Source organism: Mycobacterium sp. PSTR-4-N, from assembly GCF_022348085.1.
Classification (GTDB): domain Bacteria; phylum Actinomycetota; class Actinomycetes; order Mycobacteriales; family Mycobacteriaceae; genus Mycobacterium.
In genome coordinates this window covers 282,154-397,496 of the sequence record NZ_JAKRFN010000001.1, presented here as the reverse complement: position 1 = coordinate 397,496, position 115,343 = coordinate 282,154, and the positions used below count along the sequence as shown (strand labels likewise).

107 protein-coding genes (2 of these 107 only partly in view) are annotated in these 115,343 nt (G+C 68.0%); 59 read left to right on the top strand and 48 right to left on the bottom strand.

Annotation, left to right across the window (positions count from 1 at the left end; all coding sequences use genetic code 11):
* Nucleotides 1-601: the final stretch of an FAD-dependent oxidoreductase gene (locus MHN84_RS01970; protein ID WP_241202945.1), read on the top strand. The gene continues 788 nt to the left of window position 1, outside the view; the window shows 601 of its 1,389 coding nt (coding positions 789-1,389); the start codon falls outside the window, past its left edge; its stop codon occupies nt 599-601.
* Here the strand turns inward: MHN84_RS01970 and MHN84_RS01965 are convergent.
* Nucleotides 598-2,874, bottom strand: coding sequence for a glycosyl hydrolase family 28-related protein (locus tag MHN84_RS01965; RefSeq protein WP_241202944.1), 2,277 nt, complete (start codon nt 2,872-2,874; stop codon nt 598-600). The two genes, MHN84_RS01970 and MHN84_RS01965, sit on opposite strands and share 4 nt — an antisense overlap.
* A gap of 78 nt (nt 2,875-2,952) precedes the next feature.
* A complete protein-coding gene (locus MHN84_RS01960) occupies nt 2,953-3,567 on the bottom strand; it encodes a GtrA family protein (protein ID WP_241202943.1) in 615 nt (204 codons plus the stop codon).
* Between the two features lie 85 nt (nt 3,568-3,652).
* Between MHN84_RS01960 and MHN84_RS01955 the strand changes: the two genes are divergently transcribed.
* On the top strand, nt 3,653-4,861 hold the full coding sequence (locus MHN84_RS01955) for a 5-(carboxyamino)imidazole ribonucleotide synthase (protein ID WP_308192905.1): 1,209 nt from the start codon (nt 3,653-3,655) through the stop codon (nt 4,859-4,861).
* Here the strand turns inward: MHN84_RS01955 and MHN84_RS01950 are convergent.
* Genes MHN84_RS01950 through MHN84_RS01940 form a run of 3 tightly spaced genes read right to left on the bottom strand, consistent with a single transcriptional unit; the run spans nt 4,854 to nt 8,775 of the window.
* The gene (locus MHN84_RS01950) at nt 4,854-5,945 is read right to left on the bottom strand and encodes an NADH:flavin oxidoreductase/NADH oxidase (RefSeq protein WP_241202942.1); all 1,092 of its coding nucleotides are present in this window, start codon (nt 5,943-5,945) and stop codon (nt 4,854-4,856) included. The genes MHN84_RS01955 and MHN84_RS01950 overlap by 8 nt on opposite strands.
* Nucleotides 5,942-7,282, bottom strand: a complete 1,341-nt coding sequence (locus tag MHN84_RS01945) for an MFS transporter (RefSeq protein ID WP_241202941.1) — start codon at nt 7,280-7,282, stop codon at nt 5,942-5,944. The genes MHN84_RS01950 and MHN84_RS01945 overlap by 4 nt, the downstream gene beginning before the upstream one ends.
* 14 nt (nt 7,283-7,296) lie before the next feature.
* Nucleotides 7,297-8,775 (bottom strand): aldehyde dehydrogenase family protein, encoded by a 1,479-nt coding sequence (locus tag MHN84_RS01940; protein ID WP_241202940.1) that lies wholly within the window; start codon nt 8,773-8,775, stop codon nt 7,297-7,299.
* A gap of 130 nt (nt 8,776-8,905) precedes the next feature.
* Here MHN84_RS01940 and purE point away from each other — a divergent pair, with 130 nt between their 5' ends.
* Complete coding sequence (gene purE / locus MHN84_RS01935; protein WP_241202939.1) at nt 8,906-9,406, top strand: 5-(carboxyamino)imidazole ribonucleotide mutase; 501 nt, start codon at nt 8,906-8,908, stop codon at nt 9,404-9,406.
* A 9-nt stretch (nt 9,407-9,415) separates the two neighbouring features.
* On the opposite strand, the gene MHN84_RS01930 is transcribed toward purE, so the two are convergent.
* The gene (locus MHN84_RS01930; protein ID WP_241202938.1) at nt 9,416-11,689 is read right to left on the bottom strand and encodes an ATP-binding protein; all 2,274 of its coding nucleotides are present in this window, start codon (nt 11,687-11,689) and stop codon (nt 9,416-9,418) included.
* 306 nt (nt 11,690-11,995) lie between these two features.
* Here MHN84_RS01930 and MHN84_RS01925 point away from each other — a divergent pair, with 306 nt between their 5' ends.
* Nucleotides 11,996-12,673 carry a response regulator transcription factor gene (locus MHN84_RS01925; RefSeq protein WP_241203193.1) on the top strand — a complete coding sequence of 226 codons (678 nt, stop codon included), beginning with the start codon at nt 11,996-11,998 and terminating at the stop codon, nt 12,671-12,673.
* A gap of 213 nt (nt 12,674-12,886) precedes the next feature.
* On the opposite strand, the gene MHN84_RS01920 is transcribed toward MHN84_RS01925, so the two are convergent.
* Nucleotides 12,887-14,575 (bottom strand): hypothetical protein, encoded by a 1,689-nt coding sequence (locus MHN84_RS01920; protein WP_241202937.1) that lies wholly within the window; start codon nt 14,573-14,575, stop codon nt 12,887-12,889.
* Between the two features lie 235 nt (nt 14,576-14,810).
* Here MHN84_RS01920 and MHN84_RS01915 point away from each other — a divergent pair, with 235 nt between their 5' ends.
* From MHN84_RS01915 to MHN84_RS01865, 10 genes are all read left to right on the top strand, one after another.
* Nucleotides 14,811-15,512, top strand: coding sequence for a VWA domain-containing protein (locus MHN84_RS01915; RefSeq protein WP_241202936.1), 702 nt, complete (start codon nt 14,811-14,813; stop codon nt 15,510-15,512).
* On the top strand, nt 15,509-16,471 hold the full coding sequence (locus MHN84_RS01910; protein ID WP_241202935.1) for a PP2C family serine/threonine-protein phosphatase: 963 nt from the start codon (nt 15,509-15,511) through the stop codon (nt 16,469-16,471). The genes MHN84_RS01915 and MHN84_RS01910 overlap by 4 nt, the downstream gene beginning before the upstream one ends.
* A complete protein-coding gene (locus MHN84_RS01905) occupies nt 16,468-17,730 on the top strand; it encodes a hypothetical protein (protein WP_241202934.1) in 1,263 nt (420 codons plus the stop codon). Before MHN84_RS01910 ends, MHN84_RS01905 begins: the two co-directional genes overlap by 4 nt.
* Before the next feature lie 332 nt (nt 17,731-18,062).
* Nucleotides 18,063-18,506 (top strand): hypothetical protein, encoded by a 444-nt coding sequence (locus MHN84_RS01900; protein ID WP_241202933.1) that lies wholly within the window; start codon nt 18,063-18,065, stop codon nt 18,504-18,506.
* A gap of 14 nt (nt 18,507-18,520) precedes the next feature.
* Nucleotides 18,521-20,998, top strand: a complete 2,478-nt coding sequence (locus MHN84_RS01895) for a PQQ-binding-like beta-propeller repeat protein (protein ID WP_241202932.1) — start codon at nt 18,521-18,523, stop codon at nt 20,996-20,998.
* Between the two features lie 219 nt (nt 20,999-21,217).
* Nucleotides 21,218-22,063, top strand: coding sequence for a hypothetical protein (locus tag MHN84_RS01890; RefSeq protein WP_241202931.1), 846 nt, complete (start codon nt 21,218-21,220; stop codon nt 22,061-22,063).
* A gap of 45 nt (nt 22,064-22,108) precedes the next feature.
* Nucleotides 22,109-22,765 carry a hypothetical protein gene (locus MHN84_RS01885; RefSeq protein ID WP_241202930.1) on the top strand — a complete coding sequence of 219 codons (657 nt, stop codon included), beginning with the start codon at nt 22,109-22,111 and terminating at the stop codon, nt 22,763-22,765.
* A 17-nt stretch (nt 22,766-22,782) separates the two neighbouring features.
* Nucleotides 22,783-23,166 carry a hypothetical protein gene (locus MHN84_RS01880; protein ID WP_241202929.1) on the top strand — a complete coding sequence of 128 codons (384 nt, stop codon included), beginning with the start codon at nt 22,783-22,785 and terminating at the stop codon, nt 23,164-23,166.
* 128 nt (nt 23,167-23,294) lie between these two features.
* Complete coding sequence (locus MHN84_RS01875; protein WP_241202928.1) at nt 23,295-24,194, top strand: hypothetical protein; 900 nt, start codon at nt 23,295-23,297, stop codon at nt 24,192-24,194.
* A 469-nt stretch (nt 24,195-24,663) separates the two neighbouring features.
* Nucleotides 24,664-25,776: a hypothetical protein gene (locus MHN84_RS01865; RefSeq protein WP_241203214.1), complete on the top strand. Its 1,113-nt coding sequence runs from the start codon at nt 24,664-24,666 to the stop codon at nt 25,774-25,776.
* Here the strand turns inward: MHN84_RS01865 and MHN84_RS01860 are convergent.
* From MHN84_RS01860 to MHN84_RS01835, 6 genes are all read right to left on the bottom strand, one after another.
* Entirely contained in the window at nt 25,773-26,396 is a 624-nt protein-coding gene (locus tag MHN84_RS01860) for a hypothetical protein (RefSeq protein WP_241202927.1), read from the bottom strand. The genes MHN84_RS01865 and MHN84_RS01860 overlap by 4 nt on opposite strands.
* A 229-nt stretch (nt 26,397-26,625) precedes the next feature.
* Complete coding sequence (locus MHN84_RS01855) at nt 26,626-27,600, bottom strand: hypothetical protein (protein WP_241202926.1); 975 nt, start codon at nt 27,598-27,600, stop codon at nt 26,626-26,628.
* A 2-nt stretch (nt 27,601-27,602) separates the two neighbouring features.
* Nucleotides 27,603-28,496, bottom strand: coding sequence for a DUF6777 domain-containing protein (locus MHN84_RS01850; protein ID WP_241202925.1), 894 nt, complete (start codon nt 28,494-28,496; stop codon nt 27,603-27,605).
* A gap of 27 nt (nt 28,497-28,523) precedes the next feature.
* A complete protein-coding gene (locus MHN84_RS01845) occupies nt 28,524-28,790 on the bottom strand; it encodes a WXG100 family type VII secretion target (protein ID WP_241202924.1) in 267 nt (88 codons plus the stop codon).
* A gap of 37 nt (nt 28,791-28,827) precedes the next feature.
* Complete coding sequence (locus MHN84_RS01840) at nt 28,828-33,240, bottom strand: FtsK/SpoIIIE domain-containing protein (protein WP_241202923.1); 4,413 nt, start codon at nt 33,238-33,240, stop codon at nt 28,828-28,830.
* Entirely contained in the window at nt 33,240-33,917 is a 678-nt protein-coding gene (locus tag MHN84_RS01835) for an RDD family protein (RefSeq protein WP_241202922.1), read from the bottom strand. Before MHN84_RS01835 ends, MHN84_RS01840 begins: the two co-directional genes overlap by 1 nt.
* Nucleotides 33,918-34,222: 305 nt before the next feature.
* Here MHN84_RS01835 and MHN84_RS01830 point away from each other — a divergent pair, with 305 nt between their 5' ends.
* The 4 genes from MHN84_RS01830 (at nt 34,223) to MHN84_RS01815 (ending at nt 38,433) form a co-directional block, all read left to right on the top strand.
* Nucleotides 34,223-34,570 carry a hypothetical protein gene (locus MHN84_RS01830; protein ID WP_241202921.1) on the top strand — a complete coding sequence of 116 codons (348 nt, stop codon included), beginning with the start codon at nt 34,223-34,225 and terminating at the stop codon, nt 34,568-34,570.
* 218 nt (nt 34,571-34,788) lie between these two features.
* Complete coding sequence (locus MHN84_RS01825; RefSeq protein ID WP_241202920.1) at nt 34,789-37,035, top strand: hypothetical protein; 2,247 nt, start codon at nt 34,789-34,791, stop codon at nt 37,033-37,035.
* A gap of 40 nt (nt 37,036-37,075) precedes the next feature.
* Entirely contained in the window at nt 37,076-37,840 is a 765-nt protein-coding gene (locus MHN84_RS01820; RefSeq protein ID WP_241202919.1) for a hypothetical protein, read from the top strand.
* A gap of 14 nt (nt 37,841-37,854) precedes the next feature.
* Complete coding sequence (locus MHN84_RS01815; RefSeq protein WP_241202918.1) at nt 37,855-38,433, top strand: hypothetical protein; 579 nt, start codon at nt 37,855-37,857, stop codon at nt 38,431-38,433.
* A gap of 28 nt (nt 38,434-38,461) precedes the next feature.
* Here MHN84_RS01815 and MHN84_RS01810 read toward each other — a convergent pair whose 3' ends face one another.
* The 4 genes from MHN84_RS01810 to MHN84_RS01795 form a co-directional block, all read right to left on the bottom strand.
* Nucleotides 38,462-40,204, bottom strand: a complete 1,743-nt coding sequence (locus MHN84_RS01810; protein WP_241202917.1) for an Ig-like domain-containing protein — start codon at nt 40,202-40,204, stop codon at nt 38,462-38,464.
* 738 nt (nt 40,205-40,942) lie between these two features.
* Nucleotides 40,943-41,230 (bottom strand): hypothetical protein, encoded by a 288-nt coding sequence (locus tag MHN84_RS01805; RefSeq protein WP_241202916.1) that lies wholly within the window; start codon nt 41,228-41,230, stop codon nt 40,943-40,945.
* Between the two features lie 9 nt (nt 41,231-41,239).
* Nucleotides 41,240-44,047, bottom strand: coding sequence for a LuxR family transcriptional regulator (locus MHN84_RS01800; protein WP_241202915.1), 2,808 nt, complete (start codon nt 44,045-44,047; stop codon nt 41,240-41,242).
* 281 nt (nt 44,048-44,328) lie between these two features.
* Nucleotides 44,329-44,520 (bottom strand): hypothetical protein, encoded by a 192-nt coding sequence (locus MHN84_RS01795; protein WP_241202914.1) that lies wholly within the window; start codon nt 44,518-44,520, stop codon nt 44,329-44,331.
* A 134-nt stretch (nt 44,521-44,654) separates the two neighbouring features.
* Here MHN84_RS01795 and MHN84_RS01790 point away from each other — a divergent pair, with 134 nt between their 5' ends.
* Nucleotides 44,655-45,824 carry an acyl-CoA dehydrogenase gene (locus tag MHN84_RS01790; RefSeq protein WP_241202913.1) on the top strand — a complete coding sequence of 390 codons (1,170 nt, stop codon included), beginning with the start codon at nt 44,655-44,657 and terminating at the stop codon, nt 45,822-45,824.
* 85 nt (nt 45,825-45,909) lie between these two features.
* Here MHN84_RS01790 and MHN84_RS01785 read toward each other — a convergent pair whose 3' ends face one another.
* The 6 genes from MHN84_RS01785 to MHN84_RS01760 form a co-directional block, all read right to left on the bottom strand.
* Nucleotides 45,910-46,572 (bottom strand): TrkA family potassium uptake protein, encoded by a 663-nt coding sequence (locus tag MHN84_RS01785; protein ID WP_241202912.1) that lies wholly within the window; start codon nt 46,570-46,572, stop codon nt 45,910-45,912.
* Nucleotides 46,565-47,905: a TrkH family potassium uptake protein gene (locus MHN84_RS01780; protein ID WP_241202911.1), complete on the bottom strand. Its 1,341-nt coding sequence runs from the start codon at nt 47,903-47,905 to the stop codon at nt 46,565-46,567. The genes MHN84_RS01785 and MHN84_RS01780 overlap by 8 nt, the downstream gene beginning before the upstream one ends.
* 105 nt (nt 47,906-48,010) lie before the next feature.
* Nucleotides 48,011-48,775 (bottom strand): biotin--[acetyl-CoA-carboxylase] ligase, encoded by a 765-nt coding sequence (locus MHN84_RS01775; RefSeq protein WP_241202910.1) that lies wholly within the window; start codon nt 48,773-48,775, stop codon nt 48,011-48,013.
* A gap of 43 nt (nt 48,776-48,818) precedes the next feature.
* On the bottom strand, nt 48,819-49,145 hold the full coding sequence (locus tag MHN84_RS01770) for a hypothetical protein (RefSeq protein ID WP_241202909.1): 327 nt from the start codon (nt 49,143-49,145) through the stop codon (nt 48,819-48,821).
* Nucleotides 49,146-49,346: 201 nt separating this feature from the next.
* Nucleotides 49,347-50,057, bottom strand: a complete 711-nt coding sequence (locus tag MHN84_RS01765; RefSeq protein ID WP_241202908.1) for a TIGR03089 family protein — start codon at nt 50,055-50,057, stop codon at nt 49,347-49,349.
* Nucleotides 50,057-51,526: an LCP family protein gene (locus MHN84_RS01760; RefSeq protein ID WP_241202907.1), complete on the bottom strand. Its 1,470-nt coding sequence runs from the start codon at nt 51,524-51,526 to the stop codon at nt 50,057-50,059. Before MHN84_RS01760 ends, MHN84_RS01765 begins: the two co-directional genes overlap by 1 nt.
* A 68-nt stretch (nt 51,527-51,594) precedes the next feature.
* Here MHN84_RS01760 and rfbD point away from each other — a divergent pair, with 68 nt between their 5' ends.
* The 4 genes from rfbD to MHN84_RS01740 all read left to right on the top strand — a co-directional run bounded on the left by rfbD (nt 51,595) and on the right by MHN84_RS01740 (nt 55,437).
* Nucleotides 51,595-52,452, top strand: coding sequence for a dTDP-4-dehydrorhamnose reductase (gene rfbD / locus MHN84_RS01755; protein ID WP_241202906.1), 858 nt, complete (start codon nt 51,595-51,597; stop codon nt 52,450-52,452).
* A 16-nt stretch (nt 52,453-52,468) separates the two neighbouring features.
* Nucleotides 52,469-53,347: a glycosyltransferase family 2 protein gene (locus MHN84_RS01750; protein WP_241202905.1), complete on the top strand. Its 879-nt coding sequence runs from the start codon at nt 52,469-52,471 to the stop codon at nt 53,345-53,347.
* Entirely contained in the window at nt 53,347-54,426 is a 1,080-nt protein-coding gene (locus MHN84_RS01745; RefSeq protein ID WP_241202904.1) for a sugar phosphate nucleotidyltransferase, read from the top strand. Before MHN84_RS01750 ends, MHN84_RS01745 begins: the two co-directional genes overlap by 1 nt.
* Nucleotides 54,427-54,567: 141 nt before the next feature.
* A complete protein-coding gene (locus tag MHN84_RS01740) occupies nt 54,568-55,437 on the top strand; it encodes a hypothetical protein (protein WP_241202903.1) in 870 nt (289 codons plus the stop codon).
* Here MHN84_RS01740 and MHN84_RS01735 read toward each other — a convergent pair whose 3' ends face one another.
* Genes MHN84_RS01735 through cofD form a run of 3 tightly spaced genes read right to left on the bottom strand, consistent with a single transcriptional unit; the run spans nt 55,438 to nt 58,303 of the window.
* On the bottom strand, nt 55,438-55,980 hold the full coding sequence (locus MHN84_RS01735; RefSeq protein ID WP_241202902.1) for an NUDIX hydrolase: 543 nt from the start codon (nt 55,978-55,980) through the stop codon (nt 55,438-55,440).
* On the bottom strand, nt 55,977-57,320 hold the full coding sequence (locus MHN84_RS01730) for a coenzyme F420-0:L-glutamate ligase (RefSeq protein WP_241202901.1): 1,344 nt from the start codon (nt 57,318-57,320) through the stop codon (nt 55,977-55,979). Before MHN84_RS01730 ends, MHN84_RS01735 begins: the two co-directional genes overlap by 4 nt.
* Complete coding sequence (cofD, locus tag MHN84_RS01725) at nt 57,317-58,303, bottom strand: 2-phospho-L-lactate transferase (protein WP_241202900.1); 987 nt, start codon at nt 58,301-58,303, stop codon at nt 57,317-57,319. The genes MHN84_RS01730 and cofD overlap by 4 nt, the downstream gene beginning before the upstream one ends.
* Before the next feature lie 429 nt (nt 58,304-58,732).
* On the opposite strand from cofD, the gene MHN84_RS01720 reads away from it, so the two are divergent.
* Nucleotides 58,733-58,996 (top strand): WhiB family transcriptional regulator, encoded by a 264-nt coding sequence (locus MHN84_RS01720; protein WP_221356043.1) that lies wholly within the window; start codon nt 58,733-58,735, stop codon nt 58,994-58,996.
* A 4-nt stretch (nt 58,997-59,000) separates the two neighbouring features.
* On the opposite strand, the gene MHN84_RS01715 is transcribed toward MHN84_RS01720, so the two are convergent.
* The gene (locus MHN84_RS01715; RefSeq protein WP_241203192.1) at nt 59,001-59,423 is read right to left on the bottom strand and encodes a metallopeptidase family protein; all 423 of its coding nucleotides are present in this window, start codon (nt 59,421-59,423) and stop codon (nt 59,001-59,003) included.
* Between the two features lie 131 nt (nt 59,424-59,554).
* On the opposite strand from MHN84_RS01715, the gene MHN84_RS01710 reads away from it, so the two are divergent.
* From MHN84_RS01710 to manA, 4 genes are all read left to right on the top strand, one after another.
* Nucleotides 59,555-59,974 carry a DUF3499 domain-containing protein gene (locus tag MHN84_RS01710; protein ID WP_241202899.1) on the top strand — a complete coding sequence of 140 codons (420 nt, stop codon included), beginning with the start codon at nt 59,555-59,557 and terminating at the stop codon, nt 59,972-59,974.
* A gap of 79 nt (nt 59,975-60,053) precedes the next feature.
* Nucleotides 60,054-61,439 (top strand): phosphomannomutase/phosphoglucomutase, encoded by a 1,386-nt coding sequence (locus MHN84_RS01705; protein ID WP_241202898.1) that lies wholly within the window; start codon nt 60,054-60,056, stop codon nt 61,437-61,439.
* Nucleotides 61,436-62,530 (top strand): TobH protein, encoded by a 1,095-nt coding sequence (locus tag MHN84_RS01700; RefSeq protein WP_241202897.1) that lies wholly within the window; start codon nt 61,436-61,438, stop codon nt 62,528-62,530. Before MHN84_RS01705 ends, MHN84_RS01700 begins: the two co-directional genes overlap by 4 nt.
* A gap of 5 nt (nt 62,531-62,535) precedes the next feature.
* Nucleotides 62,536-63,762, top strand: a complete 1,227-nt coding sequence (manA, locus tag MHN84_RS01695; protein WP_241202896.1) for a mannose-6-phosphate isomerase, class I — start codon at nt 62,536-62,538, stop codon at nt 63,760-63,762.
* Here the strand turns inward: manA and MHN84_RS01690 are convergent.
* Nucleotides 63,707-65,080 (bottom strand): oxidoreductase, encoded by a 1,374-nt coding sequence (locus MHN84_RS01690; protein ID WP_241203191.1) that lies wholly within the window; start codon nt 65,078-65,080, stop codon nt 63,707-63,709. The two genes, manA and MHN84_RS01690, sit on opposite strands and share 56 nt — an antisense overlap.
* Before the next feature lie 78 nt (nt 65,081-65,158).
* Between MHN84_RS01690 and MHN84_RS01685 the strand changes: the two genes are divergently transcribed.
* The 5 genes from MHN84_RS01685 (at nt 65,159) to MHN84_RS01665 (ending at nt 69,220) form a co-directional block, all read left to right on the top strand.
* Nucleotides 65,159-66,634 (top strand): APC family permease, encoded by a 1,476-nt coding sequence (locus MHN84_RS01685; RefSeq protein WP_241202895.1) that lies wholly within the window; start codon nt 65,159-65,161, stop codon nt 66,632-66,634.
* A gap of 345 nt (nt 66,635-66,979) precedes the next feature.
* Nucleotides 66,980-68,119 (top strand): alkane 1-monooxygenase, encoded by a 1,140-nt coding sequence (locus MHN84_RS01680; RefSeq protein ID WP_255729820.1) that lies wholly within the window; start codon nt 66,980-66,982, stop codon nt 68,117-68,119.
* A complete protein-coding gene (locus tag MHN84_RS01675) occupies nt 68,116-68,289 on the top strand; it encodes a rubredoxin (RefSeq protein ID WP_241202893.1) in 174 nt (57 codons plus the stop codon). Before MHN84_RS01680 ends, MHN84_RS01675 begins: the two co-directional genes overlap by 4 nt.
* Nucleotides 68,286-68,468: a rubredoxin gene (locus MHN84_RS01670; protein ID WP_111511717.1), complete on the top strand. Its 183-nt coding sequence runs from the start codon at nt 68,286-68,288 to the stop codon at nt 68,466-68,468. The genes MHN84_RS01675 and MHN84_RS01670 overlap by 4 nt, the downstream gene beginning before the upstream one ends.
* A 107-nt stretch (nt 68,469-68,575) precedes the next feature.
* Nucleotides 68,576-69,220: a TetR family transcriptional regulator gene (locus MHN84_RS01665; RefSeq protein ID WP_241202892.1), complete on the top strand. Its 645-nt coding sequence runs from the start codon at nt 68,576-68,578 to the stop codon at nt 69,218-69,220.
* Here MHN84_RS01665 and MHN84_RS01660 read toward each other — a convergent pair.
* Nucleotides 69,204-70,439: an MFS transporter gene (locus MHN84_RS01660; protein WP_241202891.1), complete on the bottom strand. Its 1,236-nt coding sequence runs from the start codon at nt 70,437-70,439 to the stop codon at nt 69,204-69,206. The genes MHN84_RS01665 and MHN84_RS01660 overlap by 17 nt on opposite strands.
* A gap of 259 nt (nt 70,440-70,698) precedes the next feature.
* Here MHN84_RS01660 and ahcY point away from each other — a divergent pair, with 259 nt between their 5' ends.
* Nucleotides 70,699-72,165: an adenosylhomocysteinase gene (gene ahcY, locus MHN84_RS01655; RefSeq protein WP_241202890.1), complete on the top strand. Its 1,467-nt coding sequence runs from the start codon at nt 70,699-70,701 to the stop codon at nt 72,163-72,165.
* A gap of 1 nt (nt 72,166) precedes the next feature.
* On the top strand, nt 72,167-72,643 hold the full coding sequence (locus MHN84_RS01650; protein WP_241202889.1) for a hypothetical protein: 477 nt from the start codon (nt 72,167-72,169) through the stop codon (nt 72,641-72,643).
* Between the two features lie 6 nt (nt 72,644-72,649).
* On the opposite strand, the gene MHN84_RS01645 is transcribed toward MHN84_RS01650, so the two are convergent.
* The 3 genes from MHN84_RS01645 to MHN84_RS01635 form a co-directional block, all read right to left on the bottom strand.
* Entirely contained in the window at nt 72,650-74,344 is a 1,695-nt protein-coding gene (locus MHN84_RS01645; RefSeq protein ID WP_241202888.1) for a metallophosphoesterase, read from the bottom strand.
* Entirely contained in the window at nt 74,341-75,321 is a 981-nt protein-coding gene (locus MHN84_RS01640) for a glycerophosphodiester phosphodiesterase (protein WP_241203190.1), read from the bottom strand. Before MHN84_RS01640 ends, MHN84_RS01645 begins: the two co-directional genes overlap by 4 nt.
* A 103-nt stretch (nt 75,322-75,424) precedes the next feature.
* Nucleotides 75,425-76,750: an alpha/beta hydrolase fold domain-containing protein gene (locus MHN84_RS01635; RefSeq protein WP_241202887.1), complete on the bottom strand. Its 1,326-nt coding sequence runs from the start codon at nt 76,748-76,750 to the stop codon at nt 75,425-75,427.
* A gap of 53 nt (nt 76,751-76,803) precedes the next feature.
* Here MHN84_RS01635 and MHN84_RS01630 point away from each other — a divergent pair, with 53 nt between their 5' ends.
* From MHN84_RS01630 to secA, 9 genes are all read left to right on the top strand, one after another.
* Nucleotides 76,804-77,442 (top strand): dTMP kinase, encoded by a 639-nt coding sequence (locus MHN84_RS01630; protein WP_241202886.1) that lies wholly within the window; start codon nt 76,804-76,806, stop codon nt 77,440-77,442.
* A gap of 72 nt (nt 77,443-77,514) precedes the next feature.
* Nucleotides 77,515-78,195 carry a hypothetical protein gene (locus tag MHN84_RS01625; protein WP_241202885.1) on the top strand — a complete coding sequence of 227 codons (681 nt, stop codon included), beginning with the start codon at nt 77,515-77,517 and terminating at the stop codon, nt 78,193-78,195.
* Nucleotides 78,196-78,262: 67 nt separating this feature from the next.
* Nucleotides 78,263-78,949, top strand: coding sequence for a two-component system response regulator MtrA (gene mtrA, locus MHN84_RS01620; protein WP_221355749.1), 687 nt, complete (start codon nt 78,263-78,265; stop codon nt 78,947-78,949).
* A gap of 10 nt (nt 78,950-78,959) precedes the next feature.
* Entirely contained in the window at nt 78,960-80,612 is a 1,653-nt protein-coding gene (gene mtrB / locus MHN84_RS01615) for an MtrAB system histidine kinase MtrB (protein ID WP_241202884.1), read from the top strand.
* An 8-nt stretch (nt 80,613-80,620) separates the two neighbouring features.
* Nucleotides 80,621-82,369: an MtrAB system accessory lipoprotein LpqB gene (lpqB, locus tag MHN84_RS01610; protein WP_241203189.1), complete on the top strand. Its 1,749-nt coding sequence runs from the start codon at nt 80,621-80,623 to the stop codon at nt 82,367-82,369.
* A gap of 22 nt (nt 82,370-82,391) precedes the next feature.
* On the top strand, nt 82,392-82,826 hold the full coding sequence (locus tag MHN84_RS01605) for a ubiquinol-cytochrome c reductase iron-sulfur subunit (protein ID WP_241202883.1): 435 nt from the start codon (nt 82,392-82,394) through the stop codon (nt 82,824-82,826).
* Between the two features lie 182 nt (nt 82,827-83,008).
* The gene (locus tag MHN84_RS01600) at nt 83,009-83,650 is read left to right on the top strand and encodes a ComF family protein (protein ID WP_241202882.1); all 642 of its coding nucleotides are present in this window, start codon (nt 83,009-83,011) and stop codon (nt 83,648-83,650) included.
* Between the two features lie 287 nt (nt 83,651-83,937).
* On the top strand, nt 83,938-84,621 hold the full coding sequence (gene hpf, locus MHN84_RS01595) for a ribosome hibernation-promoting factor, HPF/YfiA family (RefSeq protein WP_241202881.1): 684 nt from the start codon (nt 83,938-83,940) through the stop codon (nt 84,619-84,621).
* A 112-nt stretch (nt 84,622-84,733) separates the two neighbouring features.
* Nucleotides 84,734-87,547 (top strand): preprotein translocase subunit SecA, encoded by a 2,814-nt coding sequence (gene secA, locus MHN84_RS01590; protein ID WP_241202880.1) that lies wholly within the window; start codon nt 84,734-84,736, stop codon nt 87,545-87,547.
* A gap of 18 nt (nt 87,548-87,565) precedes the next feature.
* On the opposite strand, the gene MHN84_RS01585 is transcribed toward secA, so the two are convergent.
* Nucleotides 87,566-88,057, bottom strand: a complete 492-nt coding sequence (locus MHN84_RS01585) for an Rv3235 family protein (protein WP_241202879.1) — start codon at nt 88,055-88,057, stop codon at nt 87,566-87,568.
* 165 nt (nt 88,058-88,222) lie between these two features.
* Between MHN84_RS01585 and MHN84_RS01580 the strand changes: the two genes are divergently transcribed.
* The 5 genes from MHN84_RS01580 (at nt 88,223) to MHN84_RS01560 (ending at nt 94,531) form a co-directional block, all read left to right on the top strand.
* A complete protein-coding gene (locus MHN84_RS01580) occupies nt 88,223-89,632 on the top strand; it encodes a wax ester/triacylglycerol synthase family O-acyltransferase (RefSeq protein WP_241202878.1) in 1,410 nt (469 codons plus the stop codon).
* A 60-nt stretch (nt 89,633-89,692) separates the two neighbouring features.
* A complete protein-coding gene (locus MHN84_RS01575) occupies nt 89,693-91,474 on the top strand; it encodes a BCCT family transporter (protein ID WP_241202877.1) in 1,782 nt (593 codons plus the stop codon).
* A 28-nt stretch (nt 91,475-91,502) separates the two neighbouring features.
* Nucleotides 91,503-92,000 (top strand): hypothetical protein, encoded by a 498-nt coding sequence (locus tag MHN84_RS01570; RefSeq protein ID WP_374238290.1) that lies wholly within the window; start codon nt 91,503-91,505, stop codon nt 91,998-92,000.
* A gap of 68 nt (nt 92,001-92,068) precedes the next feature.
* A complete protein-coding gene (locus MHN84_RS01565) occupies nt 92,069-93,208 on the top strand; it encodes a ferredoxin reductase (RefSeq protein WP_241202876.1) in 1,140 nt (379 codons plus the stop codon).
* Nucleotides 93,209-93,280: 72 nt separating this feature from the next.
* Nucleotides 93,281-94,531 (top strand): fatty acid desaturase, encoded by a 1,251-nt coding sequence (locus tag MHN84_RS01560; RefSeq protein ID WP_241202875.1) that lies wholly within the window; start codon nt 93,281-93,283, stop codon nt 94,529-94,531.
* Nucleotides 94,532-94,603: 72 nt separating this feature from the next.
* Here MHN84_RS01560 and MHN84_RS01555 read toward each other — a convergent pair whose 3' ends face one another.
* The 3 genes from MHN84_RS01555 to aroA form a co-directional block, all read right to left on the bottom strand.
* Nucleotides 94,604-95,449 (bottom strand): aldo/keto reductase, encoded by an 846-nt coding sequence (locus MHN84_RS01555; RefSeq protein WP_241202874.1) that lies wholly within the window; start codon nt 95,447-95,449, stop codon nt 94,604-94,606.
* 171 nt (nt 95,450-95,620) lie between these two features.
* A complete protein-coding gene (gene rsgA, locus MHN84_RS01550; RefSeq protein WP_241202873.1) occupies nt 95,621-96,595 on the bottom strand; it encodes a ribosome small subunit-dependent GTPase A in 975 nt (324 codons plus the stop codon).
* Entirely contained in the window at nt 96,592-97,908 is a 1,317-nt protein-coding gene (gene aroA, locus MHN84_RS01545; RefSeq protein WP_241202872.1) for a 3-phosphoshikimate 1-carboxyvinyltransferase, read from the bottom strand. Before aroA ends, rsgA begins: the two co-directional genes overlap by 4 nt.
* A 46-nt stretch (nt 97,909-97,954) precedes the next feature.
* Between aroA and MHN84_RS01540 the strand changes: the two genes are divergently transcribed.
* Both MHN84_RS01540 and MHN84_RS01535 read left to right on the top strand, forming a co-directional pair.
* A complete protein-coding gene (locus tag MHN84_RS01540; RefSeq protein WP_241202871.1) occupies nt 97,955-98,707 on the top strand; it encodes an SOS response-associated peptidase in 753 nt (250 codons plus the stop codon).
* Nucleotides 98,704-100,215 carry a methyltransferase gene (locus MHN84_RS01535; RefSeq protein ID WP_241202870.1) on the top strand — a complete coding sequence of 504 codons (1,512 nt, stop codon included), beginning with the start codon at nt 98,704-98,706 and terminating at the stop codon, nt 100,213-100,215. Before MHN84_RS01540 ends, MHN84_RS01535 begins: the two co-directional genes overlap by 4 nt.
* Here the strand turns inward: MHN84_RS01535 and MHN84_RS01530 are convergent.
* The 3 genes from MHN84_RS01530 to MHN84_RS01520 form a co-directional block, all read right to left on the bottom strand.
* Nucleotides 100,200-100,967 carry a class I SAM-dependent methyltransferase gene (locus tag MHN84_RS01530; protein ID WP_241202869.1) on the bottom strand — a complete coding sequence of 256 codons (768 nt, stop codon included), beginning with the start codon at nt 100,965-100,967 and terminating at the stop codon, nt 100,200-100,202. The two genes, MHN84_RS01535 and MHN84_RS01530, sit on opposite strands and share 16 nt — an antisense overlap.
* Before the next feature lie 121 nt (nt 100,968-101,088).
* A complete protein-coding gene (locus tag MHN84_RS01525) occupies nt 101,089-101,934 on the bottom strand; it encodes an NAD(P)-dependent oxidoreductase (protein ID WP_241202868.1) in 846 nt (281 codons plus the stop codon).
* A gap of 10 nt (nt 101,935-101,944) precedes the next feature.
* Complete coding sequence (locus MHN84_RS01520) at nt 101,945-102,433, bottom strand: aminoacyl-tRNA deacylase (protein WP_241202867.1); 489 nt, start codon at nt 102,431-102,433, stop codon at nt 101,945-101,947.
* A 222-nt stretch (nt 102,434-102,655) separates the two neighbouring features.
* On the opposite strand from MHN84_RS01520, the gene MHN84_RS01515 reads away from it, so the two are divergent.
* Both MHN84_RS01515 and rsrA read left to right on the top strand, forming a co-directional pair.
* Nucleotides 102,656-103,321, top strand: coding sequence for a sigma-70 family RNA polymerase sigma factor (locus MHN84_RS01515; protein WP_241202866.1), 666 nt, complete (start codon nt 102,656-102,658; stop codon nt 103,319-103,321).
* 5 nt (nt 103,322-103,326) lie between these two features.
* The gene (gene rsrA / locus MHN84_RS01510) at nt 103,327-103,632 is read left to right on the top strand and encodes a mycothiol system anti-sigma-R factor (RefSeq protein ID WP_374238302.1); all 306 of its coding nucleotides are present in this window, start codon (nt 103,327-103,329) and stop codon (nt 103,630-103,632) included.
* Nucleotides 103,633-103,722: 90 nt separating this feature from the next.
* Here rsrA and MHN84_RS29950 read toward each other — a convergent pair whose 3' ends face one another.
* Nucleotides 103,723-103,815: a 50S ribosomal protein bL37 gene (locus tag MHN84_RS29950; RefSeq protein WP_104863173.1), complete on the bottom strand. Its 93-nt coding sequence runs from the start codon at nt 103,813-103,815 to the stop codon at nt 103,723-103,725.
* A 135-nt stretch (nt 103,816-103,950) separates the two neighbouring features.
* Here MHN84_RS29950 and MHN84_RS01505 point away from each other — a divergent pair, with 135 nt between their 5' ends.
* Nucleotides 103,951-104,166 carry a biotin/lipoyl-binding carrier protein gene (locus MHN84_RS01505; protein WP_090281687.1) on the top strand — a complete coding sequence of 72 codons (216 nt, stop codon included), beginning with the start codon at nt 103,951-103,953 and terminating at the stop codon, nt 104,164-104,166.
* Nucleotides 104,167-104,193: 27 nt separating this feature from the next.
* Nucleotides 104,194-105,684 carry a sensor histidine kinase gene (locus MHN84_RS01500; protein ID WP_241202864.1) on the top strand — a complete coding sequence of 497 codons (1,491 nt, stop codon included), beginning with the start codon at nt 104,194-104,196 and terminating at the stop codon, nt 105,682-105,684.
* Between the two features lie 137 nt (nt 105,685-105,821).
* Here MHN84_RS01500 and whiB1 read toward each other — a convergent pair whose 3' ends face one another.
* Together whiB1 and MHN84_RS01490 are read right to left on the bottom strand one after the other, a co-directional pair.
* Nucleotides 105,822-106,076: a transcriptional regulator WhiB1 gene (gene whiB1 / locus MHN84_RS01495; protein ID WP_046364816.1), complete on the bottom strand. Its 255-nt coding sequence runs from the start codon at nt 106,074-106,076 to the stop codon at nt 105,822-105,824.
* Nucleotides 106,077-106,345: 269 nt separating this feature from the next.
* Nucleotides 106,346-107,302, bottom strand: a complete 957-nt coding sequence (locus tag MHN84_RS01490; protein ID WP_241202863.1) for a diacylglycerol kinase family protein — start codon at nt 107,300-107,302, stop codon at nt 106,346-106,348.
* Nucleotides 107,303-107,383: 81 nt separating this feature from the next.
* On the opposite strand from MHN84_RS01490, the gene aroQ reads away from it, so the two are divergent.
* Nucleotides 107,384-107,827, top strand: coding sequence for a type II 3-dehydroquinate dehydratase (gene aroQ, locus MHN84_RS01485; RefSeq protein ID WP_241202862.1), 444 nt, complete (start codon nt 107,384-107,386; stop codon nt 107,825-107,827).
* Nucleotides 107,824-108,237 carry a hypothetical protein gene (locus MHN84_RS01480; protein ID WP_241202861.1) on the top strand — a complete coding sequence of 138 codons (414 nt, stop codon included), beginning with the start codon at nt 107,824-107,826 and terminating at the stop codon, nt 108,235-108,237. The genes aroQ and MHN84_RS01480 overlap by 4 nt, the downstream gene beginning before the upstream one ends.
* Here MHN84_RS01480 and MHN84_RS01475 read toward each other — a convergent pair.
* Genes MHN84_RS01475 through MHN84_RS01465 form a run of 3 tightly spaced genes read right to left on the bottom strand, consistent with a single transcriptional unit; the run spans nt 108,186 to nt 110,372 of the window.
* Entirely contained in the window at nt 108,186-108,671 is a 486-nt protein-coding gene (locus tag MHN84_RS01475; RefSeq protein WP_241202860.1) for a GNAT family N-acetyltransferase, read from the bottom strand. The two genes, MHN84_RS01480 and MHN84_RS01475, sit on opposite strands and share 52 nt — an antisense overlap.
* Nucleotides 108,664-109,764: an isochorismate synthase MenF gene (locus MHN84_RS01470; RefSeq protein WP_241202859.1), complete on the bottom strand. Its 1,101-nt coding sequence runs from the start codon at nt 109,762-109,764 to the stop codon at nt 108,664-108,666. Before MHN84_RS01470 ends, MHN84_RS01475 begins: the two co-directional genes overlap by 8 nt.
* A complete protein-coding gene (locus MHN84_RS01465) occupies nt 109,761-110,372 on the bottom strand; it encodes an acid phosphatase (protein WP_241202858.1) in 612 nt (203 codons plus the stop codon). The genes MHN84_RS01470 and MHN84_RS01465 overlap by 4 nt, the downstream gene beginning before the upstream one ends.
* Nucleotides 110,373-110,454: 82 nt before the next feature.
* Between MHN84_RS01465 and MHN84_RS01460 the strand changes: the two genes are divergently transcribed.
* On the top strand, nt 110,455-111,258 hold the full coding sequence (locus MHN84_RS01460) for a ParA family protein (RefSeq protein WP_241202857.1): 804 nt from the start codon (nt 110,455-110,457) through the stop codon (nt 111,256-111,258).
* Nucleotides 111,259-111,269: 11 nt separating this feature from the next.
* On the opposite strand, the gene MHN84_RS01455 is transcribed toward MHN84_RS01460, so the two are convergent.
* Together MHN84_RS01455 and MHN84_RS01450 are read right to left on the bottom strand one after the other, a co-directional pair.
* Nucleotides 111,270-112,484, bottom strand: a complete 1,215-nt coding sequence (locus MHN84_RS01455; protein ID WP_241202856.1) for a hypothetical protein — start codon at nt 112,482-112,484, stop codon at nt 111,270-111,272.
* Nucleotides 112,485-112,490: 6 nt separating this feature from the next.
* Complete coding sequence (locus MHN84_RS01450; RefSeq protein ID WP_241202855.1) at nt 112,491-113,969, bottom strand: DEAD/DEAH box helicase; 1,479 nt, start codon at nt 113,967-113,969, stop codon at nt 112,491-112,493.
* A 277-nt stretch (nt 113,970-114,246) separates the two neighbouring features.
* Between MHN84_RS01450 and MHN84_RS01445 the strand changes: the two genes are divergently transcribed.
* Nucleotides 114,247-114,957 carry a ferritin-like fold-containing protein gene (locus MHN84_RS01445; protein ID WP_241202854.1) on the top strand — a complete coding sequence of 237 codons (711 nt, stop codon included), beginning with the start codon at nt 114,247-114,249 and terminating at the stop codon, nt 114,955-114,957.
* Between the two features lie 6 nt (nt 114,958-114,963).
* Here MHN84_RS01445 and MHN84_RS01440 read toward each other — a convergent pair whose 3' ends face one another.
* A protein-coding gene (locus MHN84_RS01440; RefSeq protein WP_241202853.1) for a hypothetical protein crosses the window boundary here: on the bottom strand, nt 114,964-115,343 show its final stretch. 487 nt of this gene lie beyond the right edge of the window; the window shows 380 of its 867 coding nt (coding positions 488-867); its start codon lies off the right edge, out of view — the gene reads right to left on this strand; its stop codon occupies nt 114,964-114,966.

Sequence of the window (115,343 nt, the reverse complement as noted above, 5' to 3'; positions counted from 1 at the left end):
CAACGCACTTCGACCCGCCCCGCCGACATACATCCAAACGGTGGCGTCCAACCTGCGGCACCGCTCGCTCATCACGGTGGCGGTGGCGCTGTCGCGCAGCTACGACATTCCCTACAACTGGGTCTACACCCCGGGGCCCAACTTCCACGCCGGCCGGATCCAGAACTACCGGCGCTGGTCGCAGGAGCTGGTTCCGAAAGGCTGGAACGGCACGTTTCTCGGGTTCGAGTACTTTCTGCTGCCCGACCAGGACCTGTGGCTCGCCGACGCCCACAGCCTCAGCGCCATCGTGGAACACGACCTCGGGCAGCTGGGCTTCGCCAAACCGGAGATCCAGAAGGTGATGATCACCCGATCGAAGTTCGCCTACCCCATCCACGACCCCATCCGCGACCGCAGCGTGGTGCGCATCCGCGACCACCTGCGGGAGCACTACCCGTCGCTTCATCCCGTCGGCCGCAACGGGATGCACCACTACGACAACCAGGACCACGCGATGCTCAGCGCCATTCGCAGCGTCGGGAAATGCTTCGGCGAGAACGTCGATCCCTGGCAGGTCAACACGGACCTGAGCTATCACGAGCAGGGGTTGCGCCGCTAGACCGACGGTGTGTCTCCGTAGACCGCGGAGCGCCATGTCGGGCTCGACTCGCCCTGATGCAGCCAGTGCGCGGCGATGCACCAGTCGACGGGTCCGTACGGACCGCCCTGGACCACGATGTCGGAGTCGGTGTCGTCACGGGTGGTCAGGTAGGTGACCTGGTGGACGCGGACGCCGGTGCCGGCGATGTCCTGAGCGGAACTGCCGCCGCCGAGTTCGACGGCCCACCAATCGGATCCGACATGGCTGTCCATGGTCACCACGATGTCGGTGATGTCGACATCGGAGACCTGCAGTAGTTGAACCCCGCGGCCCATCCCCGTGCCTCGGCCGGGGAGATACGCGGTGACGGTGCCGAACGATGCGTCACCCACGCGGTACAGCACCACCGCTGCGCCCTCGGCGGTCGAGGAACTCACGCTACCCACCGTGAGACCCGCGATGTCCTGGATCAGGATGCGTCCCGGCCCGTCGAGTTCCACGTTGTCGAGTACCAGGTTCGACGACGGCAGCACTGCGACGGCCACGCCGTTGCGCAGCTGTCCGGCCCCGAGAATGTTGATGTCGGCGGCGTGACCTGAGACGAGGTGAAGGCCGTCAACGGTCGAATCCCTCAGTGAGGCAAGCAGTATCCCGCCGTTGCCGCCCCCCGTCGGCGAGTCACCCGTCTCGGCTGTGATGTCGTACAGGCTGACACCGGCGAGTTTGCTCGTCGTCGTCGGGGGAGTCTCGACGGCGACCGACCAGTTCGATGCGCCGTGAATCGTGACATCGCTGATCGACACGCCCGAGAAATCCCACCACATCGGATCCTCAGTGCCGTCGATGTTGTTGGTGGCCAACACGATTCCGGTCTGGACGTCGTCGATGGTCACGTCGGAGATGTCGACGTCGCGCGATGCGAGACTCGTCCAGTCACCCGGACCCGTCGCTATCGCCGAGTTCACCTGGACGCCGAAGTCTTTGCCGCTCACCGTCACCTGACCGATCACGATGTCGCGACCGCCCTGCACGCGGACCCCGCTGGCGCGACCGCCGGTCACCGTCACGTGGGTGGCGCTCGAGCCGCTGTTGTTCCAGTCTCCGAGACCGCTCTGGTTGAACGGACCGTCCGTGGGGCCGTAGGTCCAGACCTGGCTGGGGTGGTAGTAGGTGACGAACGCCAAGCCGTCATCACCGGTGTCGATCGCCGTGAGGCCGTCGATCGCCACTCGCCGGCTGGCGTTGACGTGTAGACCGTCGGCCTTGGTGCCGACCGCCATGAAATCGGTGACGGTCACGTCGGAGGCGCCCATGATGACCGCCCCCGTCTGTGGCGCGTTGACCACGCGGGCGTTCGCGATCGTGACGTACTGCACCGTGCCGGTGGACCCCGTCCACCCGGGCGGAGGTGGGGAATCCGACGGCCAGCCGAGCACCGAGATCCCGTCGCCGAAGCTGCGCGCCGACGGCGCGGTGACCCATTCGATCGTCGGGTTGAGGATCGAGACGTGGGAGGCGGCGCCCTCGACGCGGATTCCGTGGCTCGTGCCGTGGCCGGCGGCGTCGAGGTTGTCCATCAGCAGCCGGGAGCCCGGAGCGAACTCGACGGTGACGTCGGAGAGTCCCTTCAGCAGAACCGCGGCGTTGCCGGTCGGATGCTGCTGGGCGAAACGGTAGTCCCCCTCGGGGAAGTACAGGCGTGCGCCGGAGGTCAACGCGGCTTCGGCGGCTTTGATCGCAGCCGAGTCGTCGGTGACGCCGTCACCGACCGCGCCGAAGTCTTTGACGTTCACCGTCGACGTGGTCGAACTCATCAGCGACACCGTCGGCGCTGTGGAGTCGGTTCCTGTCGAGGCGGAGTCACCGAGTTGCCGTCGCGTCCACGCCAGCACCGTCCACTCTGCGGGGGAATCAGCCGGCGGCGGGGAGCCCGTGGCGTCACCGGAGGCATCGGCCGAGTCGCCGGTCACGGTCTCGACGGGACGAGACACCGTGCGTGGTTCGGTGCTGGCCGCGTCATCGTCGGACGCTTCTGCCCGCCGATGCCGGGCCGAGGAGACGGTAGAAGGATCGCTGTGCCGGCGGCTTCTCGGGCGGTCGGAATCCGCGTCGTCGTCGCGCGCCGATCGGGAGGGCCGTGCGACGGCATGCTGTGTGGTCTGCGCCCCGGACACCCCGGCGGTCGATGGGTCGGCGTCCGAGGTGTCGGCGAGAGCGATCCCGCTCGACAGCGCGACGCCGATCCCGGCCGCCGCGATCACTCCGCCGATTCGACAGGCTCGTCCATCCATCGCTCGCGCCCCCTGTGTCGTCGCCCGCGTCAATGGTGGATACACCATAAGACGCCGATGGCGCGGGTGGGTGTGGTCCTAACGACGGGACGAGCGTGTCGACCGCACCGGGCGCCCCGTGCGGTGCCGCAACTCGTACTCGTCCTCCAACGCCTCGGCGATACCGCCGCCGGTCAGCGTGGACTCCAGCGCCTTCTCCGGGTTGCGCGCGAACTCGTCGGGGAAGACGAAACGGCGGAATGCCCAGAAGCGGAACGCCATCTGCAGCAGGTTGCCGACGATGTAGGCGGAGATGAAGTCGGCGATGTTCTCGGTGAACAGCGACACCATCGGCACCCGCAGCATCAACACGTAACTCGAGAACCACAGCGGCGCCATGCTCAACACCACACCCACGGCACTGACCCCGAAGAACAGCAGCGCCTCGTGGTGTTTCTCGCGGCCGCCGCGGTCGCGGAAGCTCCATTCGCGGTTGAGGATGTAGGAGGCGATCACCGCGACGATGCCGGCGATGATCTTCGCCGTCACCGGCTTGGGCTCCAGAATCGTCAACTTGAGCGTGAAGAAGATCGCCGAGTCGATGACGAACGTCGTGGCGCCGACGATGGCGAACTTGATCAGCTCGTGGTGCCGCTCGGCGTAGGGACGGAGCGGCCCAGGGAGACGCTTGATCGTCGCATCGGCAAAGGACACAAGGAGCGAGTCTACGTAACCAACCCGCCAAACTCCCAAGCGCGCAGTAACCGCAGGTCAACCGTGTGGCCCACGTCATGACACGATAGACGCCGTGCCACGAACCGCAACGTCTCGACCCGTCGTCGCCATGGTCGGCGGCGGGCAACTCGCCCGGATGACCCATCAGGCCGCGATCGCGCTCGGTCAGACCCTGCGGGTGCTCGCCATCCGCGCCGACGAGTCCGCCGCCCAGGTGACCCCCGACGTCGTCCTCGGCCACCACACCGACTACGACGCGCTTCGCCGGGTCGCCGACGGTGCGACCGCGCTCACCTTCGACCACGAACACGTCCCCACCGAACTCCTCGAGAAGCTCGTCGCCGACGGGGTGGCCGTCTACCCGCCGCCCGAAGCGCTGGTGCACGCCCAGGACAAGCTGGTGATGCGGCGACGGCTGGCGGCGCTCGGCGCGCCCGTGCCGCGGTTCTCCGAGGTGACGAACACGGGCGAGGCCGAGGCATTCGCCATGGAGGTCGGCGGGCCGGTGGTCATCAAGACCGTGCGCGGCGGCTACGACGGCCGCGGCGTGATCATGGCCAATTCACCCGACGAGGCCCGTGAGATCGTCGGCCGCTACCTGGCCGACGGGGTGCCCGTGATGGTCGAGGAGAAGGTCGCGATGCGGCGCGAACTCGCGGCGCTGGTGGCCCGCTCCCCGTTCGGGCAGGGGGCGGCGTGGCCGGTGGTCGAGACCGTACAGGAGGACGGCATCTGCGTGACGGTGATCGCGCCGGCACCTGATCTCGGCGACCTGGGTTCTGCGGCAACGGAATTGGCGCTCGGGCTGGCGTCCGAACTCGGAGTGGTGGGCGTGCTGGCCGTCGAGCTGTTCGAGACGGTGGACGGCAGGCTGCTGGTCAACGAGCTCGCGATGCGGCCGCACAACTCGGGGCACTGGACCATGGACGGCGCCCGGACCTCACAGTTCGAGCAGCACATCCGCGCGGTGCTGGACTACCCGCTCGGCGACACCTCGCCGCTGACGCCGTACACCGTGATGGGCAACGTGATCGGCGCTGCAGTTCTCCCCGAGATGTCGATGGACGAACGCATCCACCACCTGTGTGCGCGGCTGCCCGAGGCCAAGGTGCACCTCTACGGCAAGGAGGAGCGGCCCGGCCGCAAGATCGGGCACGTCAACATCGTCGGCGAGGACTGGGAGTCCCTGCGCGAACGCGCGGAGCGGGCGGCACACTGGCTCTCGCACGCCGAATGGACCGACGGATGGGACCCCCACTCCGACGTCAGGTGAACGCCCGCGTGTACTGCGGCGGGTAGGGCAGCGCGTGGCCCAGAGCGGCGGCCGCCTGCCGCGCCCACGTCGGGTTGCGCAACAACTCTCTGCCCAGGAACACCGCGTCGGCCTGACCGGTAGCCACGATGGCCTCTGCCTGCTCGACGTCGGTGATCAACCCGACTGCCGACGTCGGCACCCCGGTCTTCGCGCGGACCGCCTGCGCGAATGGCGCCTGATATCCCGGCCCGACGGTGATCGGGGCGTCGTGCACGATACCGCCGCTGGACACGTCGACCAGGTCGACGCCGAGTTCGTGCACCACCGATGCCAATTCGACCGTGTCGGCGACGGTCCAGCCGGGCCGCTTGTCGTCGGTGTCGTCAGCGAGCCAGTCGGTGGCCGACACCCGCATGAACAGCGGCAGGTTCGCCGGCCAGTGTCGGCGCACTTCGGTGACGACCTCGGAGGCGAACCGCATCCGGTTGGCCAGCGTGCCGCCGTAGCGGTCGGTGCGCCGGTTCGCCTGCGGCGACAGGAACTGGTGGATGAGATACCCGTGGGCGGCGTGCAGCTCGAGCACCTCGAAGCCGGCCTGCGCCGCGCGGCCGGCGGCCGCGCCGAAAGCGGCGACCAGTGAGGCGATGTCGGCGGTGCTCAGCTCGGCCGGTGCGGGAAGTCGGCCGAACGGCACCGGGCTGGGCGCCGTCGTCGGCCACGTGTTCTGCGCCCGCTGCGGGTCGGACCACGGCCGGCCCGTCGACCCCTTCCGCCCCGCGTGCACCAGCTGAATCCCGGGAACGGCGCCCAGCCCGCGAAGGAACGTCGTGATCCGGCGGAAGGCCTGCGCCTGCGTGTCGTTCCACAACCCCAGGTCGTAGTCGCTGCTGCGGCCCGCCGGGTCGACCGCCGTCGCCTCCACCATCACCAGCGCCGCCCCGCCCGCGGCTCGGGCACCCAGATGCGCGAGGTGCCAGTCCGTCGGTGTGCCGATGTCCGGTCCGTCGGGCACGGCGGCGAACTGCATCATCGGCGACATCCACACCCGGTGTGGGAACGTCACGCCGCGCAGCGTCAGCGGATCGAACAGATGAGTCGTCATCGGGGGCTCACCTGCGTCTGCGGTTCCGCGGGCAGGGGCATGCCACGGGTCTCGGGCGCGAACGCCAACCCGATCACGGCGACGATGCCCAGCGCCGCGACCGACGCGGTGGCCAACCCGAGGTTGCCGTCGAACCAGGAGACTGCGATCACGCCCGCCACGAGCGGTCCGAAGGCAGTGACGAACCGGCCGGCGCTGTTGCACACCGCCAGCGCCGTGGCCCGCACACTGACCGGGAACAACTCCGGGCCGTAGATGAACGTGCCCGACAGCGCGCCGAACAACCCGAACCCGAGGATCGGCATCGCGATCAAGTACTCGGTGTAGGTGCGGTCGAACGCGAACGTCGCCACGATCGCGGCGGCCGAGACCGCAAAACACAACCCGAAGGTCTTGCGCCGCCCGAACGCGTCGGCCAAAAAGCCCCATACCGCGTACCCGATGATGCCGCCGGCGTTGAAGAGCATCGAGGCGATCGCGACGCGGTGATCGGCCGTCTCCTTCGACAGCCCGTCGGATGTGGTGAACTGCCGGATGATCTGGGGGTACCACGTCGACACACTCCAGAACGCGAGCAGCGAACCGGTGGCGAGCGCGGTGCACACCAACGTGGGGGTCAGCAACGGCTTGGTGAAGAGTCGGCGGAGAACGAACGTGTCTTTTTCGTTGCGGCGCTTGAGATCTCGGCGGCGATCGAGGTGTGCGCCCACTTCCTCCGGTTCTGGAACGTAGCGACGGATGAACCAGACGAGTAGAGCCGGCACCACGGCCAGGCCGAGCATCAGACGCCAGCCGTAGTGGCCGAGTGCGGCGTACACCGCTGCGGCGACGAAGAATCCGCCCGCGTAGCCGCTCATCATGATGCCGCCCGCGCGGGCCCGGAACCTGTTACGCCACGTCTCCGCGATGAGGGCTGCGCCGACGGGCGCCTCGACACCGGACCCGATACCGGCGATGAACCGCAGGAGCGCGAGCTGCCACCACGTGTCGGAGAAGGCTGCCAGCGCGGTGAACACCGCGTAGGTGAGGATGCCCAGCGACAGCACCCGGGTGCGGCCGAAGTAGTCGGCCAGCATGCCGAAGCAGATGCCGCCGACCGCCCAACCGAGCAGGAACATCGTCACCGTCAGGCCGCCGTAGAAGCCGATCGCCGACGGCGTGACGTCGATGCCGCTGTGCGGCAACAACTCCGACATCGTCGGCCCCAGCACCAGCACGTAGAGGCTGCCCGCGAAGCCGTCGAGGCCCCAGCCCAGTGTCGTCCCCGCCAGCACCAGCCACTGCACCCGGCTGATCTCACTGCGCCACCCGGCGCGGCGTCGTGTCTGTGTCGTCATCGCGGTGCTCCTTGTCAGTTCAGCCGGGTCTGGCCGGCGGTGCCGTACCAGTCGACGGGGGAGGATGAGGTGCGCACGACGACCGTCTTGATCCAGGAGAAGTCATCGAAAGACTCGGTGCCGGCGTCTTTTCCGACGCCGGACTCCTTCACGCCACCCCACGGTAGGGACGGTTCGAGTCGGTGGTGGTCGTTCACCCACACCATGCCCGCGACGACGGCGTCGGCGACACGGTGGGCGCGGGCGACGTCGGTGGTCCACACCCCGGCGCCGAGCCCGTAGAGGTTGTCGTTGGCCATCGCCACCGCGTCGGCTTCGGTGTCGAACGGGATCACTACGGCCACCGGCCCGAAGATCTCCTCGCGGGCCACCGTCATGTCCATCGTCGCGTCGGCGAACACGGTCGGAGCGACGAAGAATCCGGTGTCTCGGGGCGGCACCGGGCCGCCCGCGGCCAGCCGGGCGCCCTCGTCGAGGCCGGTGCGGATCAGGCCGACGATCATGTCGCGCTGGCGCGCACTGATCACCGGGCCCATCTGGGTGTCCGGCAGGCTCGGGTCACCGATGCGGATGGCCTGCGCACGGGCCGCCAGCGCGTCAACGAAGCGGTCGTAGATGCCGCGCTGCACGAGGAATCGCGAACCGGCGACGCAGGATTGGCCTGCCGCGACGAACGCGGCGAACGCCGCACCCTCCGCCGCGGCCACCGGGTCCACGTCGTCGAACACCACCACCGGCGTCTTGCCGCCGAGTTCGGCGGTCATGCGGGCGAAGCGCTTGGCGGTGGCCACCGACGCCGAGCGGCCGGCTTCCGTGCCGCCGGTCAGCGTGATCTTGGCGACGTCCGGATGCTCGGTGAGCGCGACGCCGGCCTCCCGGCCACCCGTGACGACGGTGAGCACGCCATCGGGTAGACCGGTCTCGGCGAGGATTTCGGCGAGCGCGAGCGTGGTGAGCGGGGTCAGCTCAGACGGCTTGACCACCACGGTGTTTCCGTTGGCCAACGCCGCCGACAGGCTGCGGGCCAGGATCAGCATCGGATGGTTGAACGGCGTGATGATGCCGCAGACACCCAGCGGCAGGCGCTTCTGGTAGGTCAGATAGGGGCCGTCGCTCGGTAGCACGGCATTGCGTTGCGCGGCGAGAAGTCCTGCGTTGTAGCGGAACCACTCGGGCACTCGCGAGAGCTGGGCGCGGGTCTCGGTGATCGGCCGGCCGTTGTTGCGCGTCTCGAGCCGGAACAGGCGCTCGGAGTTGGCCTCGATCGCATCGGCGATGCGCAGCAGCAACCGGGCGCGGTCGCTGCGCGCCATCGCCGGCCAGGGGCCGGACTCGAACGCGGCCCGGGCGCGCGTCACCGCCGCGTCCACGCCGGCGGCGGTGTGCTCGGCGACGGTGGCGATGACGGCCGTCGTCGCGGGATCGATGATGTCGCGGGTCGCGGCGACGTCACCGCCGCGGTCAATCGGTGTGACCGGGGTTACAGAAGTCATGGAGTTGAGTGTCGCGAGGTCGCGCCCCGGCTGGCAATGTGCAGCGACACATACTCTCGTGTGCGGCGGTGTCTCGTTGCACACCCCAGTAGAGTGCTGCCGTATCCCAGAACGGAGAGGACGCGCATCGATGACCGCACGTGTCGGCTTGATCATGGGCAGCGACAGCGACTGGCCGGTGATGTCGGACGCCGCTACTGCTCTCGCGGAATTCGACGTGCCGTTCGAGGTCGGAGTCGTCTCCGCGCACCGCACACCGGGCCGCATGCTGACCTACGCCCAGGAGGCCGCCGGGCGCGGGATCGAGGTGATCATCGCCGGTGCTGGCGGTGCGGCGCACCTGCCCGGCATGGTCGCCTCGGCCACGCCGCTGCCGGTGATCGGGGTGCCCGTCCCGCTGGCACGGCTCGACGGCATGGACTCGCTGCTGTCGATCGTGCAGATGCCTGCCGGCGTCCCGGTGGCCACGGTGTCGATCGGCGGGGCGCGCAATGCCGGGCTATTGGCTGTGCGCATCCTGGGCGCCTCCGACTCCGCTCTGCGCGAACGCATGTCGGCGTTCCAGGCCGGGCTCGAGAAGATGGTGCTGAAGAAGGACGAGGCGCTGCGGCGGAAACTATTGGGGGAGTGATACTCAGCGTCAGCTCTGGCTGACGCGACCGGCGTCGATCGTGGAGCAGCGCAGGACGCACCACAGCTCCGCCTCCGCGACCGTGGTGGTGGCGCCCTCGATCCTCAGCGCATCCACCGCGGCGTCGGGTGCGACGTCTACGACCACACTGATCTCGACCGCCGCCGGACCGGGAACGATCACCACCCGCGCCGATGCTTCGGCGTAACCGAGCACATTGGCCACTGCGTCGGTAGCCGCTTCGATCTCGGCCGGTTGGACTTCGGGCAGAGCGCCTGCGACGTCGACGGCCACGTCGATGTGCCGGGCTTCGGCGTCATCGATGAGCGGCCGTATCCTACGCATCAGCTCGTGGTCGAACACCGTTGCCTGATCGAACAGAGCACGCAACCGCCGCCATTCGGCCCGGGCCCGTCGCCGGGTCGCGGCATCGACCTCGGCGCTGCGAGTCAAGGTGTCGAGCAACGGCACCACGTTGTCGACGATCGTCGCGTACCGCCGCTGATACTCACCTCGCAGTGCCTGGGCGACGCGATCACGCTTGACGAGGCTGTGGTAGGCGCGGGTTTCGGTGTCCACCGCCGCGGCGGCCTCGCGCATCAGACCGTTGAAGATCAAGGCGAAGAGTTGCACCGACAGGATGCTGGCCGTGCCCAGCCCGATGTTGACGACCGCCGCCGCCGACGGATCACGCGCCAGCACCACCGCGGATGCGGCCACCCACGTTCCGCAGAGGATCGTTACCCCGACACGAGTCGCAAGACCCAAGACGAGCGGAACGAGGCACCAGCCGACCGCACCTTGAGCCCAGTGCGCATAGCCCAGCAGCAGACCGTGAGGCAACGTCGCGGGCTGAGCAATCGCCACGGCGATCAACAGCATCACGGCCACCGGTGTGCCGACCCAACGGCCGGCCAGGATGCCGGGAACGGCGACGAGCCCACTGAGGGCCGCGAGCACTGCCAGCGTGATCTCGACGCGGGGATGGCCGCTCGATGCGACGGCAGGGGGGACCGTGATCGCCAGATTGACCAAGGCATAGCAGGCGATCGCCAGACCGTAGCGCGTGCGAGTCCTGGCGACGAGCCTGTCCGGATCCCGTGCCACCGGAGCCGGCGCAGCATCGGACTGCTGAGCGGCCCAACGCAGTTCGGTCACCGTGCCCTGTCCGGGGGCCGACACCACCCGCGCCTGGCCGCCCGCTCGATGCATCCGCTCGATGATGGAGCGGTTCAGTCCGTGACCCGTTCTGGGTTCAGAGAGGTCGAATCCGACACCGTCGTCCTCGAGCCGGATCATGCTGTCGTGCACCTGGATACAGACCTGCGATGCACGGGCGTGACGTTCGATGTTGGTGATCGCCTCGCGTGCCGCGGCGATCACGGGCAAAGCCATGTCGCCTGGGAGCCATAACTCAGTGGGGCCGAGCAGTGTCACCGGCGCCGAGAGGTGCTCGGCGCAGTCGCGCACGGCTGCCACCACGTCGAGTCGCTGTGGTGGCGTCACCCACGCCCCGCCGCGCAGCAACTCGAGATCTCGACGTGCCTGTGCGGCGAATCGGTCGGGCCGTACCGAGGTGTCCTGTCCGACCATCAGCAATGTCGAGGCGGCGGTGTCGTGGAGCAGTGCGAGCTGTTCGCGTTCGTAGTCGCGGACCGCCATCGTCACCTGCTCGGTGACCTCGGCCTCCTGCCGGTCGCCGCGCGCGCTGTCGATCGCGACCGCGAGGCGGAGCAGCATGAATCGGATCACCGAGGCTGTCACCCACTGAACGGCGAAGTAGAACAGGGCCGTGACCGAGCCGAGGTCCTGCCACCCGATGACGCCGGCTGCACCGACCGCGTAGCACACGGCGATACCCGCGGTCAGCGCAGCACTGACGCGCGCCGCGACGGACACGGAGAAACTGACGACCGCCGTTCCCGCGATCGCCTGCGGGACCGTGTTCGACAGATAGAACGACGGGTCAGGGGCGAGCAGCGGAATGGCCAAGCACACCGAAACCGCAAACACATAGTCCCCGACCAGCCACACCGCTCGCGGCGAGCGCGTCGCCAGCCGGAACGCCGACCACACCGCGGTCGCCACGAGCAGCCCCCGGCCTCCCGCGCCGGCCGCGTCGAGCGTGCCCGCCAGACCGATCACCGAGACACCGAGAGTGACGGTGTGACGCATGAGCAACCCGACCTGCGCCGCTCGGGCGAGGAGATGGCGCCGTGAGGCCGCGGTGGCAGCATGGCCCAATACCGCGTCCACCCGCGCGATCCGGTCAGCCGTCGCCATGGCACCCCTCAGCGAACCCATGACGGTGCCAGATCATCGACCGCCGCTGCGCCGTCTCCCCGGGGTCAGCCGAACGTACCAACTCTGCGGTGGCACCTTCTCTAGCAGCGCCGACACCGCTAACCTCCGAGAGGACGCAGCAGCGTCGGCCTCGCCCGGCCGGGTGGCCGCGGTGGTGCCGAGATCGAGCGGGGCGGACCAGCATCGGCAATGGGGAGCACCTTTTCTGTTGCGCGCTGATAGTTACCTGTTTAAATACCCGCAGGCAAAGTGACGCAGAGTGTCAAGCTAACCGGGGGGTGGCGGATGTGCCGGGAGGGCGAGTCGCAGAGCTCGGTAAGAGTCGCGATCATCGACGATCACGACGTCGTCCATGCCGGGATTCAAGCGTGGTGTGACGATGCCGCCCCCACGATCGAGGTGGTTGCGAACTACCTGGCTCCCGCCGAGTACTTCTCCGATCATCCCGAGCGTTCCGACGACATCGACGTCGTGCTGCTCGATCTGCAGATCGACGGGAACAAACCGGACTTCGAGACACTGCGCAGACTCGCCGACAGGGATCAGCGCGTCATCGTGTTCTCTCACATGAACGCCGACGAAGTGATTCTGACGTGCCTGGAACTTGGTGCGGTGACCTACCTGGTGAAGTCCGAGGGTAAGCGGCATCTGATCGAGGCGATCCAGGCCGCACACAGCGGCACACCGTATGTCGGCCCCCGCATGGGCAAGGCGCTTCTGAGTGACAACACGCTGGGTCGGATCAAGCTGTCGGAGCGGGAGAAGCAAGTCCTGATCGCGTGGTTTCAGACCGAGAGCAAAGAGCTGGTTGCCAAGAGGTTGTTCATCGCTCCGACGACCGTGCGAACGCATCTTCAGCGCGCTCGAGCGAAGTACGCCAGCGTCGGACGGCCGGCGCCCACCAAGTCCGCATTGCTGGCCCGAGCGATCGAGGACGGCATCCTCAGCCTCAATGACCTTTAGCCTCAGCCTGATTCGCCGTTTCATGCGTTCGGGGGACAGACATCCCGCCATCGACCAGGTTACCGTTGAGGCATCCGTTGGGGAGCGCCGCAGCATCAGTTTCCAGCGGAAGTGATCGCCGGTGTCGCCTGATCCGGCAGCAACCGTGTACGAGGGGTCGCGGTGTGCTGCGCCGGGTGGGGGGACTCGGCAAGGACGGCACCGGCGATCACGTCAGCGCGACGTGTCACCGGACGAATCGTCCTGACGACGACCGGTTCCGGTGTAGGTGGTACCGGCGGCGAACCGCTGGGTCGATGCGTCGAGCACGCGAGCGATCTTTGGTGAGAGCCGTTGTGTCGAATTCTCGCCGGACTGCGAGAACTGCTGCGTAGCGGTGTCATCGGCTCGCGCGATCCGAGGGGCGGCTGTGGTGATCCGCTGCGTCGCCGGGGCCGACCACTGTTGCGGTCCCGTTATCACCTGGGTGGCCGGTTGCGGTTCCGGGGGTGCCGGAACCAGGGGCGTTGCCTGCGGTCGTGCTGCCGTCGGTTCGCGGCGGCTCGCCTCATCGCGCCGGAGCACCAACAGCGCCACCGCGGCGAGAAGCAGAGCGAGCCAGCACATCACCACGTCGAAAGTGCTGGTGATCTGCTGAGCGAGCGAGTTCCCGAACACGGCGGCGTCGACGTCGACCGGACCCTCGTAGAGGATGCGCGGGGCGAGCCCCACCCCGACCGCCACCCGGCACACCGAGAGGACGAACAACACACCGCACACCGCGGTGATGACGGTGGGGTGCAGCGTGTCATTGCCCATGTTGAACCGAATCCACACGGCCACCGCGGCGGCCACCACATCGAAGGCCAGAAGTCCCACGCTGTCATAGGGCGAGAGCGGCAGGCCGAGCGCCGCCGTGCTGATCAAGTCGAACACGCGTAGGACTGCACAACCCAGGAACCAAAAAGCGATGAGCGACAAACACTTCCGGGCAGCGTCGCGCCAGACGCTCTTGTCGACAGGTCGTGCGCAGGCCGCGGCAAGGACGACCGGAGCGGCGATCGCCGCTGCCGCGACCCAGGCCAGATAGCCTTCGAAACCCACACCGGCAGTTGATGTCGTCTGCGCGATCCCGTGGAATGCGTCGATGTCGCGTCCGATACCGACTATCCACACGAGCACGGTGCCGAGAAGAGTCGCCGCGCCGAGCCCGACCGTCGCCAACCGGGCAGCTACCGCACTGTCGAGCAGCCAGCGCAGACCCACCAAGACCACTACGAGGGCCACGATCCCGTAAGCCGCGGCGGTGGCGACCACCGCGGTGTTGCCGCTGCCGTAGTCGGCATCTCCGATCTTGGGCACTACATAGCGCACTCGCCAATAGAAATTGAACACCACCGCCAGCGTCGCGATCACCATCGCCGCCACGCCCATGATGCGCACCGCGGTGAACTTCTCGGTGCCCTCACCTTCGCGCCCCGGCCGCGCGGCCACGAGCGCGGCCGCCAACCCGGCGAGCGCGCCCGGGCCGACCCCGGCCGGGACATCGCCGGTACCCCCGACTCGCACGGCATCGACGATGGCGAAGACCGCAAAGGCCACAACGATTGCCAGATAAGGGGCGTTGAGGGCGCGCCGGTGACGCCGCAGCACCAGAGATGCCGCAGACAGCAACGTCACCGCGATGACGACCCCGAACAGCCACGGCTCGCTTCCGGGGACGCCGACACCGAAGTGGATGTTCCAGGGCAGCACCAACGCGGCGACGAGCAACACCGCTGCCGTCGCGTTCTCGACGGTGTCGGCCCGCGATCTCGCCGGCCGGCCGTCTTGGTCGCCGGTGTGGTGCGCGAAGTGCGTCGCCGCCTGACGTTGATAGTCGTCGTGGCGTGCCGCTGCGGCACCGGGGCGGTTATTGCTCATTGTCGAATTCCCCCGTGATCGAACGGCCCGACGGTGCTCGATGGTGTGCTCAACTGCTCGTCCGGCCTCACGTCGCAGCTTATGGTGACAGCAACGGGCCCCGGTGTCATCCGTTCGGCTGAACGCGGCCGTGATCCCTGGCGAACTCCGAGGTCCGCGGCGAGACGGTCCACGGTTCGTCGTCGGTGATGCGAAGATGCACAGCACACCGAACTGGCGGGCGAAGGGGGCGTGGGTGTCTGAGTGGGGATGGGCGGTCGAGCTCAACGACGCGAATCCGGATCCGCGGGTTGCGTGCGTGGTGCTCTGCGACGTGTCGGGTTCGATGCAGGGCGAACCCGTGGCCGCGCTCGAACGCGGATTCGCAGCCTTCACCGACTACCTGCACCATGACGCCCTGGCCAGCAAGCGCGTCGAGGTCGCCGTGGTGGCGTTCGGTACCGCGGCCACGGTGCTGGTTCCGATGCAGGAAGCCCGCTCGCTGCAGCCCGTGCAGTTCAACGCTTCCGGCACCACCAACATGGCCGCCGGTATCCATCTGACACTCGACATCATCGAGGACCGCAAGCAGGCCTACAAGATGGCCGGCCTGCAGTACTACCGGCCCTGGATTCTGGTGCTCACCGACGGCAAACCCAATGTTGAGGGCTTCGACGACGCGGTGGCGCGGCTCAATCAGGCCGAACAGGCCCGCGGTGTCACAGTGTTCGCCGTGGGCGCCGGCCCGAAAGTCGACTACGAGCAACTCGCACGCCTTTCGCTGCAACGCAGCCCGGCTCCGCTCGACGGGCTCAAGTACGAGGCGCTGTTTCAGTGGTTGTCCGCTTCGCTGGCGAGCGTGTCCAATTCGTCGGAGTTCGCTCGCAACGACGAGTCCCTGGGCGCGATGGGGGAGCGGATTCCGCTGCCCTCGGTCAGCGGGTGGACCAGCGCATGACCACCACGGCGTCGGCGGAGGAGAGCACGGCCCGCCGCGGCGATTGGCAGTGGGCCGCCTGCGCTGCGTCCGTCACCGGCGACGAACACCAGCGCCATGGCCTGGGCTGCGACGACGCGTACAGCTACGGCGTCGAGGAGGGGTTCATCGTGGCCGCGGTCGCCGACGGTGCCGGGTCGGTCACGGGGACATCGGCCTGGGGGGCCCATGTAGCGTGCCGGGCGGTTCTCGACCACGCGATGCTGCCCGATTTCATTCGAGACTTCCGGGCTGGATCGTTCGACGGCCAGGTACAGGTGCGCTGGCTCTTCGACCGCGCACTCGAACGGGTGCAGGCGCATGCCCAAGCGTGTGGAATGGATCCGGCGCTGTTGTCGACCACGTTGTGCGTCGCAGTCGCCGATCGCAGCCGGGCGGTGTTCGGTCAGATCGGCGACGGGGTCGTGGCCGCGGAATCCGTGGCGGGGGATACCCGCGACATCGCCACACTGCTGATCGAAGACAAAGAGGAGTACGCGAACTCGACCTGGTTCCTCCAGTCGGAGCGGGCCTTCGAGGAGTCCTTCCGCACCGCGACGCTCGCCGGCGTCGAGGCGTTCGCCCTGAGCACTGACGGAATGACCTACAAGATCACCGATGTGGCGACAGGTGATGCCTACGAACCGTTCTTTCGTGGGTCGTGGGATCACGTTCGCTCCGGTGTGAGCGCTGGGCATTTTGCCGCGCTGCTCCGCGGCATCGAGGACGATCAGACCGGCGACGACAAAACGATGGTGCTCGCGGCGATGCGATTCTGCGACGACGAATACTTTCCCTCGGCTCGACCGGTCATCCGGACCATGGTCAATTCTCCTGCACCGGCCGCGCGAGTCGCTCCTCCCGTCGTCGGCACGCCGCCCCCGTCCGCGGGCAACTCGGGCAGGTTACGTCGGCTCTTCGGTGGGAGAGGCCGGTCGTGAATTTGCGGCTCGGATCGGGGGAACCGCTGCGTCTGGGGCGCACGCTGACCGGGAGAACCGGCGAGGGCACGGTGTACGACCTGGCAGACCGCCGCGATCTCGTGGCCAAGGTCTTCCACGACGACCTCACCGAATTGGACCAGAAGCTGCGCAAGGTCGCAGCGATGGTGCAGTCACAGCCGCCCGGCGCCGTGCAACCCGACGGCTTCGTGGTGCTCACCTGGCCGCAGGACATGATCGTCGGTCCACACGGCCCCGTGGGATATGTGATGCGCCGGATCGACACCGCGACCTCGGTGGAGTTGCACACGATGAGCAACCCGTCCGACCGAGCCCACCCCGCCCCCACCGGGCCTCAATGGACGAAGAACGCGGGCTGGGGCCACCTCGTCAACGTCGCGGCGAACCTGTGTCTGGCCGTCGAGGTGTGCCACCGCGTCGAAGCGGTGATCGGCGACTTCCAGGAGCGCAACATCCTGGTCTCCGACACCACCCGCGTCACGCTCGTCGATTGCGACTCGATGCAGTTCACGGACAGCTCCGGTCACCGCTTCCTCTGTGCTGTGGGACGGCCGGAGTTCACCGCGCCAGAATTGGCCGGCCGCAACCTACGCCAGGTGGCGCGTGAGAAGACCTCCGATCTGTTCGCTCTTGCGGTGCACATCCATCAGCTGTTGCTCGCCGGGAATCATCCGTTCTCGCGCGGTCAGTGGACCGGCGACGCGGATCAACCCGATGCATTGACGCTAGCGGTGAACGGGGAATGGGCCGGCGGGCCCGGATCTCGGTTGCGAACACACCCGCTGGCGCCGCCGGTGTCGTTCCTACCGCCCGAGATCGGCGACTTCTTCGTCCGGGCATTCACCGAGGGCGCCCGAGAGCCGGCGGCGCGGCCGACGGCGGGACAGTGGCGCTCCGCCCTGTTGCGGATCCGGCTGGAACGGTGTTCGCAGAACCGCCACGAGATTCCCCTCGGATGCGCCGTCTGCCCGTGGTGCGCGATCGATGCCGAACGTGCGTCGCGGCAACACAATCCGTGGGCGCGCTCATCTGGGCCCCGCCCCGCCGTGTCGTCTGCGGGTTTCCCGGCGCCCGCGGCCCCACCGCGGCCCGTCGAGGCGCCCAACAGTGACAAGTTTCTCGGGATGAACTCCCGCACCTACCTCGTCGCGTTGATCGCTGTCGTCGTCGTGGTGGTGAGCCTGGCGGTCTTCATCGTGTGGGCCGTGCTCAGCGGCGCCTCGACCCTGGGTACCTGACCTGCCGGTGTCGTGTCATCCCAACGGCGGACACCGATGCGGTGGTCGAGTTGGCACAATGCGACGAAGATTTGCTGACTTCGCGTGTGCTGGGGGAGATCATGATTCGTCGGCTGACCGCCGTCGCAGCGGCCGGCGCCGCGTTGATGGCGTTCACGGCATGCGCCGCCTCTGAGCCTCGACATGGAACCGGCGGACCGGCGCCTGATGCGGGGCGGTCGGTAGCGGCCAGCACGCTCGCCTCGGGCGGGTGCGGCTCGGTCACCTACCCGGCCACCGGTGCGTCCGGATCAGTCACTGTCACCGCCGGGGACCTCTCCTGCGCGGACGCGATGCAGATCGTCGACCGGTATCTCAACGATCCTGCGCTGCCGCATAGTGGCAACACCGATTCTGCCGAATTCGACGGGTGGAACTGCGCCAGCCCGACGGCAACTGCAGCTGAACTGTACGGCTACACAACGTCGTGCGCACGCAACGATGGCGCAGAAATTCGTGTGCTACCTGCGCCGGCGGCCAGCAGCCACAGTCAACCGCTGGCCAACTGCGATCCGTCCGCGATATCGGCCGATCTCGGTCAGCGGCTGAATGTCATCCGCTGCTATGACGGTTGGGCCTACGTCGACTCAGGTGACCTCGGTGACGCGCAATCGCTGGTGCGCCTTGTCGGTGACTCGTGGACTCGCTACACCGGTTTCCCGAGTTCGATCTGTCGCGGGAAGGCCTTGTTACAGGGCGTCCCGATGCCCGAACTTCGCAGTTTCTCACCGTGCTGAGCGCCTAGGTCGTCATGTCGTTCAACCCGCCGCCCGACTGGCCGGTTCCTCCGGGATGGGAGCCGCCGCCCGACTGGACGCCTGATCCGAGTTGGCCGCCCGCACCGTTCGGGTGGGAATTCTGGATCGACGATGCGCCGTCGCCGTCCGGTGCTCCGCAATCCGCTCCACCACCTGCTCCTTCGCCCGCGCCGTCGCCGCCGCGGCGAGCGGGGTCCCGGCGACCGGTCGCTTTGCTGCTGACCGCGGTCCTCGTTGTCGTGGTGGCGCTGGCCGGCGGCGGCTACTTCCTGGTGAAGCACTTCACGGACGACGAGGAGGGCGGTCAGCCCGTCGCCGGCCAACTACGCGGTCTGTATCCGGAAAAGCCAAGCGCCGGCTGGCAGTTGAATGCCGAGACGGTGTTCCCCGATGCCGAGTTCGTCAGGCCCGATCCGTCGTCGAATCAGTATCAGAGCCCCGGTTTCATCGACCTCGGCGACACTCTGCTGACCTCGGCGATCCTGCCTCGAACCGATCGCGGCGCGACCCTGGTGGCCATCGACAGCGGCACGGGGGAGATTCGGTGGACGGCCGATGCCGGGTTCGCACCGGTGTGCGCCACGGCCACCGTCGACAGATTGATTCCGTGCCTCGGCAGGGAAGCGACCTTCGGTCCGTCCGCGGCGCCGACGTACGTGTCCTTCCTGTCGATGGCTGACGGCAGCATCGACCATCGCCTCCAGGTGCCGGACCGCACCCGATTCGTCGAGGTGTCTGGATCCGCGGTCTACACCATGGGTTTCGACGATGGGCAGCGATTCATCACTCGGGGCAACGCGGACGATCTCACCGCGGATTGGTCGCGCGGATATCCCATCGGGGACCAGATGGGTTGCCCCGGTTCAGGTGATGCGATCTTCGACGGAATCGATGACGCCATCGTCTACTCCGGCAACGACGGTGGACTGACTCTGGCCCGTGACAGCGACGGCGAACCGCTGACCGCAGGCGAGGTGACGAGGCTGTCGGTCTTCGACGGGCAGGGCTTCACCGCGAGATCGTGCGAAGCGGGGGACCCCGACGTCATCACGACGATCGTCGCTGACCCGAGCGGCAACCCGCTGCGAACGGTGACCGACACGGCCGGTGTGGCGCGGCCATGGCTGGTCACGGACGGGACGACGCTGCCGTACGTGATCGGCCGCACCGCTTACGATTTCACCACCGGTCGCACCATATGGACAGCTGCCGGCGACGAGGACCTCGAACTGCACACGATCGTCGGTGACACGGTGTTGGGCGGTGACTACCAGAGTCCGCTCACCGCGTTCGATATCGCGACGGGTGAACGGCTGTGGACCAACGACATGACGGTCGGCGGGGTCGACCTCTCGGATGGGCAACATGTCATGGCGGTCACGGAACGCGGCCTGACCGCCGTCGATCTGGCGACCGGCGACACGCTGTGGACGCTGCCCGGCATCGACGGTCCGCACTCGGTGGCGCCTGCCGGTCAGGGTTTCGCGCAGGTGGTCAGCGAATCCATCACGTACTACGGCCCGACAGGCGGGCCCGCCGGCGCGCCCGGCCGGTCCGGTGATTCCGCACCTGCCGTCGACGCGGACGCCGACGGTGGATTGATCACCAAGTGCGGGCGCACCCCCGAGATGCGGCCGGTGCAGTATCGCGCCGAGAACGGCTCGCTGATGGTCACGATGGAAGTGAAGGCACGCTGTCCCGGCGGCGACATCTTGTCCACCGATCGGCTTCGGGTGACCATTCGAGATCAACTCGGCAGGATCTGCTCCGCCGTCTTCGACTTCTCCGGCGATCCCGTGGTCATCGGGGGAGACGGCGCGCAGCCCACCGTCGTCGAACTCGAATTCGTCAACGGAACCTACACCCGCCATCCGAACACGCTGGGCGAGAACGCCGGTCGCGCCTCTGGTACCGGGGGCATCGTGACAGAATCCGCCGCGTCCGGCCTGGAGGTCGTGGACTGTGACGAGGAAGGCACCGGCGGCGTCTCGCAGACGTCCGACAAGCCCAGCTCCGACGCACGCCGACAGTCGGTCCCTCCACCGGACCCGGCCGCCGGATGTGGCAGCGACGAGGACGTCCTGGCCGCGCTGCGCGCCCAGGTGGACGCGGACCGCCCGTTCGTGCGCGCGCAACTCGCCGACCGATGGGTGGCGCAGCTCTCCTCGAAACGGCCCGGACTGGTCGCGCCCGATGTCGACGGGCGCATGGTGACCTGGTCGCCCTGCGAGATCCTGCAACAACACCTGAGGATGCGGGGTCAGTATCCAGAAGTGCGGCTGGTCTGGAGCGACGAGTGGCGCACCTTCGACCTCGCGGGATGGTGGGTGACCTTCGCAGGGTTGACGTTCCCCGATGCCGACGCAGCGAACGGGTGGTGCGACGCGCGCGCGATACCGGTTGACGAATGCTTCGCCAAGATCGTCAGCAGCAGCCGGGATTCGGCCGGCAGCACCAAGTATCGGCGCTGAGAATTGCTGAAACCGCGGTCTGGCTGCGACTCGGGTTTCGTGTTTCCCGAGAGATGACCTGCCTGTGACGCCCGAACGGGCGTGAGAGCACGGCTTTTCATGTCGTCCCATCGGACGACATGTGGTGATTTCGGCTGTGGCGCGGTGCCACATGGTGTTAACTGACATCGAACGGCGGATCGATGTGGGTGCGCTGCGTTCAGGGTTGGGGGGAACTGCATGAGTCACGATCAGACGGCGCCAGGCCATGTCGCCGATCCGAATAGACCGAAGATCTTCCGGCCCGGCGATGACGCCACAGCACCTCCGCCGGCCGCCGAGGACGCCGCCACGGCTGCTCGTGCTCGTAGTGCGCAATCCTGGCCGCCTGTCCCACCACGGCCGCCGTCACCGGTGCCCGGATTCCACACGCCCGCCCCGTCGTATTCGGCTCAGCAGCAGCAGAACTCGATCCCCGACCCCGGGTACCGGAACCCTTCACCGCCCGCCGCGACGGGTCAGGGCCCCGTCGTGGCGTGGCTGGTGGATCCGGCCAACCGCAAGACGGTCATCGCCGGCGGCGCACTCGTGCTGGCGGGCCTGGTCATCCTGGCCGGATCGGGCGTCACACGGCTGGCCGGTGTCGTCGCCGCCGTCGCCATCTGGGCCGCCTTCTTCCGCGTCGCTCACACCGAGAAAGGGACGTTCCGTATGTGGACTCGTCTCGATGCGGAGGAGATCGCGGGCCTGGCCGCTGAAGAATGCATGAATCTCTCAGGGCCGTTGTCGAAGGTCGTCCTCCCGGACGGGTCGATCGATCGACTGAACTTCGTGGTCACCGGTGCGATGTCGTCTCCGCTGGAATTCCACGCCGACATGGTTCGACACACAGACGGGCGGACGTGCGTCACCACGTCGATCGACACGTGGACCCGCAACCGAATGACCGTGTGGTTCATCCCGGTTCCCTTCTCGAAGACCATCGACGGGTTCGGGCTGTACAAGAAGTTCGGCGATCGATGGATCGAACGCCTGCAGCAGTACGACGCGGATGCCACCGGGGAGTATCTGAAGAACCCCTCCTAGCTCGCAATCGCTGATCGACCAGTACACACAGAGAGCTTCAGATCAATGTCCATGATTCTCGACCTCGCCTCGGCAGCGCGTGGGGCGTTCGATCACCTCGACACCACCCAGGCGGTGGATGTCCTGGCGCGCGGCGGCAGTCGACGCAGCACCCACTTCTTCTTCTTCGGCGGCGGTGCCGGGATGCTTCTCTGGATTCCCATCCTGGGCCTGGCCTTTCTGTACCACTTCGTCAAGAGGAACCCCGACAAGGCCCGGATGTACAAGGACCGCCTCAAGGAGAACTTCGCCGGCGCCTCGAGCGGCGGTGCGAGACCGCCTGCTGCCCCGACAGCGCCCGGGCCTGCGTCGGCGGCCCTGACGCCCGGTGCGCTGGGCCGGCCACCCCGGTTGCGCCTCCCCACCGGGGCCGGAACGCATCCCCCTGCGGCGCCGGCTCCACCCGCTCCCGCAGCACCCGATCGGCCGTGGACGCAGCATGCCGGCGCCCCACGAGTGCAGCCACGCCCGACTGCTTCGGCCCCGCACGCGGCGGCCGCACCCGAGGGCGGCGCGGTGAAGAGCGCGACAGCGACCTGGTCCTTCACCCCGCCACCGCAGTGGCCGCTGCGGCCCGGCTTCACACCCGGCCCCGGGTGGACGCCCGACCCGTCATGGCCGCCGGCGCCGCGCGGGTGGCGATTCTGGACTCAGAACCGATGAACGGCAACGTCACTCGCATGGCAGCACTGGCTTTCGGGCTCGGCATCGCCGCTGCGGCCGTACCGTGGGGTCTACCGTCTGCATCCGCGAGCGGATTGGTGGTCCTCGGTGCGCCGTCCGACCAGTACTCCGTCGGCTTCGGCACCTCGCGTCCCGCCACGCTGTCGTTGAACAGCCTGTGCGCCAACACCATCACCGACATCGCGTGGGATAGCTGGGGTGGACAAGTCGCCCATGCCACGGGAACGTGGTGTCAGTCTGCGGGAGCCATATCGCGCGGCGAGCCGGTGCGCCAGGTATCGCTGACCGCGACGGGATTGGGGCTGTGTCAGGGCAGACTCGGTTATCGCTCTCTGCAATACGATTCCGACGCGCCGATGTCGATCTGTTCGGCCCGTTGAGCCAGCACGCAGGCGGGATGATGCAGTCGGCAGATTCCGGTCTCCTCACCAGGCACATTCTCCTGGTGGCGGCCGGTGTGTTCGCCGTCGGCGTTGTGTTGCACGTCCTGCACTGGATCCTCTCGGGGTTGCTCGGCGACACCGGGAGCTTTCTCCTGCTGTCGGTGGGGGCGATCGGCGGGAGTTACCTCTGGTATCGAAATCACCGGCACGGCGGTGCGACCGGGCTCGACGATCAGCTTCGGCAGGCTTCGCGCGCCGTGGCCGACACCGTCATCAGCAGAACGCAATCGGCATGGAACAACGCACCTGCCGCTGACTCGACGCCATCGCGCGCTTCCGCGCCCGCCTGGTCGCCGGGGACGCCGACCGACTTCCTCTCGCCTCCACCACCTGACGGGCGGCCTGGTGAGTCGGTCGCGAAATCCGGGGGAGGCGTTGTCTCCGCACTGCTGCTGGTGCCGTCCCTCATTGTTTACGCGATCCTGATGCACGGCGATTTCACCTCGCCCTGGCAAGTGTGGTGGCTCGCCAACGGCCTGAACGCGTTCTTCGTGGTGTGCGTGGCGGCCAATGCCCGCACCGCCGAACGCAGACCTCCCGCAATCCTTCTGGCGCTCGCCGGCACAGTGGTCGCCGGGCTCGCATCGAGTCCCTCCGACGAGTGGAGTCTCGTGGCCTTGCTGTCGCAGAACCGAACCATCGAGGGCTACACCTATTCCGAGCCTCCGTACGACCTGTTGCCGTGGATCGGTAGGGTGCCTGTCCTCGTCGCCGTGGTGTTCGTCATCGCATGGTCGATCGCGCGCCGTCGCGGCAGTGGCTGGGTTCTCGGTCTCTTCCCGGCCGCAGGGCTGGCGTGGTGGTCGATCTGGTACTCGGAACAGGGAATGAGCTCTGCGCCAAACTGGTTCACGTTCTGGCTCCTCGACGTCGGGGTCTTCGTCGGCGGATGCGTGGCCTGCCTCGTGGCCGAGGCGATGACCGAGCCTCAACGTCGTCCCACTCCGGCCGGACGTGCTCTGTGAACGCTGCGCCATCACCGTGCTTCGGGAGACTCGAATGAGCAACGGACAAGACCCCGACCCGCACGCCGAATATCGGCGCCAAGCAGCGCAGCATTTCAGCGCACCACCGGACACGTCTCCCAGCACCGAACCGGCCAGCGCTGCTCCCAAGATCTATCGGGGGCCTGCCGCCCCGGCCCCGCGGCCGCATGCCTCCCCGCCGTCCCGGCTCCCAGACCGGTTCACCGCCGGCACCACCTACACCGGACGAGGCGCGAGTCCGTCCCCTCGCATCCCGACCGCGCCCTCGCGCCCTTCACCGCCTCCGCCGCCTTCACCGCGTCCGCCATCATCGCCGCCGCCTCCGCCGCCTCCGCCGGTCGATCGCCGACCGTCAGCCGGCGTCCCTGTGCCATCCGCAGCCCACGGCAACGCCTGGCACCGCGAGCCGGACGGGCAACAGCCGCGCCGTGATTCGGTCGCTCCATCGGTGGCCGTTCAGCCTTTCCACGTGCTGTGGGGGCTCTCGGCGCTGACGCTGTTGGCATCGCTGATCCTCGGCTTCGGCTGGGTTCTGGTCGCGGCCGGCTGCGCCGCCGCCGCCTACTTCACCCAGGCGCGGCGCACCGCATGGCATCCCGATCTGATGGCCGTTCTGACGCGAACCGAACGCACCAGCGACCCGGCCCCGGCACCAGGCACGCCCGTCATCCCGCTGCGACCGCTGAGCTTTCCCGAGATGTTCACCGGCGCGTTCCGGATTCTCGGCCGACACTGGCCCACGCTTGTCGGAATTCCCGTCGTCATCCTGATCGCGTTCGCGGTGGTCTGCGCAGTGGCGTCGGGCATCGTGATGTCGATCGCGGTGTCCTCGACGTCGCTGTCGACCTCACTCTTCGAATCCGCGGATGCGACAGACGTATTCGGCGGTCTGTTCGGCGTGATGCTTCTGCTCTGGCTGTTTCTGTGCGCCTTGGCCTTTCCAGCTGATGCCGCGCTGCTTGCTTTATCGGTGTCGGCGACCGACAAGGCGGTTCGAGGTCTTCCGGTGCGGATGAAAGACGTTGTGCGGGAGGCCCGCAGCCGCGTCCTTCCCGTGTGCCGGCTGACTCTTGTCTACTACGGAATCTTCATCCTCGTCGACGGGCTGGCCATGGGGGTGGTGTTCGCCGCCTTCGCGGTCGGCCTGCCCTTGGCGCTGCTCCTGATGACCGTCCTGTTCGTCGGGTCGTTCGTCGTGGGCATCATGTTCAGCCTGGCGCCGCTGGTCTTGATCATCGAACGACGTGGCGTGATGGACTCACTGCGGCGATCGATGCAGCTGGCCAAGCCCGCAGCAGGGCGATTGCTCGGTGTGCATCTGATCTGGGCCGTGTGTGTGATGCCCGTGCTGTCAATTCCCGGGCTGCTGGCCAGCTTCGTGCTCGGCCCCGTCGGGGCCCTGCTGTTCTTTGTGATCGCGTTCGGGGCTCTGATCGCCTATGTTCGCGTGCTCCAGGTACTGATCTACACCGACCTGCGCATGAGGCAAGAACGGTTCGACACCGAACTTGTCGCCGACTGGGCCCGCAACACGGGCGGACAACCATGGGGCAGGGCCTAATACGCTCCGACGAACACATCCAGGTCGGCGATCTCCGCTGATCCCCCCCACACGCGGATGACCGGATACCCGCACACCGGGGCGATGGAAGTGCGAAGAACCTCCGCACCGTCGACGCGATGAACGACGGTGCCGGATTTGTACACCGTCAACTCGAAGGCGTGCCAGCCGGCGGCGAACGGGGCAGGCGAGATGTCCGAATCCATATCGGAGGGATAGTGGGTCACGCGGTAGCCGCTCCGACCGGCGTCATATTGCACTGCCGAACCGGTCAGCGTCGCCGACTCGGGCGGCCCGTCCACCTCGGCCAGTCCAAACCCGTACCCGCCGTCGCCCGGAATCCGGGAGTTGAAGCTCACCCGACCCGCGATGCGCATTCCGCAGGTGTGGCCGCCGGGCAGTTGGATGCCCGACCAATCATCTTCCCCTGCCGGCGAATCGAGCGTGGCGGACCGCCCGTCCGCCGTTGGCGTCACCCGAATCTGGCCGAGGCGCTGCCATGCCCTGAAGTCGGTGTAGATGTCCTCCGTGTCCGGGCGCAGGACTAACGTGTGCTGAATCGTGCCAGTCTGCTCGAGCGTCTGAATTTCGACCGACTGTGTGACGGCGAGTACCGACATGGCGCCGACGACGGTGGCGGTCGCAAGAGCGATGAGGCCGACGCCCCAGGGGATACGGCGCGCGAACGGTCGACGCCGTGGGTCTTGTTCGCTGCCTTCGTCGTCGGTCCAGAACGTCCAGCCCGGTGGCGGAGGCGGCCATGAAGGGTCCGGCTTCCAGTCCGGCGTCGGTGACCAGTCCGGCGGGAAACGCGGCCACGTCGGCGGCGGAGTGAATTTCACGCGACGACTAACGAACTCGTCCGTCGACGTCGAGATCCCGGGTGGACACTGCGGTACCGGTGAAGTCGTCGAGATTCTTCGCCCCGAGGGCGAAGTCGGCCTTGTCCCAGTTGCGCGACAGGGAGCCGTAAGCCTTCTCGTGGATCGCATAGCCGTTGCCGGTCACGGTGGACTGTCCGTGGTAGATGTGCGCGTCCGGGTTCGATCCTGTCGAGTTCTGGAAGTACGGGCCCGGTGAGCCGAGCGTTGTCGTCGGGATGTGGTCGCCCTTGGCCTGCAGGTGCACGGCGGGGACATCGAGATCGGCGCGCGCCGGCGAACCGAACGTGACCACCTGGGTGACCTTGAAGCCGTTGTCGTGCTGCATCGCGATGTTCTGTGCGTCCATACCGCCCTGGCTGTAGCCCACCAGCATGACCTCGGCGCCGTCGGGGATCATGCTTTTCAGCGCTTTGAGCTGGTTCGCGTCCGGAATGCCCATCGCGGCAGGAATATTCGACACCAGGGTCTGACCGTCGGCAGCGTCGGTGCCCGCGATGTAGACGATGTAGCGGGTCACCCCGTCCGGCCCCACGACCTCCTGAACCCGGTATCCCGCCGATCCATGCTCGTTGGAAATCGCACCGATCTCTGTCCAGAGGCCGGCCAGCCCCGTCGGTGCCGGGCGGGAGTCTCCCGGCTTGCACTCCATGACCGACGAGCCTGCAGCCGAGGACACGCCACTGGCGTGTTCCTGCTCGTCGGCGTTGCGGCGCAGGCACTTCGAGCCCTCCCGTAACGCGACGGCGGCGCTGTTGAGCGAGGCCGTCGAGACGGCGTTCCACTCCGATCGGAATCGATCGGCGTCGGGCCCCCGCCACTGCGTTCCACTCGCGACGAGGTTGCTCAAAGTCTTCAGCGATGCCGTCAACGACTCCGCCGCACTGTCGAATTGCTGCGCCGTCGAGCGAAGCTGCGACGCGTCGGCCCCTGAGATGGGCATGGCTACCTCCGTGATCGAATCGGTGGGACATTCATGGCCACCGGGTCCCACATCGCCGGCGGCTCAGGACCGAGGTCGATCGTCCCTCCGGCCCGCTGCGTGAACGGTTGGCCCGACGTGATGTCCACGAGGCTGAATTCGTCGACCGGTGCGGGGCGTCCAGCGGCATCCGAATACGCGATGGCGACCACATTGCGGGTGTCGAATGCGGGCCACCGGTCGCCGTCGAGGTCCAACTCGGTCAGATCGACGTTCGCCGGGGGAACCAGAGGAGCTCCCGAGGCGCAGTGCACGCGCGGCACCCCGATCGGATCGATCATGACGTTGGTGCCGGACTGCAGCACCGTCTGAGTCGCCTCGCTGTGGCCGTCGACGAAGCGATGCGAGGTGACCCAGGTGTCGGCGGTCAACACCACAGGCGTCAGCGTATTCAGATACTGCGGAACGTCGTTCGGGGTGATTCCGATGACGTCCGCCCACGCCGCGGCCGTGTCGGGATGCGTGTCGAGGTGATTGGCCACTGCCGACGCGTCGCATGCGTAGGCCTGGCCGTAGCCACCGTACAACCCAGGCTGCGTGCCCTGAGCGAGGCGAACGCCACGTTCGGCTGCGATCGGCAGTTGCCGGGTCTGCGACGAACCCGAACCCAAACCGAATTCCTCCGGTGTCAGGATGGCCACCGCTGACGGTGTGAAGGTTTGCGGCCCCTCCACATTGGTCGCGAGAAGCGACGCTGTGTCGTGAGGGGGACGCCCGTCGTCGCCGCGATGCAGCACCACGACGGTTACCAGCGCCACCACCACGACCAGCGTCAGCCCGACCCCGGCGATGATCAACGCCGGATTCGTCCTCGCATCAGGCGCAGAAGGATTGGGGTCCTGCCACGTCGACGTCACGTGGCACCCACGTCGACACTGCTCGGATCAGGCGCCACTGGCGGTCTGCTGCTCCTGTGCATTCCGTCGAGCATTCTGAGACGCGGTCTGCAGGGCGCTGATGACCTGCTTCAGCTGAGCGACGTGCTGCCCCTGCCAATCCGAGCGGAACCGGTCGGCGTCGGGACCCATCCAGTTGACGGAGCTGATCGCCGAGGACAGCTGCGACACAATGCCCTGGATGTCGTTGGCTTTCGCGTTGAGCTGATTGGACAGCTGCTGAACCTGCTCGATGTCGGCGCCGTACAGTGCCATGGTGTTCCCCTTCTGATGTGGTGTTGATTGGTTCTTCCTAGATGACCGGCTGGGCGACCTGCAGCCACACCCCCTTGCCCTTCTCGATCAGGACGCCACGGCCGGGTGGGAAGTCGTGTCGGCGGATGGTGCCGAGGGGGGTGCCCAGCAGCGAGTCTGCTTCGACGCCGCTGGGTGCCAGCAGCAACCCCCGGCGCGCCGACTTAAAGGGTTGCGCGAGCAGCCAGGCCTGACCCCAGGTGGATACTTCGGACTCGCCGACGACGAAACCCGAACCCTCGGAGACGGTTTTGACCAGCCGGACGAGTTCACTCTCGGCCTCACCGTTGCCGAAGTCGGCCAGCGATTCGATCACGACCATCACCTTCGCCGACCCGAACTGCACACTCGAGGCCAACCTGCCTGCAAGGGCGAGGACGTCGCTGGTGCCGACCGCGGTCTCGCTCCACACGTCCAGGCCGGTAACCGAGGACGAAGCCGGCGCCAGGTTCACGATCATGGTGTCCGGTGCCGTCCGACGAACCGCCTGCACGAGAGTCAGCAGCGCCGTCGTCCGTCCGCTCCCCGGCGGCCCCGTCACCATGAGCACGCCGCGGGGGTCGATCCCCAACGGACGCAGCGACTCGTCGGCGACTCCGATGACGGTCTCGCCGGCGCCGCCCGTCACCGGCAGCTCGGCCAAGGGAATGCGGTCCGCCAGGCGCTCGACAGGGTCAGGGGCCGGGAAGCCGGCAGCCGAGATCTTCTCGGCCAGTCGGCGGATGGCTGCGGCCTGGGCCGACATGGTGTCGTCTCCGCCCAATACCGCCACCTGAACTTCATGGCCCTTCTTGCTCCCTCGCCCGACCATGATGCCGCGACCCGGGGGCGAATTGACCGACAGCACATCGTTGGGTACTGCGGAAAGCATGTAGTCGTCGTCAGACGCCAGCCGCAGCGTCAACCGCTGCTGCATCATCGCGTTCAGGGAGGTCGACAACGCGCCGGGTCGATCGCCGGTGACCACGACATGAACACCGAGCCGACGGCCATCGGCGGCGAGTTGCGCGAACATTGCGTAATTCGTCGAGTAGCCCACGTGCTCGTAGGTGTCCCGGAAAGCGGCGATCCCGTCGACCATCAACAGGATTCGAGGTTCGTTGCGGTGCGTCGACTGGCGATACTCGGCGAGCGTCGACGCGTTGACACGAGCGAACCGCTGTGCGCGCTGATCGAGGATGGCGCTGAGGCGCCGCAACACGCGTCCGACGCGTTCGTCGTCGTCACCACCGACCACCGCCGCCACCTGGGGGAGTGGCTCGAGGATCTGCATACTGCCCGATGCGAAATCGAGCACGTAGACGTGCGTCGGTCCGTCTTCTGCCAGCGCCGCCGCTGCTGCGATCGTGCACAACGCCGTCGACTTTCCGGATCCGCTCGTACCGATGATGGCCATGTTGCCCTCGTCGGGCGAGTAGGTCACGGTGGGTTGGACCTGATGTTCGGGGATGTCACCGCGGCCGATCACCAACTGGGCCGTCTGCATGTGATCGCTGAGGTTTTCCAGTGCGTAGACGGCATTGAGGGGTTCCAGCCACGGCCGCCGTGGCGCGCGCAGTCCGAGCTGCGTGCTCGCTGCACGCACCGTGCCCACCATGCGCGCGATGTCGGTGGGTCCCGTGGACCGGTGAGCGACCGTGGCGGAGAGAGTGCTCCACGGACGGCGCCGGCCGAAGACGAACTCCCACACATCGATCGTCGCACTGTCCGATTGGTTGTCGGACCTGCCGCCGACGTAACCGGACTGGAAGGTGGTGAGGCGACCTGGGCCCGTCTTCGCGACCGCGCGACCCGGAATCTCCGGCGGGAAGTGTGCTGCCAACGGATCATCGATGACGTCGAGTGAGTCATCGACATCGTTGAGCCGCAAGGCGATACGCAGGTTGGTGTTGGCCCGCAGATTGTCTTTGATGACGCCAGCTGGACGCTGGGTCGCCAGGATCAGGTGCAACCCCAGCGAACGCCCGCGCTGCGCCACATCGATGACTCCGTCGACGAACTCGGGGATCTCGGTGGCCAGCGCCGCGAACTCGTCGACGATGATCACCAGACTCGGAGGCGTGTCCGGGTCGCCGGTCTGCTCCAGGGAGATCAGATCCTTGGCGCGCTTGCTGTTGAGCAACTCTTCACGCGTTTTGATCTCAGCCCCGAGCGAGGTGAGGGCGCGTCGGACCAAGTGTGGTGAGAGGTCGGTGACCAGGCCCACGGTGTGCGGCAACTCCGCGCAGTCAGCAAAAGCCGTGCCGCCCTTGTAGTCCACCAGGAGGAAGTTCACCCGATCGGGGCTGTGAGCCGTGGCCATCCCGAGAATCCAGGACTGCAGGAACTCGCTCTTGCCCGCGCCGGTCGTCCCGCCGACCAGGGCGTGTGGACCGTGCTCGCGAAGGTCCAGCGAGAATGGCTGCGCCCCCGTAGAACCCACGAGCGCGGGCAGGCCCGATGGTTTGCCGGTGGGGGAGGGGCGACGGCCGTCCCTGACGATCACCGAGTTGTTGGACAGCCACAGCCGGCCGACCGCCCCGGGATCGGTGGCCAGCGCATCACCGGAGAGGCTCAGGTACGAGACCGACCGTGGCAGGTCGCTGGCATCATCGGTGGCGGCACCGACGTCGACGACGGGCGCGAGGAGCAAGGCAATCTGCTTCGCGTCCGCGACCTCAATGCTGTCGCAGGCGACGGGAAAGATGTGCCGACCGTGCCGGACCTCACCGATCGTCGACCCGGTGCTCTCGTTCTCGACGAGCACGAACGTACGACACGCGGCGGGCAGACTGCTCACCTGCGCAGCCACCCACATGATGTACACCCCGACCCGCGGACCGCGCTCGGCGAGACGCGTGAGCCTCGACCGATCGATCGGCGCCGTGTCGTCGACCAGCGCCACCACGGCTGGGACGATCGGTTCCTGCTCAGTGTCGAGCGACTGTCTGCCGTCCCGCTGCTTGACGAGGTCCTCCAAGCGAGACAGCAGGGCCACGCCGCCGTTCTCACTGTCGGTGAGGTGATTGCCCGACAGTGGACTGTGCGCAGAACTGGTGTGCGGCAACCATTCCAGCCACTCCCAGGACACACGCGAATGCTGCGACGCGAACGCGGTGATCACCACCTCGGAGGGCGAATGCAGTCCGATGAGCTGCAGCACCAGACCACGCGCCACTCCGTCGGCCACCGCTCGTGGACCGCACACTCCGAGCGCGCCGCACTCGCGCAGGTCCGCCACGAGGGGAACATCCCGCACGACGGCGAACTCGTCACGCAACTCCGACAGCTGCGCCAGGTACTTCGGATCCGCCTCGTTGTCACTGGGCATCTCGACGCGGCACCGTGACGGTGCATCGCCGAGACCGACGCGCAGGGTGAGGAATTCCGGACTGTCGGGGCGGTGGGTCCACAGCAGCGGCCCCAGGCGGTGAATGGAGTCGACGACCTCCTCGAGGGCCGGTGTCTCGCCGATGCGGACAGCACGCTCTACCTGCTGCGAGCTGGTCAGCTCCGCAGCGAGAGCCCGCTGTGCGTCGGCGAAGCGTTCGACGTCGGCGGCGTGCTTCTTCTTTGACTGATAGCGCGCGTCGATGTACATGCCGATCATCAACAGGGGGCTCAGCGCGATGAACGCCACCGCGAGCAGACTGCGTGTGATGGCGAACAGGACCAATCCCATCACCAACGGCAGCACCATCGACACGATGGGGAAATGTGCGGGTTCCGGCAGCGCCGGCGGCTTGGGTGCGGGATAGACCCTCTCCCCGAACCGGGCCACCACCCGGGGTGACCGGTTGAACTCGATGGCGACGCTGTCGGTCTGCACGGCACCCGGCCGGACCGTGTGCAGGATCGCCAGGGAGGTCCGCGACAGGACGACGACGTCATTGGAGCCCACGGCAACCCGCTGTACAGGACGGCCCCCGAGAAGGACACCGTCGGGGCCCGCCAGGTTGGCGATCTCGACCGTCTCACCCACCGCGACGGCGGCATGGACATCTTTGACACCGGGGTCGGAGAGCAGCACGTCGCACGTCGGTCTCGTACCGATGGTCGAATTTCCTGCAGGCAAAGAGAATTCGCGTCCGGCATCAGGACCGTCGAGCACCCGAACGACGGCGACGGAGCGTCCCCGTCGGCGCTGCTTCGGCGTCACCGCCGCCGCAACGATGCTCACCGTGGCGCCGGATCGCACCCCCGAATCGAGAAGGCTGCGACTCGGTTCCAGGACCCGCCCCGGCTTGCCGGTGTCGAACGCCGCATGCTCCAGTTTCAGGGTCGGATTGCCTGTCGGACGGGGGGAACGCCGATCAGGGTCGCCGAGCGCGAGGGCGGCTGCGACATCGGCGACGGTCGCTGTCGCGTCGGTGGTCACCGCGACCTGAGCCTGCGTGCCGTCGTCACGCCGCAGGATGACCTTGAGATGCATCAGCGCCGCCCCGACGGCACAGGGGAGCGGACGGTGTTGAGACGTCGATCGACGGACCTGCGTAGTGGCACCTGGGGTGACGGTCCCAGCGGGTTCGCGCCGCGGGCCACATCGATCATCGTCAGACCGGCAATCCGGTCGTGGACGCCGTCGCGAGGAGACGCATCGGAGATGACCGGCAGTGCCGCGCCACCGGCGGTGACGACGAAGACACCGCTGCGGAGCAGGGACGCAAACAGTCCGGGTGTGCGGCGGTCGTCGGCTCGGACCAGTCGCAGCCCCAACATCGCCTTGCCGAACGTCAGTCCCGTGATCCCCTGCCATATCTGCATCCACAGCCACACCGCGACGAAAGCAATGGGCACGACGATGTAGACGACCTCGGCGACACCGAGCGCCGCGCCGAGAATCGACAGCGGTAAAGCAGGACTCAGCATCACCGCCGCGTCCATCAGGGAACTGCAGCACCGCACACCCCGGCCCGCGCCGACGATTCCGCCTGCCCGCGGAGTCGGCGCCGGTGTCGGCGTCGACATCCGCGGCGGCGCAGGCGCGGGACTCGCCAACGCCCGACCAACCACGGCCTTACCGCACACGCCGCAGAAAGGCGCGTTGACATGTACATGCGAGCCGCAGTGCACGCAGGTCGCCTCTGCGGTCGCGGGCGAGCCGGTCATAGTCTTTGCTCCATGTGGTTCCGGCGGTGGATTGCCCTGCCCGGAGCCCATCCTGGTCGAACGGACGACGAGTTTGCGAGCAGACGATGCCGTCGCGGGGAAACAGTAACGTCCGGTCTGCGCGGACTGCACCTGAATGGTGTCAACCGAACGTACGATTGCTGCGGATAAGGGCACCCGCGAAGCTGAGCCGGGCGCGTTCGAGGGGTACCGGCGGCCTCAGTGCGTGGTCGGGAGGAGCAAACAATGCGTCACGCGCGAGAGACTGCCCGGCGCGACGCCTACCCCGGGCCCGAGGCGGTGCGATGAATCAGTCTCCGCTGCCAGGAAGCAAGTTCGGTGCCGGGTACACCGTGGGCGGTCCCGCGGTCACTGGGGTCGTCAATCCAATCAGTGGCCCACCAGGGCCGTCGACACTCAACGGCACGGCGTTGGCGGCATTCGTCCTCACGCTGATTCTCGGGCCGTTCGCGGCACCGGTGACGATTCCGCTGGCCAACATGGCGCACCGGCACATTCTTCGATCGGGTCAGGCTGGTGCAGGTCTGGCAAAGGCGACCCTGTTCGTGGGCGCGGCCTATCTCGTCATCGGCGCCGTCGCCGTGCTGTTGATGTTCTGGCCGGACGCCGCGGGCGCCGGCGTGTTCGGCTGAGTATGTCGACCGAACGGCGGATAGAGGCGCCCGACGATCGGTGCGATGATCCGAACGCGACATTGCTGTGGGGGAAGATTGTTGATGACTGTCCGGGTTTCAAACGCGCGCGCGCACCTGTTCGCGTGGGGTAGCCTCAGCGCGATCCGGACGTCTCAGCGGGCGCGACGGGGGAGCGCCGGTGCGGTGATGCATCGCCGCCAAGCAGGGGAGGTCTCGTGCATTTAGTTCTGGGAGTCTGTGTCGCGGCGAACACTGCGCGGCTCGCGCTGGTCGATACCGCGGCACCCGAGGGCGCCATCGACGAGTTCGACATCGATCTGGCCGCCGCGGCACCGGACACGCTGCGATCGACGATCGTGGGCACCGACCGGAGCCTGCGGGAGAGTGGCCACTCGCTCAGCGGAATCCGGATCAGCGCGTCTGACGAGGACTTCTCTGCCGAGTTGCGCGACGCGCTGACCGACGCGGGACTGCGCGGTGTTTCCGTCGTGTCGCCGTCCGCGGCCGCGACGTCGATCGTGCGACAGTCGGCCGCCGCAGCTGGTCAACAGACCTCGGCCATGCTGTTCGTCGACGACAACACTGCGGCGCTCTCGGTCGTGGGTGCCGACGCGGACACCACGAGCGTCGTGGCGATTGAACCCGTCGGGAGTGCCGGACCCGTAGCGGCCTGCACTGAACTGCTCACCCGGCTGAGGGAGGAACCGGGCGGCGCAGAGGGCCTCTACGTGGTCGGGACCGGTGCTGACACCGCCGCGCTGACGAGCTCGCTCGCCCCGACGTCGCCAGTTCCCATGCGGTCCGTGCCGAGTCCGGGATTCGCGGTTGCCAGGGGCGCTGCGCTGGCCGCAGCGCCGGCAGCATTAGGCGGCGCAGAAGCGATGTCCGGATTCGGCACCGCGCCCGGGCCGCAGATCGGCGAGCATCTCGCCTACTCAATGGACCCGGACAGTAGTTCGACGCCCCTGGCGTACGTCGACGACTTCGGCGGCTTCGGCGATGTGCCGATGCAGTCCCCGATGGCGTCACTGAGCCATACGGACGATCCCACCGAGGTCGACGACGACATCGCACCCGCCGGCACTGGCGGTCGGCCGCGAATCCTGTTGGTCGGCAGCACTATTGCGGCCATCGTGGTGGTCGGATTCGCAACTCTCGCGGTTGTGGTGGCGATCTCGATCAAGCCGAGCGCCACCATCCAGGCGATTCGTGGGGACGAATCGGTGCCAGGAAAGTTCCTGCCGACCATGCCCGGTCAGGGCGCTCAACCGGTCGAAGACCCGACGGTGTTTCTGCCGCCGGTGGTCCCAGTGGAGGAGAAGCCGGCCGCTGCGGCCGACGGTGGCCGGACGATCTTCGCCGGAGCGAACCGCGGTCGGTTCTCGCCGAGTGCCGGCGTCGGCGACGGCGGCACCCGGACGGTGTTCGTCACGCAGGCGGGACCGCCGGGGGTCGGAGGCGGGGGTGGTGGCATGATCGTGCAGCCGCCGCGCGGCAGGTTCAACATCGGCGACTTCCTGCCCAGGGGCCTGACTGTCAACATCATCAAAGTCAACGAAATGGTCGGCAACTGTTCGTCCGTCGAGTGCGTCGTTGACAGAATATGCAGACCTGGAACAAGCCTGGCGGGTTGCGTCAGTTCCACCCCTGATGCCTTGTGCCGACGGGGAAGCACGAAACCGGGCTGCGTTCAGATCATCGCTGACCCGTTACCCGACTGCCGTGACACGACATGTGGTGCGCCAGAGCCCATCGAGACCGTTAGCGCGATCCAGGCGGGTTGCCCCACAGGATTCAGCTGCGTGCCGGCACCAGCGGATTTGATGCGCAGCGATCCTTTGGGATCGCCGCCGGCGGACAAGCCCACCACCGACACGCAGGTCAGCACCGACAAGCCGGGCACGGAGACCCCGGTGGGCTCGGAGACCCAAGTCGGTTCGGAGACCCCTGCGAACCCAGACGAGCCGACCACCAAGGTGGTCAAGCCGGCTGAGGAGGAACCGCGCAAGCCGCTGTTCAGCCCGAAGACTCCCGATGCCCCGGCGCCGGATCCCGGCAGCTCCGAGGGTGTTTCGCCCCCGGCACCGCCTGCCGCCTCGGAACCCGACAACGAAACGCGAACCCGTACGCCGATCTTCCGCAAGCCGGAGCCTCCCGCCCCCGCTCCGGTGGCGCCGCCGGTCGAAGTGCCTGCACCGGTTATCGAGGCCCCGCCACCGCCGCCTGTCGTCCGCGAGGCCCCGGTCTCGCCGCCGGTCTTCGAGGCGCCTGCGCCGGTGATCCAAGCGCCTGCGCCCGCTCCGGCGATCGAAGCGCCCGCTGCGCCGGCAGCACCGCCGGAGCGGCCCAGACTGGAACTACCGAAGCTGCGCGACATCCTCGGCAACCTGGGTGGTCGTGGCGGCCGCGGTGGATCCGACTCCCCGCCGGAGACGACGATCGTCGAAGCTCCTTCGCCATAGCGCGCAGCGCCCGGCTCGGCTGAACGGAAGGAGTCTCGCCATGGCATTGGTCGGCGCGGACACAGATCAACTGCGGCAACTCAGTCGCACGTTCGCCCACGCCGCGGACCGTCTCGACGGCATGTGCGGTGAGGTCACGGGCAGGCTCGCGTCCGCGTCGTGGGTCGGTCCCGATGCCGATCGGTACCGATCGCAGTGGCACGGTGAATCACTGGCGCTGATGCGCGCCGTGGTGGCGGCACTGCGCGACGCTGCATCCGCGATCGACCGCAACGCGGCCGAGCAGGACCAAGCGAGCAGCGGTGCGGCTGGGCTGCCAACCGGATCGCTGTTCAGCGGAACGGGGTTCGCGCACGGGAGCCCTTGGAGCGATGGCGGGACCTTCGCGAATCCGCTGGTCGACATGCGTAACTTCCTGAATTCCACAGCGACATGGCCGATCACGTGGGGCACCGCCCTAGATCAGCTGACTCCGCTGGGTCCGATGCTGCCGTTGATCGACGCCCTCGGATTGGCCGGCGACTCATCGATCAGCCCCGAAGAGAAGATCATCCAAGCAGGCAACTCGATGACCGATCTCGGCGGGGGACTGATCAAGAAGTTGGGTCCGGCTGGCTATCTTCCGGGAGTAGCTGTCCAGCAATGGGGTGACGTCGCCGCCCAAGTGGCCCGAGCCGACTTCAGCGCCTCGGCGCTGCAAACGACAGGCGACTACATTGCCAAAGATCCAGGCGGCGCCTTCGATGCCGCGAGAGACGCTGTCGTGGGCTACATTCCGAAACTCTTTTCGAATTTACTACCCTGAGGGGACCGATCGCGATGAACGACACCGTTTTGCTGACCGACGACGAGATCGTGGCGGTGTGCGCGGTCGACGGACGACCCTGGCCGTTGGGATTGATGACAGTGGAGCCCACCGCTGTGGAGATGGCAAAAGCCGGAATGCGTGGTTTGCGTTCGCTTTTGGTCAGGCGCTATGCCGCGCAAGACACTGCCGACACACCCGCGGTGATGGACGCCGTCGTCGCGCGATACGTCGCGACGTTCCTCGATCCGGACCTCCGTGTGGGCGCCTACGTCGCGCCTGCATCCGATCCCATCACGCTCGGCGGTGCCTCGGTCACAGCGGTGCGCTCAGGTGCGGATTGGTTGGTTGATACGGCGACCGCGGCGGGCGTCCATGCGCTCCGCATGGTGTCCCCGGAAGACGCGGTCGAAGCGGTTCTCGGTCTGGTCGACACAGCGGAGAAGGACGAGCTCTTCGCCGATGCGCCTGATCCCGCGCGGTGGGTCTGCGTGGCAGCGCTGAACTCCACTCTGCACGTTGTCACCGGAGACGGGGCCACCGCGTCGCGGGTCCGCCGCGAGATACTCGGGGAACCTGTACTGCAGCCCTGAAAGCTGAGCGCACGTCGTCGATACTTCGTCAGTGGAAGACACCGCCGCGGACGTAGACCACACTTCCGCTGGTGGTGGCCTCGGCGACATAGCGCCGCACACCTGAGTAGCTGACGTAGGAGAGCCAGTAGTAGCCGTTGGCAATCACCCAGCTGTCGTAATTGAACGACTGCCCGGCGCTGTACTGAGCGACGATCGGGCCGTTCGTGCTCGGATCATTGCGGACGTTGACCAGCTGGACGACAGTCGCAGTACCGCTCTTGGTACCGCTCGTGGCTCCGCCACCGCCACCGCCACCGCCACCGCCGGGCGTGCCCGAGACCTTTTCAACGATCTGGCGCCCGTCAACCCACGTTGACCAACCCAGATACTTCACGTTCTGGCTGCCGAACCACGACGCCACCTGGCCAATGTTGGTGTACACCGCACGTGCGCCGCTCTGGGTCTCTGAATCCCGGATCGCCATGCGGCCTCCGCCGTAGTTGTAGGCCCACGCGACGTGGCCCTGACCCGCATACTGCCCGCTGCCGATCGAGAAGAACAGCGGCACCCACACACCCACCGGCGGTTCACCGGTCGTGATGTTGCCGAAGCTCACTTGCCGCTCGTAGGCGAGCTGCGCGGTGGCGCTGCGCGCGGGTGCGTTCACCGTGTCGTCCACGAACTTCAAGCACCAGCCTCGGGTCGCCCCCACCGCGAAGTTCGGTGTCGTGACCTGCCGCCAGCTCGAAACCGGCGGCGGAGGTGGCGGCGGTGGCGGCGCCGGTGCCTTGGAACTGATCGGTGCGTTCACCTCGACGGTGACTGTGGCCAGCCCGTCTGACGCCGAGACCGTGAAGCGTACCGAGTCCTCTCCTGCTGTCGCATAAGCGCTTTCGCGAGTCGCGACAGTTGGTGTGAAGGAGAAGGTTCCGGTGTCGGGGTTGACCGTCACGCTGCCGATCGCGGGGTCGATTCCGGCGGCGAGCTTCCAGCTCAGCGGGAATCCGTCGGGATCCTTCACATTGACGTAGCCCGTGACGTTTCCGTCGGCATCGGCGATACCCGAGATCGCGAACGGCGTCGAGTCGACCTCGGGAGCCTTATTACTTCCGGGTGGAACGATCTTTACCTTGACCGCCACCGTGGCGGTTCCGCCGTGTCCGTCGTCGACGGTCAGCGTGAACTTGTCCTGGCGTTTGGACGCACTACTCGCCGCGGCATGTGCCGCGGGTGTCGGGGTGTAGACGAAAGAGCCATCGGCGTTGACCACGACGCTGCCCCGAGAGGTGAGGCCGGATCCGCTGTAGGTGATGGCATCACCGTCGCCATCGGTGACCACGGCAACCCCGGTGATCGCACCGGTAGCCGGATTACCCTTGTTTACAACAGTTTTGACCCGAGGAGCACTGTTGGAGGGCAGCAGCGCCACGCCTGCTCCACCGCTGGCAGTGGCACCCGTCTCGTTGGTGACCACGAAGTCGATGGACGTGTAATCGGCACCCGGGCTGGCGGCCGCGTTGTGACGCGCCGCCGCGCTCGGGGTGAAGGTGTACTTCCCCCGCGAATCCACCGTGACGGTGCCCTGATCCGTCGGCTGCGCGGTGAACCTCAGAGGACTTCCATCACCGCCCTGGACGGTGATGCGACCGCTGACCTTACCGCTGGAACGCTGCGGCTTGCCGATCGAAATGCTCGTAACCAAAAGGGGGTCCGCCGCCGCCAATGCGGCCTGTGGTGACCGCGCGGCAGTCGACGACCTCACGTCCTCGGTGCGGCGACCGACCGACATGAGAGCGAGCAGAAGGGGAGAAGCGGTAGGTCCCCCCGGCTCGGTATCGACAGGTGATCTTGTGACGGTTAATAGCGGCAGCGCTACAGTTGCGCGCATCTCCGGTGCTGGTTCGGCTGGTTCGAACGTATTGACATCGATCCTCCCGACGGGGCGTGGCGCCGCAAGGTGTTTCAGTGTGCTGTGCCGTTCCGCCGGTTCGGGGTCCGAGTCCACCGCCTCCACGGACTCCGTGTCCTTCACGTCTGCCTCGGCTCGACCGATCTGGGTCCGCACCGGTCGTGTCCTGTGTGGCCGAGGTCCGTCACCCGTCTCGTGGTCCGCAATCGTTACTCGGCGGCTCACTCGTTCGGCCTGTCGTCGCTCGAGCCGGTTGGAAATGCTCTCCTGTTTCGACGGCGACTGCGTGGCCTGCGAATCCGCAGACGACTCGGGCGCCGCCGACGCGACGGCCGGCACTGATGCCACCGCCGCGCCGATGCCCAGAGCCACGGCGAGAGCGCCGACCCTGCCCACGTACAAGCCACTCGCCATGCCGACCCCCGAAGCCGTCATGCACGACCGGGTAGTTCGCTCGTGTGGCGCGTTCCCGCGCTGGTGCACGCTGCGTATTTGACTCGGCCATGCTGCCATTTGCTGATGCGCCTCGGAATCTACCTTTCGCGAGCGTCAATTGAACGAGTTGGGCGCATCCGGCTGAAAATGCATCCGATCGGACGACACCGGAAGCCAGGAAAACTACTGGGGGAGTAGGCGAACCCGCACGCCCTCGACAATGCGGTCGGCTGGCCGGCCTGCCAGGCGGCACGCCACGGTCACCGCCGTCGCCGACTCCGCGGTGAACACCCCGTAGGTGACCTCGTCAGCCGCGGCAGCGATCACGCCGAGCAGGCGCACCAAGCGTCCATCTGCCCGCATCTGTGCGCACACGGTCTGCAGCGCCGCCACGGTACCGTCGGCGTCCGGCAGTGCTGGTTGGTACCACTCGGCGAGAAAGCATGGTTGCGGCGCGTCCTGACTGGCCACGCATCGACGTTATCGACCGTGCGCCGGCTGTGAATCAGGGTTTTCCCTGGCGTCGCGGAGGCGTGAATGCAGTTGGGCGCGCGAGCGGATGCCGAGCTTGCGGTAGACCTTGCTGAGGTTCATCTCGACGGTCTTCGGCGACAGGAACAATTCCGTTGCGATCTCATTGTTCGACAGACCGGCAGCCGCATGCCGTGCCACGCGTTCCTCGGCGGGCGTGAGCAAAGTTGTGTTGTCCCTTGCCCCGGTCAACCGGCTCAGCTCGGCTTCGGCTCGGTGCTGCCACAACCGCGCGCCCAGGTTCTCAAAGGTGCTGACCGCCTCCGCTACCGTCGCCGCGGCCGCCTGCCGGCGGCGCTGGCGCCGCTGCAGCTGGCCCAGAACCAGTTGCGTGCGGGCTTTCTCGAGGGGTATCGGCAGCCGTTCGTGGAACGTCAACGCAGTCACCGCCGCCGCCTCGGCGCCCTCCAGATCACCGCGCGCGGCGCAGACCAGTGCCCGTCCGCGCGCCGCCGTCGCGAGCATCCAGGGACGGTCAAGCCGATGTCCGTTGTCCCACAGGATGTTTGTGAGCTGTTCGGCTTCATCGACTCGCTGCAGCGCGGTCAAGGCTTCGATGGCGTCGGGTAACCAACCGGCGGTGGGGAGTTCGGTGCTGTCCCCCGGGCGGAACGTCGAGAGCAACGTCGCATAGGTCCGCATGGCCGACGCGTGGTCACCGAGCGAAACATCCAGGAAGCCGAGGCAAGCGAGCGGAGTCACCGCCAGGTCGCGGCCACCCGCTCGCTCGGCCAAGTCGATCGCCGCCAGCGCGTCGGCGCGGGCGGCGTCGGCCTCTCCCCGGTGCGCCGCAACCAGCGCGCGAGCGGTCAACGCGAAATGCACGGTCTGATGACCACCGATCTGCTCGCCGTGCTGGGCCATGCCATCAGCGATACGCGCCGCAGCTCCATACTCGCCGGACCAGACGTAGGCAGTGACCAGATGCTGATCGAGCCAGATCGTGTCCAGCTCACTGCCGCGCTCGACGCACTCCGCCCGAATCGCCGCCATACGCTCCACCGCTCGGTCGAGATCACCCGACCACGAGTCGATCAACGCACTGATGGCGTCCGCTCGCATGTTCACGTGGGTCGGATGTTCGTCGCCTTGCAGGCGAAGCGCCTCGGTCAATTCGGCTGTGTCGCGTCCTAGCCCCCGGCGGAACTTCAACCCCACCCACACAGCTCGAGCCTGACTACGAGAGGCGTCGTCGCCGATGCCGTCTGCGCAGGCCACCGCCTCGCGCGCGACGTCCACGCCTTCATCCAGCCGTCCCGCCACCGAGATCGCCTGGGCCAGCAGCATCAACCCCTGCAGACGCAGTCTCGGCTCATCACGGACTTCAGCAACTCCGGCGGAGAGCCCGGCCACCGCGGCGTCGAAGCTTCCGTCGTAACCGTCGAGTGCGCCCCGGAGCATCAACGCCGCACCACGCAGCGTGCCGGAGGGCAATCGGTCTGGTGCATCCGCGAGAAGGGCACGCGCCGACGAGATGTTGCCGGCCTCGAAAAGATAGCGAGCCGCAAGCAATCTGCGCACCGGTGTATCGCCACCGAGATCGATTGCCATGCTCAGCAATTCAGCTGCCGCCGCGGGTGCGCCCTGCTCGCGAGCCGCTGCGGAGGCGACATCGAGCGCGGTCAGCGTCGTCTCGTCGGCCCTGGTCGCGGCCGACGCCAGGTGCCGGGCCTTCAGCTCTGGCGAATCGACGACGTCGGCGAGTCGGCGATGCATCTCCCGTCGACGGCCCGGCTCGGCTGCGGCGTAGACGCCACTGGCCAGCAGGGGATGGGCGAACCGGATCGACTGGCCCACGAGCACCACGATGCGGGCTGCTGCCCCGTCGCGCTCGAGCACGTCGATAACCGCGTCTGGCCGACGTCCGATCGCTCGGGCAACGACGTCGACCGTCGGCGCCGGCGTGCAGGCCGCCGCAAGGAGAGCATCCGAGGCGTCCGGGCCCACGTGCTTGACCCGCTGCTCCACCAGCGCGGCCAGCGAGTCGGGCAGCCGGCGGTCGATCGGCACACCCTCGTCGACAGCACGGGCCAATTCCAGCGCGTAGAAAGGGTTTCCGCCGGAGATCTCATGGATGCGGCGCATCGTCGGGCGGGGCGGCACCCGTCCGACATGCGACGCCAGCAGTGCGTGCAGCCCGCCGAACGTCGATGGCGACATCGTGATCCGACGGACTGCGCCAGGGATCGCGAGCTCCACCCACGGCACACTGCTCAGTGCGTCGCGTTCGCCGCTACGCACGGTGACGAGCACGCCGAACGGCTGCGACACCCGTCGCAACGCGTATCGCACGGCGGTGGCGCTGGACGGGTCGAGCCACTGGAGGTCGTCGATGATCACGAGCAGGGGAGTGCGCGTCGCGAGATGCCGGAGGACGGCATGCATCGCGGCTCCGGCGGCGCGTTCGTCGGCCGCGGGCAGTTCGTGACCACGCAGCAGGATTCGGTTCAGCGCGTCCCTCTGCACGCCGACAAGCCCGTCGACGACCGCCTCGTCGATGTCGGTCAGGAGATCCGCCAACCCGGCGAAGGCCAGCGTCACCTCGCTCGGAGTTCCTCGAGCGAGCAGCACGCGGAAACCGCGAGCCGCCGCCGCGTCGCGCGCTTGCAGGGCGAACGTCGTCTTCCCTATGCCGGCTTCGCCTTCGACGATCAGTCCGACCGGACCGGACGAGGCAGTGTCCAGCAGGACGCGGAGGGCCTCCGCTTCGGCCTCCTGTAGGACCGCGCGCCGGCTCTGAGCGTTGTGACCCGGCATCGTCCCCCCTGAGCTGACCACCGTGGTGGATCAACCATAAGAGGGGTGCGCAAGGCCGTCAGTACGGGCTATCAGTCGGAGATTCGCCTACAGCAGCGACGTATGCGGAAGGTAGTGTTCAAGACGGGATGTAGGCCTGCTTCCTGTTTGCTGACGGGAGCGTTAGTTTCGGAAACATTGGTTTGCTTAGCAAACTCGACGCGGCGCACCGATGGAGCCGCATTTTGGACGAGATATACTGCGGTGTGATCTTCGTCACACCGGCGGATTCAGCGCCTTGCTCAGGATGCGCGGAGCACGACGACAGGCTCGGCGCTCTGCACCGGAGCGGCCACCTGGATGTGGCCCGTCTGTGCCGCGTGCATGCCCGCGTCGACAACAGCAGAAGCGCGCAACGCGTGGCGGGAACCGTGCCAGCCGCACTCGCAGTGAGCGGTGCGCCGGAAAGCCGGACCATCGATGTAGACCTGCATGTTTCGGAGAGTAGCCAGGCAAGATGTGAATTAACCACGTCTGCTGCTGAGCTTCGGCTGAGAGCGCGGGCGGGCAGACTTCGCGCCGACGCGCGAGCACGGTAAAGTTACCGGCGAGTAGCAAGGAGATGATGATGGCTGGTTGGGGCGGAAATCCCTCGTTCGATCTTTTCCAGTTGCCGGAAGAGCACCAAGAGCTGCGCGAGGCGATCCGCGCGCTGGCGGAGAAAGAGATCGCTCCGTACGCGGCGGACGTCGACGAGAACGCTCGATTCCCTCAGGAGGCACTCGACGCGCTAGTGGCCAACGGCTTCAACGCCGTGCACGTGCCCGAAGAATACGACGGACAAGGCGCTGACTCGGTGGCCGCGTGCATCGTCATCGAAGAGGTGGCCCGCGTCGACGCATCGGCGTCACTGATTCCGGCGGTCAACAAGCTCGGCACCATGGGCCTGATCCTGCGCGGCTCCGACGAGCTGAAGAAGAAGGTGTTGCCCTCGCTCGCCTCGGGCGAGGCGATGGCGTCTTATGCGCTGTCGGAACGTGAAGCGGGCAGCGACGCGGCCTCGATGAGGACCCGCGCAAAGGCCGACGGCGACGACTGGATTCTCAACGGTGCCAAATGCTGGATCACCAACGGCGGCAAGTCATCCTGGTACACCGTCATGGCCGTCACCGATCCCGACAAGGGAGCCAACGGCATCTCGGCGTTCATGGTGCACATCGATGACGAGGGCTTCACGATCGGACCCAAGGAGCGCAAGCTCGGCATCAAGGGCAGCCCGACCACCGAGCTCTACTTCGAGAACTGCCGCATCCCCGGCGACCGGATCATCGGCGAGCCCGGCACCGGCTTCAAGACCGCACTCGCGACGCTGGACCACACGCGCCCGACCATCGGCGCCCAGGCCGTCGGCATCGCGCAGGGTGCGCTCGACGCGGCGATCGAATACACCAAGGACCGCAAGCAGTTCGGCAAGAGCATCGCCGACTTCCAGGCGGTGCAGTTCATGCTGGCGGACATGGCGATGAAGGTAGAAGCGGCCCGGTTGATGGTCTACAGCGCGGCCGCCCGGGCCGAGCGCGGTGAGGGCAACCTCGGCTTCATCTCTGCGGCGTCGAAGTGCCTGGCCTCCGACGTCGCCATGGAGGTGACGACCGACGCCGTGCAGCTGTTCGGCGGGGCCGGCTACACCATCGACTTCCCCGTCGAGCGGATGATGCGCGACGCCAAGATCACGCAGATCTACGAGGGCACCAACCAGATTCAGCGCGTCGTGATGAGCCGGGCGCTGCTGAAGTAGGGGTCTACGCGGCCGCGAAAGTGGCCTCACGGTAGTGCTGACGCGTCGGAGGCTACCGCTGAGGCACTCTCGCGGCCCCCACCCGTCAGAGCAGGTTCACGACACGGTCGAGGTCGTGAACCCGGCCGCTGATCAGCACGACGTCGTCATAGCTGAGCACCGTGTCGGCGGCGGCGTAGGTGAACTCCTGGCCCACCGACTTCACCGCCACGACGGTGACGCGGTACTTCGACCGCAGCTGTGTCTCGCCGAGCGGCACGCCGACGAACGCCCGCGGCGGGCGCACTTTGGCGATCGCGAAGTCGTCGTCGACCTGCAGGTAATCGAGCACCTGCCCGGAGACCAGGTGAGCGACCCGCTGGCCCGCCTCCAACTCGGGGAACACCACGTGGTGCGCGCCGACGCGTTCGAGAATCCGGCCGTGATGTGCGCTCACCGCCTTGGCCCAGATGTCGTTGACCTCCAACTCGACGAGCAACGAGGTGATCAGGATGCTGGCTTCGATGTCGGTGCCCACCGCGACCACCCCGCGATAGAACTCGTCGACGGCCAACTCGCGCAGCGTGTCCGCGTCCGTGCAGTCCGCGGCGACCACCCGCGTCAGCTGGCCGGAAAGACTCTGCACCAGCTTCGGCGACTGATCGATGGCGAGAACCTCGGTCCCGCGCCGCGTCAGCTCCTGGGCGATCGCGCCGCCGAAGCGACCCAGCCCGATGACGACGACGGGTTCGTTGTGCCTGTCAGCCAACGGTGATCCTTTCGGTCGGGAGTTCGTAGCCTCGTCCTCGGTCCCGCAGCGCCAGCGCGGACGCCAACGTCAACGGGCCGATACGGCCGACGAACATCAAGGCGATCAAGAGCATCTTCCCGGTGTCGGGCAGGCCCGCGGTGATTCCGGTCGAAAGGCCCACCGTCGCGAACGCCGACACCACCTCGAACAGCACCTCCTCGAAAGCGTGTGCCGTATCGGCGAGCAACACGAACGTCGAGATCACCACGATCGCCCCGGAGATCAGCGCCACCGCCAGGGCCTGGCGCTGATTGTCGGACGGAATCTGGCGGTAGCCCACGTTCGCTTGATCGACACCTCGCATCTCCGACCACACCACGACCGCGAGCAGCCCGAACGTCGTCACCTTGATGCCGCCGGCGGTGCCTGCGCTGCCGCCCCCGATGAACATCAGGAAGTCGGTCATGAACAGTCCCTCGGGCGTCATCGCGCCGATGTCGATCGCGTTGAAGCCGGCGGTGCGCGGCATCGTGGCGGTGAAGAACGCGGCCAGCAGGCGCGTGCGGTGAGGGAGGGTGGCCAGGGTGCCCGGATTCTCGCGTTCGACCAAGGCGATGACCGTCGTCCCGACGACGAGCAACACGACCGTCACCCACACCGTCACGCGGGTGGTCACCGACCACGTTCCCGGCCGCCGCCACGCCCGCGCCAGCTCGAAGATCACCGGGAACCCCAGGCCGCCGACGATGACCGCGGCCGAGATCGTCAACAAGATCCAGGCGTCGCCCGCATAGCGGGTGAGGCTGTCCGCGTACAACGCGAAGCCGGCGTTGTTGAACGCCGAGATGGCATGGAAGGTGCCTTCGTACGCGGCGTGGCCGACCGACATCCCGGTCGTGGTGGCCAGCCGGACCGTCAGGATCGCCGCGACGACGATCTCGGACACCACGGCGAAAACCGTGACGTTGCGGATCAGCCGGCCGATGTCGCGAATCGACACCGTCCGCGTCTGCGCCGCGGCGATCATGCGGGCCCGCAGCCCGAGTCGGCGCGACAGCAGCACCACCGTCAGCGAGGCCACCGTCATGATGCCCAGGCCGCCGACCTGGATGAGACCGAGAATCACCACCTGCCCGAAGACCGACCAGTGCGTGGCCGTGTCGACGGTGACCAGACCCGTCACGCACACCGCCGATGTCGAGGTGAAGACGGCGTCCATGAAACCCGTGCGCTGACCGTTCGCGGCGGCGACGGGCAACCACAGCAGCACGGTCCCGACGGCGATGGCTGCGGCGAACGAACCACCGATCACCAGTCCGGGATGGCGGAAGCGCTCACTGCGGACCTTCACGCGTCCTGCTTACCCCATCTTCTGGGCGGCAATGGTCTCGCGGAAGCGCATTCCTGGCTGCTCGCGGGCGATTTTCGCAACCGGTAACGCTATTCCGCGCGCTGCTCAGTTGGCCGGCCGCAGGTGCGTGATGTCGCCGGCCGACACAGTGACGGGCTCGGCTCCGCTGTCGATGATCAGCCGTCCGTCGTCGTCGACAGCGATCGCTGTACCGACGAGCTCGTCATCACCCGGCAGCAAGGCGCGCACCCGGGAGCCGATCGTGGAACTCGCCGCGCGATAGTCGGCGGCCAGCGTGGCGTCGGCCGCGCGCCACTGTTTGATTCGCGTGCTGAGAGTGCGCAGGAGCGCGACCGCGAGATCGCTGCGGTCGACGTCGTGACCGAGCATCGTCATCGACACGGCGTTCGGATCCGGTGCCTCGGCGGCGTCGAAGCCGACGTTGAGCCCGACGCCCACGACGACGACCGGCGCGGCTACCTCGGCCAGGATGCCGGCCAACTTCCGGCTGCCGACGAGGACGTCGTTGGGCCATTTGACCGTTGCGTCGACGCCGACGGTCTCGGCGACCGACAGGCCGGTCAGCAGCGGCAGCCAGCCCCACCTGTCGGGCGCGACGCCCGTGGTGTCGACGCCGACAGACATCGAGATCTGCGAGCGTGGGGGAGCCGACCACCGCCGCCCGTGCCGGCCGCGTCCCGCCGACTGATGCTCGGCCAACAGCACCGCACCGGCGATGTCCTCGCCGCCGGAGGCACGGGCGATGAGATCGGCATTCGTCGACCCCGTGTCCTCGACGACGTCGACGCGACGCCATACGGTTCCGTCGAGCGCGGAACGCAGGACTTCGGTATTCAGGGCGGCAGGCACCCGACGACCCTAAACGACGAGTCGTTTCGCTCGGCGTACCGAACTACTTCGCTGCAGCGTCCGAGTGTTCGATGGCCTCCACCTGCTGGGCTGCCCAGGCATGAGCGGCGGTGGCGCGGTTCAGATGCCCGAAACCCGCCACGAACGCGACCATCGCGGCGAGCGCCCACAGGTTTCCGAACGCCCACTCCCAGGTGGTGGCGGTGGACGCCGACTGCAGCCAGTAGGCGGCGATGGCAACCAGCGCATATCCGCTGAACACGAAGAATCGACCATCGGCGCTGGCCAGCCACCCGGCATGTCGCCGGTTGCGAAGGTGCCACAGCGTGAGCGCCACGAGGACTGCCAGTGCGGTGACGGTGGTGTCCATCGGCGCCGTCCTTTGCCAGGTTTGCCGCTGTCGGTCGTCGATCAGTGTGCGCGATCAACCTGTGAACAGCATGTGGTTACGGGAACAGTAAGGTCACAGTAACGATCATGTCAATTATGTCGGGTAGGACGTCACTTTCGGTAAGGGTGGCGTCCGACTTCGCCAGAACGGCACGTTCGTGACAGGAAATTGGCAGCCGCGTCAGCCGCGGGTGATCTTCTCCGTTGCCCGCCGACGATCCAGCGCCGCGGCATCCGGGTGCGCGACGTACACCAGCGACGCCCCCACCGCGTACGGCGCCAGCAGGTGAGCAACCAGATCGTCGGCGGTGTCCCACGGCGCCGAAGACAGCACCCGATCGTCGCCGCCCAGGCCCTGAGCATCGGCAACGGAACGCGCTGCGGCGAGAACGTCGTCACCCGAGCGGCCGTCCAACGCCGGACCCGGGTGCCGCTCGGCGACGATCTGATCACCGTGCACCCGCACGGCCGTCGCGTAATCCGTCACTCCCACAGGCAGATCCGCTGCGGGCCGACCGAACGGATCCAACGACAGCACCGCGACCTCGCCACCGCTGACCTTGGCGTCCGCATCGTCGAGCCGGCCCTCCGCGCACAGGGCCAGATCCGCGCTGTCAGCCTCCAGAACCGCTTCCGCGCCGATCCACCAGATTCCGAGCAACACCGCGGCCGTCTGCCAATGTGCCGGCAGCAACACCGCCACCCGACTGCCGGGACCGGCCCCCATCTCGTCGCGCAGCAGGTTGGCGGTCTTGGCCGCCCAGTTCGCCAGCGTCACCGTCGAGCACTCGATGCGCTCACCGGTCGCGTCGTCGTAGTAGGTGATCCGCGGCCCCGCCGGATTGCGGGCCAGCAGAGGATCGAGAATCGCCGAGGAGAGGTTGATCGCCATCAGTTGACGCACTGCGGGTCGTCCGACCCCGCCGTGATGATCGGCGAAGCAGCCGGCAACGCCTCGCCGCCGCCCGACGCGTTGGTCACCGGGGCCGACAGCGTGACATCCGTGCCGTCCAGCCCCGAGCCGGGACCGGTGTAATCGGCCGAGAGCACCACCCGCACCGCGCCCTGGGGCACCGAGGCGTCCTCGACCACCGGCAACCCGCCCAACTGCTTGGCCACCTCCTGGGCGCCCATGTCATCGCTCGAGGCGGCCTGCACCTGGCTGTTGGTGACCTTGGTGCCCTCGTTGTTGCCGACGTTGCCTGCCGAGAAACCCTTGCCCGTCAACACCTGGGACACCGCCGCGGCGAGGCCGTTGACGTCGCTGTCGTTGATCACGTCGACGCTGGTCTTGTCGGGGCTGTAGGCGATCTCGTCGGTCTTGCCCTCCTCCTGATCGTGCAGCAGGCTGCTCACCCACTCCTTGACCTCCGGGGGATTCACCCGCACCACCGACTGCATACCGTCGTCGCTCCAGCCGGCCTCTTCGACGATCGGAATCGTGGCGAACGCGATGTTGCCGCCCGAGAGCTTGCTGAGCTGATCGGCGAAATCCATGATGCTCCAGCCGTCGGAGAGCACCACCGAGCGCTGCACCGCGTCTTCGAGCCGGTTCAGCGTCGCCGGGCTCGACAGCGTCTTGCTCGAGATCACCTCGTGTGCCAGCGACGCCATGAACGCCTGCTGGCGGGTGACGCGGTCCAGATCACCGCGCGGCAGGTCGTGGCGCTGCCGCACGAAACTCAGCGCCTGCGGCCCGTTCAGCTTCTGCCAGCCCGCCGGAAAGTCCGCACCCGAAAGGGGTTCGTAGACAGCATCTTTGAGGCAGACGTTGACCCCGCCCAGGGCGTCGGTGATCAACGCGAAGCCCAGCAGGCCGACTTCGGCGTAGTGATCGACCGTCACGCCGGTGAGGTTGGCGACCGTCTTGATCAGCTCCTCGCGGCCCGCCTCGGTGGCCTCCTTCTCCGCGACCTTCGGGTCCTCGCCCTCCTGCTCGACGAGCTGCTTCATCTTCTCCAGATGCACCGAGCCGTAGACGCCGTTGATCTTCATCTTCCCGATGCCGGGCGCCTCGACGTAGGAGTCGCGCGGGATCGAGATCGCCGTCGCCGAGCGCCCGTTGTTCGGGATGCGGATCAAGATGATCGTGTCGGTGTTGGTCGAGACGTCGTCGCCGGCGCGCAGCGTCGCCAACTCCTCGGCGCTGAGCGGATTGCCGTGCGCATCGGTGCGGCTGTCCATGCCGACCAGCAGGATGTCGATCGCGCCGTCCTCGCCGCCCTCGCCGAGCGCAACCGGGCTGACATGGTTGATGCCCGACTCGAAGGACCGGATCTTGCCCCACGCGACGCCGGTGCCGACGACGATCGCCAACGTCACGATGACGGAGACGACACGGGTCATCTGAGCTGCAGGCATCCGCCCAGGTTACTGGCGGGCAGGCGGGAGGCGGGGGAGCCGTCCTCGGCGTGCCACACTCGCTACCTATGGCTGACCGAATCGTGATCACTGGCGCCGGCGGCATGGTCGGGCGCTTCTTGGCAGGTCAGGCGGCCTCTCAGGGCCGCGACGTCCGCGGCTTCACGTCGGGTGAGTGGGACATCACCGGGACCGACCCCGGGGAACTCCGCCCCGGCGACGTCGTCGTCAACTGCGCCGCCTTCACCCAGGTCGACCAGGCCGAGGCCGACCCGGACCGGGCCCACGCGGTCAACGCCACCGGCGCCGGCAACGTCGCTGCCGCCTGCGCCCGGGCCGGGGCGTCGCTGATCCACATCTCCACCGACTACGTGTTCGGCGCCTCGGGCGCTCGGCACCCGTATGACATCGACGACGACACCGGGCCGCTGTCGGTGTACGGGCGTACCAAGCTGGCCGGTGAGCACGCGGTGCTGGCCGCCCTGCCCACCGCATACGTGGTGCGCACGTCGTGGGTCTACGAAGGCGCCGACGGCTCCGACTTCGTCGCCGGGATGCGGCGGAGCGCCGCCGGAACGGACACCGTCGACGTCGTCGCCGACCAGATCGGCTCCCCGACCTACGTCGGCGATCTGTGTGCGGCGCTGCTGCAGATCGCCGACGGCGGGGTGGGCGGGCCGATCCTGCACGCCGCCAACGCCGGCGAAGCCAGCCGATTCGACCAGGCCCAGGCGGTGTTCGCCGAGCTGGGAGCCGACCCGGCGCGGGTCCGTCCGGTCGGCACCGACCGTCATCCACGCCCCGCGCCCCGGCCGTCGTACTCCGCGCTGTCGGCGGCCGGCTCGGCACGCGCCGGACTGACCCCGCTGCGGGGATGGCGCGAGGCGCTCGCCACAGCACTGCGCCCGCTACCCTCTACGCGATGAGATGGGTGGCCGATAGGTGAGCGACGAGCTGTACGTCGTCACGGTGACGTACTCACCGGGACCTCACCTGGATCGTTTCCTCGCGTCGCTGGCCCACGCCACCGAGCGGCCGGTGACGGTGATCATGGCCGACAACGGGTCCGACGACGGCTCACCCGAAGAAGCTGTCGAGCGATATCCCAACGCGCGGCTGCTGCGCACCGGGGCGAACGTCGGCTACGGCACCGCGATCAACCGCGCCGTCGCCGAGTACGGATTGTCCACGACGACAGACATGTTCGTCATCGCGAACCCCGACGTGCAGTGGGGGCCCGGCAGCATCGATCTGTTGTTGGAAGCCGCCGACAGGTGGCCTCGGGCCGGGGCGCTGGGTCCGCTGATCCGCGACCCCGACGGGTCGGTGTACCCCTCGGCGCGGCACCTGCCGTCGATCATCCGGGGTGGCATGCACGCCGTCGTCGGGCCGGTCTGGCCGTCCAACCCGTGGACCGCCGTCTACCGCCAGGAACGAGAGGACCCCAGCGAACGCGCCGTCGGCTGGCTGTCCGGGTCGTGCCTGCTGGTGCGCAGCGCGGCCTACGCGGAGATCGCAGGCTTCGACGAGCGGTACTTCATGTACATGGAGGACGTCGACCTCGGTGATCGGCTCGGTCGCGCCGGCTGGCAGAACGTCTACGTCCCCTCGGCGGAGGTGCTGCACGCCAAAGGTCACTCGACGGGGCGCGATCCCGCTCGCAACCTCGCTGCCCATCACGCGAGCACCTACACTTTTCTCGCGGATCGGTACCCGAAACGGCGACATGCTCCGCTACGGTGGGCGTTCCGGACTGCGTTGGGGGCGCGCTCCCGGCTGGTGGTGCGGAGTTCGATGAAAGCCCGAAGGGGGCAGGGGTGATGGTGAATCCCGCTGATGTCGATGCGGTCGTTCTGGTCGGCGGGATGGGCACGCGCCTGCGGCCTCTGACGCTGTCGGCGCCCAAGCCGATGCTGCCGACCGCCGGGCTGCCGTTCCTGACCCACCTGCTGTCGCGGATCGCGGACTCCGGCATCGAGCACGTGGTGCTCGGAACCTCCTACAAGGCGGGCGTGTTCGAAGCGGAGTTCGGAGACGGCTCCAAACTCGGGCTGCAGATCGAGTACGTGGTCGAAGACGAGCCGCTGGGCACCGGCGGCGGTATCGCCAACGTGGCGTCCAAGCTGCGCCACGACACCGCCGTCGTCTTCAACGGCGACGTGCTGTCCGGATGCGACCTACGCGCACTGCTGGATTCGCACACCTCGACCGACGCCGACGTGACGCTGCATCTGGTCCGCGTCGGCGATCCCCGCGCATTCGGTTGCGTGCCAACAGAATCCGACGGCACGGTGACGGCTTTCCTGGAGAAGACGCAAGACCCGCCGACCGACCAGATCAATGCCGGCTGCTACGTGTTCAAGCGCTCGGTCATCGAGCAGATCCCCACCGGTCGCGCGGTGTCGGTGGAGCGGGAGGTCTTCCCGGGTCTGCTCGCCGACGGCAAGAAGGTCTGCGGCTACGTCGACTCCACCTATTGGCGTGACATGGGCACGCCGGAAGACTTCGTGCGCGGCTCGGCAGACCTGGTGCGTGGCATCGCGCCGTCGCCGGCTCTGGGCGGGCATCGCGGTGAGTCCCTGGTGCACGACGGCGCATCGGTGGCGCCGGGTGCGCTGTTGATCGGCGGCACCGTGATCGGCCGTGGTGCCGAGATCGCCGGCGGCGCACGGCTCGACGGGGCAGTGATCTTCGACGGCGCGAAAGTCGGTGCGGGCGCGGTGATCGAGCGGTCGATCATCGGCTTCGGCGCGCACATCGGGCCGCGGGCGCTGATCCGCGATGGTGTGATCGGCGACGGCGCCGACGTGGGGGCCCGCTGCGAGCTGCTGCGCGGCGCCCGGGTGTGGCCGGGGATCACGATTCCCGACGGTGGCATCCGCTTCTCGACAGACATCTAGAGTCTGGGGGGCGCGAAAGTGCTCTGGCGGTAGCGCCGAGCGTCGTCGAGCTACCCACATCGCACTTTCGCGAAGCACGGGCTGTGGATAACCCTCGCCTCTAGGGCCTTTCCTGTCGGACGCCGCGTCCACGCTCGGCGCATGCACACGGTGTTTCTGGGCAGTGAGGCGATTGCAGCAGGCGTTGTGACCCCAGGCGAACTGCGCTACGGCTATCGACGCCTGTACCCGAACGTCTACATCCCTCGCGGCACCGAAGCGTCGCTCGCCGACCGCACCGTCGGCGCCTGGCTGTGGTCTCGGCGGCGGGCGGTGATCGCGGGAAGGGCGGCGGCCGCTCTGCACGGTGCCCGCTGGGTGGACGACCGCGCCCCCATCGAGCTGATCTATGACTGCAAGCGTTCACCGGCCGGCATCGTCACCCGCAACGAGCGCATCGGCGCTGCAGAGATTCGCCGTGTCGGAGGAATGTCGGTGAGCTCGGTTGCGAGGACAGCATTCGACCTGGGCCGTCACTTGCCGCTCGCTCGCGCTGTCGAACATCTCGACGCGCTCGCCAACGCCACCGGCCTCACCGCTGGGCACATCGTGCCGCTGTGTGACGAGTACCGGGGCGCACGCGGTATGAAGCAACTTCGCACCGCGGTGGACCACATGGACGCGGGCGCCCAGTCGCCGAAGGAGACTTGGCTGCGAATGCTTCTGGTGCGGCGGGGCTTTCCGCGGCCCACCACGCAGATTCCGCTACTGAACAGTCACGGCACACCCTTCGCGTACCTCGACATGGGATGGGAGGACAAGACGATCGCGGTCGAGTACGACGGCGACCAGCATCGGAAGGACAGAAATCAGTACGTCTGGGACGAGCAGCGTTTGCGATTGATACGCGGGCGAGAGTGGCTGCACGTCAAGGTGATCAGCGAAGACAGCGAGAACGATGTCGTCGAGAGGGTCGCGGCGGCGTGGCGCATTCGCGAAGGTGTTTCAGCGGTAGCTGCGGGCGTGGGGTGACTACCGCAGGCGCACTTTCGCGAGGGCGGCCAGGTGGCGCAGGCCGAAATCGCTGCCGCCGGGCAGGCCATCCAGCGGCCACCACCGCAGATCGAGCGACTCGTCGCTGATCTCGGCGTGCGCCCCTGCCGGCGCGCGCACGACGAACTGCACGTCGAGGTGGCGCGTCGGCACCCCCAACGAACACGTCACCGGGTGCACGTGGATCGCGGTCGGCAACTCGTCGATGGTCAACCCGGCGATGCCCGACTCCTCGGTGGCTTCTCGCAGCGCCGCGGCGACCAGTGTGGGATCTTCGGGTTCGCAGTGCCCGCCGAGTTGCAGCCAGCGCTGGAACCGCGGGTGAAGCGTCAGAAGGGCATGCGTGCCCTCGTGGTTCAGCACCAGCGCCGAGCCCGTGATGTGCCCGGGCACCGACTCCCGCAGGCATGCCTTCGGGTTCGCGTCGAGGAACGCCAGCACCGCGTGCCGCATCGACTCCTGCGCCGGATCGGCCGGCTGCCACTGCGTCAGGGTGTCGATCGCCGATTGGTGCAGACTCATCGCTCGAGCAGCAGACCGTCGGTGGGCACCGGATCGCGTGGCGCGGCCGGCCCGTCGGCGGCGTAGCCGATCGCAATGGCCCCCAACGGCTCCCACTCCGCCGGCAGATCGAGTTCGGTGCGCACGAGATCGGCAGCGAAGATCGTCGACCCGATCCAGCAGCTGCCCACACCGCGCACCGCGAGCCCCACCAGCAGGCCCTGCACCGCCGCACCGACGGCCACGGTGAACATCGTGTGCTCGGCCGCGGTGCGATGCGCGTCGGGGTAACTGTGCGCCCCGTCGGGCACCATGAACGGGATCACCAATTCCGGTGCATCGTAGAGAATCTGACCACGCGAGACGCGGCGTTCGACCGCGGCGGGGTCGCGGCCGTCACCCAGAAGGTCGGCGCGCCACTGGTCTTTCATCGCGTCGAGCAACCGGGTGCGTACCGCCATGTCACGCACCCAGACGAAGCGCACCGGGCGGGTGTGGTGTGGCGCGGGGGCGGTCAGCGCCTCACCGACAGCAGCCTCGATCAGCTCGGGCGCCACCGGCTCGTCGCTGAAGCTGCGCACCGACCGCCGCAGCAGCTGGGCCTGCGTGCGACCGAGCGCGATCGCCTCCTCGGTGCCGAGCCAGAACAGGTCCTCCTCGCCCGCGCGGACCAGATTGCGGGCAGTCGACCCGTCGTCGCGCACCGTCAGCCCGCGCACCACCGCGACGGGGACCGCGGTCAGCTTGCCCTTCACCAAATCGGCGGCCGCGGCGATCTCGTCGGCGACCGCGATCTCGGTGACGATCAACTCGTTGCCGTGCTGATCGTGCTCGCCCGCATAGCCGTGCAACACCTCGAGCCCGGCGGCGCCGATCGCGACGTCGGTCTGTCCCGTGCGCCACGCCCTGCCCATCGTGTCGGTGACGACGACGCCGACGCGCACGCCGAGCCGCGCGTGCAGCGCAGCCCGCAGCGCGGCGGCGCTGCCGTCGGGATCGACGGGAAGGAGCGCGAGTTCGTGGCTGTCGACGTTCGAGCCGTCCACCCCCGCGGCGGCCTGCACCAGCCCGAGCGCGTTCTCGGTGATGAGCGTGCGGCCTTTGCGCGCCAGGACTCGCACCGCCTCGCCGTCGATCAGCCTGCGGCGCAGCGTGTCTCGCAGCTCCGGGTCGGACGGTGCGTCGACCATGCGGCCCTCGCACTTGGACAGCACCTTGCTGGTGACGACCACGACGTCGTCGTCGCGCAGCCAGGGCGCGGCCTCGGCGATCGCGGCCCCCAGATCGTCGCCGGGGCGGAACTCCGGCAGCCCCGGGACCGGCAGTAGCTCCAGCCGTGCCGACGTGCCGTGGTCCCTCACAGCTTCACCCCGGCCAGATCCATACCGGCGCGCACCATCTCCGCGGTGACCGCGGGTTCGCTCATCAGCAGCGGCGCCGACCGCACCGCGACGCCGTCGATCACCGCGTCGTCACCGGTGTGGACCAGCCACCCGTCCAGGATGCCGGTACCCGCGCGGGCACCGTAGTGTGCACCGACCCCCTCCGACGTGCTGTCCACCCCGATCACCGACAGGCATGCATCGGCCATGCCGCGCAACGGCTTTCCTGCGACGATCGGGCTGTAGCCGATCACCGGGGCCGGGGTGGCGCGCAGCGCTGCCCGGATGCCGCCGACCCGAAGGACGGAGCCGATGCTGACGACGGGGTTCGACGGTGCGATCAGCACGACGTCGGCGCCCTCGATCGCGTCGGTGACACCCGGTGCGGCAGTGGCACTGTCGGCGCCGACGAACGCGAAGCTCTCGGTGGGCACCTGGGCGCGGTACCTGACCCACCACTCCTGGAAGTGGACGGCCTTCTTCTCTCCGTCGGCCGGATCGATGATCACGACATGGGTTTCACTGCGGTCGTCGCTGGCCGGCAGCAGCCGGGCGCCGGGATTCCAGCGCGCGCACAGCGCCTCGGTCACCTGCGACAGCGGATAGCCCGCGCGCAGCATCTGGGTGCGCACCAGGTGGGTGGCCAGGTCGCGATCGCCCAGGCCGAACCAGTCGGGTTGCACACCGTAGGCGGCGAGTTCCTCCTTGGCGTGCCAGGTTTCGTTGCGGTGCCCCCACCCGCGCTCGGGGTCGATCCCGCCGCCCAGGGTGTACATGCAGGTGTCGAGGTCAGGGCAGATCCGGACGCCGAACATCCAGGCGTCGTCGCCCACATTGACCACAGCAGTCACTTCGTGCTCATCGGTATCGTGAGTACTGAACTGCCCCAAGCCCAGTAGATGTTGGACACCCAGGAGGAAGCGCGCGCCACCCACACCGCCGACCAGAACAGTGACCTTCACACCGACCGACACTAGGCGCACGCCGCCGCGGCCCGCCCCCCGGAGGTGCCTGGATCGGCAACGTGACAGACACGCCACAGCGCGACGCGCCGTATTTGAGTCACGGAATGGTATGAATTCCTGTTCCAGCGCTTGACCGAGGCAGCTAACGCGTGTGTAATCACAGCAGTGTCATTCGCGGTTCTCCGGCCGGTTCCGGTGTCGCAGACCGAGATTCGATCACTTGTTCGAATTGGGTGGCCACACTTAGAAATAGTGGGCTGGCATACAACGGATCTACGAGACCTGTGGAGGAGGGGAACAATGGCTTTTGAACAGGCCGATTTCGGCAATTCGGTACATTTCGACAGCAGGCTCCTCGGCTCGGTGGGGAGTGCACCGCACATCCAGACCGATCCGGTGGCGGCAAGCATCGGGGGACGCCCGCAATTGAGCGTGGTGCCCGACCCGATCGATGACGAGCTGGCAACCGACGAGGACCAGTGGCAGGAGCGCGCGCTGTGCGCTCAGACCGACCCCGAGGCCTTCTTCCCGGAGAAGGGCGGCTCGACCCGCGAAGCCAAGCGCATCTGCCAGGGCTGCGAGGTCAAAGACGCCTGCCTCGAGTACGCGCTGGCCCACGACGAGCGCTTCGGTATCTGGGGTGGACTGTCCGAGCGGGAGCGCCGGCGCATCAAGCGCGGCATCATCTAGGCGGCTACTCGTCGTCGATCGTCGGATCGATGACGGACGGCTCGACGCCCAGATACGTGGCGACCTGCGCCACCAGAAGCTCATGCAGTAGGTCGGTCAACTCGACGGTGTCCTTGGCCCGTCGCTCGATCGGCTTGCGGAACAACACGATTCGCGCTCTCGTCGAGTTGCCGCGAACATCTACCCCGGCGGGGATCAGCCGCGCCAGCGCGATCGGCCCGTCGGCGACGACCTCCGGCGGCCACTGCACACTGTCCGGATCCTTGGGCGCCAGCCGCGGGATCTCGTCGACCGCGACATCCAACGACGCCACCCGATCCTGCCACCGCCGCTCGATCGGCTCATAGGCCTCGAGCACCGCCATGTCGAAACGTTCAGCGCGGCTGCGCCAGCCCGGAACGGTGGGCGGCAGCAGCGGTCCCCGCATCCCACGGCCACGCCGGGACCCTCGATGATTGCGCCCGGTCACGAAAAAGATCGTAACGGTTGGGCTTCGGGCCCCCCGCGGCTCGCGTGTCCGCCGCGGCACGGACGAACACAGACGATAACCTTCCGTTCGTGAATGTTCCCCGTCGCTGCTGCCGTCCAGGCTGCCCGCACTACGCGGTCGCGACGCTCACGTTCGTCTACTCGGACTCCACCGCCGTCGTCGGCCCCCTGGCCACCGTCTCCGAGCCGCATTCCTGGGATCTGTGCGTCATGCACGCCGGGCGCATCACCGCCCCCCGCGGTTGGGAACTGGTTCGCCACGCCGGTCCACTGCCGTCCCATCCCGACGACGACGACCTCGTGGCGCTTGCCGACGCGGTACGCGAAGGCCGGGAAGCGCCGGCCGGACCTGTTGCCGGCTTCACCGGATTCACAGACCCCGTCACCGGCACCCAGAGCGGCGCGCTGATGGCACCGCCCGTGCGTCGCCCCGAGCCCACCGGGCGTCGACGCGGGCATCTACGGGTACTGCCGGACCCGCCGGACTGAATCACCGTGGCGGCCGTGCGCGCGGTTTCCGACGGCTAGGCTGGCAGCACTGGTCAGCACGTCAGCGTGAGGAGCCCACATGTCCCGGCCCGCCGAGGCGGTACAGCGCGTCATCAAGGCCTACGACGTGCGCGGACTCGTGGGCGAGCAGATCGACGAGCAATTCGTCGCCGAGGTGGGCGCCGCGTTCGCTCGACTGGTGCGCGACGGAGCGACCCAGATCGTCATCGGCCACGACATGCGGGAGAGTTCGCCCATGCTCTCCGCCGCGTTCGCCGAGGGCGTGATGGCGCAGGGACTCGACGTCGTCCGCATCGGTCTGGCCTCGACCGACCAGCTCTACTTCGCCTCCGGGCTGATGGACTGCCCCGGGGCTATGTTCACCGCCAGCCACAACCCGGCCGCCTACAACGGCATCAAGCTGTGCCGCGCCGGCGCCAAACCCGTCGGCAAGGACACGGGGCTCACCGCCATCAGCGACGAGGTGATCGCCGGCGTGCCCGACCACGACGGTCCGCGCGGCACCGCGTCCGACCGTGATGTGCTCGCCGACTACGGCGACTTCCTGCGCTCCCTGGTCGACGTGAGTGGGCTGCGTCCGCTCAAGGTCGCCGTCGACGCCGGCAACGGCATGGCCGGCCACACCACCCCCGGCGTGCTGGGCCCGATCGCGTCGATCACGCTGTCACCGCTGTACTTCGAGCTCGACGGCACCTTCCCCAACCACGAGGCGAACCCGCTGGACCCGGCCAACCTCGTCGACCTGCAGAGCTTCGTGCTCGAAACCGGAGCCGACATCGGGCTGGCGTTCGACGGCGACGCCGACCGCTGCTTCGTCGTCGACGAACGCGGCCAGGCCGTGTCCCCGTCGGCGGTCACCGCGCTGGTCGCCGCCCGCGAGTTGACTCGCGAGATCGGCGCGACCGTCATCCACAACCTGATCACCTCCCGCGCCGTGCCCGAGCTGGTCACCGAGCGCGGCGGCACACCGGTGCGCTCGCGCGTCGGACACTCCTACATCAAGGCGCTGATGGCCGAGACCGGCGCGATCTTCGGGGGCGAGCACTCCGCGCACTACTACTTCCGCGACTTCTGGGGCGCGGACTCCGGCATGCTCGCCGCGCTGCACGTGCTCGCGGCGCTCGGTGAGCAGGACCGACCGCTGTCGGAGATCATGGCCGACTACGAGCGCTATGAATCGTCCGGCGAGATCAACTACACCGTCACCGACGCCCCCGCCGTCGTCGACTCGGTCCTGGCGGCGTTCGGTTCCCGGGTGCACGCCATGGACCACCTCGACGGCGTCACCGTCGACCTCGGCGACGGCAGCTGGTTCAACCTGCGCATGTCGAACACCGAGCCGCTGCTGCGGCTCAACGCCGAGGCCCGCACCCCCGAGGAGGTGGCGGCACTGGTCGACGAGATCGGTGCGCTGATCACCAAGGGAGCCGGGGAGCTCACGTGACGGCCACCGCGGTGGTCGACCTCGACGACACCGACGGCCTGCTGGCCGCGGATCGGCACGGGCTGCTGCGTGCTGCGTCCATGGCCGGTGCGCAGGTGCGTGCCACCGCGTCGGCGCTCTCCGAAGGCGACCTCGACTCCGTGCGCTCCGATGCGCCGCCGCGCACCGTGGTCTGGGTCGCCGGCCGCGGAACAGCCTCCACCGCAGGCTCGATGCTCGCTGCCGTGCTCGGCGGCTCCCTGCCCGCGCCGATGGTCATCGCCACCGAGGCGCCGCCGTGGATCGGTGCCCTCGACGTCCTGATCGTCGCCGGCGACGATCCAGCCGACCCTGCGCTGGTGACCGCCGCCGCGACCGGGGTGCGCCGCGGCGCCCGCGTCATCGTCGTCGCCCCCTACGAAGGGCCGCTGCGCGACGCGACGGCCGGACGCTCGGTGGCGCTGCCGCCGCGGTTGCCGGTGCCCGACGATTTCACGTTGGCCCGCTACCTCGCCGCCGGGCTGGCCGCGCTCGAGGTCGTCGCCCCCGGTGTCCGCGTCGACCTCGCCGCCCTGGCCGACGACCTGGACGCCGAGGCTTTCCGAAACAGTGCTGCGCGTGAGCTTTTCACCAACCCGGCCAAAGAGTTGACCCAGCGCATGCTCGACCGCGACGTCGTGTTCGCCGGTGACACTCCCGCCACGCTGACGCTCGCCCGGCACGCCTGCACCGTGATGCTGCGGGTGGCGCAGCAGACCGTGGCCGGCGTGGGGCTGGCCGACGTGCTGGTGGCGCTGGGCTCAGGGTGGGGACGCGACCGTGGTGAGGTGTCCATCTTCCACGACGAGGAACTCGACGGGCCGCTGCCGAACCGCGCGCGCACGATCGTGCTGACCTCGGATGAGGATCGGCCTGCCGTCTCGGCGCGGCTGCGTGGTTTTGACGACGTCTCCGTGCTCAATGCGAACGACGTACCGGAACTCGGGGGAGTCGGAGAGGAGGGGCCGGGCTCAACAACGATGCCCGGTACCAGCCGACCCGAGCAACAACTGGCGCTGCTGGCGGTCCGCCTGGAGATGGCGGCCGTCTACCAGCGTCTGATTCGAGGTTGAGGCGAGTGCATCTGCTCAGGGGCGCAGTGCGGACCTATGCGTGGGGTTCGCGGACCGCGATAGCCGAATTCACCGGGGCGCCCAGCCCCACCCCGCATCCCGAAGCCGAACTGTGGTTCGGTGCCCATCCCGGTGACCCGGCGCACCTGCAGACCGAGGACGGCGACCGCTCGCTGCTCGACGCGCTGCGTGCCGATCCCGAAGGCGAACTGGGACAGGTGGTTCGGGGTCGGTTCGGTGACTCGCTGCCCTTCCTGGTCAAGGTGCTCGCCGCCGACGAACCGCTGTCGCTGCAAGCGCACCCCAGCACCGAGCAGGCGATCGAGGGCTTCGCCCGCGAGGAGCGGATGGGGATCCCCGTCAACGCGCCGACCCGCAACTACCGGGACCGCAGCCACAAACCCGAGATCATCGTCGCGCTCAGCCCGTTCGAGGCGCTGGCCGGTTTCGCTCCGGCCGCCCAATCGGTGATGTTGATGCGCGCCCTCGGCGTCGCCGAGCTCGACCCGTTCATCAACCTGCTGTCCGGCCAGTCCGACGCCGACGGCCTGCGCGCTTTGTTCACGACATGGATCACGTTCCCGCAACCCGATCTCGACGTCCTCGTGCCCGCGGTGCTCGACGGCGCGATCAACTACCTGCGTTCGGGCGCACAGGAATTCGAGCGGCAAGCCAAGACCGTGCTGGAGCTCGGCGAGCGCTACCCCGGTGACGCGGGCGTGCTCGCGTCGATGCTGCTGAACCGGCTCTCGCTGCAACCCGGTGAGGCGATCTACCTGCCCGCCGGCAACCTGCACGCCTACCTGCAGGGGGTCGGTGTCGAGGTGATGGCCAACTCCGACAATGTTCTTCGTGGCGGGCTGACGCCCAAACACGTCGACGTTCCCGAGCTGTTGCGGGTTCTCGATTTCACCCCCGCCGTCGACATCGTCGTCTCACCCGATCCGGTCCGCGACGGCGCCGAGCTGGTCTACCCCACGCCCGCACCGGAATTCGCGGTGTCCGTGCTCGCCCTCGACGGCGAGCAGCTCGGACACGAGATCGACGCACCCACCCGCCACGACGGGCCCCAGATCCTGCTGTGCACGCAGGGGTCGGCGACGGTGCACGCGAAGTCGTCCGCGGTGACGCTGCAGCGCGGCGCGGCGGCATGGGTGGGGGCCGACGACGGGCCGATCAGGCTGATGTCGCAGGAGCCGACGCGACTGTTTCGCGTGACCGTCGGCCTCTAGCCTTCTTCTCAGCGGCCCACAACCGCATGTTGTGACGCACGGTGCGGCCCACCAGCTTCGCCGACGGCACCATGTAGAGAGTGTCGAGCAGGCTGAACCGGCGCAGAAACCATTCGGCCAGAACAGGATCCGTCTCCGCCGCCCCGAGGAACTGGTCGAACAGCGATCCGACCGGGCGGTACCACCACGGCATCGGACCCTCTGCCCGGTGTAGTACCAGATCACCGATCGCGTTCATCGTCCACACCGGCCACGTCGTCTTCGTCGTCGCCTTCGCAAACGTCAGCCCCAGACTGTCACCGGGTTCGTCGAGCGCGCGCTGGAGGTGACCCGCCTGCAGCGACGTCATCGTCATGCCCTGACCGAACGTCGGATTGAAGCTCGCCACCGCATCGCCGAACGGCAGAATGCCCTCGGGAAAACGGTCGAGTTTGTCGTAGCGTCGCCACCGGCTGGTCGGGTACTTGTGAAACGCGGGCTCGCCGATCGGCTCGCCCTGGCGCAACGCGGCGCTGACGTGTGCCGGCAGGATCTCGTCGGCGAGCTCGCACATGCCCTCGAAATCCTTCGGCGGCGGCACCTTTGCGATCCCGAACGTGGTCAGCCCCCAGGTGCCGTCCTCGTAGTACAGCATGCCCAGGCCCAGCGGCTGCTCTCGCGATGCGCCGGCGACCACGACCTTCTCAGCGATGAGACCCTCGGGGATGCGCACCTGGTGGGTGGCATAGCCGATGCCCACGTCGACGGTGTCCTCGGCTGGTCGGTCGAAACCCCACTGTTCCAACCACACTGGCAAGCGGGTGCCCCGTCCGGTGGCGTCGACCACCAGATCGGCGTCGATGGTCTCGCCTGCCACCGTCACACCGGTGACACGACGCCCGTCGAACACGGGTTCGTCGACACTGTCGTTGACCAACGTGACGTTGGGCAGATCCAGCACGCGCCGGCGGATCTGCCACTCCAGGTGCGGCCGGCTCGGCACATACGCGGTGAACTCGTTCTGCAGCCGGTGCTGCGTGCCCAGGACGTGGCCGGCCGCGCCGAAGTGGATGCAGTCCGGCCGGTTCTCCAGGATCGGCACGCCCGCGGCGACCATGTCGTCGAGCAGTCCCGGGAACAGTGCTTCGAACTCCTTGGCGCCACGAGCCATGAGCAGATGCACGTGGCGGCCCTGCGGAACCGCCGGTCGATTGGCCGGCCCGTCGGGAAGATCGTCGCGCTCGATGAGGGTGACTCGCTCGAATGTCTCGGAGAGCACCTTCGCCGCGCACAGCCCGCCGAGGCTGGCGCCGATGACGATCGCATGGGTTCGTGTCATGAGAGGTGCCATTGAGGGTCATTTTAAGAGGGGTTGTGGGTACATTCCCGCAGAAGCGATGACGAAACGAGGACGTTGATGACGCAGGAGTCGGCGGAACGGGCCACGAACAAGCGGCGTACCAAGTCGGTGGAACAGTCGATCGCCGACACGGACGAGCCCGACACCCGGCTCCGCAAGGACCTGACCTGGTGGGATCTCACCGTCTTCGGTGTCTCGGTGGTGATCGGTGCCGGCATCTTCACGATCACCGCGTCCACCGCGGCCAACCTGACCGGCCCGGCGATCTCGATCTCGTTCATCATCGCCGCGATCGCGTGCGGGCTCGCCGCGTTGTGCTACGCCGAATTCGCGTCGACCGTGCCGGTGGCGGGTAGCGCCTACACGTTCTCCTACGCGACGTTCGGGGAGTTCGTCGCGTGGATCATCGGCTGGGACCTGATCCTCGAGTTCGCGGTGGCCGCGGCCGTGGTCGCAAAGGGCTGGTCGAGCTACCTGGGCACGGTCTTCGGCTTCGGGGGCGGCGTCGCGAACGTCGGTGGGCTGGAGGTGGATTGGGGGGCTCTGCTGATCATCGGCTTCGTCACCGCGATCCTCGCCTACGGCACGAAGCTCTCGGCCGGCGTCAGCCTTGCGATCACCGCGGTGAAGGTCGGCGTGGTGCTGCTGGTCGTCATCGTCGGCGCGTTCTACATCAAGACCCAGAACTACACGCCGTTCATCCCGCCCGCCGAAGCCGGCGAGGGCGGTTCGGGCACCGAGCAATCCCTGTTCTCACTGCTGACCGGCGCCGAGGGCAGCCATTACGGCTGGTACGGGTTGCTGGCCGGGGCCTCGATCGTGTTCTTCGCGTTCATCGGCTTCGACATCGTCGCGACCACCGCCGAAGAGACCAGGAATCCGCAGCGCGACGTGCCGCGCGGCATCCTTGCCTCGCTGGGCATCGTGACCGTGCTGTACGTCGCGGTCACCGTCGTGGTGTCCGGCATGGTCAGCTACAAGCAGCTGCGTGACGCCGATACGCAGAACCTGGCCACGGCGTTCGCGCTGAACGGCGTGGACTGGGCGGCCAAAGTGATCTCGATCGGGGCGCTGGCCGGGCTGACGACCGTGGTGATCGTGCTGGTGTTGGGTCAGACGCGGGTGCTGTTCGCGATGTCGCGCGACGGCCTGCTGCCGCGCGGCCTGGCCAAGACCGGCAAGCACGGCACGCCGGTGCGGATCACGCTGCTGGTCGGCGCCGTCGTCGCGGTCACCGCGACCGTGTTCCCGATCGGCAAGCTCGAAGAGATGGTGAACATCGGCACGCTGTTCGCCTTTGTGCTGGTGTCGGCCGGGGTGCTGGTGCTGCGGCGGACGCGGCCCGACCTCAAGCGCGGGTTCACGACGCCGTGGGTGCCGGTGCTGCCGGTGCTGTCGATCATCGCGTGCGTGTGGTTGATGCTGAACCTGACCGGGTTGACGTGGATCCGGTTCCTGATCTGGATGGCTGTCGGCGTGGTCGTGTACTTCCTCTACGGCCGGCGCCACTCACTGGTCGCCCGCCGGGGCTGACTCCTTCGTTCCGCGAGCGGGCGCTGTTCCGCGAGCGCGCGCGTTTGTACGTCGGCGCGCCGTGGTCTCTGGCATTTCGTGTGCGCTCGGCGGGCTCGAGCGCGCGCTCCCGCATACGACACGCGGGGCGACTGTGTGCAGACACGCGCGCTCGCGGAACGGGGTGATCTTTACAAAAGTGGGTTTCGTGTCTAGACGGGTGACAAAAATGGCTCTATAGTCAAATTCGACAGGTGATCGCACTCACAGCGAGGAGGCACTCGGGTGACCACACAGGAACTGAACGGAAGCTCCCAGAGCCCGGAATTGGGGGAGTGGCGCGACAAGAAGCGCTACCTGTGGCTGATGGGGTTGATCGCGCCGACGGCGCTGTTCGTCATGCTGCCGCTGGTGTGGGCCCTCAACCAGTGGGGCTGGCACGGCGCGGCGCAGATTCCGCTGTGGATCGGCCCGATCCTGCTCTACATCCTGCTGCCCGCCCTGGACCTGAAGTTCGGGCCCGACGGTCAGAATCCGCCCGATGAGGTGATGGAGCGGCTGGAGAACGACAAGTACTACCGCTACTGCACCTACGTCTACATCCCGTTCCAGTACGCCAGCGTGATTCTGGGCGCCTATCTGTTCACCGCCTCCGACCTGAGCTGGCTCGGCTTCGACGGCGGGTTGCCGTGGCCGGCGAAGATCGGACTGGCACTGTCGGTGGGCGTGCTCGGCGGCGTCGGCATCAACACCGCCCACGAGATGGGCCACAAGAAGGATTCGCTCGAGCGGTGGCTCTCGAAGATCACGCTGGCGCAGACCTGCTACGGCCACTTCTACATTGAGCACAACCGCGGCCATCACGTCCGCGTCGCGACACCGGAAGATCCGGCGTCGGCCCGCCTGGGTGAGACGTTCTGGGAGTTCCTGCCGCGCAGCATCTTCGGCAGCCTGCGCTCGGCATGGAAACTGGAGGCCAAGCGTCTGGAGCGGGCCGGCAAGTCGAAGTGGCACTGGTCCAACGACGTGCTCAACGCGTGGGCGATGTCGGTGGTGCTCTACGGCATCCTGATCGCGGTGTTCGGCGTCGGGCTGATCCCGTTCATCGTGATCTCGGCAGTCTTCGGCTTCACGCTGCTCGAGACCGTCAACTACCTCGAGCATTACGGGCTGCTGCGGCAGAAGAACGCGAACGGCCGCTACGAGCGGTGCGCCCCGGTGCACAGCTGGAACTCCGACCACATCGTGACCAACCTGTTCCTCTACCACCTGCAGCGCCACAGCGACCATCACGCCAATCCGACGCGGCGTTACCAGACGCTGCGCAGCATGGCCGACGCGCCGAACCTGCCCAGTGGCTACGCATCGATGATCGCGCTCACCTACTTCCCGCCGTTGTGGCGAAAAGTGATGGACCACCGTGTGATCTCCCACTACGACGGCGACGTCTCGCGTGCCAACGTCCATCCGCGGATGCGGGCCCACTACGGGGTGCCCGCCGCATGAGCACCTACCGCTGCCCGGGTTGCGACTACGTCTACGACGAAGCCAAAGGTGCTCCGCGCGAGGGGTTTCCGGCCGGCACCGCGTGGGACGACATTCCCGACGACTGGGCCTGCCCCGACTGTGCGGTGCGCGAGAAGATCGATTTCGAACCGATGGGAGTGAACCAGTGACCGACTACAAGCTCTACGTGTGCGTGCAATGCGGCTTCGAGTACGACGAAGCCAAGGGCTGGCCCGAGGACGGCATCGCCCCGGGCACCCGCTGGGACGACATTCCCGACGACTGGAGCTGCCCGGATTGCGGCGCAGCCAAGTCCGACTTCGACATGGTGGAGGTTTCGCGGCCGTGAACGCACCTTCGTGGCCGGTGAGCGTGCGCTCCGGCGCGCGACACACCGGCCACGAGCGTGCAGACACGCGCGCTCGCGGGACCGGGGCGACCGATACAGTCGCGCGTGTGAGCAGTCCGGCCGACAAGCGCATCAGCTACGCCGAGGCGTCGCGCGTACTGCTGCGCGACTCCATCCTCGACGGGATGCGTGACCTGCTGCTCACCCGCGACTGGTCGGCCATCACGCTGTCCGACGTCGCCAAGGCCGCCGGCATCAGCCGGCAGACGATCTACAACGAGTTCGGCTCCCGCCAGGGCCTGGCCCAGGGCTATGCGCTGCGACTCTCCGACCGGCTCGTCGGCCAGATTCAGAACGCGATCGGCGCCAACGTCGGCGACGTGTACGCCGCGTTCCTGCAGGGTTTCCGCGACTTCTTCGTCGAGTCGGCCGCCGATCCGCTGGTCATCTCCCTGCTGACCGGCACCTCGAAACCCGATCTGCTGCAGATCATCACGACCGACAGCGCGCCGATCATCACGCACTGCTCGACTCGGCTGACCGAGCTGTTCATGACCAGCTGGGTGCGCTGCAGCGCGGAGGACGCGGGCGTGCTGGCCCGCGCCATCGTCCGGCTCGCGATGAGCTACATCTCGATGCCGCCCGAAGCCGACCTGGGGGCACCTCCCGCTGGCGGGGGAGATGTGGCGCGCGACCTGGCCCGATTGATGACGCCGTTCGCCGAGCGCTACGGCGTCATCGAACCGCGGTAGCGACAGGGCCCGAGCGCTCCGGTGCGATGACGCGCCGGAACCGCACGAAGATCCCCACCGCGACGACCGCGACAGCGGCGCTGAGCAGGTGCGACGCCTGGTAGCCGTAGGCGCTCACCACCGATCCGGCCACGACGTTGGACAGCGACGCACCCACGCCCTGCATGGTCATCACCGCGGCGAGCCCGACGTTGAAGCGCCCCGACCCGGCGAGTAGGCGTTCGACCGCGATCGGCGTCGCGATACCGATCAGGCCCGCGCCCACCCCGTCGAGCGTCTGCACCGGAAAGATCGTCCAGAAGCCCGAATTGGTGCCCGCGATGAGCCCGCGCACCGGCAGCGCGCACAGCGCCACCAGCAGCACCGCCGCCAGCCCGAACCGCCGGATCATCAGCGGCGCGAGCACCGCGACGGCGATCATCGCGACCTGCGACACCCCCGTGATGATCGCGGTGGTGCGAAACGGCGTCCCGAGCTCGATCGCGAAATCCTGAGCCACCAGCCTGCTCATCGGCGCGTTGCCGAAGTGGAACATCAGCAGCACGACGGCCAGCAGCAGCAGACCCGGCGTCCTCACCAGCACGCGGAACCCCGACGGCGTCGCACGACCGTCGGCGTCCTCGAGGCCGCGCGCCGCGTCGTGATCGATGCGGGCCGGATCGATGGCCACCGCCGCCACCACCGCGCCGATCGCGGTCACGATCATCAGCGTGATGATCGCGTGCTCGCCGTAGAGCGACACGAAGACGAACACCGCGGCCAGCGAGGCCACGTTGCCTGCGTGGTTCCAGAACTCGTTACGAGCGATCTGCCGACCGAACAGCCGCGGCCCGATCAGACCGAGGGTCAGCCCCGTCAGTGCCGGCCCGATCACTGCGCCGACCACCGCAGTGCCCACCTGACCGATCCACACGATCGCCGGCGTCGGCGCCACCAGCGTGGCCAGCCCGACCGCGGTCACCACCACCACCGGTACCGCGACCAACGCCCGCTTGTACCGGGTGCCGTCCACCAGCGCCCCGAACGCCGGCGTCACCGCCAACCCGATCAGGCCGCCGACGGTCGCGATCGCGCCGAGTGCGAACGGCGACCAGCCGCGCGTGGCGAGGAACGCGTCCAGGAACGGGCCGAGCCCGTCGCGGGCGTCGGCGAGGAAGAAGTTCAGCGCGGCCAAGGCGATCAAAGAGCGTCGGCCGATCGTCGATGCCCGCTCGTCCACCGCCCACTGACCTCCTACTGCGGCCGAATGTCGGCGCCGCGGTGTACCCCGGCCGCAACCGTGACCAAACATGACGTCAGGGACGGGCGAATTGGAGACCGCCTGTGCCGCCCGCTAGGGTGTTGTGGATACCTCTCGGCTGGCAGTGTGCGTCCGCGTGTTCGGACTGAGCGCCTGTCCCGCGAGCCCGCAGGCCGAGTGTGTCGCCCGCGCACGACGGTGCGCTCTCGAGGCAAAAGACGAATCAAAGGGGCTCTACATGACTGCACCGACACTGACCGCAGATGTCCGCAACGGCATCGACTTCAAGGTCGCCGACCTCTCGCTGGCCGAGTTCGGCCGCAAGGAGATCCGGCTCGCCGAGCACGAGATGCCCGGCCTGATGGCGCTGCGCCGCGAATACGCCGACGTCCAGCCGCTCAAGGGCGCGCGGATCTCCGGCTCGCTGCACATGACCGTTCAGACCGCCGTGCTGATCGAGACGCTGACCAGCCTGGGCGCCGAGGTGCGCTGGGCCAGCTGCAACATCTTCTCCACCCAGGACCACGCCGCCGCCGCCATCGTCGTCGGCCCCCACGGCACCCCCGAGGAGCCGCAGGGCACCCCGGTGTTCGCGTGGAAGGGCGAGACGCTCGAGGAGTACTGGTGGGCCGCCGAGCAGATGCTCACCTGGGAAGGCGAGCCGGCGAACATGATCCTCGACGACGGCGGTGACGCCACCATGCTGGTGCTGCGTGGCGCGCAGTTCGAGAAGGCCGGCGTGGTTCCGCCCGCCGAAGAGGACGACTCCGCCGAGTACAAGGTGTTCCTGAACCTGCTGCGTTCGCGGTTCGAGACCGACAAGGGCAAGTGGACCGCGATCGCCGAGTCGGTCAAGGGTGTCACCGAGGAGACCACCACCGGCGTGCTGCGCCTCTACCAGTTCGCCGCCGCCGGCGAGCTGGCGTTCCCGGCCATCAACGTCAACGACTCGGTCACCAAGAGCAAGTTCGACAACAAGTACGGCACCCGCCACTCGCTGGTCGACGGCATCAACCGCGGCACCGACGCGCTGATCGGCGGCAAGAAGGTGCTGATCTGCGGCTACGGCGACGTCGGCAAGGGCTGCGCCGAGTCGCTGGCCGGCCAGGGCGCGCGTGTCCAGGTCACCGAGATCGACCCGATCAACGCGCTGCAGGCGCTGATGGACGGCTACGACGTCGTCACCGTCGAGCAGGCCATCGGTAACGCCGACATCGTCATCACCTCGACCGGCAACAAGGACATCATCACCCTCGAGCACATGAAGGCGATGAAGGACCACGCCATCCTGGGCAACATCGGCCACTTCGACAACGAGATCGACATGGCTGCCCTGGAGCGTTCCGGTGCGACCCGCATCAACATCAAGCCGCAGGTCGACGAATGGACCTTCGGTGAGTCGGGCAAGTCGATCATCGTGCTGAGCGAGGGCCGCCTGCTCAACCTCGGCAACGCGACCGGCCACCCGTCGTTCGTGATGAGCAACAGCTTCTCCAACCAGGTCATCGCCCAGATCGAGCTGTGGACCAAGAACGACGAGTACGACAACGAGGTCTACCGCCTGGCCAAGCACCTCGACGAGAAGGTCGCCAAGATCCACGTCGAAGCGCTCGGCGGCACGCTGACCAAGCTGACGAAGGATCAGGCCGAGTACATCGGCGTCGACGTCGAAGGCCCGTACAAGCCGGAGCACTACCGCTACTGACATGACGGATCGGGCGCGCGCAGCGACACTCAGTGTCGTTGTGCGCGCCCTTTTCGTTGCCGCGTGCCTGCTGCTGACCGGCTGTCAACAGACGTCCGAGACGGCCGAGCCGTCCCCGACGCGGCCCGCGTTCGACGTCCGGCACGACACCGACGAACTCGCCCGCACTTTTCCCCCGCTGGGCACTCCGGTCTCGGCGTCGTGGATCCGCTGGAACAACGCCGCCGGGGCGGTGTGGATCGACGCCGTCGTGACGGTGACCCCGCCGACCATGGATACGCTTCTGCGACAGCATGTTTCCGAGCCGACCACGCACCGTCCCGCGGTGCAGAAGGTGCTCGAGGACGACGTGCCACCCGGACCGTTCCGCACCGGGGTGGAGCTCAACATGGCGTTCTCACCGGGGCGGATGAGTACGCGGGTGTTCCTCGACCCGCCCCGCGACACCGTCGTGCTGCAGTCCTTCGACCTCGGCTAGCAGTCGTCAGACAGCCTGCCGCACCGGGCGCCGAAACGTCAGCATGTCGAATTCACGCCCGTACTCGTCCACCGCGACGACGTCCATCTCGCTGACGAAGACCCCGGGTCGCACATCGACACGGATGAACGCGTAGTTGAGGAACCTCACCCGTGACCACGCCACTGATTCCTGCTGCTGCACGCCATCGGGACCCCACACATAACTGTTCGGCACAACGGTGTCGGCGGCCTCGTGCCCGCGGTAGCTCTCCTGCTCGCCGGGCTGGAACGTGTAGCGAGGCCGACCGGCTGACCCCACCGTGTAGTACACCGTGCCGTCGGCGTCGGGATAGACGATCGCGTGGTCGGCGGCCACCCTTGTCGGTGCGCCGTTCCGAATCGGATCGGACCGTTCGAAGGCGTGATTGTGCGCCTGCAGCACGACGTCCACGCGGTACCGGTCGAACAGGTCGGCCCACGCGTCACGCACCCCACCGTCACTGGCATGCGCCTGCACCGTCGAGTAGGCGCAGTGATGAAAGAAGCACACGATGAAATCGATGCCCGGATTGGCTCGATGCCCTGCCAACGTGTCTGCGACCCAACGCGTTTGAGATCCGTCGGAGTAGCCGGTGTTGGCGGTGATCTCGTAGGACACATCGTTGGCATCCAGCGAGAGGATCGCTACGTTGCCGTAGACGAACGAGTAGACCGACGGGCAGGCTGCCGGCCCGTTGCCGGGGAAATCGAGGCGCGCGAGATGACCGCCGTAGCCGTGCACGGGATACGCAGCTTCCATGTCGTGATTGCCGGTCGCGAACATCCACGGCGTTGTCGAGGCGCTGCGTTCGATCGAGTTCAGGTACACGTCCCAGACGTAGGGATTGAACTTGTCGAAGCCCGTCGCAAGCGCGCCTCCCGAGGGCACGAACGTCGGTGGCTTGCCCAACCCTGACGGATCCGCGTATGCGATGTCGCCGGCGAGAACGTGGAACTCCGGACCGGACGCGACGATCTGGTTCAGCACGTTCTCGGTGTGAGGCACCGTCGGATCGTTGTCAGGTTTGTAGTAGCTGTCGTCGTAGTCGCCGCGAGCCAGACCGGCCGGGAGCAGCGGTGTGGTGTCGGTCCCCTGATCGCCCATCATCGTGAACCGGAACGGCGACAGCGCATTCCGCGCGTTCGGCATGGCCGTTCCGGACGATCGGACATCGGTGACGAATCCGTCCTCCGTCCGCCAGCGATAGAAGTGCCGACTGTGCCCGGCGAGCCCGTCGAGGGGAGCATGGACATAGAACTGTTCAGCGGCCAACACCCCGCCGCTGCTGTCCGGGATCTGGGTCACCAGATTGCGGACCTCCGCCTCGACTGTCGCACCCAGGGCTTGTGTGGGGCCGTGGTCGACGAACACCCTGGTGCCGGCGGGGTTGCGCGAAAGCTGCGCGGCCAGGCGCAGCTGGCTGGACGCGTCGGCGCCGTAACCGACGCGACGGTTGGCCACCGTCAGCGGCGCATCCTGGGCATAGGCGAGTCGGCTGAACGGTGACACGCCGGCGACGCCGACAGCGGCGAGCGCTGCCGATCCGCGCAGGAAGTTCCTGCGCGACACGCGGTGTCGCCGCAAGTATCGCTGGTGCCACTCGTACTGTTCGGCCATGGTCATCTCGGCGGCCTGCGCCGCCGGAATGCCGGTGTCGGGGATGTCGCCGGAGCCGGTCATGTCGGACGGTAGGCCGGCGGCAGCGGCATGCCCAGTTCCGCCATCACGGAACGCAGACGCGTCGGGTAATCGGTGATGATCCCGTCGGCGCCCGCAGCGATCTGAGCCCGCATCGCGCCGGGGTCGTTGATCGTCCAGGGGATGACCTTCACACCGAGACCGTGTGCGCGCGAGATGAATTCCGCGTCGGCGACCAGCGCGAAACCTGGGTCGCCGGGAACCTGGCCGTAGGGCACCGAATAACCCGGGGACAGGATGTCCGCGCCCACCATCGTCGCCGCGACGATCGGATCAGCGACCACGGCGGGGTCGATGCCGTTCAGCCACACCGACCCGGGCACGAACGTCGTCTCGTCCCACAGGGCCACGCGCGGGATCGACGGCGCGGCGGTCCGAACCAGCGGCAGGGTGCGCCAGTCGAAGCTCTGTATCTCGACCAGGTCCTGTTTGCCTGCTGCCCGCACCGACGCGAGGACGACGTCGACGAACTGTTCTGGCGACGCGGACATCTCCGGCTTGTCGGCTTCGATCTTGGTCTCGATGTTGTAGCGGACAGGGGCTCGGTAGCGGTCCGCGAGTGCGAACACCTCGGGCAGCGTCGCGATCTTGTTGCCCGCCACCACCTCGGCCTGGGGGAAGGCGGGCAGCAGCTTCCCGCAGTCCAGGGTGTGCAGTTGAGCGGCTGTCAACTGCCGCACCGCCTTGCCGACATAGGGGTACTGACGATCTCCTGGCGAGGCGGGCGCGGTGTCGGAGCATTTGTCCGCTTGGATCACGGGGTCGTGCCAGACCATCGGCTGACCGTCCCGAGACAGCACGATGTCGAGTTCCAGCGTGCTGACGCCCAGTTCGATCGCCTTGGCGAAGGCCCGGAGCGACTCCTCGGTGGTTTCACCGCGGCCGCCGCGGTGAGCCTGCAGATCGAAGTCGGCTGCCGCCGAGGCGCTCGGCGCGGACCCGATGAATCCGGCCAGCATCAGTCCCGCGATCACTCCGGCAAGAACGCGCATGCATCAAGGCCTAACATCGTGAGACGACGCCGATGTGTCCACTACGTGAACAGCACCGTTGCCGCGAACGCTAGACCAGTCCCAGCTGCTGGTAGATGGTCGAACGCCATTTGCGCGCTTGAGAATTGACGAAAATGCCGCCGAGCGCCCAGTCGTGCATCTGCCCGTCGCCGATCACCACCGTGAAGTTCGCATCGGCATCCTGGGCGAGCAGCTTGTCGCGGAACATCAGGTCGCCGGGGTAGGGCCGTTCCACGGTGCCGACGTAGATCGCAGTCGGCGGCAACCCGGTCAGATCGTCGACCATGATCGGATTGATGTGCGGGTCATCAGGATTCAGGCCGTCGCCGGGTGCCGGCGGGGTGCGGGGCGGGATGATCGGATCGTTGATGTCGTCGACGATCGGCCCCGACAGCGTCAGATGCAGGACCGGGGAGATCAGCACCATCCGCGACGGCTGATCCTCGTCGGGATCGCACTGCGCGTCGGCCCGGCAGCGGCGCACAAGCTCCTGGGCCACGAGCATCGCGTACGTGCCGCCCGCGGAATCGCCGTACAGCGCCACGTTCTCGGCCCCGTGCTCGGCGATCATCAGCGAGAGGTAATCCGCCATCGGCGGCACCAGTCCCTCGACCGTCGCGTCGCCTTTCGGCGGGGCCAGCGGGTAGATCGGCACCACCACGGTCGCGCCGGTCTGACGGGCCATCGCGGTGTAGTCGGCCCAGTTGATGATGTTCGCCTCGGCGACGAACCCGCCGCCGTGCAACGCCAACACGTATTCGCCGGTCGGCTTGCGCTTCGGCGTCACCGTCACGACTTTCATTCCGCTGTACGTGCTCTCGGTGACCGTGACCCGGCCGGTGACCCACTTCGGCGGGCTCGTGTAGGTGACGTTGCCGCCGTCCCCGACGAAGATCGGCGAATCGTCGGCGCGCAGCTTCTGCAGCGTCCGCAGGATCAGCTTGTCCTGCAGCGACGGGGGACCGGTGACGACGGTCTGCGGCCCTTCGGTGATGTCGTGGATGCGCTCGCGCCGGGTGGCGATGCTCAACGGCAGCAGCGGCGCGGCGACTGCGGGGGCGGTGGGCTCGTCGGTGTCAGTCGACTCTGCAGCGACCCGCTTCGTCGGTGCGAAGAGACGCTTCCGTTCCGTCGCCGTCTTGGTGTGGGTCTCGCGCTCGCGGGCGCGCTCGGCAAGACGGCTACGCAGCCGCGGCGCGGAGTCACTGCCCGCCCGCTTCTCGGCCGTGGCTTTGCGCACCTGGCTGTGCGTCGCGGTGTCGGTATGGGTGTCGGCCGCGGCCACACCGCAGCCCAATCCCAATAGCGCCGCCGCTCCGACCCCCGCCGCGACGGCGCACCCAGCTACCGTTGCGACATTGCTCTGACCCCGCATCGTGCATACCTATCACCTCCGGCCGCCATGCCGCACTGGATTAGGCTCACCTCGTGCTCATCGTCATCGAAGGCGTCGACGGCGCAGGGAAACGGACCCTGACCGCCGGGTTGCGGTCAGCGTTCGAAGCAAACGGCCACTCGGTGGCTCAGCTGGCCTTCCCGCGGTACGGAGCGTCGGTGCCCGCCGACCTGGCCGCCGAGGCGCTGCACGGTCGGCACGGCGACCTGGCCGAGTCGGTCTACGCGATGGCGGTGCTCTTCGCGATGGACCGGGCGGGCGCGCGCGCCGACATCGATCACCTCACCACGGCGTACTCCGTGGTGATACTCGACCGCTACGTCGCCTCCAACGCCGCCTACAGCGCGGCCCGCCTGCACCAGGGCGCCGACGGGGACATGGTCGCCTGGGTGCACGAGCTGGAGTACGGACGGCTGGAGCTGCCCGCGCCGCACGTGCAGGTGCTGCTCGACGTGCCGACCGAACTGGCCGCCGCCCGCGCGGCGAGTCGGGAGGCCGCCGACGCCGACCGCGCGCGCGACGCCTACGAACGTGACGACGGACTGCAGCGCCGCACGGGCGCCGTCTACGCCGAGCTCGCCGCGGCGTCCTGGGGCGGCCCCTGGGCCGTGGTGCCCCCGGACGTCGACGCCGCCGCACTGGCCGAACGGTTGCTCGGCGAAGCCGGTTAGCGAGACGAAACGGCGCGATCGACGTACGCTCCGGTCGGGGAGTCGCACAGCGGCGCACGACAGGGGGAATCGATGGTCGTTCGTTCTCGGATCCAGACCGACGCTCTGGCGCGGGTCGACGAGCTCGTGGCCGAGCTCAGGACGGCGGCGCAGCGATTCGATCAGGGGCGCCTGCTCGAAGGCCGCGACGTGGCCCGGCACATCAGTCGCCTGGTCCACGGCACCGCGTCGTCGCGCGCCCTGATCGACGAGCTGGGGGTGGGACGGTCGTTCACCTGGGTCGACACCGCCGGTGTGGTCAACCCCAAGACCGCCGCGTCGGCGGCGTGCCTGACGCTGATGAAGATCCGCACCGGATCGCAGCGCTGCGGAGAGTTCGTCCCGAAGCTCGGGATGTATCCGCCCGCGCCGATCCGCACCCGCGACGGCGACCACATCGACCGCGGATCGCGCATCCCGTTCGAGCACTGGTGGACCAATCCCGTCGTCAAAGACGCCGACGGCGCCGAATTCTCCCGCAAGCAGCTGGTGTTGGCACTCGCGGTCGGTCGCGACGCGGAGCTCCCCGATGACGAGGCCGCCGCGGCGCTGGCCGCGTTGGCCGGCAGCCCGTCCCTGGGGCGGGCACTGCGCGACGACGCGGCGGCGACCGGGCTGGAACGCAACCCGGTCATGGCCAGCGCACGCCAGATCGGCTACGAAGTCCTGCAGTCGATCAGCCAGCAGCGCGACGTCATCGCCACCTGCGCCTGACATTCGGCCCGGTTGAAGCGCGAAACGCCCGTGTGGTAACCGGGGTTTATCGCGTATCGGTGACACCATGGACACCATGAGGCAAAGGATCCTGGTCGTCGACGACGACCCTTCGCTGGCTGAGATGCTCACCATCGTGCTGCGCGGCGAGGGTTTCGACACCGCCGTCGTCGGGGACGGCACCCAGGCGCTCACTGCGGTCCGGGAGCTGCGGCCCGACCTGGTGCTGCTGGACCTGATGCTGCCCGGCATGAACGGCATCGACGTCTGTCGCGTGCTGCGGGCGGATTCCGGTGTGCCGATCGTCATGCTGACCGCCAAGACCGACACCGTCGACGTGGTGCTCGGGTTGGAGTCCGGCGCCGACGACTACGTGATGAAGCCTTTCAAGCCCAAGGAGCTGGTGGCCCGCGTCCGCGCCCGTCTGCGGCGCAACGAGGACGAACCGGCCGAGATGCTCTCGATCGCCGACGTCGACATCGACGTCCCCGCGCACAAGGTGACCCGGCAGGGGGAGCAGATCTCGCTGACCCCGCTGGAATTCGACCTGCTGGTGGCGCTGGCACGGAAACCGCGCCAGGTGTTTACTCGTGATGTGCTGCTCGAACAGGTGTGGGGTTACCGCCACCCCGCCGACACCCGTTTGGTGAACGTGCATGTGCAGCGCCTGCGCGCCAAGGTCGAGAAGGATCCGGAGAACCCGCAGGTGGTGCTGACCGTTCGAGGAGTGGGATACAAGGCCGGACCTCCGTGATCCGCCGCCCATGATCTTCGGCTCGAGACGGCGCATCCACCGGCGGTCGGCCCCGCTGATCCGCGGTATGGGTGTGCTGGGCCGCGCCGTGAGCCTGGCGTGGCGCCGCTCCCTGCAGTTGCGTGTCGTCACGCTGACGCTCGGGTTGTCGCTCACCGTCATCCTGGTCCTCGGTTTCGTGCTCACCAGCCAGATCACCGACCGCATCCTCGAGGTCAAGGTCGGTGCGGCGACCGAGGAGATCGAACGCGCACGCACCACCGTCAGCGGCATCGTCGGCGGTGAGGAAACCCGGTCGCTCGACAGCAGCCTGCAACTGGCCCGCAACACCCTGATCGACCGCAAGGCCGATGCGGGAGCCGGATTGGCCGGCGCCTTCGACGCGGTGCTCATCGTCCCCGGGGACGGTCCACGCGCGGCGACCGCCGCCGGACCCATCGACCAGATCCCGAACTCGTTGCGCGACTTCGTCAAAGCCGGGCAGGTCAGCTACCAGTACGCCACCGTGCACACCGACGGCTTCTCCGGTCCGGCACTGGTGATCGGCAGCCCGACATCCTCGTCGACCGCGGCGGTCACCAATCTCGAGCTGTACCTGATCTTCCCGCTGAACAACGAACAGTCGACCATCGCGCTGGTCCGCGGCACCATGGCCACCGGCGGCGTGGTGTTGCTGGGCCTGCTCGCCGCGATCGCGCTGCTCGTCGCTCGACAGATCGTGCTGCCCGTCCGGTCGGCGTCGCGCATCGCCGAACGGTTCGCCGAAGGCCATCTGAGCGAACGCATGCCGGTGCGCGGCGAAGACGACATGGCGCGGCTTGCCGTGTCGTTCAACGACATGGCCGAGAGCCTGCAGCGGCAGATCACCCAACTCGAAGAGTTCGGAAACCTGCAGCGGCGCTTCACCTCTGACGTCAGCCACGAGCTGCGCACCCCGCTGACCACCGTGCGCATGGCCGCCGATCTCATCCACGACCACGCCGAGGAACTCGACCCCGCGCTGCGCCGCTCCACCGAACTGATGGTCAACGAACTCGACCGGTTCGAATCGCTGCTCAACGACCTGCTCGAGATCTCGCGCCACGACGCCGGTGTCGCCGAGCTCGCCGTCGAGGCGGTCGACCTGCGCTCGATCGTGCGCAGTGCACTCGACAACGTCGGACATCTGGCCGAGGAAGCGTCCGTCGACATGATGGTCGACCTGCCCGGCGACGAGATCATCGCCGAGGTCGACGCGCGCCGCGTCGAGCGCATCCTGCGCAACCTGATCGCCAACGCGATCGACCACGCCGAACGCAAACCGGTGCGCATCCGGATGGCCGCCGACGCCGACACCGTCGCGGTCACCGTCCGCGACTACGGCGTCGGCCTGCGGCCCGGCGAGGAGAAGCTGGTGTTCAGCCGGTTCTGGCGGGCCGACCCGTCGCGGGTGCGGCGCTCCGGCGGCACCGGCCTGGGTCTGGCCATCAGCATCGAAGACGCGCGCCTGCACCAGGGCCGGCTGGAAGCGTGGGGCGAACCGGGCAAGGGCGCCTGCTTCCGGCTGACGCTGCCGCTGGTGCGGGGGCACAAGGTGACCAGCAGCCCGCTGCCGGTCAAACCCATCGGGGAACCGGCCGGGGTGCCGACCCGCCGCCGGGAACCCGCCGGGGAGACCGTGTGACGCGCGCACTGGCGGCGCTGCTGACTGCGCTCGTGCTCACACTCGCCGGTTGTGCCGGGGTGCCGAGCTCGTCGTCGCCGCAGGCGATCGGCACCGTGGACCGGCCCGCCCCGCCGAGCCTGCCCAAACCCACGCCGGGCATGGACCCCGACGTGCTGCTGCGCGAATTCCTCAAGGCCACGGCCGATCCCGCCAGCCGACACCTCGCAGCCCGACAGTTCCTCACCGAATCGGCGTCCAGCGGGTGGGACGACGCCGGTAGCGCTCTTCTGATCGACAACGTGGTGTTCGTCGAAACCCGTACGCCGGATCGAGTGTCGGTCAACATGCGCGCCGACATCCTGGGCTCGCTGTCGGACATGGGAGTCTTCGAGACCGGCGAGGGCGCGCTGCCCGACCCGGGACCGATCGAACTGGTCAAGACCCCCGGCGGCTGGCGCATCGACCGGTTGCCCAACGGGGTGTTCCTCGACTGGCAACAGTTCCAGGCCACCTACAAGCGCAGCACCCTGTACTTCGCCGACCCGACCGGCAAGACCGTGGTCCCCGACCCGCGTTACGTTGCTGTCTCCGAAACCGACCAGCTGGCAACGGAATTGGTGAGCAAGCTGATCGCGGGGCCGCGGCCGGAGATGGAGAAGACGGTCCGCAACCTGCTCGGTGCACCCCTGCGCCTACGCGGGCCGGTGACTCGCGCCGACGGCGGCAAGACGGGTGTCGGGCGCGGTTACGGCGGCGCGCGCATCGACCTGGAGAACCTGTCCACCACCGATCCGCACAGCAGGCAACTGCTTGCCGCGCAACTGATCTGGACGCTGTCGCGGGCCGGAATCAACGGGCCGTACGTGATCAACGCCGACGGCGCCGCGCTCGACGACCGGTTCGCCGATGGGTGGGACACCGCCGACGTCGCGGCCACGGACCCCGGCGCCGCCGACGGCGCCGCGGCCGGCCTGCACGCCCTCGTCGGCGGCTTCCTGGTGTCGCTGGACGGTCAGCGTGCCCCGCGGGTGCCCGGCTCGTTCGGTGCCATGCCCGGCCAGACCGCGGCGTCACTGTCGCGCTCCGGTCAGGAAGTCGCGTCGATCGTCACGCTGCGCGCCGGCGCCCCCGACATGTCGTCGTCGCTGTGGGTGGGCCCGCTGGGCGGCAACGCGGCTCAGGCCATGGACGGACGCAACCTGACCCGGCCCAGCTGGGCGCTCGACGACGCGATCTGGGTTGTCGTCGACGGCATCAACGTCGTCCGCGTCATCCAGGACGCCTCCGGCCAACCCGCCCGCATCCCCGTCGACGCCACGCTGGTGTCCGGCCGGTTCCCCGGCGTCATCACCGAACTGCAGCTCTCGCGGGACGGCACCCGCGCCGCGATGGTCATCGACCGGCACGTGATCCTCGCCGGCGTCGAGCAGACCCCCGGCGGCGGATACGCGCTGACCTATCCGCGCCGGCTCGGGTATGGGCTCGGTGACACGGTGGTGTCGCTCGGCTGGCGCACCGGCGACGACATCGTGGTCAGCCGCACCGACCCGCAACACCCCGTGTCGTACGTCAACCTCGACGGGGTGAACTCCGACGGGCCCAGCCGCAACCTGCTGATGCCGGTCACCACAGTGGCCGCCAACCCGTCGGTGGTCTACGTCGCCGACGAGCGCGGCGTGCTCCAGCTGTCCGGTTCGGGCGCCGAAGGTGACCCCACCTGGACCGAAGTCCGTCCGCTCATGGGAGCGGGGACGCTGCCGGTGCTGCCGGGCTGACCGACCGACGAAAGGGGCTGGAATGGACATCAACGCAGAGGTGACGCGCAAGGCGGTGCTCACCGGCGCGGGCGTCGGGGCGGCCGCGGTCGCGCTCGCGGCCTGCTCGGGAGGAAGCTCCTCCGACGGTGGCTCGTCGTCGTCCGAGCCGGCTGGATCGTCGGGCTCGGCCGGCACGGATGAGGCGCTGGCGACAACCGCCGACGTGCCGGTGGGCTCGGGTGTGATCGTCGGCAAGACCGTCGTCACGCAGCCCACCGCCGGCGACTTCAAGGCCTTCTCGGCGGTGTGCACGCACTCCGGATGCCTGGTCAACAAGATCGCCGACGGCACCATCGACTGTCCCTGTCACGGCAGCAAGTTCAGCCTCGACGGGGCCGTCGTCAACGGCCCCGCGAAGAAGCCGCTCGAGCCGGTTGCCGTTCGGGTGCAGGGGGATTCGATCGTTGCGGGGTAGACCGGTGGGGCCTGCCTCTCCCGCAGGCCCACCGGTCTCGCAGCAGAAGTTACCGGCCCGGGCGTAGGGGTCCGCGCACCAGTTTCGGCCGCCAGTGAGAAGCCACGGCTGTGGGTCGGCGTTGATCGCAGCCATGGGTGCTATCTCGCGAAGGTGTCGGTGGCGGTGGCCATAGTGACGGTGTGCTCGACCTCGTCCTGCCCCGTCAGTGCGGCGGCTGCGGAGCGCCCGCGACCGCGTGGTGCGCGGCTTGCGCGCAGGAGTTGGCGGTACGGCCCGACGAACCCCACCTGGTCACCCCGCGCCTGGATCCCGGCGTGCCCGTGTTCTCCCTCGGCCGCTACGCCGGTGCCCGTCGGCATGCGCTCGTCGCCGCCAAGGAGCGCGGCCGCACCGACCTCCTCGCCCCCCTCGGCGACGCCCTGCACGTCGCTGTGGCCAACCTGCTGACCTGGGGTCTGCTCACCACCCCGCTGACCTTGGTGCCCGCGCCCACCCGGCGTACCGCGGCCCGACGCCGCGGCGGCGACCCCGTCACCCGCCTCGCGAGGCACGCGGCCGACGGTCTGCCCGGCGTCGCCGTCGCACCGTCGCTGCGGCTGGCAGCGTTCACCCGGGACTCGGTCGGCCTGTCCAGCGCCGCCCGCCAAGCCAACATCGCCGGCCGCATCCGGCTCACCCGAAAGACCCCTGGTGACATCCCCGGCGACGTCGTCGTGGTCGACGACATCGTCACCACCGGCGCCACCGCCGCGGAGTCGGTCCGCGTCCTGCAAACACACGGGGTCGCCGTCGTCGCCGTCCTCGCGGTCGCGCACGCCTGACCGGCCGCATTACCCCCACATCAATCTGCCGTGAAGAACTGAAAACAGGTCGGTCGAATCAGTGGCACGAACACATGAACAGCGACTACCTTCGACACCAACCATCCGTGAACAGCTCACGGCGGCGCTCAGACTCGAGACGCCGATATCGCGCCAGCGGTAGGAGGTGAGTAGTCGACACCTTGCACCGGCGAGCGGCGCCAACCCGATATGCCCCGTCGGCGCGATTTCTTCATCAGCAGGCACGCATGAACGTGCATCCGCGAGAGAGAGTCGAGTTGCCAAGCATGTCAGTAAATTCCGTGGACTCCGACAACACGATGGTGATGGACCCCGACGCGACAGGAGCGTCCGACCCGGCCTCCGGCGCCGAGGTGGTGGTGACCGGTCGCAACGTCGAGGTTCCCGACCACTTCCGCACCTACGTCGCCGAGAAGTTGTCACGCCTGGAACGATTCGACCGCACCATCTACCTCTTCGACGTCGAACTCGATCACGAGAAGAACCGACGTCAACGCAAGAACTGTCAGCACGTGGAAATCACGGCGAAGGGGCGCGGCCCCGTCGTCCGTGGCGAGGCCTGCGCCGACAGCTTCTACGCCGCATTCGAATCCGCCGCGAGCAAACTCGAGGCACGGCTACGCAAGAGCAAGGACCGTCGCAAGATCCACTACGGCGACAAGCGGCCGGAGTCGCTGCACGAGGCGACCGCCCTCGAGCGCCTCGACGCCGCGTTCGCGCGGCCGGCCGAGACCGCGGCGCCGGCGGCCGACACGCTCGACGACCACGAACCCGGCCGGATCGTGCGCACCAAGGAGCATCCGGCCACCCCGATGACGGTCGACGACGCGCTCTACGAGATGGAGCTCGTCGGCCACGACTTCTTCCTGTTCCACGACAAAGAGAGCGACCGGCCCTGCGTCGTCTACCGACGCCACGCCTACGACTACGGGTTGATTCGCCTGGCCTGAGCTGATCCGGCGCGCTCGAGCACCGTCACGGTTGCCGGGCGCGCCGGGTTCGCCCCGTACGATGGGGACGTCCAACGCGTGACGCATCCATCGACGCAAGAGGTTATACAGCGTGCTCTCGAAGTTGCTCCGTCTCGGCGAAGGCCGCATGGTCAAGCGCCTCAAGGGGGTGGCTGACTACGTCAACACCCTGTCCGACGACGTCGAGAAGCTCTCCGACGCCGAGCTGCGAGCCAAGACCGCCGCCTTCAAGGCCCGCCTCGCCGACGGCGAAGACCTCGACGATCTGCTGCCCGAGGCGTTCGCCGTGGCGCGGGAAGCCGCCTGGCGGGTGCTCAACCAGCGCCACTTCGACGTCCAGGTGATGGGCGGCGCCGCCCTGCACTTCGGCAACGTGGCCGAGATGAAGACCGGCGAAGGCAAGACCCTGACCGCCGTGCTGCCGGCCTACCTCAACGCGCTGACCGGCAAGGGCGTGCACATCGTCACGGTCAACGACTACCTGGCCAAGCGCGACGCCGAGCAGATGGGTCGCGTGCACCGCTTCCTCGGCCTCGACGTCGGCGTGATCCTGTCCCAGCTGACCCCCGACGAACGTCGCACCGCCTACGCCGCCGACATCACCTACGGCACCAACGTCGAGTTCGGGTTCGACTATCTGCGCGACAACATGGCGCTGCGGCTCGAAGACTGCGTCCAGCGCGGCTTCAACTACGCGATCGTCGACGAGGTGGACTCGATCCTCATCGACGAGGCCCGCACCCCGCTGATCATCTCCGGCCCGGTCGACGGTTCGTCGAACTGGTACAGCGAGTTCGCCCGGTTGGCGCCTCTGATGGAGAAGGACACCCACTACGAGGTCGACCTCAAGAAGCGCACCGTCGGCGTACACGAGGCGGGCGTCTCGTTCGTCGAAGACCAGCTCGGCATCGAGAACCTGTACGAAGCAGCCAACTCGCCGCTGGTCAGCTACCTCAACAACGCGCTGAAGGCCAAGGAGCTGTTCGAGCGCGACAAGCACTACATCGTGCGCAACGGCGAGGTCCTCATCGTCGACGAGTTCACCGGCCGCATGCTCGTGGGTCGCCGCTACAACGAGGGTCTGCACCAGGCCATCGAGGCCAAGGAGCACGTCGAGATCAAGGCGGAGAACCAGACCGTCGCGACCGTGACGCTGCAGAACTACTTCCGTATGTACGACAAGCTCGCGGGAATGACCGGCACTGCCGAGACCGAGGCCGCCGAGCTGCACGAGATCTACAAGCTCGGCGTGGTGCCGATCCCGACCAACAAGCCGATGATCCGCACCGACCAGTCCGACCTGATCTACAAGACCGAGGAAGCCAAGTTCATCGCGGTCGTCGACGACGTCACCGAGCGCTATGAGAAGGGCCAGCCGGTGCTGATCGGTACGACGAGCGTGGAGCGCTCGGAGTTCCTGGCCCGGCAGTTCGAGAAGCGCCGCATCCCGCACAACGTGCTCAACGCGAAGTACCACGAGCAGGAAGCCGGCATCATCGCCGAGGCGGGCCGCATCGGCGCGGTCACCGTGGCCACCAACATGGCCGGCCGCGGCACCGACATCGTGCTCGGCGGCAACGTCGACTACCTGCTGGACCGCCAGTTGCGTCAGCGTGGTCTCGACCCCATCGAGACCCCTGAAGAGTACGAAGCGGCGTGGCACGAGGAGCTGCCGGCGGTCAAGGCGCAGGTCGCCGCCGAAGCCAAGGACGTCGTCGCCGCGGGCGGGCTGTACGTGCTCGGCACCGAACGGCACGAATCCCGTCGTATCGACAACCAGCTGCGCGGCCGCTCCGGCCGCCAAGGCGACCCCGGTGAGTCCCGCTTCTACCTGTCGCTCGCCGACGAGCTGATGCGCCGCTTCAACGGCGCGACGCTGGAGACGCTGCTCACCCGGCTGAACCTGCCCGACGACGTGCCGATCGAGGCCAAGATGGTCTCCCGCGCCATCAAGAGCGCGCAGACGCAGGTCGAGCAACAGAACTTCGACATCCGCAAGGAAGTCCTCAAGTACGACGAGGTGATGAACCAGCAGCGCAAGGTCATCTACGCCGAGCGCCGCCGCATCCTGGAAGGCGAGAACCTCGCCGAGCAGGCCCACACCATGCTCGTCGACGTCATCACCGCCTACGTCGACGGTGCCACCGCCGAGGGCTACTCCGAGGACTGGGACCTCGAGAAGCTGTGGGAGAGCCTGCGTCAGCTCTATCCCGTCGGCATCGACCACCACGATCTGATCGACTCCGACGCCGTGGGGGAGCCGGGCGAACTCACCCGCAAGGAACTGCTCGACGCCCTGATCGCCGACGCCGAACGCGCCTACGCGGAGCGCGAAGCCGAGATCGAGTCGCTCGCCGGAGAAGGAGCGATGCGCCAGCTCGAGCGCAACGTGCTGCTCAACGTCCTCGACCGCAAGTGGCGCGAACACCTCTACGAGATGGACTACCTGCGCGAGGGCATCGGCCTGCGCGGGCTTGCCCAGCAGCGTCCGGAGGTCGAGTACGCGCGCGAGGGCTTCGACATGTTCATCGGCATGCTCGACGGCATGAAAGAGGAGTCGGTCGGCTTCCTGTTCAACGTGCAGGTCGAGGCCTCCCCGCAGCCGGCTGTCGCGCCGGTCGCGGCGCCGCCCGGGCTCGCTGACTTCGCCGCCGCGGCCGCGGCCGCGCAGGAACAGGGTGGTGTGGCGACCAAGGAGCGGCCGAACCCGTTGCGCGCCAAGGGGATCGACGGCGACGGCCAGCCGCCACTGGTCTACACCGGACCGTCGGAGGACGGCTCGGCAGAGGTCAAGCGGTCCGGTGGCGGCGGGGGCAGCACCAAACCCGGCGGCGGCACCACGCGCCGCGAACGCCGGGAGGCCGCCCGCGCGCAGAAGTCCGGCAAGCACGCCCGTCGGCGCTGACCGGGTCGGATCGTCCGCCTAGCCGATCTGCAGCGCCACCATCCGCCACGCGTCGCCGTGGCGCTCGATGCGCGCGGCGATCGCATGGACGCGGCCGGACCGGCTGAACGAGGCGAACACCTCCGCCGCCGTCGGCTCACCGGGGCCGCTGTGCACGGCACGCACGCGCACCCGATGCAGCGTCGCGCTGCCCGTACGCGGAGCGCGGGCCCGTGTCAGAACGCGGTCGATCAGTGCCGGCGTCATCAGCGGCCGCAGTTGCGCCACGGGCCGGCGTCGGTCGATCACCTCGATCGTCTGCAGCAGGGCGGCCTCGGCGAACATCACGGCCGACTTCGGGGGCGGCGCTTCCCGCGGGGCGGGCCGGTGCGGGCGGGCCCCGTCACGGACCCGGTGCAGAGACGACCCCGACGGGGTGGGGCACGGCTGGCCCACCGGTGCCGGGGCGGGTTCGCAGTCGATCACCGGTGAGGTGACCCAGGTGGGCGAGGATAGGGACGTTGAGGTCATGACGGTTCTCCAGCAGTCGGCGAGGATGGCGCGTCTGCTGGAGAGTCGCAGACCTGTCGATGATGACACGGCCGGCCGACCCCTCTGTGCACCCGTTATGCGCCACCGGCACCCATGCCGTTACCGTGAGGCGTCTCGAATGCACAGTGAGGGGGCGACGCGGCAGTGGTGACCAGGTTGTCGTCGTCCGACTCGTCGTTCTTCCGGCTGGAGAACTCGGCCACCCCGATGTACGTCGGGTCACTGCAGATCATCCGCAAACCGCGCAACGGCCTGAGCTACGAGACGCTGCTGGCGACCGTGGAACAGCGCCTGCCCCAGATTCCCCGGTACCGGCAGAAGGTTCGCGAGGTCAGCTTCGGGCTCGCCCGGCCCGTGTGGATCGACGACCGCGACTTCGACATCACCTACCACATCCGGCGCTCGGCGCTGCCGTCCCCGGGCAGCGATGCGCAACTGCACGAGCTGGTCGCCCGACTCGGCTCCCGGCCCCTCGACAAGTCCCGGCCGCTGTGGGAGATGTACCTGGTCGAGGGGTTGGCGAAGAACCGGCTGGCGATCTACACGAAATCGCATCAGGCCCTGGTGAACGGTATGACGGCGCTGGAGATCGGGCACGTCATCGCCGACCGCACGCAGAAGCAGCCCGAGTTCGACGAGGATATCTGGATCCCGGGACGTGAACCGTCGGACCGCCAACTGCTGCTCGGCGCGCTCGGCGAATGGATCGCCCGGCCCACTCAGCAGGCGGCCGCGGTGCGCTCGGCGCTGACCGAGGCGGTCACCAACACCGGCCAGCTCGTCGAGCTGGGCCGGCGAGCAGCCGACGCCGCCCGCATCGTCGCCCGCGGCACCGCGCCGAGCAGCCCGCTGAACACCACGGTGTCCCGCAACCGGCGATTCTCGGTCGCCTCTGCCGACCTCGACGAGTTCCGGATGGTGCGGGCGCGCTACGACTGCGACATCAACGACGTGGTGCTCGCCGTCGTCGCCGGGGCGCTGCGCAACTGGCTGCTCTCGCGCGGGGAACCCGTCACCGCGACCACCACCGTGCGTGCCATGGCCCCGATGTCGGTCTACCCCGAGACCGAGAGCGACTCGTCGGGCCCCGGGCAACCCATCGGCGACGTCGCGCCGTTCCTGATCGACCTGCCCGTCGGCGAAGGGAATGCCGTCGTCCGGTTGTCCCAGATCGCGCATGCCACCGAATCGCACCCCACGGCGGGCGCGCTGGTCGACGCCCGCAGCATCATCACACTGTCGGGTTTCGCGCCGCCGACCCTGCACGCGATGGGCATCCGGGTGGCCACCAGCTTCTCGGCCCGACAGTTCAACCTGCTGATCACCAACGCCCCCGGCGCGCAGAAGCAGATGTACATCGCCGGGGCCAAGCTCCTCGAGACGTATGCGGTACCCCCGCTACTGCACAACCAGGCACTGGCGATCGGCGTCACGTCCTACAACGGGACGTTGTACTTCGGCATCAACGCCGACCGGGACGCGATGAGCGACGTCGACATGCTGCCCGATCTGATGCGTGAGGCGCTCGACGAACTGACCGAAGCCGCCCGATAGCCGGCCGGTGACCGGGGACGGGATTTGACGACTGCTCCGAGTCGGAGTCGAATGTCTGAGATGTCGACTTCAGAAGACGAACTGACGACGGGCGTGGCGGGCGGCAAGGATTCCACGGACACCGGTCCCATCCCGATCGCTCACCCGGTGCTCGATGTGCCCGTCGAAGAAGGACACCTCACCCGCTCCCGCGGCGTCGACTGGGCCGTGTTCGGTGTCACCGCTGTCATCGCGCTGGCGTTCCTGTCGTGGGGCTTCGTCAGCACCGACTCGCTGGCCGGCGTCGCCCAGACCGCACTGACCTGGGTGATGGACAAGACCGGTTGGCTGTTCGTGCTCACCAGCACCGGCTTCGTCGTCTTCGTTCTCTATCTCGCGCTCGGACGCTACGGCACCATCCCGCTGGGCCGCGATGACGAGCCGCCGGAGTTCAACGGCATCTCCTGGGTGGCAATGATGTTCAGCGCCGGCATGGGTATCGGCCTGATGTTCTTCGGTGTCGCAGAACCGCTCACGCACTTCGTCACACCGCCCCCCGGAACCGGTGCCGAGGGCAATCCCGAGGCCGTGCAGCACGCGATGGCCACCACGCTGTTCCACTGGACGCTGCACCCGTGGGCGATCTATGCCGTCGTCGGCCTGGCCATCGCCTACGGCGTCTACCGCAAAGGCCGTCTGCAGCTGATCAGTTCGGCGTTCGAGCCGCTGCTCGGGAGCCGGGCCAACGGGTCGTGGGGCAAGGTCATCGACATGCTGGCGATCTTCGCCACGCTGTTCGGGTCAGCAGCCTCACTGGGGTTGGGCGCCTTGCAGATTCGCAGCGGCCTGCAGATCGTCGCCGGAATCGGGGAGACCGGCAACGCGATTCTGATCGTCATCATCAGCGTGCTCACCGTGTGCTTCGTGTTGTCGGCGGTGTCGGGGGTGTCGCGCGGCATCCAGTGGCTGTCGAACATCAACATGGTGCTGGCCGTGCTGCTGGCCGTCTTCGTCTTCGTCGTCGGCCCAACGGTTTTCATTCTCAACCTGCTGCCGACCTCGCTGGGGAGCTACTTCGCCGACCTGAACATGATGTCGGCGCGCACCGGCGCCGAGGGTGGCGCGGTGGACACCTGGCTGCAGTCGTGGACGATCTTCTACTGGGCCTGGTGGGTCTCGTGGACGCCGTTCGTCGGCATGTTCATCGCGCGAATCTCGCGGGGCCGCACCATCCGTCAGTTCGTGGCGGGGGTGCTGGTGGTGCCGAGCGTGGTGTCCCTGGTCTGGTTCGCGATCTTCGGTGGTGCGGCGATCAACGTGCAGCAGAACGGAACCGACCTCGCGGGGCAGGGCGGTGTCGAGGAGCAGTTGTTCACGCTGCTGGACCAGTATCCGATCGCGATCATCGCCAGCATCGTGGTGATGATCCTGGTCGCGATCTTCTTCGTCTCCGGCGCCGACGCCGCGTCGATCGTGATGGGCTCGCTGTCGCAGAAGGGCACCATTCACCCCAGCCGGGGCACCGTGATCTTCTGGGGTGTGGCGACCGGTGCGGTGGCTGCGGTGATGCTCCTGGTGGGCGGCGAAGACGCCCTCAACGGTCTGCAGACGATCACGATCATCGCGGCGCTGCCGTTCCTGCTGGTGATGGTGGCGATGGCGGTGGCCCTACTGAAGGATCTGCGCCGGGACCCGAAGATCCTTCGTCGTGCATATGCCGCCGAGGTGGTCGACAGCGCGGTGGTCGCCGGCGTCACCAAACACGGTGACGACTTCATCATCTCCGTCGAACCGGATCCGAACCGCTCCACCGACGGCGACGCGACGAACGGACGCGAGTCAGCCGCGCCGTCGAGCACCTGAGGCTGCTGCGGCCACTACGCTCGGCGGAGTGCGCGTCTTCGTTCCCGCGACCCTGACCATGCTGCAGAGGCTGGTGGCCGACGGAACCCTGCGTCCCGTCAACGGCACCGCGTTCGCGGTGACTCCCACGCTGCGGGAGGCCTATGCCGAAGGCGACGAAGAGGAACTGGCCGACGTCGCGCTGCGCGATGCCGCGCTGGCGTCGCTGCGGTTGCTCGGCGACGAGGGGGAGACCGCGTTGCCGAGCCGGCGGGCGGTGCTCGAAGTCGACGCCGACGACATCACCCTGCGGCCGGACCTCGACGATGCGGTGGTGCGCGTGGCGGGTGAGATCGCGCTCGGGAAGGTGATCGCTGCGTACGTCGACAACGCCGCCGCAGAGTCCGCGGTGTCGGCGGCTGTTTCGGCCGTCGACGAGGCGGATCTCGGCGATGAGGATGCCGAGCTGACGGTGGGAGACGCACAGGACCACGATCTGGCCTGGTACGCGGCGCAGGAGCTGCCCTTCCTGCTCGAGCTGCTGTGATGGACTGGCTACGGTTCCGTAAGTTACGGTACCGTAGGTCGAGCAACAGCGACTCGGCAGGAGTTTCCATGGCCAAGACAACGATCAAATCGACGGCCAATGTCGCCGACACCGTGCGGCCGACTGTCGCCGGAGCACACGAGCGGCCCGGGCTGCATCTCTTGCGCACAGTCGCCGGCCGCATCACCACGCCGCTGCTGCCCGACGACTACCTCAAGCTGGCCAACCCGCTGTGGTCGGCGCGGGAACTGCGCGGCCGCGTGCTGGAGGTGCGGCGGGAGACCGTCGACTCGGCCACCCTCGTCATCAAGCCGGGGTGGGGCTTCTCGTTCGACTACGAGGCCGGTCAGTACATCGGCATCGGCCTGCTGGTCGACGGCCGGTGGCGGTGGCGGTCCTACTCATTGACCAGCAGCCCCGTCACCAGCAAGGGTTCGCGCACCATCACGATCACCGTCAAGGCGATGCCCGAGGGGTTCCTGTCCAGCCATCTCGTCGGTGGCGTCGAACCCGGCACCATCGTGAGATTGGCTGCGCCGCAAGGCAACTTCGTCATGCCGGACCCGGCTCCCGCGTCCGTGCTGTTCCTCACCGCCGGCTCGGGCATCACTCCGGTGATCGCGATGCTGCGCACCCTGAGTCGGCGCGGCCAACTCGGTAACGTGGTGCACGTGCACTCCGCACCGACCGAGTCGGACGTGATGTTCGCCGAGGAACTGTCCGCGATGGCCTACCGCCACCAGGGCTACGAACTCGTGTTGCGGACCACCCGCAGCCAGGGCCGGCTGGACCTCGCCCGCCTGGACGAGGTCGTGCCCGACTGGCGGGCGCGGCAGACCTGGGCGTGCGGGCCGGAGGCGATGCTCGAAGCGGCGGAGCGCACATGGGTGGCCGCCGGAACCCCCGACCGGCTGCACCTCGAGCGGTTCGCGGTCACGCGAGGCGGACACGGCAGCGGCGGCACCGTCACGTTCGCCCGCGCCGACAAGGACGTCGTCGTCGACGGTGCGACCTCGCTGATGGACGCAGGTGAGGCGGCCGGCATCCAGATGCCGTTCGGGTGCCGGATGGGCATCTGCCAGTCATGTGTCGTGGGCCTGCTCGACGGGCATGTGAAGGATTTGAGAACAGGCGTCGAGCACGAACCCGGCAGTCGAGTGCAGACCTGCGTCTCGGCGGCGTCGGGTGACTGCACACTGGACGTATGAGCTTTACCGGCTAGTAACCTACGCATTCGTAGGTTACGCTAGCGTAGGTATGCGAGAGGAGGGTTGGAACCCATGGCAGTAACCGACGTACCGGAGTTCGCACATCTGTCGGACTCGGACATAGAAGGCCTCACGCGTGAACTCGACGCGATCAGGCAGGACATCGAAGACTCCCGCGGGGCGCGCGACGCGCGCTACATCCGCCGCACCATCGCGTTCCAGCGCGGCCTCGAGGTCGCCGGTCGGCTGATGTTGGCCGGCAGCTCCAAGCGCGCTTACTGGTGGGCCGGCGCGACGACGTTGGGCGTGGCCAAGATCGTCGAGAACATGGAGATCGGCCACAACGTCATGCACGGCCAGTGGGATTGGATGAACGATCCCGAGATCCACTCCTCGTCGTGGGAGTGGGACATGAGCGGCGCCTCCAAGCACTGGCGCTTCACCCACAACTTCATGCACCACAAGTACACGAACATCCTCGGCATGGACGACGACGTGGGCTACGGCGTCATCCGCGTCACCCGCGATCAGCGCTGGACGCCGATGAACCTCGCCAACCTGTTCTTCAACACCTTGCTGTGTGTGGCCTTCGAGTGGGGTGTGGGGCTGCAGCATCTCGAGCTGGGCAAGATCTTCAAGGGCCGCGACGATCGCCGGGCCACGATGGTCCGCGTCAAGGAGTTCGGCATCAAGGCGGGCCACCAGGTCGCCAAGGACTACGCGCTGTGGCCCGCGCTGACCTCGCTGTCTCCCAGGGCGTCGTTCACGTCCACGCTGAAGGCCAACGCGATGGCCAACGTCATCCGCAACGTGTGGGCCAACGCGGTGATCTTCTGCGGTCATTTCCCCGATGGCGCAGAGAAGTTCACGAAAACCGACATGGTCGGCGAGACACGCGGTGAGTGGTACCTGCGGCAGATGCTGGGCAGTGCCAACTTCAAGAACGGCCCCGTGCTGCGCTTCATGAGCGGCAACCTGTGCCATCAGATCGAGCACCATCTGTTCCCGGATCTGCCGAGCAACCGGTACTACGAGATGTCGCTTCGGGTCCGCGAGATCTGCGACAAGTACGACCTGCCGTACACGACGGGCTCGTTCCTGGTGCAGTACGGCAAGTCGTGGCGCACCATCGCGAAACTGTCTCTGCCCGACCGGTTCCTGAGTGACACCGCAGACGATGCGCCGGAGACGCGCAGCGAGCGGATGTTCGTCGATCTGGCGCCGGCCGAGCGGCGTGGGTTGAAGTCTGCGATCGCCGCGGTCCGCGCCCGCCGGCGGGCGCGCAAGGCCGCCGTCCTGCAACAGCGGGATCTGGCCGCCTGATCTCCTGTTGACCAGACACGAACTCGAGCTGACACGCCGCGGCGCAGCTCGAGTTCGTGTCTGCTCGCGGTTCTACGGGATGTAGTCGAACGTGTCCGGGTTGGGGCCGGTGCGGCCGTCCTCACCCTTGTCGAGCGCCGAGATCGCATCCAGATCGTCGCTGCTGAGCTCGAAGTCGAACAGCTCGAAGTTGTCCTTGATGCGCTGCTCGGTCACCGACTTCGGGAACACGATGTCGCCGCGTTGGATGTGCCAGCGCAGCGTCACCTGGGCCGTGGACTTGCCGACCTTGTCGGCGATCTGCTTGATCACCGGGTCGTCGAGCACCTTGCCCTGGGCGATCGGGGACCAGGCCTCGGTCGCGATGCCGTGCTCGACGCCGTAGGCGCGCACCTTCTCGTTGGTGAAGTAAGGGTGCACCTCGATCTGGTTGACGGCCGGGACGGTGTCACTTTCCTTGGCGAGCCGTTCGAGGTGCTCGATCTGGAAGTTGGACACGCCGATGCTGCGGGCACGGCCGTCCTTGGCGAACTCCTCCAACGTCTTCCACGTCGAGACGTAGTCGCCGTCGTACAGCGTCGGTAGGGGCCAGTGGATCAGGAACAGGTCGACGTAGTCGAAGCCGAGTTCGGACAGCGTCTTGTCGAACGCCCGGCGCGCATCGTCGGGCTTGTGGAATCCGTTGTTCAGCTTGCTGGTGACGAACACCTCGCCGCGGTCGACGCCGGCATTGCGGATACCTTCGCCGACGCCCTTCTCGTTCTGGTACATCTCCGCGGTGTCGATGTGGCGGTAACCGATGTCCAGCGCGGTCTTGACTGCGTCAGCGGTGTCCTCGGGCGGGATCTGGTAGACGCCGAATCCCAGCTGGGGGATTTCCGCGCCGCTGTTGAGCTTGATGGTGGGTACGTGTGTCACTGTGCTTCCTCCTTCGCGGGGCAGCGTGCCCGGTGGACGGGGCAGGCAAACACCGCCGCGAGATCGTCGGCGGGTGGTCAGATTCTCCCCTCGATCAGCGGCGAGCGCGCGCTCGATGTACGCCTGCACCGGCGCGTCGCTGAGCAGACGCGCGCGCTCGCCGGACGGAGTTCACCCGAGGACTGCGAGGAGGCGGCGAGCCGCTGCCACCCGGTCGGCCGCCGGACCCTCGAGGCCGTCGAGCGCGCACTCGGGATCGGCCGGCGGCCCCATGTGTCCGCAGCCGCGGGGACAGTCCTCGATCGCGTCGGCGAGATCCGAGAACGCCATCACCACGTCGTCGGGGGCGATGTGTGCCAGCCCGAACGACCGGATTCCCGGCGTGTCGATCACCCAGCCGCCGGCGGCCAGCGGCAGGGCCACCGACTGCGTGGACGTGTGCCGCCCCCGGCCGATGTCGGTGACGGCGCCCGTGGCCCGATCCGCCTCGGGCACAAGGCGATTCACCAGCGTCGACTTGCCGACCCCGGAATGGCCCAATAGCACTGTGACCTTGTCGGTCAACAGTGCCTGCACCGCCTCGAGCGGGTCGGCCCTACCCGCCGTCGCGATCGTGACGTCCAGCCCCGCGAACTGCGCAGCGAACGGTTCGGGCGCGGCGAGGTCGGTCTTGGTCAGACAGAGGATCGGCGTCAGGCCCCCGACGTAGGCCGCGATCAGTGCCCGCTCGACGAGCCCCGTGCGCGGCGGCGGATCGGCCAGCGCCACCACGATCAACAGTTGGTCGGCGTTGGCGACCACCACCCGCTCCGTCGGGTCCGTGTCGTCGGCCGTGCGGCGCAACACCGTCCTGCGCTCGGCCCGCCGCACGATGCGCGCCAGGGTGTCCGTGCGGCCGGACAGGTCACCGACCACGTCGACGTCGTCGCCGACGACGATCGGGGTGCGGCCGAGTTCGCGCGCCCGCATCGCGGTCACGCGGTGGGCGGGGTCACCGTCGAGTACACAACCCCAGCGGCCCCGGTCGACGGTGACGACCATGGCCGACCGCGCGTCGGCGTGCTCGGGCCGGGTCTTCGTTCGCGGCCGCGAGCCTCGACCGGGCCGCACCCGGACGTCGGACTCGTCGTACTCGCGTCGGGTCAAAGGCCGACCGTGGTGTCGGTCTGGCCGGCCAGCATGTCGGCCCACAGCTGAGGAAACTCCGGCAGCGTCTTGGCCGTGGTGCCGATGTTCTCCACCTCCACCCCGGGCACTCGCAGGCCGATGATCGCGCCTGCGGTGGCCATCCGGTGGTCGGCGTAGGAATGCCACACGCCGCCGTGCATCACCCGCGCGGTGATCGTCAGCCCGTCCTCGGTCTCCTCGCACTGTCCGCCGATCCGGTTGATCTCGGTGCTCAGCGCAGCCAACCGGTCCGTCTCGTGCCCGCGCAGATGCGCGATACCGCGCAGATGGCTCACCGATTCTGGGGTGGCCAGCGCGGCCATCGCCGCCACCGACGGTGCCAGTTCGCCGACGGCGCGCAGGTCGACGTCGACGCCGCCGAAGGTCGCAGTGCCCTGCACCTCCAGGTAGGAGTCGCCGCGGCGGACGACCGCGCCGAACCCTTTGAGGATCGACAGGATCGTCTGAGCCGGCTGGACGCTGACGTCCGGCCAGCCCGTGACCCGGACGGCGCCGCCGCTGACCACCGCGGCCGCCAGGAACGGCACCGAGTTGGACAGGTCCGGCTCTATCGCCCAGTCGCGGGCCGCGATCGGACCTTTTGAGACCCGCCACCGATTGGCGGTGGTGTCGTCGACGGTGACCCCGGCCTCCCGCAGCATCGCGACGGTCATCGCGATGTGTGGCGCGGACGGCACCTCGGCGCCGGTGTGCACGATCTCGAGGCCCTCGTCGAACGCCGCACCCGAGAGCAGGAGCCCGGAGACGAACTGAGACGAACCGGACGCGTCGATCTCGACGGTGCCTCCGCGTACTGCTCCTGCGCCGCGCACCTCGAACGGCAGACCGTCGCCCTCGATCCCGACGCCGAGTCCGCGCAACCCGTCGAGCAGCGGTGCGATCGGCCGGGCGCGCGCCTGTTCGTCACCGTCGAACGTCACCGATTCTGAGCTGAGCGCCGCAACCGGCGGCAGGAACCGCAGCACCGTGCCGGCCAACCCGCAGTCGATGCGGGTGCCCGGCCGCGGCGTCAGTCCGCCGCTGATCGTCAGTGTGGTGTCGTCGACGGTCGACGCGCCCACCTGGAGCCCCAGCGCCTGCAGTGCGGCGATCATCAGGTCGGTGTCGCGGCTGCGCAACGCCCCGGAGACGGTCGATGAGCCGCCGCCCGCCGCGGCGAGGGCGGCGAGCACCAGCGCGCGGTTGGTCTGCGACTTCGAGCCGGGCACCGTCACGGTGGCATGGACAGGGGTCTGCGTCGACGGGGCCGGCCAGGTGCTCACAGGGTTCATTGTGGTCCATCCTGGCCTGTCACCGGTTTCTGCCACCATGGGGATCATGTGCGGGCGATTCGCGGTGACCACCGATCCGGCGCTGCTGGCCGAGAAGATCAAGGCGATCGACGAGGCCACCTCGGAAATGAAGGACGCGCCGTCCCCCAACTACAACGTGGCCCCGACGACGACGGTCGCCACCGTCGTGAAGCGGCACACCCATCCCGACGACGAGTCCACGCGCCGGGTGCGGCTCATGCGCTGGGGCCTGGTGCCGCCATGGGTCAAGGCCACCGACACCGGTGCCCCCGAGACCAAGGGCCCGCTGCTGATCAACGCGCGCTCCGACAAGGTCACCAGCTCGCCGGCGTTCCGCAGCTCCGCGAAGGGCAAGCGCTGCCTGGTGCCGATGGACGGCTGGTACGAATGGCAGGGCCAGAAGGGCGCGAAGACACCGTTCTTCATGCATGCGACCGATGGTGAACCGCTGTTCATGGCCGGGCTGTGGTCGTCGTGGCGGCCGAAAGACGCGCCGAAGGACGCCCCTCCGCTGTTGAGCTGCACGATCATCACCACCGACGCCGCGGGTCCGCTCGCCGAGATCCACGACCGCATGCCGTTGACGATCAGCGCCGGCGATTGGGACCACTGGCTCGACCCGGACGCCCCGATGGACGAGGGGTTGCTGCGCGGCCACGGCGATCTAGACCGCATCGCCATCCGCGAGGTGTCGCGGCTGGTCAACAGCGTGCGCAACAACGGGCCCGAGTTGATCGAGCCGGTGGAACCACAGGCCGAGCAGGGCACTCTGCTGTGAGCAGCCGTCCGCTGTCCGATCCGGCGGTGCTCGACACCCTGGCTGCGGATCTGGCGGCCGCGCAGTACACCACCGACGGGGTGGGGGAGCTGCTAGGCGCGGACGCCGGCGGGGCGTTCAGCAGGGGGCTGTGGTGGTCGGCGCTACGCGCCACCGAGCGCTGCGCTGCGGGCACGGAGTCGTTGGCGACGCTGGTGCGGCTGTTCCTGCTGGGCGCCGAGGAGTCCCGCAACCGCGTCGGTCAGGCGTTCCCCCGCACCGGTGTCGATGCGCTGATCGCTGCGGGCGTCGTGCAGTCCACCGGCGCGGACACCGTCACTGCTGTCCTCGACATCCGGCCGCACAGCGACGGGGCGCGCGACTTCCTCGTCGTCTCCGATCAGGATGCGGCGCTGCGACCCGGCCCAGTCCGACACGACCACGTTCTCGGCATCGGTGGTGCATCGATCTCGTTGGCGCACGCGGTGATTCGTTCACCCGTCGGCCGTGCGCTGGATGTCGGGACCGGTTGCGGGATCCAGGCGCTACACCTGGCCGGGCATTGCGACGAGGTCGTCGCCACCGACACCAACGACCGCGCCCTGGCGTTGGCTGCGGCGACGGCCCGGCTCAACGGGATGTCCTGGGATCTGCGGGCCGGCAGTCTCTTCGAGCCGGTGGCGGGGGAGCGCTTCGACCTGATCGTGTCGAACCCGCCGTTCGTGGTCGGCGTAGGGGACCTCGACTACATCTACCGCGACTCCGGGATGGTCGGAGACGCGTTGTGCGAGAGCATGATTCGGGAGGCTGGTGAGTATCTGGAAATGGGTGGCACCGCGCAGATCATGGCGAACTGGATCATCCGTGACGGGCAGGACTGGCGCGAGCGGGTCCGCGCGTGGCTCGACGGCAGCGGGCTGCACGCGTGGGTGGTACAGCGGGAGTTCGCCGATCCGATCAGCTATGTCTCGCTGTGGACCTCGGACGCGGGGGAGCTACCGGAAGACGCGGCCCGGCGCGGCGGGCGCTGGCTGGACTGGTTCGACGCCGAAGGCATCGCCGGGGTCGGCATGGGGATGGTCGTGGTGCGCGCACCGCGCCACGGCGAGAACCGGGCACCCGAGCAGATCTTCGAGGAGATCACCGGAGCCGACGAGCAGCCGACCGGACCCGAGGTCGAGGCATTCTTCGCCCGTCGTGAGTATCTGCACCGCGTCAGCGACGACCAGCTCCTCGCCACCCGGCTGACCACCGCGCCGGTGTTCCTCGAGGAGCAGTCCCTGCCGGGCCCCGAGGGCTGGCAGACCGTCGGCGCCGCGGTCCGCCGCCCCGGCGGGCCGGGAGCGGTCATCGGTGTCGACGAGGTGTCGCGGGCATTGTTCGCGGGATGCCGGGGGGAGGTGCCGCTGGGCATGCTGGTCGAGCTGCTTGCCGCCCACCACGGTGTGGACGCCGACGCGCTGGCCGACGCCGCGATGCCCGTCGTCCGGGAGGCGATCGGCCGGGGCATCCTCTACGAGGCGCGATAGGTGGCGGTGACCACGACGTAGGGCGACGTGACCGCGACGGCACCCGACGGTGCGGCGTGCTGCTGCAGCGCCCGAGCGAAGGCGTCGGCGAGGTCCCGCCGTGCGGCGCCGGCGCGGTCGAAGGTCGCGACGTGCATCGGTGAGCCGGTCTGCAGCCACTGCAGCCCGTCGGCGACCGACGAGAACTCCCATCGGTGTTCGCCGTGGTCGAACTCGACGTCGTCGAACTGCGCGAGCCGCTGCGCGACGATGCGCTCGTCGCCCCACTGGTCGGGGGTGTGGGGCGCCGGCGGGGGTGGGCCCAGGACCTCGACGATCGGGTCGAACAACGGATTGCTTCCGCGTCGTACCCACGCCGAAAATGCCACCACGCCAGACGGTTTGAGGAGTCGAATGATCTCGGCGACCTGCCGGTCCGGGTCGACGAAGATGATGCCCATGTTGGACACTGCGACGTCGAAGGACGCTGCAGGGAGCCCGGTGTCGGCGGCGTCGGCGACCGTCCACGTGATGTCGGGTGCCCGCTGCGCGGCGAGGTCGATCAGCTCACCGGTGACGTCGATGCCGGTGACGTCCGCTCCCAGGGCAGCTGCGGCTCGTGCAGCGCTGCCGGTGCCGCAGGCGAGATCGACGACCCTGGCGCGCGGCAACGGGACTCGGCGCCCGGCGGCGTCGACCACGCGAGAAGCGATGTGCGCAATACGGTCGCCGACGGCGTCATAACGCCCGCCGGCCCAGATCGACGAGGACATGTCGATCAGCGTGCCACGATGAGCCGATGAGCGGGGGAGCTCCCGCCTGACCGCGAAAGTGCACTCCCGGTAGTGCCAAGGAAAATTCGCTACCGGGAGTGCACTTTCGAGGCGTGGAACGTCAGGGTTGGGTGTAGCCGGGCGGGTTGGACGCGTCGACCCAGAAGTCCACGCCCAGATCGGAACCCGGCACACAGTCGTACACCGACAGATCGGTGACGCCCGATTCGAGGAGCACGTCCTCACACAGCAGGGTGTTGCCTGTATAGCTCGACGGTTTGGTGAGCACCGCGTATGCCGCGTCGGAGTAGACCTCCGGCTTGCGTGAGCGCTTCATGGATTCCTCGCCGCCGAGCAAGTTCTGCACCGCGGCGGTCGCCACCATGGTGCGTGGCCACAGGGTGTTCGACGCGATACCCGCCTCACGCATCTCTTCGGCGATACCCAACGCGCACAACGTCATTCCGAACTTCGCCATCATGTACGGCGTCGGCGTGAGCCACTTGGGCTCCAACAGCACCGGCGGCGACAACGTCAGGATGTGCGGGTTCTCCCGGCCCTTCATGTGCGGGATGCAGGCTTGTGACACCGCGTAGGTGCCCCGCACCTGGATGCCGTTCATCAGGTCGAAGCGCTTGAGCGGGACGTCTTCGATCGAGCCGAGATTGATGGCCGAGGCGTTGTTGACACAGATGTCGATCCCGCCGAACTGCTCGACCGCGGCCGCCACCGCCGCCGCCACCGAATCCCCGTCACGCACATCCCCGACGATCGGCAACGCCTGGCCGCCGACCTCCTCGATCTCCTTGGCCGCGGTGTAGATGGTGCCCGGCAACTTCGGATGAGGCTCAGCGGTCTTGGCGACCAGCGCGATGTTGGCGCCGTCGGCCGCGACCCGTTTGGCGATCGCCAGACCGATACCGCGGCTGGCTCCGGAGATGAACATCGTTTTTCCCGCGAGTGACATGGGCTTCACCCTAGAGTGCGGTGATCTCGGCGGTGACCGCGTTGGTCAGTCGCACCAGATCCCGCGGGTCCAACGCGACGTCCAGACCCCGCTTGCCGGCGCTGCACAGCACCCGGTCCCACCGCAGCGCCGAAGAGTCCACCACCGTCGGCAGCGGCTTGCGCTGTCCCAGCGGGCTGATCCCGCCCACGACGTAGCCGGTGGAACGCTGCGCGGCGCCCGGATCGGCCATCGTCGCCTTGGCGGCCCCCAGCGCTGCGGCAGCGGACTTGAGCGACAGTTTGTGCGGAACCGGCAGCACCGCGACACCCAGGCCTTTCGGCAGCGCCACGACCAGCGTCTTGAAGATCTGATCGGCCACCACCCCGTCACCGGCGAGCTCCGCGACCGCCTCGTCGCCGAAAGCTTCCGAGCGGGGATCGTGCCGGTACGTCAGCACCGTGTGCGGCACGCCGGCCGCCACCAGGGCTGCAATCGCCGGTGTCGCTGCGCGGACCACCGCAACAGAGTACGGCGGGGAACAGCTGTGCCGCCGCCGCTGTTGTCACCATCAGCTGTGCTGGTGTCCGGGGCAGCAGAAGAGAAGCCGTCAGTCATGACCTTTAGGATCGACAGAAGGGGATACATGGTGCCAACGTTGGCCGCAGAGGCCCCGTTGCGTCTGGTGCGTCCACCGGACCGCCTCGCTGGTGCCGCAACAGAAGGGACGGTGTTCCTGAGAATGACTGACACCGACGGGTCGGCCGTTGAGGCCACCCTCGATCCAGACACGAAACCCGCGTCGGAGGAGACCGACGCAGAGCTGACCGCTCGTTTCGAACGAGACGCCATTCCGCTGCTCGATCAGCTCTACGGCGGCGCGCTGCGCATGACGCGCAATCCCGCCGACGCCGAGGATCTGCTGCAGGAAACCATGGTCAAGGCCTACGCCGGGTTCCGCTCCTTCCGAGCGGGCACCAACCTCAAAGCGTGGCTCTACCGCATCCTGACCAACACCTACATCAACAGCTACCGCAAGAAGCAGCGTCAGCCCTCGGAGTATCCGACCGAGGAGATCACCGACTGGCAGCTGGCGGCCAACGCCGAGCATTCCTCGACGGGGCTGCGGTCGGCCGAGGTGGAGGCGCTCGAGGCGCTGCCCGACAACGAGATCAAGGAAGCCCTGCAGGCGCTGCCCGAAGAGTTCCGGATGGCCGTCTACTACGCCGACGTCGAGGGTTTTCCCTACAAGGAGATCGCCGAGATCATGGAAACGCCGATAGGGACAGTGATGTCGCGGCTACACCGCGGCAGGCGGCAATTGCGCGAGTTGTTGGCCGATGTGGCCCGCGACCGCGGCTTCATCCGCGGCCAGCAGGCCGACGCAACCCAGGAGGTCACGTCATGACCGGCATGCAGAGCGGTTCCGACGAGGAACGCTGGAGCCCGCCCATCGGTCCGATCGACCCCGAGCACCCCGAATGCGCTGCGGTGATCGCCGAGGTGTGGACGCTGCTCGACGGTGAGTGCACCGTCGAGACCCGCGACCGGCTGCGCCACCACTTGGAAGAGTGCCCGACCTGCCTTCGCCACTACGGCATCGAGGAACGGGTCAAGAACTTGATCGCCACCAAATGCAGCGGTGAACGTGCCCCGGAGAGCCTGCGGGAACGGCTGCGCATCCAGATCAGCCAGACCACGATCATCCGCGGCAGCTGATCAGGGGCTGACCCCAGTTACCTGCACCGAGAACGACGAACCGCCCGGCTTCCGAAGGGAAGTCCGGGCGGTTCGTCGTTGCTCAGGCGGTCAGCGCACTGACTTCGACCCGCAGTTGGGCCGCTTGCCGTGGTTGGCCTTGCTGTGCTTACGATCGCGCTTCTTGCGGCCACGCTTGGCCATCATCCACCTCCGAATTTCTCGACTGATTGCAGCCATTGTCTCACGGGCCGGTTGATGCTCTGTCCACAGTTCAGATCCAGCAGGGGTGTGGTTCGATAGACCGGACAAGACGCCGGTGGATGAGTGGGGTTGAAGATGGCCGAGGACGTTCGCGCCGAAATCGTGGCCAGTGTGCTCGAGGTCGTGGTCAGCGAGGGCGATCAGATCGGTGAAGGCGACACGTTGGTACTGCTCGAGTCGATGAAGATGGAGATCCCGGTGCTCGCCGAGGTCGCCGGCACGATCAGTAAGGTCAGCGTTTCCGTCGGCGACGTGATCCAGGCCGGCGATCTCATCGCCGTCATCAGCTAGCCCACCGACAACACCACCGGTAGGTCCATGTCCACCCTCGGTGACCTGCTCGCCGAGCACACGGTCCTGCCCGGCAACGCCGTCGATCACCTGCACGCCGTCGTCGGTGAATGGCAACTGCTGGCCGACCTGTCGTTCGCCGACTTTTTGATGTGGGTGCGACGCGACGACGGCCGCGTGGTGTGCGTGGCCCAGGTCCGGCCCAACACCGCACCGACGGTACTGCTGGCCGACGCCGTCGGCACCATCGCCGAGACCACGACCGTCCCGATCATCGCGACAGCGTTCGATTCCGGCGCCATCGGGCGCTCCACGATCGAGGGCACCGACGGTGCGCCCGGCCTGAACGTCGAGGCCGTGCCGGTCCGGCACGGCTCCCACGTCGTCGCCGTCCTGACCCATCAGACGTCGCTGGCCCCACGGCAGGCGAGCCCGCTGGAGGCCGCCTACGTCGACTGTGCCGCCGACCTGTTGCTGATGCTGTCGGAGGGCACCTTCCCCAACGTCGGTGACCTCGCGATGTCGCGATCGAGTCCCCGGGTCGGTGACGGCTTCATCCGGCTCGACAAGGCCGGGATCGTCACGTTCGCCAGCCCGAACGCGATCTCCGCCTACCACCGCATGGGGTTGACGGCCGAACTCGAGGGACACAACCTCGTGACGGTGACCCGGCCGCTGATCTCGGATCCTTTCGACGCCCAGGAACTGGCCAACCACGTGCGGGACTCGCTGGCCGGCGGGTCGAGCATGCGGATGGAGGTCGACGCCGGCGGGGCGGCCGTCCTGCTGCGTACGCTGCCGCTGCTGGCCCACGGCGACGCGGTGGGGGCGGCGGTGCTGATCCGCGACGTCACCGAGGTCAAACGCCGCGACCGGGCGCTGCTGTCGAAGGACGCCACGATCCGGGAGATCCACCACCGGGTGAAGAACAACCTGCAGACCGTGGCCGCCCTGCTGCGGTTACAGGCGCGGCGCACCACCAACGCGGAGGGGCGCGAGGCGCTCATCGAATCGGTTCGCCGCGTATCGTCCATCGCCCTGGTGCATGACGCGCTCTCGATGTCGGTCGACGAAGAGGTGAACCTCGACCAGGTCATCGATCGCATCCTGCCGATCATGAACGATGTCGCCACGGTGGATTCGCCGATCCGGATCAACCGGGAAGGGGACCTGGGGGTTCTCGACGCCGACCGCGCGACCGCGCTGATCATGGTGATCACCGAGCTGGTGCAGAACGCCATCGAGCACGCCTTCGACAGCACGACGGCAACGGGTTGCGTGACGATCCGGTCGGAGCGGTCGGCGCGCTGGCTCGACGTCGTCGTCCACGATGACGGTCGCGGACTGCCCGCGGGCTTCAGTCTCGAGAAATCCGACCGTCTGGGGTTGCAGATCGTGCGGACCCTGGTGTCGGCCGAGCTCGACGGTTCGCTCGGTATGCACGACGTACCGGACGGCGGAACCGATGTGGTGCTGAGAGTGCCGATCGGCCGTCGAGCCCGCACGAGTCAATTCTGACTAATTGCGGCGGTTCACATAGTGGCTGAAGCTGCCATTCTTCGCGTTCGCATTACGGATAGCTGGCGTGTAATTCAGCTCACACAGCGACGGCCCCGACTTTCGTCGGGGCCGTCGGCAGAAGTGCGCGTCGGAGATCAGACGCCGGAGCGAGCCTTCGTGCGAGCGTTGCGACGCTTGAGCGCGCGGCGCTCGTCCTCGCTCATGCCACCCCAGACGCCGGCGTCCTGGCCGGAGTCCAAAGCCCAGCTCAGGCACTCCGCGGTGACGGGGCACCGGTTGCACACGAGCTTCGCGTCAGCGATCTGGGCGAGGGCCGGGCCGCTGTTCCCCACCGGGAAGAACAGTTCCGGATCCTCATCGCGACAGACCGCCTTGTGGCGCCAATCCATGTGTTCTACTCCTTATCGTGTGCGCAGCGAAGCGCACGAGCTTTTCCTTCGGCTGTTAACGCAAGCGCTCCAAATGTTTCTGCGCTGTTGCATCCGATGCTTTCACAGGCTGAACAGATGTCAATAGCAGTTCGTTAACACGTGGGCTATCTCACTACAGCAGGCCGTTTTCCGGCCCTCCATTCCGTTGTACTACTCTTAACCCACCTGCGCCCTCGATCGCCCCTGTGAGGTGTCTCCCAGTCGGCTCCGGCGCAGGTCAGAACCCGTCAGGAACGGGGAGCCGGCGGCGGCGCGACCACTGCGAGCGCGTTCGGAACCGACGTGAACGTCATGTCGTCGCGCGTTCCGACGAAATCACCGTCGATCTGACAGGCGACCGGCCCGTCACTGGTGATCGTGAGGCTGGGCAGGTCGTCGTCGCGCAGCAGATGCTTGGCGGTCAGCCGCGGCTTGCGGGAGAGCATCTGCCGGACCAGACGCAAATTGGCCCACACGTTCATGCTGGTCGTCGCGAACACGCCGAGCCCGGTCTCGAACGTGGTGTCCGGATTCGTCCACACCGGGCGGGCGTTGGCGTAGGTCCACGGACTGGAGTTCGACACGAACGCGAAGTGCACGCCGGTGACCGGTTCGCGGTCGGGCAGATGCACGGTGAGCGTCGGCTCCTCCCGCGTACTGGCCAGCACCTCCCTGATCGCCACCCGGATGTAGCGCCCCGCGGTGACCTTGCGGCCTTTCGCGCGCTGCTCCTCCACCGCCGCCACCACGGCTCCGTCGACGCCCATGCCGGCGGTGAACACCCCCCAGCGTTCTCCGCAGTCCATCAGGCCGATGCGTCGCCACCTGCGGGTGCGCCGATACTCCGAGAGCAGATCGACGAGTTGGTTCGTGGCCTCCAGCGGGTCGGGGCTGATGCCCAGGGCGCGGGCGAACACATTGGCCGAACCGCCGGGGACGACGCCGACCGCGGGGCCGCGATTGGTGGGCCCCAGCTCGCCGAGGATCCCGTTGACGACCTCGTTGACCGTGCCGTCGCCGCCGTGCACGATCACCACGTCGACGCCGTCGCGGGCCGCTTCCGCGGCGATCTCGATCGCGTGTCCGCGGTGGTCGGTGTGTGCGACGGACAGCGTGGTCCGGCTCTCCAAGGCGTGCGCCAGCAGGTCGCGGCCCGCCGGCGTCGTCGACGTCGCATTCGGGTTCACGATCAGCACGGCACGCACGAGGGGTGAGCCTAACGGTCGGCTGTGAACGCGCAGCGCGCTGTGAGTCGGCGGCCCCGCCGGTGGCGGTACCGTACCTGCGTGACCGCACGTCGACTGCTCCTGCTCAACGGGCCGAACCTGAATCTGCTCGGCACCCGGCAGCCCGAGGTGTACGGGACGACCACTCTCGCCCAGATCGAGGCGAGAGTCAGCGAGGTGGCCGCCGACCACGACCTGAAGGTGCGTGCGGTGCAGAGCAACCACGAGGGCGAACTCGTCGACGCCATCCAGGCGGCCCGCGACGACTGCGTGGCGATCGTGATCAACCCGGCGGCCTACAGCCACACCTCGATCGCGATCGCCGACGCGTTGCGATCGGTCGGATTGCCGGTGGCCGAGGTGCATTTGAGCAACATCCATGCGCGTGAACAGTTCCGGCACCACTCCCATGTGTCGGCGGTGGCCGACATGGTGATCGCCGGTGCCGGTCCGCTCGGCTACGAGATGGCGGTCCGCTATCTGGCGGACCGGCTCGCGCCGTGACGCCGGCACCGGTGCGCATCGCCGGCGGGATCGCGGGTCTGCAGGGCGCGCTCGCCTTGGTGGCGGCCATCGTGCTCGTCGTGCGGGAAGCCGCCGGACACCACGAGGACGCGATCAGTGGCTACGGCACCGCCGTGTGGTTCGCGATCATGGGGTCGGCCGTCGCGGCCGCGGGCTGGGCGCTGGTGACCGGGCGGCGGTGGGGACGCGGCATCGCGGTGTTCGCCAACCTCGTCCTGTTGGGCGTGGCCTGGTACGTGTTCAGCTCCGGCCAACTCGGCTATGCGATAGCGGTGGCGGCCGCGTCGATCGCCGTGCTGGCGCTGTTGTTCAGCCCAGCTGGTCTGGCCTGGTTCACTCAATCGGATTCGGATGCCAGCGCCGACAGTTCGGGGCCCGACACCCGATAGGTGATCCACTCGCTCTGCGGACGCCCGCCCACCGCGTCGTAGAGGGCGATGGCGTTGGAGTTCCAGTCCAGCACCGCCCAGGTGAGACGGGTGTAGCCGTGGTCGACGCATTCGCGCGCCAAGGCCGAGAGCAGTCGGCGCGCCAACCCTCGTCGCCGAAATGCCGGACGGACGAACAGGTCTTCGAGGTAGACGCCGGCCACGCCGTCCCAGGTCGAGAAGTTCCGAAACCACAGCGCGCCGCCGGCAGCCTGACCGTCGACCTCGGCCAGCAGGCCGTAGACCACCGGGTCGTCGCCGAAAAGCGCGCTCCGGAGCTGGGTTTCGGTGACGGTGCACTCGGCTGACGCACGTTCGAAGTCGGCCAGCTCATGGATCATCGCGGTCAGCTCGGTCTCGTCGCCCGGTCGCACCGCCCGGATCACCTCACTCATCGCGCACTCCCAACGCCGCCAGTATGGTCTTGAATTTCGTTGTGGTCTCTGCCAACTCGTCGTCGGGATCGGACTCGGCGACGATGCCGCCACCGGAATGAGCCACCGCCGAGCGGCGGTCGGCGGACAGCTGCGCGCAGCGGATGGACACCACCCAGCGGCCGTCGCCACGCTGATCGCACCAGCCCACGGCACCCGCGTAGAAGCCGCGATCGCCTTCGAGTTCGGTGATCAGTTCCGTCGCCGCGGCGGTCGGGGAGCCGCCGACGGCCGGGGTGGGATGCAGGGCGATCGCCAGATCCAGCGCCGTCGTCGCCGTCTCGCGCAACAGGCCGGTGATCGGGGTGTAGAGATGCCACACCGCGGCGGTCTTGGCCAACTGCGGCCGCTCGGCGATCTGCAGGTCGGTGCACAGCGGGTCGAGCGCGTCACGCAACGCTTCGACCACGAGCTGGTGCTCATGCCGGTTCTTGGTCGAATTCGCCAATGCTGCACCGCTTTCCGCGTCGGCGTCGGGATCGGCGAGTCGGGGTGCCGAGCCCGCGAAGGGCCGGCACATCACCTGCTGGCCGCGGCGCGCCACCAGCAGTTCGGGGCTCGCCCCGATCAGCGCCGTGCCGGAGTGACCCTCGCCCGCCGCGGACAGGTCGACGAGGTATTTGACCGCCTGCGCGTCGTTGCCGGTGAGCCGGTGCAGCAGCGTCCGTGCGTCCAGCGGTCCCTCAGCGCTGACGGTCAACGCCCGCGCGAGCACCACCTTGTGCAGCGCCGTCGCCGGATCGGCGAGGCGCGCGACGGCGACCGCGACACGGCGGCGGTGCTCCTCGGCGTCGGGCGTGGTCGCGGTGATGCGCGCCGGCGGGAGTTCGCGCAGTGGCCACGCGGGCAGATCGGGGGAGAAGCGGATCGTCTGAGGCCGCATCAGCGCCGCCGGCTGGCTCAGATCGAACGGCAACGCCCCGACGATGATCGGTGCGCTGTGCGACGCGAGCGCGGCCCGTGCGTCGGCGATCCGGGGAAAGGCGGTGTGCACGCCGTCGGCCACCACCACCTCGTCGGGTCCGGCGAGGACGAACGTCGGCTCACGGGTCACGTGGAGACGGCCGGGTCGGGGCGGCCGGTCAGGCCGAGCGAGGTGAGCTGACGCACCCCGTGCTCGAAGCCGCACACCGCGATCGACACGGCCGGCATCGCGAAGCGGATGCCTTCATAGACGGGCTGTTCGATCCAGCGGGTGATCACCGCGCGGGAGAAATGACCGTGGCCCACGAACACGACGTCGCGGCTCTCCATGTGCTCGAGCGCCACCGCGATCGCCCGGTCGGCGCGCTCGCAGACCGCGGCCGTGGTCTCGCCGCCGGGGCAGCCGTGCGTCCACACCAACCAGTTCGGCACCGCTTTGCGGATCTCCTCTGTCGTGGTGCCCTCGTAGTCGCCGTAGTCCCACTCCCTGATCAGCTCGTTGACCTCGTCGACGTGCAGCCCCGCGAGCTCGGCGGTGGTGCGGGCGCGCACCCGGGGGCTGCTGATCACCAAGGGGTTCTGCAGGCGCAGTTGGGTGACGGTTTCGGCGGCGGCCGCGGCCTGCGCGCGCCCGTGCTCGGTGAGCTCGAGTTCCGTCCGCCCGGTGTGCTTACCGGATTTCGACCATTCGGTCTCGCCGTGGCGAAGCAGGATCAGCCGGTGTTGCAGAAGAGCCACGTGTCCGATTCTGCCGCACGGTCGGATTTGCGCCGCACGAGCGGTACCACCGAACGGCGCGGTCGGGGCAGGCCGTGCCAAGATGGGTGCTGTGACGCGGGTATTGGCGATCGCCAATCAAAAGGGTGGGGTCGCCAAGACGACGACGGTGGCGTCGCTGGGCGCGGCGATGGTCGAGATGGGCAAGCGAGTGCTGCTCGTCGACCTCGATCCGCAGGGCTGTCTGACGTTCTCGCTGGGACAGGACCCCGACAAACTCGCGGTCTCGGTGCACGAGGTGCTCCTCGGCGACGTGGAGCCCGACGCCGCGCTGGTCGACACCGCGGAGGGCATGACGCTGCTGCCGGCCAACATCGACCTCGCCGGCGCGGAGGCCATGCTGTTGATGCGTGCCGGTCGCGAGTACGCCCTCAAGCGGGCGCTGGCCAAGCTGGCGGACCGCTTCGATGTGGTGATCATCGACTGCCCGCCGTCGCTGGGGGTGCTGACGCTCAACGGCCTCACCGCGGCCGACGAGGTCGTGGTCCCGCTGCAGTGCGAGACGCTGGCGCACCGGGGCGTGGGGCAGTTCCTGCGCACCATCAACGACGTGCAACAGATCACGAACGCCGACCTGAAGCTGCTGGGCGCGCTGCCCACGCTCTACGACTCCCGGACCACCCACAGCCGTGACGTGCTGTTCGACGTCGCCGACCGCTACGGGTTGCCGGTGCTTGCGCCGCCGATCCCACGCACCGTGCGCTTCGCCGAGGCCAGCGCATCGGGGTCGTCGGTGCTGACGGGTCGCAAGAACAAGGGCGCGATGGCCTACCGGGAGTTCGCCGAGTCGCTGCTCAAGCACTGGAAGAACGGCAAATCGCTCGCGACGTTCACCCCGGAGCTCTAGTCGGCAGGGCCCTACCCCGACAGGGCGACGATCTCGTCGCCCCTCTGCTCCACCAGCACCGATCCCGCGACCGCCGGCACCACCGGCCCGCTGACCGGTGGCCGCTGCAACGCGATGTGGCGCTCACCCGCGCCGCTCACCGGATCGAAGACGTCATAGCCGGTGGTCACCGGCACGAGCAGGCGGCCCGCCATGACGGTCGCCGGCCCCACCGGCTTGTCGGGTCCTGACGCGGCGACGGTGTAGCGGTAGCGGAAGCCGTTGGCGGAGAACACCATCACCGCGTCGCCGGTCCACCACGTGATCAGGTCTCCGACGCGTGACATCGTCGCGTCCGGCGACGGTGTGCCAGCGACCACGGTGCTGTCGATGGTCGCGCCGGTTTCGTCGACGATGTCGAGTCGAGGCTTCGGCGTGGGCACGTACAACGCCGTCGTGGTGTCTGACACCGCGACCACGCGCGCACCGGTGCCGTCGGCCACGCCCTTCTGCGGCACGTACTTGAGCTCGGGGGTGTCCTCTTCATCCGACGGGCGAAGCAGCGTCAACCGCAGATCGGGCTGGTCGGGGCACGCTTCGAGCACGGAGACCGCCGACGAACTCGCCGCGGCCGAGGTGAAGCGGCACTGCGAGGAGGCCGGCTTGCCGGGGTTGAGCGGTGCGTCGAGCGCCCCGTAGCTGAGCATCCGCACCAGGTCCGAACGCCACATCTCCAGCCTGGTGTCCCCGGCCGACAGCACGGTGGTGCCGTCGCCGGACAGCGTCACGTGCTTGTCCGCATAGCTGGTCCGGGTCGGCCCCCGCATCCCGGTGCGGGCGTCCACGGCGGTGACCTGCCCGCATCCCCGCACGTCAGGGTAGACGGCCACCGCATAGTTGTAGACCCAGGTGACCCCGCACAGGTCGAGGTCGCGGGTGTAGCTCCACAGGCTGTCACCGGTGGCAGGGTCGCGGCCTTGCATGGTGCGGCCGTCGCCGGTGACCACCGCGCCGGCGACGACGAGCGGCTGGCTGGTCCGGGCACTCGGCGCGGTCCACAGTTGGCGCAGTGCGTCCGGGACGGCGGTGGCGGGGGTGAGGGTGGGCACCGGCGTCGCCGCAGGCGTGCTGATCGTGGCTCTGGCGTCACTGGTCCACCAGACGATCGCGGCGACGAGGGCGACGACGGCGGCGATCGCCACGGCCGCCACCACATCTGCCCGGGTGCGGCGCTCGGGTCTGACCATGCGGCGCTAGTTGGCGGCCGCGGCCTTGTTCGGCCGGCGCCGGCGCCGCCGCCGCGGAGCCCGCGTGGCTTCATCGGCGTCGGTCTGCTGTGTCTGACCGTCAGCCGGCTGTTCGGCCGTCTCGGGGTGGGAGCCGACGGGCTGGCCGCCGCGGGTGCGACGACGGCTGCGGTTGCGGGCCGGCCGCTCGGTGCGCTCGCGGGGTTCACGGGCTTCGCGCTTGGGCTTGTCGCCGGCGCGGGTGGATTTGCCGATCGAGCCGCCGGCGTCGGTCGGGATGTTCAGCTCTTCGTACAGATGCGGTGAGCTCGAGTAGGTTTCGGCGGGATCGGGGGTCTCCAGTCCGAGCGCCTTGTCGATCATCGACCAGCGGGGCAGTTCGTCCCAGTCGACCAGGGTCACGGCGATGCCCGTCTTGCCGGCGCGGCCGGTGCGACCGATCCGGTGCACGTAGGCCTGCTCGTCCTCGGGGATCTGGAAGTTGATCACGTGGGTGATGTCGTCGATGTCGATACCGCGCGCCGCGACGTCGGTGGCGACGAGCACGTCGACGTCACCGGTGCGAAACGACTTCAGCGCCTTCTCGCGGGCGCCCTGACCGAGATCGCCGTGCACGGCGCCGACCTTGAAACCGCGCTCGGCGAGTTCGTCGGCCACCTTCTGGGCGGTGCGCTTGGTGCGGGTGAAGATCATCGTCGCGCCGCGGCCCTCCGCCTGCAGGATGCGACTGACCATCTCGACTTTGTCCAGCGCGTGCGCCCGGTAGGCGAACTGCTCGGTGGTGTCGTGGGTGGCGGACCCCTGAACGCCCTCGGCGCGGATGTGGGTCGGCTGGTTCATGAACGTGCGGGCCAGCGTGATGATCGGGTCCGGCATCGTGGCCGAGAAGAGCATCGCCTGACGCTGGGCGGGGATCTGCTTGAGGATGCGCTCGATGTCGGGCAGGAAGCCCAGGTCCAGCATCTCGTCGGCCTCGTCGAGGACCAGTGTGGACAGGCCGCCGAGCTGCAGGTGACCCTGCTGGGCGAGATCGAGAAGGCGACCCGGGGTGCCGACGACGACGTCGACGCCCTTCTGCAGCGCCTCGATCTGTGGCTCGTAGGGCCGCCCGCCGTAGATCGCCGTGACGGTCAGCTTGCGGGTGTCGTCGGCCTGCAGGTACTTCGAGGCGCCGACGAGATCTTCGTAGACCTGAATGCACAGCTCACGGGTGGGCACCACGACGAGGGCCCGGGGAATGCCGGTCAGCGGGCGCTCGGTGTCGGTGGTGATCCGGTGCAGCAGCGGCACGCCGAAGGCGAACGTCTTGCCCATACCGGTACGGGCCTGGCCGATCAGGTCATCGCCGGCCAGGGCCAGCGGCAGCGTCAGCTCCTGGATCGCGAAGGCGTGTTCGATGCCGTTCTCGGCGAGGGCGCGCACGATCTCGTCGCGCACCCCCAGCTCGGCGAACGTCGGAGTGGGATGCGGGGTAACGGGTGTCATAGAGGGAGAGACCTTTCACTTGTCATCTCATGCGTTGTCACGCGCGCACGAGTTGAGCAAGTGAACTTCGCTCCGGCCCTGCTCTGTCGGGGCGGGCCAGGCGGTAACTCGAGACTGTGCACGCACATTGCCACGGTGCCTGCGGCGTGTCACACGCCAGCCCTGACCTGTATCGATCGGTCGGCCGATCCGCCGACACCGGAACCCATGGTAGCTGGTCGGCCGGTACTCAGTCACATTCACGGGTGCGGTGTGCACGCCGTCTACAGTTGCACCCATGACTTCCACGCCGCCGGCGGCTTCTGCATCTGCCCCCGCAGCGCGGCCGAGCGCCGCGGCCGCGGCGCTGCCTGCCGATCATCCCGGTGTCGTCGAATTGTTCGCTCTGCTGGCATACGGCGAGGTCGCAGCGTTCTACCGGCTCACCGAGGAAGCGCGGATGGCGCCGAACCTGCGGGGCCGGATCAACATGGCCAGCATGGCCGCTGCGGAGATGAACCACTACGAGGTCCTGCGCGACGAGCTGGAACGCCGCGGGGTGGACGTGGTGCCCGCGATGACGCGCTACGCCTCGGCGTTGGAGAACTATCACCGGCTGACGACGCCGAGCACCTGGCTCGAGGCCTTGGTCAAGACCTATGTCGGTGACGCGCTGGCGGCCGACTTCTACCTCGAGATCGCGGACGCGATGCCCGGCGCGGTGGCCGACGTCATCAGGTCCGTGCTGTCGGAGACCGGCCATTCTCAGTTCGTGGTGGCCGAGGTGAGGGCCGCGGTGACAGCCAGCGACCGGCAGCGGCACCGACTGGCGCTGTGGTCGCGGCGGCTCCTCGGTGAGGCGATCACCCAGGCCCAGTACGTGCTGGCCGACCACGACGAGCTCGTCGAGTTGGTGATGTCGGCAGGCGGGTTGTCGCAGATCACCGAGTTCTTCGACCGCCTTCAGAAGACCCACAGCACCCGCATGCAGGAGCTGGGGCTGGCCTGAGGCGGGTCAGCGGGTGCAGTTGGTGATGATCGAATTGCCGTTCTGCGCCGCGATCACCGCACCGTTCGCATCCAGCACCTCGCAGTTCAACTGACCGGTGACGCTGGTGCCGGTGACCGAACTGAGCGTCACCCCGGGGTCCAGCGTGATGGTCTTGGACCAGGGCAGTGCGACGTTCACGTCGGTCTGCAGCGCGCCCTGGGCGTCGGTGTAGATGACGGTGACCAGGTCGAGAAGGCCCTTGGTGCCGGTGATCCGGTAGGTGACGGTTCCGGGGGCCGCCGACGGCGGCGGGGGAGCGGCCTGTGGTGCGGGCAGCAGCGGCGCACCTGGCGCGGGCACCGGCGCCTGGGCGGACGGTGTCGGGGTGATCGTGGTGACGGTCT

Excerpts from the sequence above, each read along its gene's own strand:
- MHN84_RS01965 (WP_241202944.1), bottom strand. The coding sequence starts at position 2,874 with ATGGATGGACGAGCCTGTCGAATCGGCGGAGTGATCGCGGCGGCCGGG.
- MHN84_RS01950 (WP_241202942.1), bottom strand. The coding sequence starts at position 5,945 with ATGACGACTCATCTGTTCGATCCGCTGACGCTGCGCGGCGTGACGTTC.
- MHN84_RS01945 (WP_241202941.1), bottom strand. The coding sequence starts at position 7,282 with ATGACGACACAGACACGACGCCGCGCCGGGTGGCGCAGTGAGATCAGC.
- MHN84_RS01940 (WP_241202940.1), bottom strand. The coding sequence starts at position 8,775 with ATGACTTCTGTAACCCCGGTCACACCGATTGACCGCGGCGGTGACGTC.
- purE (WP_241202939.1), top strand. The coding sequence starts at position 8,906 with ATGACCGCACGTGTCGGCTTGATCATGGGCAGCGACAGCGACTGGCCG.
- MHN84_RS01930 (WP_241202938.1), bottom strand. The coding sequence starts at position 11,689 with ATGGCGACGGCTGACCGGATCGCGCGGGTGGACGCGGTATTGGGCCAT.
- MHN84_RS01925 (WP_241203193.1), top strand. The coding sequence starts at position 11,996 with ATGTGCCGGGAGGGCGAGTCGCAGAGCTCGGTAAGAGTCGCGATCATC.
- MHN84_RS01920 (WP_241202937.1), bottom strand. The coding sequence starts at position 14,575 with ATGAGCAATAACCGCCCCGGTGCCGCAGCGGCACGCCACGACGACTAT.
- MHN84_RS01910 (WP_241202935.1), top strand. The coding sequence starts at position 15,509 with ATGACCACCACGGCGTCGGCGGAGGAGAGCACGGCCCGCCGCGGCGAT.
- MHN84_RS01900 (WP_241202933.1), top strand. The coding sequence starts at position 18,063 with ATGCAGATCGTCGACCGGTATCTCAACGATCCTGCGCTGCCGCATAGT.
- MHN84_RS01895 (WP_241202932.1), top strand. The coding sequence starts at position 18,521 with ATGTCGTTCAACCCGCCGCCCGACTGGCCGGTTCCTCCGGGATGGGAG.
- MHN84_RS01890 (WP_241202931.1), top strand. The coding sequence starts at position 21,218 with ATGAGTCACGATCAGACGGCGCCAGGCCATGTCGCCGATCCGAATAGA.
- MHN84_RS01885 (WP_241202930.1), top strand. The coding sequence starts at position 22,109 with ATGTCCATGATTCTCGACCTCGCCTCGGCAGCGCGTGGGGCGTTCGAT.
- MHN84_RS01880 (WP_241202929.1), top strand. The coding sequence starts at position 22,783 with ATGGCAGCACTGGCTTTCGGGCTCGGCATCGCCGCTGCGGCCGTACCG.
- MHN84_RS01860 (WP_241202927.1), bottom strand. The coding sequence starts at position 26,396 with ATGTCGGTACTCGCCGTCACACAGTCGGTCGAAATTCAGACGCTCGAG.
- MHN84_RS01855 (WP_241202926.1), bottom strand. The coding sequence starts at position 27,600 with ATGCCCATCTCAGGGGCCGACGCGTCGCAGCTTCGCTCGACGGCGCAG.
- MHN84_RS01845 (WP_241202924.1), bottom strand. The coding sequence starts at position 28,790 with ATGGCACTGTACGGCGCCGACATCGAGCAGGTTCAGCAGCTGTCCAAT.
- MHN84_RS01840 (WP_241202923.1), bottom strand. The coding sequence starts at position 33,240 with ATGCATCTCAAGGTCATCCTGCGGCGTGACGACGGCACGCAGGCTCAG.
- MHN84_RS01835 (WP_241202922.1), bottom strand. The coding sequence starts at position 33,917 with ATGACCGGCTCGCCCGCGACCGCAGAGGCGACCTGCGTGCACTGCGGC.
- MHN84_RS01830 (WP_241202921.1), top strand. The coding sequence starts at position 34,223 with ATGAATCAGTCTCCGCTGCCAGGAAGCAAGTTCGGTGCCGGGTACACC.
- MHN84_RS01820 (WP_241202919.1), top strand. The coding sequence starts at position 37,076 with ATGGCATTGGTCGGCGCGGACACAGATCAACTGCGGCAACTCAGTCGC.
- MHN84_RS01815 (WP_241202918.1), top strand. The coding sequence starts at position 37,855 with ATGAACGACACCGTTTTGCTGACCGACGACGAGATCGTGGCGGTGTGC.
- MHN84_RS01810 (WP_241202917.1), bottom strand. The coding sequence starts at position 40,204 with ATGTCGGTCGGTCGCCGCACCGAGGACGTGAGGTCGTCGACTGCCGCG.
- MHN84_RS01800 (WP_241202915.1), bottom strand. The coding sequence starts at position 44,047 with ATGCCGGGTCACAACGCTCAGAGCCGGCGCGCGGTCCTACAGGAGGCC.
- MHN84_RS01795 (WP_241202914.1), bottom strand. The coding sequence starts at position 44,520 with ATGCAGGTCTACATCGATGGTCCGGCTTTCCGGCGCACCGCTCACTGC.
- MHN84_RS01790 (WP_241202913.1), top strand. The coding sequence starts at position 44,655 with ATGGCTGGTTGGGGCGGAAATCCCTCGTTCGATCTTTTCCAGTTGCCG.
- MHN84_RS01770 (WP_241202909.1), bottom strand. The coding sequence starts at position 49,145 with ATGGACACCACCGTCACCGCACTGGCAGTCCTCGTGGCGCTCACGCTG.
- MHN84_RS01765 (WP_241202908.1), bottom strand. The coding sequence starts at position 50,057 with ATGGCGATCAACCTCTCCTCGGCGATTCTCGATCCTCTGCTGGCCCGC.
- MHN84_RS01760 (WP_241202907.1), bottom strand. The coding sequence starts at position 51,526 with ATGCCTGCAGCTCAGATGACCCGTGTCGTCTCCGTCATCGTGACGTTG.
- rfbD (WP_241202906.1), top strand. The coding sequence starts at position 51,595 with ATGGCTGACCGAATCGTGATCACTGGCGCCGGCGGCATGGTCGGGCGC.
- MHN84_RS01745 (WP_241202904.1), top strand. The coding sequence starts at position 53,347 with ATGGTGAATCCCGCTGATGTCGATGCGGTCGTTCTGGTCGGCGGGATG.
- MHN84_RS01740 (WP_241202903.1), top strand. The coding sequence starts at position 54,568 with ATGCACACGGTGTTTCTGGGCAGTGAGGCGATTGCAGCAGGCGTTGTG.
- MHN84_RS01735 (WP_241202902.1), bottom strand. The coding sequence starts at position 55,980 with ATGAGTCTGCACCAATCGGCGATCGACACCCTGACGCAGTGGCAGCCG.
- MHN84_RS01715 (WP_241203192.1), bottom strand. The coding sequence starts at position 59,423 with ATGCGGGGACCGCTGCTGCCGCCCACCGTTCCGGGCTGGCGCAGCCGC.
- MHN84_RS01705 (WP_241202898.1), top strand. The coding sequence starts at position 60,054 with ATGTCCCGGCCCGCCGAGGCGGTACAGCGCGTCATCAAGGCCTACGAC.
- MHN84_RS01690 (WP_241203191.1), bottom strand. The coding sequence starts at position 65,080 with ATGACACGAACCCATGCGATCGTCATCGGCGCCAGCCTCGGCGGGCTG.
- MHN84_RS01685 (WP_241202895.1), top strand. The coding sequence starts at position 65,159 with ATGACGCAGGAGTCGGCGGAACGGGCCACGAACAAGCGGCGTACCAAG.
- MHN84_RS01680 (WP_255729820.1), top strand. The coding sequence starts at position 66,980 with ATGGGGTTGATCGCGCCGACGGCGCTGTTCGTCATGCTGCCGCTGGTG.
- MHN84_RS01675 (WP_241202893.1), top strand. The coding sequence starts at position 68,116 with ATGAGCACCTACCGCTGCCCGGGTTGCGACTACGTCTACGACGAAGCC.
- ahcY (WP_241202890.1), top strand. The coding sequence starts at position 70,699 with ATGACTGCACCGACACTGACCGCAGATGTCCGCAACGGCATCGACTTC.
- MHN84_RS01650 (WP_241202889.1), top strand. The coding sequence starts at position 72,167 with ATGACGGATCGGGCGCGCGCAGCGACACTCAGTGTCGTTGTGCGCGCC.
- MHN84_RS01645 (WP_241202888.1), bottom strand. The coding sequence starts at position 74,344 with ATGACCGGCTCCGGCGACATCCCCGACACCGGCATTCCGGCGGCGCAG.
- MHN84_RS01640 (WP_241203190.1), bottom strand. The coding sequence starts at position 75,321 with ATGCTGGCCGGATTCATCGGGTCCGCGCCGAGCGCCTCGGCGGCAGCC.
- MHN84_RS01635 (WP_241202887.1), bottom strand. The coding sequence starts at position 76,750 with ATGCGGGGTCAGAGCAATGTCGCAACGGTAGCTGGGTGCGCCGTCGCG.
- MHN84_RS01625 (WP_241202885.1), top strand. The coding sequence starts at position 77,515 with ATGGTCGTTCGTTCTCGGATCCAGACCGACGCTCTGGCGCGGGTCGAC.
- mtrA (WP_221355749.1), top strand. The coding sequence starts at position 78,263 with ATGGACACCATGAGGCAAAGGATCCTGGTCGTCGACGACGACCCTTCG.
- mtrB (WP_241202884.1), top strand. The coding sequence starts at position 78,960 with ATGATCTTCGGCTCGAGACGGCGCATCCACCGGCGGTCGGCCCCGCTG.
- MHN84_RS01605 (WP_241202883.1), top strand. The coding sequence starts at position 82,392 with ATGGACATCAACGCAGAGGTGACGCGCAAGGCGGTGCTCACCGGCGCG.
- hpf (WP_241202881.1), top strand. The coding sequence starts at position 83,938 with ATGTCAGTAAATTCCGTGGACTCCGACAACACGATGGTGATGGACCCC.
- MHN84_RS01585 (WP_241202879.1), bottom strand. The coding sequence starts at position 88,057 with ATGACCTCAACGTCCCTATCCTCGCCCACCTGGGTCACCTCACCGGTG.
- MHN84_RS01575 (WP_241202877.1), top strand. The coding sequence starts at position 89,693 with ATGTCGACTTCAGAAGACGAACTGACGACGGGCGTGGCGGGCGGCAAG.
- MHN84_RS01565 (WP_241202876.1), top strand. The coding sequence starts at position 92,069 with ATGGCCAAGACAACGATCAAATCGACGGCCAATGTCGCCGACACCGTG.
- MHN84_RS01560 (WP_241202875.1), top strand. The coding sequence starts at position 93,281 with ATGGCAGTAACCGACGTACCGGAGTTCGCACATCTGTCGGACTCGGAC.
- aroA (WP_241202872.1), bottom strand. The coding sequence starts at position 97,908 with ATGAACCCTGTGAGCACCTGGCCGGCCCCGTCGACGCAGACCCCTGTC.
- MHN84_RS01540 (WP_241202871.1), top strand. The coding sequence starts at position 97,955 with ATGTGCGGGCGATTCGCGGTGACCACCGATCCGGCGCTGCTGGCCGAG.
- MHN84_RS01530 (WP_241202869.1), bottom strand. The coding sequence starts at position 100,967 with ATGTCCTCGTCGATCTGGGCCGGCGGGCGTTATGACGCCGTCGGCGAC.
- MHN84_RS01525 (WP_241202868.1), bottom strand. The coding sequence starts at position 101,934 with ATGTCACTCGCGGGAAAAACGATGTTCATCTCCGGAGCCAGCCGCGGT.
- MHN84_RS01515 (WP_241202866.1), top strand. The coding sequence starts at position 102,656 with ATGACTGACACCGACGGGTCGGCCGTTGAGGCCACCCTCGATCCAGAC.
- rsrA (WP_374238302.1), top strand. The coding sequence starts at position 103,327 with ATGCAGAGCGGTTCCGACGAGGAACGCTGGAGCCCGCCCATCGGTCCG.
- MHN84_RS29950 (WP_104863173.1), bottom strand. The coding sequence starts at position 103,815 with ATGGCCAAGCGTGGCCGCAAGAAGCGCGATCGTAAGCACAGCAAGGCC.
- MHN84_RS01505 (WP_090281687.1), top strand. The coding sequence starts at position 103,951 with ATGGCCGAGGACGTTCGCGCCGAAATCGTGGCCAGTGTGCTCGAGGTC.
- MHN84_RS01500 (WP_241202864.1), top strand. The coding sequence starts at position 104,194 with ATGTCCACCCTCGGTGACCTGCTCGCCGAGCACACGGTCCTGCCCGGC.
- whiB1 (WP_046364816.1), bottom strand. The coding sequence starts at position 106,076 with ATGGATTGGCGCCACAAGGCGGTCTGTCGCGATGAGGATCCGGAACTG.
- MHN84_RS01475 (WP_241202860.1), bottom strand. The coding sequence starts at position 108,671 with ATGAGTGAGGTGATCCGGGCGGTGCGACCGGGCGACGAGACCGAGCTG.
- MHN84_RS01460 (WP_241202857.1), top strand. The coding sequence starts at position 110,455 with ATGGGTGCTGTGACGCGGGTATTGGCGATCGCCAATCAAAAGGGTGGG.
- MHN84_RS01455 (WP_241202856.1), bottom strand. The coding sequence starts at position 112,484 with ATGGTCAGACCCGAGCGCCGCACCCGGGCAGATGTGGTGGCGGCCGTG.
- MHN84_RS01450 (WP_241202855.1), bottom strand. The coding sequence starts at position 113,969 with ATGACACCCGTTACCCCGCATCCCACTCCGACGTTCGCCGAGCTGGGG.
- MHN84_RS01445 (WP_241202854.1), top strand. The coding sequence starts at position 114,247 with ATGACTTCCACGCCGCCGGCGGCTTCTGCATCTGCCCCCGCAGCGCGG.